The organism is Kitasatospora sp. HPM-01-4 (genome assembly GCF_051374625.1).
GTDB lineage: Bacteria > Actinomycetota > Actinomycetes > Streptomycetales > Streptomycetaceae > Kitasatospora.
Window position 1 is genome coordinate 6176576 of sequence record NZ_JBPQGP010000005.1, and the last position, 114124, is coordinate 6290699.

At 71.9% G+C, this 114124-nt stretch carries 95 protein-coding genes, 1 other RNA gene and 2 pseudogenes (1 of these 98 only partly in view); 44 read left to right on the top strand and 54 right to left on the bottom strand.

All coding sequences use genetic code 11. The annotated features are described in order from the left end of the window. From ACSMTC_RS26950 to lanL, 7 genes are all read right to left on the bottom strand, one after another. Positions 1 to 405, bottom strand: partial view of an N-acetylmuramoyl-L-alanine amidase gene (locus ACSMTC_RS26950; RefSeq protein ID WP_436562292.1) — the 5' end (the start) only. Its footprint begins 561 nt before the window's first position; only the first 405 of its 966 coding nucleotides appear in the window; the start codon lies at positions 403 to 405; its stop codon lies beyond the left edge, outside the window. A gap of 7 nt (positions 406 to 412) precedes the next feature. Then, on the bottom strand, positions 413 to 1993 hold the full coding sequence (locus ACSMTC_RS26955; protein WP_436562293.1) for a hypothetical protein: 1581 nt from the start codon (positions 1991 to 1993) through the stop codon (positions 413 to 415). Positions 1994 to 2215: 222 nt separating this feature from the next. Then, positions 2216 to 2923 (bottom strand): class I SAM-dependent methyltransferase, encoded by a 708-nt coding sequence (locus ACSMTC_RS26960; RefSeq protein ID WP_436562294.1) that lies wholly within the window; start codon positions 2921 to 2923, stop codon positions 2216 to 2218. A 365-nt stretch (positions 2924 to 3288) separates the two neighbouring features. Then, complete coding sequence (locus ACSMTC_RS26965; RefSeq protein WP_436562295.1) at positions 3289 to 3444, bottom strand: hypothetical protein; 156 nt, start codon at positions 3442 to 3444, stop codon at positions 3289 to 3291. Between the two features lie 628 nt (positions 3445 to 4072). Beyond that, positions 4073 to 4216 carry a VenA family class IV lanthipeptide gene (locus ACSMTC_RS26970; protein WP_436562296.1) on the bottom strand — a complete coding sequence of 48 codons (144 nt, stop codon included), beginning with the start codon at positions 4214 to 4216 and terminating at the stop codon, positions 4073 to 4075. 231 nt (positions 4217 to 4447) lie between these two features. Next, complete coding sequence (locus tag ACSMTC_RS26975) at positions 4448 to 6547, bottom strand: alpha/beta hydrolase family protein (RefSeq protein ID WP_436562297.1); 2100 nt, start codon at positions 6545 to 6547, stop codon at positions 4448 to 4450. Between the two features lie 55 nt (positions 6548 to 6602). After that, positions 6603 to 9584, bottom strand: coding sequence for a class IV lanthionine synthetase LanL (gene lanL / locus ACSMTC_RS26980; protein ID WP_436564818.1), 2982 nt, complete (start codon positions 9582 to 9584; stop codon positions 6603 to 6605). A gap of 823 nt (positions 9585 to 10407) precedes the next feature. On the opposite strand from lanL, the gene ACSMTC_RS26985 reads away from it, so the two are divergent. From ACSMTC_RS26985 to ACSMTC_RS26995, 3 genes are all read left to right on the top strand, one after another. Beyond that, positions 10408 to 11298 carry a Nif3-like dinuclear metal center hexameric protein gene (locus ACSMTC_RS26985; protein ID WP_436562298.1) on the top strand — a complete coding sequence of 297 codons (891 nt, stop codon included), beginning with the start codon at positions 10408 to 10410 and terminating at the stop codon, positions 11296 to 11298. Positions 11299 to 11399: 101 nt separating this feature from the next. Further along, on the top strand, positions 11400 to 12143 hold the full coding sequence (locus tag ACSMTC_RS26990) for a zinc ribbon domain-containing protein (protein ID WP_436562299.1): 744 nt from the start codon (positions 11400 to 11402) through the stop codon (positions 12141 to 12143). Between the two features lie 303 nt (positions 12144 to 12446). Next, positions 12447 to 13610 carry a bifunctional RNase H/acid phosphatase gene (locus ACSMTC_RS26995; protein WP_436562300.1) on the top strand — a complete coding sequence of 388 codons (1164 nt, stop codon included), beginning with the start codon at positions 12447 to 12449 and terminating at the stop codon, positions 13608 to 13610. Between the two features lie 255 nt (positions 13611 to 13865). Here ACSMTC_RS26995 and yaaA read toward each other — a convergent pair whose 3' ends face one another. After that, the gene (gene yaaA / locus ACSMTC_RS27000; protein WP_436562301.1) at positions 13866 to 14666 is read right to left on the bottom strand and encodes a peroxide stress protein YaaA; all 801 of its coding nucleotides are present in this window, start codon (positions 14664 to 14666) and stop codon (positions 13866 to 13868) included. Between the two features lie 309 nt (positions 14667 to 14975). On the opposite strand from yaaA, the gene ACSMTC_RS27005 reads away from it, so the two are divergent. The 4 genes from ACSMTC_RS27005 to ACSMTC_RS27020 all read left to right on the top strand — a co-directional run bounded on the left by ACSMTC_RS27005 (position 14976) and on the right by ACSMTC_RS27020 (position 19051). Further along, complete coding sequence (locus ACSMTC_RS27005) at positions 14976 to 16421, top strand: RNB domain-containing ribonuclease (RefSeq protein WP_436562302.1); 1446 nt, start codon at positions 14976 to 14978, stop codon at positions 16419 to 16421. 147 nt (positions 16422 to 16568) lie between these two features. Further along, on the top strand, positions 16569 to 18047 hold the full coding sequence (locus ACSMTC_RS27010; RefSeq protein ID WP_436562303.1) for a DHA2 family efflux MFS transporter permease subunit: 1479 nt from the start codon (positions 16569 to 16571) through the stop codon (positions 18045 to 18047). Positions 18048 to 18176: 129 nt separating this feature from the next. Next, an RNA gene (gene rnpB, locus ACSMTC_RS27015) (RNase P RNA component class A) lies at positions 18177 to 18577 on the top strand. Positions 18578 to 18838: 261 nt separating this feature from the next. Beyond that, positions 18839 to 19051 (top strand): hypothetical protein, encoded by a 213-nt coding sequence (locus tag ACSMTC_RS27020; protein WP_436562304.1) that lies wholly within the window; start codon positions 18839 to 18841, stop codon positions 19049 to 19051. A 395-nt stretch (positions 19052 to 19446) separates the two neighbouring features. On the opposite strand, the gene ACSMTC_RS27025 is transcribed toward ACSMTC_RS27020, so the two are convergent. Continuing rightward, complete coding sequence (locus tag ACSMTC_RS27025; protein WP_436562305.1) at positions 19447 to 20487, bottom strand: Scr1 family TA system antitoxin-like transcriptional regulator; 1041 nt, start codon at positions 20485 to 20487, stop codon at positions 19447 to 19449. Positions 20488 to 20838: 351 nt separating this feature from the next. Here ACSMTC_RS27025 and ACSMTC_RS27030 point away from each other — a divergent pair, with 351 nt between their 5' ends. From ACSMTC_RS27030 to ACSMTC_RS27050, 5 genes are all read left to right on the top strand, one after another. Next, on the top strand, positions 20839 to 21072 hold the full coding sequence (locus tag ACSMTC_RS27030) for a hypothetical protein (protein ID WP_436562306.1): 234 nt from the start codon (positions 20839 to 20841) through the stop codon (positions 21070 to 21072). A gap of 53 nt (positions 21073 to 21125) precedes the next feature. Continuing rightward, entirely contained in the window at positions 21126 to 21287 is a 162-nt protein-coding gene (locus ACSMTC_RS27035) for a hypothetical protein (protein WP_436562307.1), read from the top strand. A gap of 97 nt (positions 21288 to 21384) precedes the next feature. Continuing rightward, positions 21385 to 21561 (top strand): hypothetical protein, encoded by a 177-nt coding sequence (locus tag ACSMTC_RS27040; protein ID WP_436562308.1) that lies wholly within the window; start codon positions 21385 to 21387, stop codon positions 21559 to 21561. Then, positions 21558 to 21776: a hypothetical protein gene (locus ACSMTC_RS27045; protein ID WP_436562309.1), complete on the top strand. Its 219-nt coding sequence runs from the start codon at positions 21558 to 21560 to the stop codon at positions 21774 to 21776. Before ACSMTC_RS27040 ends, ACSMTC_RS27045 begins: the two co-directional genes overlap by 4 nt. A 227-nt stretch (positions 21777 to 22003) precedes the next feature. Further along, positions 22004 to 22489 carry an NUDIX domain-containing protein gene (locus tag ACSMTC_RS27050; RefSeq protein ID WP_436562310.1) on the top strand — a complete coding sequence of 162 codons (486 nt, stop codon included), beginning with the start codon at positions 22004 to 22006 and terminating at the stop codon, positions 22487 to 22489. Positions 22490 to 22985: 496 nt separating this feature from the next. On the opposite strand, the gene ACSMTC_RS27055 is transcribed toward ACSMTC_RS27050, so the two are convergent. The 9 genes from ACSMTC_RS27055 to ACSMTC_RS27095 all read right to left on the bottom strand — a co-directional run bounded on the left by ACSMTC_RS27055 (position 22986) and on the right by ACSMTC_RS27095 (position 29858). Next, entirely contained in the window at positions 22986 to 23369 is a 384-nt protein-coding gene (locus ACSMTC_RS27055; RefSeq protein WP_436562311.1) for a DUF2690 domain-containing protein, read from the bottom strand. Between the two features lie 271 nt (positions 23370 to 23640). After that, positions 23641 to 24084: an RICIN domain-containing protein gene (locus ACSMTC_RS27060; protein ID WP_436562312.1), complete on the bottom strand. Its 444-nt coding sequence runs from the start codon at positions 24082 to 24084 to the stop codon at positions 23641 to 23643. A gap of 342 nt (positions 24085 to 24426) precedes the next feature. After that, positions 24427 to 25272, bottom strand: a complete 846-nt coding sequence (locus ACSMTC_RS27065; protein ID WP_436562313.1) for a pentapeptide repeat-containing protein — start codon at positions 25270 to 25272, stop codon at positions 24427 to 24429. Between the two features lie 387 nt (positions 25273 to 25659). Further along, positions 25660 to 26070 carry a cytidine deaminase family protein gene (locus ACSMTC_RS27070; protein WP_436562314.1) on the bottom strand — a complete coding sequence of 137 codons (411 nt, stop codon included), beginning with the start codon at positions 26068 to 26070 and terminating at the stop codon, positions 25660 to 25662. Positions 26071 to 26297: 227 nt separating this feature from the next. Then, a complete protein-coding gene (locus ACSMTC_RS27075; protein WP_436562315.1) occupies positions 26298 to 26474 on the bottom strand; it encodes a hypothetical protein in 177 nt (58 codons plus the stop codon). Between the two features lie 338 nt (positions 26475 to 26812). Beyond that, entirely contained in the window at positions 26813 to 27838 is a 1026-nt protein-coding gene (locus ACSMTC_RS27080; protein ID WP_436562316.1) for a serine hydrolase domain-containing protein, read from the bottom strand. A 153-nt stretch (positions 27839 to 27991) separates the two neighbouring features. Next, positions 27992 to 28387, bottom strand: coding sequence for an ACT domain-containing protein (locus ACSMTC_RS27085; protein WP_436562317.1), 396 nt, complete (start codon positions 28385 to 28387; stop codon positions 27992 to 27994). A gap of 191 nt (positions 28388 to 28578) precedes the next feature. Next, positions 28579 to 28761, bottom strand: a complete 183-nt coding sequence (gene dmpI, locus ACSMTC_RS27090; protein ID WP_436562318.1) for a 4-oxalocrotonate tautomerase DmpI — start codon at positions 28759 to 28761, stop codon at positions 28579 to 28581. A gap of 158 nt (positions 28762 to 28919) precedes the next feature. Beyond that, a complete protein-coding gene (locus ACSMTC_RS27095; protein ID WP_436562319.1) occupies positions 28920 to 29858 on the bottom strand; it encodes a LysR family transcriptional regulator in 939 nt (312 codons plus the stop codon). 318 nt (positions 29859 to 30176) lie between these two features. Between ACSMTC_RS27095 and ACSMTC_RS27100 the strand changes: the two genes are divergently transcribed. Then, positions 30177 to 30821 (top strand): PadR family transcriptional regulator, encoded by a 645-nt coding sequence (locus tag ACSMTC_RS27100; RefSeq protein ID WP_436562320.1) that lies wholly within the window; start codon positions 30177 to 30179, stop codon positions 30819 to 30821. Positions 30822 to 30935: 114 nt separating this feature from the next. Here the strand turns inward: ACSMTC_RS27100 and ACSMTC_RS27105 are convergent, their stop codons facing one another. Further along, positions 30936 to 31157, bottom strand: coding sequence for a hypothetical protein (locus tag ACSMTC_RS27105; RefSeq protein WP_436562321.1), 222 nt, complete (start codon positions 31155 to 31157; stop codon positions 30936 to 30938). Positions 31158 to 31625: 468 nt separating this feature from the next. Between ACSMTC_RS27105 and ACSMTC_RS27110 the strand changes: the two genes are divergently transcribed. After that, positions 31626 to 32327, top strand: coding sequence for a bifunctional DNA primase/polymerase (locus tag ACSMTC_RS27110; protein ID WP_436562322.1), 702 nt, complete (start codon positions 31626 to 31628; stop codon positions 32325 to 32327). A 117-nt stretch (positions 32328 to 32444) separates the two neighbouring features. On the opposite strand, the gene map is transcribed toward ACSMTC_RS27110, so the two are convergent. Beyond that, entirely contained in the window at positions 32445 to 33290 is an 846-nt protein-coding gene (map, locus tag ACSMTC_RS27115; RefSeq protein WP_436562323.1) for a type I methionyl aminopeptidase, read from the bottom strand. 104 nt (positions 33291 to 33394) lie between these two features. On the opposite strand from map, the gene ACSMTC_RS27120 reads away from it, so the two are divergent. Then, positions 33395 to 33643, top strand: a complete 249-nt coding sequence (locus tag ACSMTC_RS27120) for a hypothetical protein (RefSeq protein ID WP_436562324.1) — start codon at positions 33395 to 33397, stop codon at positions 33641 to 33643. Between the two features lie 100 nt (positions 33644 to 33743). Here ACSMTC_RS27120 and ACSMTC_RS27125 read toward each other — a convergent pair whose 3' ends face one another. Next, on the bottom strand, positions 33744 to 35063 hold the full coding sequence (locus ACSMTC_RS27125; protein WP_436562325.1) for an MFS transporter: 1320 nt from the start codon (positions 35061 to 35063) through the stop codon (positions 33744 to 33746). A gap of 117 nt (positions 35064 to 35180) precedes the next feature. On the opposite strand from ACSMTC_RS27125, the gene ACSMTC_RS27130 reads away from it, so the two are divergent. Continuing rightward, positions 35181 to 35405 (top strand): type II toxin-antitoxin system HicA family toxin, encoded by a 225-nt coding sequence (locus tag ACSMTC_RS27130; protein WP_436562326.1) that lies wholly within the window; start codon positions 35181 to 35183, stop codon positions 35403 to 35405. Between the two features lie 45 nt (positions 35406 to 35450). On the opposite strand, the gene ACSMTC_RS27135 is transcribed toward ACSMTC_RS27130, so the two are convergent. Next, positions 35451 to 36017, bottom strand: coding sequence for a hypothetical protein (locus tag ACSMTC_RS27135; protein WP_436562327.1), 567 nt, complete (start codon positions 36015 to 36017; stop codon positions 35451 to 35453). 48 nt (positions 36018 to 36065) lie between these two features. Here ACSMTC_RS27135 and npdG point away from each other — a divergent pair, with 48 nt between their 5' ends. Continuing rightward, the gene (gene npdG, locus ACSMTC_RS27140; RefSeq protein ID WP_436562328.1) at positions 36066 to 36758 is read left to right on the top strand and encodes an NADPH-dependent F420 reductase; all 693 of its coding nucleotides are present in this window, start codon (positions 36066 to 36068) and stop codon (positions 36756 to 36758) included. 87 nt (positions 36759 to 36845) lie between these two features. Then, positions 36846 to 37034: a hypothetical protein gene (locus ACSMTC_RS27145; RefSeq protein WP_436562329.1), complete on the top strand. Its 189-nt coding sequence runs from the start codon at positions 36846 to 36848 to the stop codon at positions 37032 to 37034. Positions 37035 to 37056: 22 nt separating this feature from the next. Here ACSMTC_RS27145 and ACSMTC_RS27150 read toward each other — a convergent pair whose 3' ends face one another. Continuing rightward, on the bottom strand, positions 37057 to 37872 hold the full coding sequence (locus tag ACSMTC_RS27150) for a site-2 protease family protein (protein WP_436562330.1): 816 nt from the start codon (positions 37870 to 37872) through the stop codon (positions 37057 to 37059). A 205-nt stretch (positions 37873 to 38077) separates the two neighbouring features. On the opposite strand from ACSMTC_RS27150, the gene ACSMTC_RS27155 reads away from it, so the two are divergent. Beyond that, positions 38078 to 41593 (top strand): AfsR/SARP family transcriptional regulator, encoded by a 3516-nt coding sequence (locus ACSMTC_RS27155; protein ID WP_436564819.1) that lies wholly within the window; start codon positions 38078 to 38080, stop codon positions 41591 to 41593. Between the two features lie 60 nt (positions 41594 to 41653). On the opposite strand, the gene ACSMTC_RS27160 is transcribed toward ACSMTC_RS27155, so the two are convergent. From ACSMTC_RS27160 to panB, 3 genes are all read right to left on the bottom strand, one after another. Then, positions 41654 to 42460 carry an ABC transporter permease gene (locus tag ACSMTC_RS27160; RefSeq protein WP_436562331.1) on the bottom strand — a complete coding sequence of 269 codons (807 nt, stop codon included), beginning with the start codon at positions 42458 to 42460 and terminating at the stop codon, positions 41654 to 41656. Then, positions 42457 to 43470, bottom strand: coding sequence for an ATP-binding cassette domain-containing protein (locus tag ACSMTC_RS27165; RefSeq protein WP_436562332.1), 1014 nt, complete (start codon positions 43468 to 43470; stop codon positions 42457 to 42459). The genes ACSMTC_RS27160 and ACSMTC_RS27165 overlap by 4 nt, the downstream gene beginning before the upstream one ends. Positions 43471 to 43628: 158 nt before the next feature. Beyond that, a complete protein-coding gene (gene panB / locus ACSMTC_RS27170) occupies positions 43629 to 44501 on the bottom strand; it encodes a 3-methyl-2-oxobutanoate hydroxymethyltransferase (protein WP_436562333.1) in 873 nt (290 codons plus the stop codon). Positions 44502 to 44765: 264 nt separating this feature from the next. Between panB and ACSMTC_RS27175 the strand changes: the two genes are divergently transcribed. From ACSMTC_RS27175 to ACSMTC_RS27185, 3 genes are all read left to right on the top strand, one after another. After that, the gene (locus tag ACSMTC_RS27175; RefSeq protein WP_436562334.1) at positions 44766 to 46352 is read left to right on the top strand and encodes an MFS transporter; all 1587 of its coding nucleotides are present in this window, start codon (positions 44766 to 44768) and stop codon (positions 46350 to 46352) included. A gap of 134 nt (positions 46353 to 46486) precedes the next feature. Continuing rightward, the gene (locus ACSMTC_RS27180) at positions 46487 to 47185 is read left to right on the top strand and encodes a TetR-like C-terminal domain-containing protein (protein WP_436562335.1); all 699 of its coding nucleotides are present in this window, start codon (positions 46487 to 46489) and stop codon (positions 47183 to 47185) included. Between the two features lie 119 nt (positions 47186 to 47304). Further along, positions 47305 to 48279, top strand: coding sequence for an endonuclease/exonuclease/phosphatase family protein (locus tag ACSMTC_RS27185; RefSeq protein WP_436562336.1), 975 nt, complete (start codon positions 47305 to 47307; stop codon positions 48277 to 48279). A 165-nt stretch (positions 48280 to 48444) separates the two neighbouring features. On the opposite strand, the gene ACSMTC_RS27190 is transcribed toward ACSMTC_RS27185, so the two are convergent. Then, on the bottom strand, positions 48445 to 50199 hold the full coding sequence (locus tag ACSMTC_RS27190) for an NAD+ synthase (protein WP_436562337.1): 1755 nt from the start codon (positions 50197 to 50199) through the stop codon (positions 48445 to 48447). A gap of 232 nt (positions 50200 to 50431) precedes the next feature. Between ACSMTC_RS27190 and glnA (ACSMTC_RS27195) the strand changes: the two genes are divergently transcribed. The 7 genes from glnA (ACSMTC_RS27195) to ACSMTC_RS27225 all read left to right on the top strand — a co-directional run bounded on the left by glnA (ACSMTC_RS27195) (position 50432) and on the right by ACSMTC_RS27225 (position 60996). Next, on the top strand, positions 50432 to 51793 hold the full coding sequence (gene glnA, locus ACSMTC_RS27195; protein WP_436562338.1) for a type I glutamate--ammonia ligase: 1362 nt from the start codon (positions 50432 to 50434) through the stop codon (positions 51791 to 51793). 383 nt (positions 51794 to 52176) lie between these two features. Then, positions 52177 to 55143, top strand: a complete 2967-nt coding sequence (locus ACSMTC_RS27200) for a sensor histidine kinase (RefSeq protein WP_436562339.1) — start codon at positions 52177 to 52179, stop codon at positions 55141 to 55143. Next, positions 55140 to 55577, top strand: a complete 438-nt coding sequence (locus ACSMTC_RS27205; RefSeq protein WP_436562340.1) for a roadblock/LC7 domain-containing protein — start codon at positions 55140 to 55142, stop codon at positions 55575 to 55577. Before ACSMTC_RS27200 ends, ACSMTC_RS27205 begins: the two co-directional genes overlap by 4 nt. Positions 55578 to 55624: 47 nt before the next feature. Then, positions 55625 to 55987, top strand: a complete 363-nt coding sequence (locus tag ACSMTC_RS27210; RefSeq protein WP_436564820.1) for a DUF742 domain-containing protein — start codon at positions 55625 to 55627, stop codon at positions 55985 to 55987. A 20-nt stretch (positions 55988 to 56007) separates the two neighbouring features. Then, entirely contained in the window at positions 56008 to 56604 is a 597-nt protein-coding gene (locus tag ACSMTC_RS27215) for a GTP-binding protein (RefSeq protein WP_436562341.1), read from the top strand. A gap of 41 nt (positions 56605 to 56645) precedes the next feature. Beyond that, positions 56646 to 57779, top strand: coding sequence for an FAD-dependent monooxygenase (locus ACSMTC_RS27220; RefSeq protein WP_436562342.1), 1134 nt, complete (start codon positions 56646 to 56648; stop codon positions 57777 to 57779). A gap of 184 nt (positions 57780 to 57963) precedes the next feature. Beyond that, positions 57964 to 60996, top strand: coding sequence for a bifunctional [glutamine synthetase] adenylyltransferase/[glutamine synthetase]-adenylyl-L-tyrosine phosphorylase (locus ACSMTC_RS27225; protein WP_436562343.1), 3033 nt, complete (start codon positions 57964 to 57966; stop codon positions 60994 to 60996). A 121-nt stretch (positions 60997 to 61117) separates the two neighbouring features. Here ACSMTC_RS27225 and ACSMTC_RS27230 read toward each other — a convergent pair whose 3' ends face one another. Next, positions 61118 to 62086, bottom strand: a complete 969-nt coding sequence (locus ACSMTC_RS27230; RefSeq protein WP_436562344.1) for a phosphatase PAP2 family protein — start codon at positions 62084 to 62086, stop codon at positions 61118 to 61120. 442 nt (positions 62087 to 62528) lie between these two features. On the opposite strand from ACSMTC_RS27230, the gene pulA reads away from it, so the two are divergent. The 3 genes from pulA (at position 62529) to ACSMTC_RS27245 (ending at position 72955) form a co-directional block, all read left to right on the top strand. Beyond that, positions 62529 to 68045 (top strand): pullulanase-type alpha-1,6-glucosidase, encoded by a 5517-nt coding sequence (gene pulA, locus ACSMTC_RS27235; protein ID WP_436562345.1) that lies wholly within the window; start codon positions 62529 to 62531, stop codon positions 68043 to 68045. Positions 68046 to 68590: 545 nt separating this feature from the next. Further along, a complete protein-coding gene (locus tag ACSMTC_RS27240) occupies positions 68591 to 70921 on the top strand; it encodes a M4 family metallopeptidase (protein WP_436562346.1) in 2331 nt (776 codons plus the stop codon). A gap of 342 nt (positions 70922 to 71263) precedes the next feature. Beyond that, positions 71264 to 72955: a carbohydrate-binding module family 20 domain-containing protein gene (locus ACSMTC_RS27245; protein WP_436564821.1), complete on the top strand. Its 1692-nt coding sequence runs from the start codon at positions 71264 to 71266 to the stop codon at positions 72953 to 72955. A gap of 93 nt (positions 72956 to 73048) precedes the next feature. Here the strand turns inward: ACSMTC_RS27245 and ACSMTC_RS27250 are convergent, their stop codons facing one another. Beyond that, positions 73049 to 73801, bottom strand: a complete 753-nt coding sequence (locus ACSMTC_RS27250) for an SDR family oxidoreductase (protein WP_436562347.1) — start codon at positions 73799 to 73801, stop codon at positions 73049 to 73051. Positions 73802 to 74439: 638 nt separating this feature from the next. Here ACSMTC_RS27250 and ACSMTC_RS27255 point away from each other — a divergent pair. The 4 genes from ACSMTC_RS27255 (at position 74440) to ACSMTC_RS27270 (ending at position 79987) form a co-directional block, all read left to right on the top strand. Then, entirely contained in the window at positions 74440 to 75483 is a 1044-nt protein-coding gene (locus tag ACSMTC_RS27255) for an alpha/beta hydrolase (protein WP_436562348.1), read from the top strand. A gap of 252 nt (positions 75484 to 75735) precedes the next feature. Further along, positions 75736 to 76476: a hemerythrin domain-containing protein gene (locus ACSMTC_RS27260; protein WP_436562349.1), complete on the top strand. Its 741-nt coding sequence runs from the start codon at positions 75736 to 75738 to the stop codon at positions 76474 to 76476. A gap of 100 nt (positions 76477 to 76576) precedes the next feature. Beyond that, positions 76577 to 77539 carry a DUF1152 domain-containing protein gene (locus ACSMTC_RS27265; RefSeq protein ID WP_436562350.1) on the top strand — a complete coding sequence of 321 codons (963 nt, stop codon included), beginning with the start codon at positions 76577 to 76579 and terminating at the stop codon, positions 77537 to 77539. Between the two features lie 201 nt (positions 77540 to 77740). Then, a complete protein-coding gene (locus tag ACSMTC_RS27270; RefSeq protein WP_436562351.1) occupies positions 77741 to 79987 on the top strand; it encodes a family 2 encapsulin nanocompartment cargo protein terpene cyclase in 2247 nt (748 codons plus the stop codon). Here the strand turns inward: ACSMTC_RS27270 and ACSMTC_RS27275 are convergent. Together ACSMTC_RS27275 and ACSMTC_RS27280 are read right to left on the bottom strand one after the other, a co-directional pair. Next, entirely contained in the window at positions 79968 to 80513 is a 546-nt protein-coding gene (locus ACSMTC_RS27275) for a DUF1697 domain-containing protein (protein WP_436562352.1), read from the bottom strand. The two genes, ACSMTC_RS27270 and ACSMTC_RS27275, sit on opposite strands and share 20 nt — an antisense overlap. 210 nt (positions 80514 to 80723) lie before the next feature. After that, complete coding sequence (locus ACSMTC_RS27280; protein WP_436562353.1) at positions 80724 to 81083, bottom strand: ArsC/Spx/MgsR family protein; 360 nt, start codon at positions 81081 to 81083, stop codon at positions 80724 to 80726. Positions 81084 to 81209: 126 nt separating this feature from the next. Here ACSMTC_RS27280 and ACSMTC_RS27285 point away from each other — a divergent pair, with 126 nt between their 5' ends. Further along, a complete protein-coding gene (locus ACSMTC_RS27285; protein WP_436562354.1) occupies positions 81210 to 82433 on the top strand; it encodes a cytochrome P450 in 1224 nt (407 codons plus the stop codon). Here the strand turns inward: ACSMTC_RS27285 and ACSMTC_RS27290 are convergent, their stop codons facing one another. Beyond that, a complete protein-coding gene (locus ACSMTC_RS27290) occupies positions 82434 to 82982 on the bottom strand; it encodes a hypothetical protein (RefSeq protein WP_436562355.1) in 549 nt (182 codons plus the stop codon). It lies immediately after the preceding gene. Between the two features lie 248 nt (positions 82983 to 83230). Here ACSMTC_RS27290 and ACSMTC_RS27295 point away from each other — a divergent pair, with 248 nt between their 5' ends. Beyond that, the gene (locus ACSMTC_RS27295) at positions 83231 to 83416 is read left to right on the top strand and encodes a DUF6011 domain-containing protein (protein WP_436562356.1); all 186 of its coding nucleotides are present in this window, start codon (positions 83231 to 83233) and stop codon (positions 83414 to 83416) included. Positions 83417 to 83965: 549 nt separating this feature from the next. Here the strand turns inward: ACSMTC_RS27295 and ACSMTC_RS27300 are convergent. The 3 genes from ACSMTC_RS27300 to ACSMTC_RS27310 form a co-directional block, all read right to left on the bottom strand. Next, complete coding sequence (locus ACSMTC_RS27300) at positions 83966 to 84160, bottom strand: hypothetical protein (protein WP_436562357.1); 195 nt, start codon at positions 84158 to 84160, stop codon at positions 83966 to 83968. 104 nt (positions 84161 to 84264) lie between these two features. Beyond that, positions 84265 to 84891 carry a hypothetical protein gene (locus ACSMTC_RS27305; protein WP_436562358.1) on the bottom strand — a complete coding sequence of 209 codons (627 nt, stop codon included), beginning with the start codon at positions 84889 to 84891 and terminating at the stop codon, positions 84265 to 84267. Continuing rightward, on the bottom strand, positions 84888 to 86309 hold the full coding sequence (locus tag ACSMTC_RS27310; protein WP_436562359.1) for an AAA family ATPase: 1422 nt from the start codon (positions 86307 to 86309) through the stop codon (positions 84888 to 84890). Before ACSMTC_RS27310 ends, ACSMTC_RS27305 begins: the two co-directional genes overlap by 4 nt. Before the next feature lie 338 nt (positions 86310 to 86647). Between ACSMTC_RS27310 and ACSMTC_RS27315 the strand changes: the two genes are divergently transcribed. After that, on the top strand, positions 86648 to 87292 hold the full coding sequence (locus ACSMTC_RS27315; RefSeq protein ID WP_436562360.1) for a hypothetical protein: 645 nt from the start codon (positions 86648 to 86650) through the stop codon (positions 87290 to 87292). Between the two features lie 38 nt (positions 87293 to 87330). On the opposite strand, the pseudogene ACSMTC_RS27320 reads toward ACSMTC_RS27315, so the two are convergent. Both ACSMTC_RS27320 and glnA (ACSMTC_RS27325) read right to left on the bottom strand, forming a co-directional pair. After that, positions 87331 to 87463: pseudogene (locus tag ACSMTC_RS27320) on the bottom strand (IS630 family transposase); the annotation flags it as partial. Positions 87464 to 87931: 468 nt separating this feature from the next. Next, positions 87932 to 89344 (bottom strand): type I glutamate--ammonia ligase, encoded by a 1413-nt coding sequence (gene glnA, locus ACSMTC_RS27325; RefSeq protein ID WP_436562361.1) that lies wholly within the window; start codon positions 89342 to 89344, stop codon positions 87932 to 87934. 269 nt (positions 89345 to 89613) lie between these two features. Between glnA (ACSMTC_RS27325) and ACSMTC_RS27330 the strand changes: the two genes are divergently transcribed. After that, entirely contained in the window at positions 89614 to 90081 is a 468-nt protein-coding gene (locus tag ACSMTC_RS27330) for an RDD family protein (protein WP_436562362.1), read from the top strand. Positions 90082 to 90178: 97 nt separating this feature from the next. On the opposite strand, the gene ACSMTC_RS27335 is transcribed toward ACSMTC_RS27330, so the two are convergent. The 6 genes from ACSMTC_RS27335 to ACSMTC_RS27360 form a co-directional block, all read right to left on the bottom strand. Beyond that, a complete protein-coding gene (locus ACSMTC_RS27335; protein WP_436562363.1) occupies positions 90179 to 90877 on the bottom strand; it encodes a DUF4191 domain-containing protein in 699 nt (232 codons plus the stop codon). A gap of 189 nt (positions 90878 to 91066) precedes the next feature. Beyond that, positions 91067 to 91285, bottom strand: a complete 219-nt coding sequence (locus ACSMTC_RS27340) for a hypothetical protein (protein ID WP_436562364.1) — start codon at positions 91283 to 91285, stop codon at positions 91067 to 91069. Between the two features lie 199 nt (positions 91286 to 91484). Then, on the bottom strand, positions 91485 to 92438 hold the full coding sequence (lipA, locus tag ACSMTC_RS27345) for a lipoyl synthase (protein WP_436562365.1): 954 nt from the start codon (positions 92436 to 92438) through the stop codon (positions 91485 to 91487). A gap of 143 nt (positions 92439 to 92581) precedes the next feature. Next, positions 92582 to 93352, bottom strand: coding sequence for a lipoyl(octanoyl) transferase LipB (lipB, locus tag ACSMTC_RS27350; protein WP_436564822.1), 771 nt, complete (start codon positions 93350 to 93352; stop codon positions 92582 to 92584). Between the two features lie 171 nt (positions 93353 to 93523). Continuing rightward, positions 93524 to 95419, bottom strand: coding sequence for a helix-turn-helix domain-containing protein (locus ACSMTC_RS27355; protein WP_436562366.1), 1896 nt, complete (start codon positions 95417 to 95419; stop codon positions 93524 to 93526). 107 nt (positions 95420 to 95526) lie between these two features. Beyond that, a complete protein-coding gene (locus ACSMTC_RS27360; protein WP_436562367.1) occupies positions 95527 to 96288 on the bottom strand; it encodes a 3-hydroxybutyrate dehydrogenase in 762 nt (253 codons plus the stop codon). A gap of 301 nt (positions 96289 to 96589) precedes the next feature. On the opposite strand from ACSMTC_RS27360, the gene ACSMTC_RS27365 reads away from it, so the two are divergent. Next, positions 96590 to 98389 carry an NsdA family TPR-like regulatory protein gene (locus ACSMTC_RS27365; RefSeq protein WP_436562368.1) on the top strand — a complete coding sequence of 600 codons (1800 nt, stop codon included), beginning with the start codon at positions 96590 to 96592 and terminating at the stop codon, positions 98387 to 98389. 216 nt (positions 98390 to 98605) lie between these two features. Here the strand turns inward: ACSMTC_RS27365 and ACSMTC_RS27370 are convergent, their stop codons facing one another. Both ACSMTC_RS27370 and ACSMTC_RS27375 read right to left on the bottom strand, forming a co-directional pair. Beyond that, complete coding sequence (locus tag ACSMTC_RS27370; protein WP_436562369.1) at positions 98606 to 99931, bottom strand: NAD(P)/FAD-dependent oxidoreductase; 1326 nt, start codon at positions 99929 to 99931, stop codon at positions 98606 to 98608. Between the two features lie 509 nt (positions 99932 to 100440). Further along, positions 100441 to 101346, bottom strand: coding sequence for a TIGR01777 family oxidoreductase (locus ACSMTC_RS27375; protein WP_436562370.1), 906 nt, complete (start codon positions 101344 to 101346; stop codon positions 100441 to 100443). A 64-nt stretch (positions 101347 to 101410) separates the two neighbouring features. Here ACSMTC_RS27375 and ACSMTC_RS27380 point away from each other — a divergent pair, with 64 nt between their 5' ends. Both ACSMTC_RS27380 and ACSMTC_RS27385 read left to right on the top strand, forming a co-directional pair. Continuing rightward, the gene (locus tag ACSMTC_RS27380) at positions 101411 to 101914 is read left to right on the top strand and encodes a GNAT family N-acetyltransferase (RefSeq protein ID WP_436562371.1); all 504 of its coding nucleotides are present in this window, start codon (positions 101411 to 101413) and stop codon (positions 101912 to 101914) included. 169 nt (positions 101915 to 102083) lie between these two features. Further along, positions 102084 to 103037 (top strand): hypothetical protein, encoded by a 954-nt coding sequence (locus ACSMTC_RS27385; RefSeq protein ID WP_436562372.1) that lies wholly within the window; start codon positions 102084 to 102086, stop codon positions 103035 to 103037. Positions 103038 to 103047: 10 nt separating this feature from the next. On the opposite strand, the gene ACSMTC_RS27390 is transcribed toward ACSMTC_RS27385, so the two are convergent. From ACSMTC_RS27390 to cobU, 7 genes and pseudogenes are all read right to left on the bottom strand, one after another. Next, on the bottom strand, positions 103048 to 103563 hold the full coding sequence (locus ACSMTC_RS27390; protein WP_436562373.1) for a DUF4240 domain-containing protein: 516 nt from the start codon (positions 103561 to 103563) through the stop codon (positions 103048 to 103050). Between the two features lie 195 nt (positions 103564 to 103758). Then, entirely contained in the window at positions 103759 to 105516 is a 1758-nt protein-coding gene (sucB, locus tag ACSMTC_RS27395) for a 2-oxoglutarate dehydrogenase, E2 component, dihydrolipoamide succinyltransferase (RefSeq protein WP_436562374.1), read from the bottom strand. Between the two features lie 58 nt (positions 105517 to 105574). Then, a complete protein-coding gene (lpdA, locus tag ACSMTC_RS27400) occupies positions 105575 to 106963 on the bottom strand; it encodes a dihydrolipoyl dehydrogenase (RefSeq protein ID WP_436562375.1) in 1389 nt (462 codons plus the stop codon). A gap of 471 nt (positions 106964 to 107434) precedes the next feature. Next, entirely contained in the window at positions 107435 to 108931 is a 1497-nt protein-coding gene (locus ACSMTC_RS27405; RefSeq protein ID WP_436562376.1) for a leucyl aminopeptidase, read from the bottom strand. 249 nt (positions 108932 to 109180) lie between these two features. After that, a complete protein-coding gene (locus ACSMTC_RS27410) occupies positions 109181 to 109933 on the bottom strand; it encodes an adenosylcobinamide-GDP ribazoletransferase (RefSeq protein ID WP_436562377.1) in 753 nt (250 codons plus the stop codon). Between the two features lie 305 nt (positions 109934 to 110238). Next, positions 110239 to 111360: a nicotinate-nucleotide--dimethylbenzimidazole phosphoribosyltransferase gene (gene cobT, locus ACSMTC_RS27415; RefSeq protein ID WP_436562378.1), complete on the bottom strand. Its 1122-nt coding sequence runs from the start codon at positions 111358 to 111360 to the stop codon at positions 110239 to 110241. A gap of 77 nt (positions 111361 to 111437) precedes the next feature. Continuing rightward, a pseudogene (gene cobU, locus ACSMTC_RS27420) lies at positions 111438 to 111971 on the bottom strand (bifunctional adenosylcobinamide kinase/adenosylcobinamide-phosphate guanylyltransferase); the annotation flags it as partial. Between the two features lie 116 nt (positions 111972 to 112087). Here cobU and ACSMTC_RS27425 point away from each other — a divergent pair. Then, complete coding sequence (locus ACSMTC_RS27425; RefSeq protein ID WP_436562379.1) at positions 112088 to 112288, top strand: hypothetical protein; 201 nt, start codon at positions 112088 to 112090, stop codon at positions 112286 to 112288. A gap of 50 nt (positions 112289 to 112338) precedes the next feature. On the opposite strand, the gene ACSMTC_RS27430 is transcribed toward ACSMTC_RS27425, so the two are convergent. After that, positions 112339 to 113112, bottom strand: coding sequence for a class I SAM-dependent methyltransferase (locus ACSMTC_RS27430; RefSeq protein WP_436562380.1), 774 nt, complete (start codon positions 113110 to 113112; stop codon positions 112339 to 112341). Positions 113113 to 113270: 158 nt separating this feature from the next. After that, positions 113271 to 113867 carry a DUF3043 domain-containing protein gene (locus tag ACSMTC_RS27435; RefSeq protein WP_436562381.1) on the bottom strand — a complete coding sequence of 199 codons (597 nt, stop codon included), beginning with the start codon at positions 113865 to 113867 and terminating at the stop codon, positions 113271 to 113273. Between the last annotated feature and the right edge of the window lie 257 nt (positions 113868 to 114124).

Sequence of the window (114124 nt, forward strand, 5' to 3'; positions counted from 1 at the left end):
GGTGTCGCACTCCTTGTGCGCGTTGCCGACGTCCACCTGGCGGTTGATCTCGGTGGGGTGGTTCACGTTCTCGGGATTGTGGCCTGGGTCGAGCACCACCGTACGGCCGCTCAACGGGCCCGCACCGCCGGAGGCCGGGGCGGACGGGCTCGCGCCGGCGCCGGCGCTCGCACCCGGGCTCGCGGTCGGCGCGGCCGAGCCGGGCGAAGCGCCCGCCGAGGGGACGGCCGACGACGGGCGGGCCGACGGCGACGCGTCGGCGGCGGCCGGGGAGTGGCCGCCGGCCAGCGCCTGCCAGCTGAGCCAGCCGGCGAAGCAGAGGGGTACGGCGGTGCAGCCGAGGACGGTCAGCCGGAAACGGGTGGAGCGACGGGGTGCGGAGCGTTCGTCCGTGGTGCCGTTCACGAGAAGGTCAGATCCTGTCCCAGGTGCGTGATGGCAGGCTGTAGCGGCCTGCCAAGGAGTTCCACTTGGTGACGAAGTCCTGCTTCGTCCTGGTGGCCTGCGGGTTGAGGTCGTTGGCGTGCTTGAGGTCGGCGGTGTCGGGTGCGGCGCCGTTGGTGCAGCCCTGGCCGGCCACGGTGCGGGCCCAGGCCGCGTACGCCCGGTCGATGTCGCCGGACTGCTGCCAGGCGCTGCGCAGGGTCTGCGCCGCGTCCGCCCCGCCCGGCAGCCCGCCGAGATCCAGCTTCGCCAGATCCGCGATCAGCTGGTCACGCTGGGCGGCCCCGGTCTCGAAGACCTGCACGGCGCTGTCGATCTCGGACTTGGACGGGCAGCTGTTCACCTTCGCCACCGCGTTGCCGATCGGCGCCTTCGCGTTCTCGCCACGGCTGAGCAGGTCGTCCAGCGACTTCGCCTGGGCGGCCGCGTCCGCTCCGGCGCTCGCCGAGGCACTCGGGGAACCGCTCGGGGACGCTCCGGGCGCGGCGGAGCCGGCACCGCCCGGAGCGGGCGACGCGGCGGCGGGGACCGGTGCCGAGGCGGCCGGATTCGGCCGCGCCTGGCTTTTCGAGCCGCTCGGGGAGTCCGACAGCAGCCACATCGCGCCGGCGCCGACCACGATCGCCAGCACCACGCCCACCCCCACGAACAGCGGCGTACGGCTGCGCGGCCGCTCCTCCTCGTACGGGGTGAGCTCCTCGTACTCGGCGGGCCGGGGGAAGCCGGGGCCGGGACTGGGGCCCGCGCCCGGCACCGGGCCGGGTGCGGAGGGGAAGGAAGGCGGTGCGGTCGGCGGGAAGCCCGGGGGCGGGAAGGCGGCCGGCGGCGGGGGAAAGCCCGGGGGTGGCGCGGCCGGGGTGTCGTGGCCCACGGCCGGGGAAGCGGCGGCCAGGTAGGGCCGGGCACCGAGCGGCGGGCCTTCGTCCCCGACGGCACCCACGGCGGGGTGGACCCCGGGCGGCGGCGCGGGCTGGGATCCGGGCTGGAACCCGGGCTGGGATCCGGGCTGGAACCCGGGCTGGGATCCGGGAAGGAACCCGGGCTGGGATCCGGGAAGGAACCCGGGCGGCGGCGCGGTGAACGGTGTGCCGGACGGCGGTCCCGGAGGAGCGGCGGACACCGTGCCGGGCGGCGTCCCCCCGGGCGCGGTGGGCGGCAGCGGAGGCACGGGTGGGAGTACGGCGGTCGGCGCGTCCTGCGGCGCGGCGAAGCCGTAAGCGGACGGCGCGCCCGACGGGGGCTGCGGCGCGCCCGTGCCGGGCTGCGCGGGGTGCGGGGGCGCTTGGCCCTGTGGGAAGGGCGCACCGGCCTGGGCGGGTACACCCGGCTGGGGGGCCGCGCCCTGCGGCGGTGGGAAGCCGTACGGGGTCTGGAAGGCGGGCGCACCGGGGACGGCCTGCGGCTGCTGTCCCGGGACACCGGGGACGGCAGCGGACGGAGCGGGAGCGCCCGGCCCGTCCTGGGCGGGTTTACGGCGCACCCAGCCGCCCGCGCCGCCGCGAGCGGTGGGATCCCAGACCGCCGGAGCAGTGTTGTCCTGATCGGTCATGCTTCGCCTCGCCCCCGCTGTCATGTCGAACTGGCCCGTCCGGTCCGGTTGTTCGCCCGACACCGTACCCGCCTCGGCTGAGGGGCGGGTACGGCGGTGCGGCGGCACCGGGAGCTCGCGGGTGGTGCGGTCATGCTGTGCGGCGCCGCGGAACCGCGGTCCGAGGGAAGACGTTAGAGCATGGGTGATCGAGCCCGCAGGAACCCGGGCTCTCCGGTGCGGTCAGCCTTTCGCGCGGTCTGTGCTCTCCGGGCTTCCCGGGCCTCCTGCGGCCCGGCCGGCGCCGCGCCGCAGCACCCGCAGCGAGCCGGTGACCGAGACCTCCTCGAAGCCGTCCGCCAGTGCCCGCAGGTAGACCCGGTAGGGAGCCTGGCCGCCGTCGGCCGGGTCGGGGAACACATCGTGGATCACCAGCAGGCCGTCCTCGGCGAGGTGGGGAACCCAGCCCTGGTAGTCGCCGCCGGCGTGCTCGTCGGTGTGCCCGCCGTCGATGAACACCAGCGCCAGCCGCCCGCCCCACACGGCCGCGATCTGCGGCGACCGCCCGACCAGGGCGATCACGTGCTCCTCCAGGCCGGCGTGGTGCAGCGTCCGGCGGAAGCGCGGCAGGGTGTCCATCCGCCCGACCTCCGGGTCGACCAGGGTCGGGTCGTGGTACTCCCAGCCCGGCTGCTGCTCCTCCGAACCCCGGTGGTGGTCCACCGTCAGCGCCACCGTGCCGGCCGCCCGTGCGGCGCCGGCCAGCAGGATCGCCGAACGCCCGCAGTACGTACCGATCTCCAGCAGCGGCAGGCCGCCGGTCAGCCGCGCCGCCTCGACCGCCGCCGCGTAGAGCGCCAGCCCCTCGTCGACCGGCATGAACCCGGTCGCCGCCTCGAACGCCGTCAGCACCTCGGGCGCCGGACGGGTGCTCTCCCGGAGATCGGTCATGCTGCTGCTCCCTGAGGTCGTGTTCCTGATCGCTGGACCCTACTCGACGGTAGTCGGCCCCGGACAGTCCGGGCGGGCCACCGTCGCGGGGGACGGTCCCGACTCGTCCGGAGGCTGCCGGCCGCCCGGTCCCGGGCGGGGCAGGTCCGGCCCCGCCCGCCGTGCTCCCGGTGCCGGACACCGGGACGGCCGGGAGGACCCGCGGGGCGGCGGGCATGGGCGGTGATCACGCCGGAACGCGCCGGCGGATCGAGCGGGTTCCGGCTGCGGCGGCCGGGAAAGCGGCGGCCGAGGAGCCCCGGGTGGGGCCCCTCGGCCGGATGGCCCGCGCGGTCGCGGGCCGAACGCTCAGCGGTGTCCGAGGCTCAGCGGCGGTGGCGGCCGTGCGGGCTGACGTCCGAGGAGTCGTCGGATGCGGTCATGCCCCGGTGGCGACCGTGCGCGGTGTCCTCGGCCGTGGCCTCGTCGGCGCCGGGCGCGGTGCTGTCGTGCTCGGTGGTGTCGGTGAGGGTTTCGGACATCAGGTTTGTCTTCTCCGTGCGAGGGTGCTGGTCTGTGGTGCCGCCTGGCACCGGTCGAATCCGGCCGGGGTGCCCACCGCCGGTGGCGCGCCGCGCCGGTACCGGTAACGCGACCCCGAGCCTGTACGGGGCCACCCTATCGGCCGGCCAGTACACCGGCGTAGCGGGAAACCCTGCGGACTCGGGGTGATCGACGCCGTACCGGATGCCTGCGGTTCCGGTGCCGGCCCGGCGGCCGTGACACCGCCGAGGGTGCCGGGTGGGGCCGTTCCCAGGCGGTGGCCGACCGCGGGGCCAAGGCCGCGGTGTCCGGGTGAAGGGCCGATTCGTCCGGGATCGCCACCGGCGCGGGGGAGGGAACGGACCGTGATGGGCGCCGCGACTCGGGGGATGCGGGCCCGCCACCGGTGCGGCGAGGGACACGTCCTTGACGGGGCGATGGCGGGGCGATGGGTTGGCGTTCGCAGGCGGAGGGTGAAGGGCTGCGGGGCGCGGACCGCGCACCACCGTCGGCCGGACAGCGGACAAGGCCCGGGAGAGCGACGGTGGCCGGTGGGTACGGAAGGGCCGCGCCACACCCCCGGGGGTGCGGCGCGGCCCGATGAGCCGGCCTAGCGGCCTGTCCGCATTAGCTGATGGTGAAGATCAGGCAGGTGAGGAGCAGGCAGGTGTACTGGCAGCCGGCGCCGTGACCGGTCAGCTCGACCGACTCGGTCTCCGGCAGCTCCTGCAGAGCGGCGAGGTCGGTCTCGAAGTTCATCACGTTCTCCATGGTTGGGTCCTCCCCTTGGTGTTCACCGGCCGCGTGGTGCGGTCGGTACTGGATGCCGGCCACGCGGGCACTGCCCGCGGGTGCGGCGACTGCGGCAGAATCGTTTCGCCGCAGGCCCCCGGGTCCGACGGTTTGGTCGGGCCGGGAAGTCTTCGTGGTGCCGCCGGTGGACGCGGGGTGTGCGTCCGGGACGGGCGGCGGTGCGGTGGAGCGCGGTGCGGGACGTACGGGCTAGGTCGGGCGCCCGGTGCGCAGGAACGAGGCCAGCAGTTCGTGCAGGACGGCCCCGCCCTCCTCGGCCAGCACCTCGTGACCGGATCCGGCCGCCTCCACGTACCGGAAGTCGGTGCCCTCCGCCCGGCCGATCCGCAGCAACTCGTGGCGCAGCGAGCGGGATTGGCTGACCGGGACCACTTCGTCCCGGTCGCCGTGCACGATCAGCAGCGGTGCGGTCAGCCGGTGGGCCAGCTGGAGTACGTCGCGCGGGCCGTGGGCGTCCGCGATCGGATCGCCCCCGCCGAGCCGGGTGGTCAGCGCCCGGACCGGTGCCGCCGCCTCGGCGAGCAGCCGGGCGCCGGACAGGAACGGTGCGACCACGGCGCAGCGGGACACCTGGCCCGGGGGTGCGTACGCGGTGGCGAGCAGGGCGAGGAAGGCGCCGTAGCTCACCCCGAACAGGGCCGGTGGCTCAAGGCCCAGTGCGGAGCGCTGACCTGACAGGCCGTCGATGAGGTGCAGGATGTCGTCGAGGTCGGGGCCGCCCCAGGCGCCGCGGATCGCCATGGCGTAGTCCACGCCGTAGCCGATGCTGCCTCGCTGGTTGGGAGCGATCACGGTCAGGCCCTCGGCGGCCATCCGCTGCAGGGCCGGGTCGAACTCCAGCCGCCAGGCGTCCGCCGGCCCGCCGTGCAGCGCCAGCACCAGCTGCGGTGAACTCAGCCAGGCGTCGCCGCCGTAGACCACGGCCTCGATCGGACCGGCCGGACCGGACATTTCCAGACTCTGCGCCGGGTGCCAGTGGCCGCCCTCGCCAGGGGTGGCGCTGGCGTCCAGCCGGAAGCCGGCCGGTGAGGTTCGCGGGACCCCGGTCGGTGCGGACCGGGGTGGCCAGGACTGCACCGCCTCCCGTGCCGTTCCCTGGACGACCGTCTCCACCGGACCGCCCGCGTCCGGGCTTTCGCCCTGGGCGCCGGTCCACCGGAAGGGGTTGAGCGGGTCCGCGGGGTTGAGCGGGGACAGCTGGAGCGGCAGCGGTACGGGGGTGAGAGCGGGTGCACCGGACGGGGTGAGGCCGAGCAGGGTGTCGACGTCGAGGGTGGCCAGCGCGGCGGGCCGGTCGGGTGCGGAGTACGGCATCCGCAGCCCGGCGGCGGACCAGTGGCCGACCGCGCCCAGCCGTCCGGGCGGGATGGGCAGCGGGTCGAGCCGGCCGCCGGTCGGCTGCCACAGGGCGAGCGCGGAGGCCGTGCCGTGGTCGATCTGCACGGCGACCCGCAGCCCGTCGGGCACGGCCGGGGCGCCGGGTGCCGACGGGGCGAGGGCGACCGGACGCAGGAACAGCCCGGGGACGTGCAGGCAGTCGGGGAAGCGCGGCGGTTCGCTGCCGCCGAGCACTCCCCAGCCGAGCCGGTCGGCGCCGGGCGCGTCACTGCGGACCATGGCGAAACCGGTGTCCGGGTCGAACAGCACCAGTCGGTCGTTGCTCTCCGCGGCGATCTCCAGCAGCGGGGTGACCTGGCCGGAAGTCAGGTCCAGCACAACGGACTTGACCACTCCTGAGCTGACCCGGTCCAGGGCGAGCAGCCTTCCGGTCCGGTCGAGCCAGACCCCGCCGCCGTGCAGCCCCGGGAGCTCGGCCACCTGGCGGGGCCGGGATCCGTCGAGGGCCACCAGCCAGACGGTGGTGACCGGCCGGGTGTCGGTGCCGAGGGCCACCGCGACCGGAACCTGGGCCGGCCTGGCTCCGCCGGGCAGCGGCAGCAGGCGCAGACCCGGCATCCGCAGGGTGGTCAACAGGCTTTCGGTGGTGTGGAGGTCGCCGCCCGAAGGGGCGGAGAGGGCGACCAGGTCGTGCCGGTCGCCGTCGTGGCGGCAGAGCAGCACCCGGCCGTCGGGCAGGGAGACCAGCTGTGAGCGCAGGCTCTCCGAGCGGTTGCCCGGCAGTGCCAGGGCGGTCGGTTCGGCCGGGCCGTCCGCCGGGAGGCGCCAGCTCTCCACGTACCAGCCGCCGTCGGCGGCGGCCGCCAGGCAGGCCGCGTGCGAGCCGTTCGCGGCGAAGGTGAAGCTCAGCCGGCGCAGGGCCTGGGCGGTGGTGCGGGTGGCGATGCTCATCGTGGGCTCACCTCCTGGGAGTTGTGGTCGAGTGGGGCGGGTGGACGGTGGGGGCTCATCCTCGGCTCGCCAGCGGATCGGCGTCTGCGCTGCCGGCCCGGCCAGTGAGCGGCTGTGGGTCGAGCCAGATCCGTGGACCGCCGTGGCGCAGCCGCAGCAGGAAGGCGAGTGCCCCCGAACCGCCCGTCCCGTAGGCGGGGCTGAAGCCGGTGCCGGTCTCGTCCGGGAGGACCGTCAGCCCGTCCCTGAGGGCGCTGCGGGAGGCGATCAGATCGGCCAGCTCCCAGGCGCCGGTGCGGAACCGGCCCTCTCCGGTCGCCTCGGCGAGGTCCAGCAGGTACTCGCCGTTGCCGGCCAGGCCGTGGCAGGCGGACGTCCCGCTGTGCCACCGCCCGTCGAGCACCGCCTGCCCGGCGGCCACGGCCAGCTCGTACGCGGTGTGGTCGGCCGTGGCCTGCCAGAAGCGGATCAGGAAGCTGCCCACCCCGGACGAACCGTTGCACCAGTGCGCCAGCCTGATGTTCGCCGGATCGCCCGCGCTCTGCGGCCACCAGCCGGCGCGCCCGTCGGGACCGTCGCGCCGCACGGTCGCGGCCAGTGTCCCGACCGCCTCGCGGGCCCCGGCGAGCAGCCGCTCGTCCCCGGTGGCCTCGGCGGCGGCGAGCAGGAACGCGCCCACCCCGGCCACCCCGTGGCCGTACCCGAGGTGCGTGATCCCGGCGAGGCTGGAGTCGAAGTCCTTCGGCACCGGCCAGACCGTGCCGTACGGTTCGCGCCGTGCGGCGGCCAGCAGGCCGCGGGCGCACTCCGCGGCCCGGTCCAGGTACTCGGCGGAACCGGTCGAGCGGTACAGCCTGAGCTGCAGCAACCCGGCCCCGGCGGCGCCGTGGCAGACGTCCGGGTTGGGCCAGACCCGCGGGACCCGGCGGGCCATCGCGTCGGCCCGGTCGGCGAGTCCGCGGTCCGCCAGCGCCTCGGCGGCGTCCAACAGCGCCCACGCCGTGCCGGAGCGGCCGAAGTACAGGCCGGGCAGGACGACCGGCTCGGCGGCACACCGCCGTTCGATCCAGTCGGCGGCCGACTCCGCCGTGCGTAACGCCTGTTCGCGGACGGCGGCGGTCAGTGGCGCGACGGCGGCCCGGGCCAGCACCGCGAGCACCCCGGCGGCGCCGTGCTGGACGTTGCACGGGTCGGTGAGCAGGCCGAACGGGACGGCCGGCCAGAGGCGGTCGCTCCGCTCGGGTGTCGCGGTCTCGGTGAGCTGCCGCAGTCCGTCGGCGAGCAGGCGGTCCACCAGGGCGGGCGACAGGGCCCCGCCGGGTGCCCGCGGTGTGGTGCTCGCGACCTGCTCGGCGGCCGGGGGCCGCGCCGCGCCCGTCCGGACCGCGTCCGACGGCCCGCCGGGCTCCGGTGCGGAGCCGTGGGTGGTCACCGAGGCCCGGCCGACCGGTGCCTGCGGCACCGTGTCCGCCTCGGCCGCGGCCGTGAGCGCCTCCCGTACCCGGGCCGGCTCCCACCGCCCGCCGGGCTGCTCGGCGCGCAGGGCGAGCACCAGCGGAGCCAGGTGCCGGGCGGTGTCGCCGCCGCGCGCGGCGGCGGCCAGCCAGCGGCCCAGCCGTTCGGCGGCCGGCCGCGGCGCGGGGGAGTCCTCGGGCAGCAGCGGGTCGTGGCCGGTCGCGAGCAGGAAGAACAGACCGCCCAGGGCGTAGAGGTCGGTGGCGTACTCGGCGGGTGCACTGGTCAGGCCGGGGCCCTGCTCGGGCGCGCGGTACCCGGGCGTGCCGGCCGACCCCGCCATGCTGCCGGCCTCCGCCGCGAGTTCGAGGTCGACCAGCCGCAGCGAACCGTCCGGCCGCACCATCACGTTGCCGGGTGCCAAGTCCCGCACCACCAGTCCTTCGGCGTGCACCCGCTCGACCAGACCGGTCAGCGCGAGCGCCAGCGGGCCGGCCTCGGCCCAGGCGACGTCCGGTGTGCCGTCGCGGCGCAGCCGCTCGGCGACCCAGCTGCCCAGGGTCTTGCCGGTGATCCGCTCCTGGACCAGGAAGAGGGAGTCACCCTGCTCGAGCAGCTCCACGGGGTGCGGGGTCAGCGCGAGTCCGTCGAGGCGCTCCAGCAGCCGCGCCTCGTGGCGCAGCGCCGTCCTGGCCTCGCGGCCGGAGCGGTCCACCTCGATGTGCGCACGGGCCTGCTTGACCACCACCTCGGTGCCGTCGGTGGTGTCCCGGCCGAGGAAGACCCCGCCCTTCGTGCCGTGCCGGACGGCCGCCGTCAGCGCGTACCGGCCGCCCAGCAGCACCCCACCGCCGGGCGATCCGCTGCCGCGCGACCCGCCAGCCTGGGCCGGTGCGGCACCGCGAGCGACGGTGGCGCCCTGCTCCTTCCACTCGACGGGGTCGGCCGCCCAGGGCGGACATCGGTAGCTCGCGGCCCGTACGTCCTCCACCCGGCTTCCGTCCGGGCCGGTCAGCATGGAGCGGTACGCCCCGTCGTTGCCGAGCTCGGCGCGGGCGGCGAAGGCTCCGTACCGGTAGTGCACCCGGCTGCCGGGCGCGTACGGCCGGTCGGAGAGGATCACGGGCCCGGGCCGGCCCTCGGTCGCACGGTGCAGTTCCTCGGCGATCCGCCGGAACTGCCGCTCGTCGGCCGGGTAGACGGTGATGAACTTCCCGGCGGAACCGCGCTCGCTGTTCCGGGAATTGATCTCGTGGAGTTTCTCCCGGTCGGCGGCGAATTTGAATACGCAGGGGTCCTGGGCGATGACCGATGCCACGGCGGAGAGGACTCCGGTCGCCGCCTCGGAGGCGGCGCTGACGTGGATCTTCCAGCCCTGCGCCGGTACGGCGGCGCCGGATTCGGCCGGCCGGGCCGTGCACCAGAAGCCCTCGACGGTGAAGCCCCAGCCACCCTCGTCTCCCGGACTCGCGGTACCGGCCACGGCCGACCGCGCGACCTCCGGCAACGTGCCGGCCGCACCCGGCGCGTCGTCGACCGACCCCGGCCCCCCGGCCGTGCACAGCGGTGTGCCCGCCCCCATCTGCTCCACACCCCTTCGGTGCGCCGCCGACGGTGGCCGCAACGCGGACCGTCGGTCTGATCGGTTTCTCGGAAGTACGGGACCGGTGCCCCGGCCGCGTCCGCCGCTGTCGCGTCGCCCGACGGCCCGCCCGCCGACGGCGCCGATCGTCCGATCGGCGGAGCTGGCGGGCGGAACGCGATGGGCCCGGAATCTCGGCGGAGCGCCCTTTTCGACCCCCCAGGTCGAGGCAACTCCCGTTCGCATCACTGAAGTTACTTTCGGGAGGGGTGTGCCTCAACGCCAGAGAGGTCACTTCACCCTTAAGGGTGATTCAGGCTCGTTTTCGAATGCGAGCTGCCCGCCGGGTGTGACCAGTGCGGACGTGGGAGTCCTGCCACCGGGTGCCGCCGCGGCCCTGGCCGTGCGCTCCTGTGCGCTGTTTGACGGGCAGCTGTGCGGCCGGTCGCCGGACTGTTGACGGACGTGGTGCGGGAGGTTGACCAGCGTGGTGCGGGAGGTTGACGGCTGCGGCGCGGCCGGCGGGGTGCGGCGGGGGAGGCCGACGGGCGGGGTGCGGGGGACGGTGGCCGTCCGCGTGGGGTGGCAGGCGTGACGCCGGGGCCGACGGCTGTGGGCGGTGCGGTCGGCGGGTGCGGGCGGGGGAGGCCGGCGGGTGCGGGCGGGGGAGGCCGGCGGGTGCGGGCGGTGCGGTCGACGGATGCGGCGCGGGGGACTGATGGTCTCGGCGCGGGAGGCTCGCGTACCTGTTCCGGTCGTGTCGCAGGCCGCTCCCGCCCCCCGGCGGGGCTCGGGGGCTCTCCGCGCGCGGTAGTCTCGACAGGTGCCGAAACTGTCCGACGTCATCAGTGCCCTCGAAGAGCTGTACCCGCCGCAGTGGGCGGAATCCTGGGATGCGGTCGGGCTGGTCTGCGGTGACCCCGAGGCCGAGGTCAACCGTGTCCTGTTCGCCGTGGACCCGGTCCAGGCGGTGGTCGACGAGGCCGTCGAGTGGGGCGCCGACCTGGTGGTCACGCACCATCCCCTTTATCTGCGCGGCACCACCAGCGTCGCCGCGACCGGTTTCAAGGGCCGGGTGGTGCACACCCTGATCCGCTCCGGGATCGCCCTGCACGTCGCGCACACCAACGCCGACCACGCCGACCCGGGTGTCTCCGACGCCCTCGCGGAGGCCGTGGGCCTGCGGGTGCTCGGTCCGCTGATCCCGGACCCGACCGACCCGGCGGGCCGCCGGGGTACCGGCCGGATCGGTGTGCTGGAGCCGCCGCTGAGCCTCTCCGCCTTCGCCGCCCAGGCCGCGGCCGGGCTGCCGGCCACGGCCGCCGGTGTCCGGGTGGCCGGGGACCTCGACCGGACGATCACCAGGGTCGCGGTCTGCGGCGGCTCCGGCGACAGCTTCTTCGCCGAGGTCCGGGCCGCCGGGGTCGACGCCTACGTCACCGCCGACCTGCGCCACCACCCGGCCTCGGAGGCCACCGAGGCGGCCCCCGTCGCGCTGGTGGACGCCGCGCACTGGGCCACCGAGTGGCCCTGGCTGAAGCTCGCCGAACGCGGACTGTCCACGGCCGCCGAGCAGCAGGGCTGGTCGCTGGAGACCAGGGTCTCCCAGGTGGTCACCGACCCGTGGACCGCCCACGCCCCGATGACCTTCTTCGCCTCCAGCACCTCCGTCACCTCGGTGGCGCCCGCCGCCCACCCGACCGGGCGGGCCTGACATCCGCGCGCCACGGCCGACCCCGCACGGCACCCCCGCGCAGTAGACCCGCGCACCTCGAACCCGACCTGCAACCTGACCGATTCACAGGAGCTCTCCGCTTGAACGCCGCGCCCGCCGACCAGATCCGCCTGCTCGACCTGCAGGCCATCGACTCCCGCCTCGACCAGCTGGCCCACCGGCGCCGCGGCCTGCCCGAGCACGTCGAGATCGAGAAGGCCACCGCCGACCACACCGCGCTCAAGGACCTGGTCGTCGCCGCCCAGGCCCAGCTCGGGGACACCACCCGCGAGCAGACCAAGGCCGAGCAGGACGTCGACCAGGTCCGGACCCGCGCCGCCCGCAACCAGCAGCGGCTCGACTCCGGCGCCATCACCTCGCCGAAGGACCTGGAGAACCTCCAGCACGAGATCGGCTCGCTGGCCAAGCGCCAGGCCGACCTGGAGGACGTCGTCCTGGAGGTCATGGAGCGCCTGGAGACCGCGCAGAACCGGGTCACCGAGCTGACCGCCCGCCTGGACCACTCCACCGTCGTCCTCAAGGAGGCCGAGCAGCGCCGGGACGCGGCCTTCGCCGAGATCGACGCTGAGGCCGAGAAGGTCAGGCGCGACCGTGAGACCGTCGCCGCCGTCATCCCGGCCGACCTGCTGAAGCTCTACACCCGCCTGCGCGAGCAGCAGGGCGGCATCGGCGCGGCCCGGCTGTACCAGCGCCGCTGCGAGGGCTGCCGGGTGGAGTTCTCCATCACCGACCTGAACGCGATCAAGGCCGAGCCGAAGGACGCGGTCGTCCGCTGCGAGAACTGCGGGCGCATCCTGGTCCGTACGGCCGACTCGGGCGCCTGAGCCGACAGGGGCACGCGGGCACGTACTCGGGGCTCCGGGTGCGTGCGCGCGTGCGGCCGAGCTGACGTGCACCGGTGCGTACGGGCGCGGCCGCGTGCGTGATCACGGTGGCGTGCGCGACTCACGGCGCGGGTGGCCCGGTCGGCGCGCGGCATCCGGTGCCGGGCCGGGCGTCCGGTGCCGAGCAGTCGGTCCGAGCGGACGAGCAGTCGGTCCGAGCGGACGAGCAGTCGGTCCGAGCGGACGAGCAGACGACGGGTCCGGCCGGTGAACGGCGGCCGGGCGATGGAGGGTGAGCGGTCGATGGCAGGGCGAAGGTTCATCGTCGAGGCGGACGGCGGCTCCCGGGGCAATCCGGGGCCGGCCGGCTACGGCGCGGTGGTGCGCGACGGCGACACCGGCCAGATCGTCGTCGAGACCGCCGAGTTCATCGGACACGCCACCAACAACGTGGCGGAGTACAAGGGCCTGATCGCCGGACTGCGCGCGGCGTACGAGCTGGACCCGGAAGCCGCCGTCGACGTGCGGATGGACTCCAAACTGGTCGTCGAGCAGATGTCGGGGCGCTGGAAGGTCAAGCACCCCGACATGCAGCCGCTCGCCGCCGAGGCGCGTACCGTCTACCCGCGCTCCCAGGTCAGTTACGCCTGGATCCCGCGTGAGAAGAACAAGGACGCGGACCGGCTGGCGAACGAGGCGATGGACGCGGGCAAGGCCGGGCGCCAGTGGGAGCCCAAGGCCAAGGCGCGCCCGGCGGCCTCGGCCCTCGCGGCCGCTCCGGCGGAGGAGGAACTGCCGGCGCCGACCGCGCCCAAGGCGGGCTGGGCGCTCCCGGCCGACCTCGGCACGCCCACCACCTTCGTACTGCTCCGGCACGGGGAGACCGCACTGACCCCGGAGAAGCGGTTCTCCGGGAGCGGGGGCGACGACCCGGAACTCTCCGACCGGGGGCGGTGGCAGGCGGCGCGGGTCGCGGAGGGGCTCGCCGCGCGCGGCACCATCCAGGCCGTGGTCAGCTCGCCGATGCGGCGCGCCCGGCAGACCGCCGAGGCGGTGGCCGCCCGTCTGGGCCTGGAGGTCCGGATCGACGAGGGACTGCGGGAGCTGGACTTCGGTGACTGGGAGGGCCTGACCTTCGCCGAGGTACAGGAGCGCCACCCGGACGACCTCGCCGCCTGGCTCGGTTCGGCCAAGGCGAAGCCGACCGGCAGCGACGAGAGCTTCGCCACCCTTACCCACCGGATCGGCGTCACCCGCGACAAGATCCTCGCCCGCTATCCGGGCAAGACGGTCCTGATCGTCTCGCACGTCAGCCCGATCAAGACCCTGGTGCGGCTGGCGCTCGGCGCGCCGCCGGACTCGATGTACCGGATGGAGCTGTCGGCCGCCTCGCTCTGCGCGGTGCAGTACTACTCCGACGGGAACGCCTCGCTGCGCCTCCTCAACGACACGAGCCACCTGCGCTGACGGGGCGGGCGACGGGCGACGGACGGCAGAGAACGGACAACAGATGACGGCTGACGGAATCTGAAATCTGTCAGCCGTCGCTCGTTGTCTGTCGGCTGTTATCCGGCTTTCGTCGTCCGTCGTCGGTCATCCGCTGTCGGTCATCCGTCGTAAGTCGTCTCCCGCCGGTCATCTGCCGTCAGTTCTCCGGCCTCTGATGTCCGCCAGTCGCCAGTCGCCAGCCGCCAGCCGCCGCGCCCCCGCCTGAGCGCCCGCTCAGTGCACGTCCGTCACCACGACGTCCAGCTGCCAGGCCTTCCGGGCCGACCCTTCGGCCGAGATCTCCACCCGGTAACCGAGGTCGAGCAGCGCGTCCACCAGCTCGCGTGGCGAACCCGGTTCCGCTCCCGCATTCAGCAGGTCCCTGACAAGCCGCCCCTTGGTGGCCTTGTTGAAGTGGCTCACCACCGAGCGCTTCAGCACGCCGTCCACCTCGCGCTCCTGGAGCACCCGGACGGTGGCCGTCCGCGCGGCCGTTTCGCCGGCCGGCTTCCAGGCCGTCGCATACGCCGAGCTGCGCAGGTCCAGTACCAGCCCGTCCGCGGCGACCTCCGGAAGCACCGGGGCCATCTCGCGCCGCCAGTACGCTCCGAGCGCCCCCAGCGGCGGCAGCTTCACGCCCATCGAGCAGCGGTATGGCGGGATCCGGTCACTGATCCGCACCGCGCCCCACAGTCCCGAGAACACCAGCAGCGAACGCTCCGCCCGCCGGTACGCGGCCTCGTCCAGCGTCGCCAGCCCGAGGGCGTCGAACAGCACCCCCGTGTACACCTCGCCGGCCGGGAGCGCGCCCGCCGTCCGCAGTCCGGCGTTGCGGGCCACCTCGCCGCGCAGGCCCTTGCTCAGGCCGAGCACCTCCTGCGCCGTGTCGGTGTCCCCCGAGCAGAGTCCGACCAGTGCGTCCAGTACGGTCTCGCGCGCCGCTGTCAGCGCGGGCAGCGAGAGCCGGTCCAGTGCCAGCGGAACCCCGTCGCCGGAAGCGGCCTTACCCTCCGACGGCGGCAACAGGACGAGCACTGCGGGACTCCTTCGACACTCTGTCGGCGGTGGACTCCCCAACCTTACGCACCCCGGGCGGTGACCAGCGCCGCGCCCGTCGGGCCCGTTACCGAGCCCGCCGTCGCACCCGCCACCGAGTAAGTCGTCGCACCCGTTACCGAGCCCGCCGTCGCACCCGCCGCCGAGTAGGCCGTCGTGCCCGGGGCCGCAGCCGGCGTCATGCCCGTGTCGGAGCCCAACCCCCGTTCCGCCGAACCTCGTTCGCCACGCCCACCCTACGGACCAGTGCAGCGGGCCACCCGGCCGCCCCCGCCGTACGCTGCGACCATGCCGCGCCCAGAGCTCACCGTCAGAGCCTTTGACTCCGCCCGGATCTCCATCGAGCTTGCCGAACTGCGGGCCGCCCTGCGCCTGTCCGCCGGCTGGTCGGCCGAGGTCCTCGCCGAGACCGAACGGGCCGCCGCCGTTCCCCGGTTGCCCGAGTTCGACGCCACCGACCTCGACCTGTTCACCCTGGACCCGCCCGGCTCCCGGGACCTGGACCAGGCCGTCCACCTGGTCCGGCGAGGTTCCGGCTACCGGGTGCACTACGCGATCGCCGACGTCGCGGCCTTCGTCAGCCCCGGCGGTGCCATCGACGCCGGGGCCCGCCGCTGGACCAGGACCCGCTACTTCCCGGACACCCGGCTCCCGCTGTACCCGCTCCGTCTCTCCGAGGGCGCCGCCGCCCTGTTCCCCGGCGAGCTGCGGCCCGCCCTGCTCTGGCAGCTGGACCTGGACCCCGACGGCGGTGTGCTGCTCGCCGACCTTCGCCGGGCCATGGTCCGCTCCCGCCGAAGACTCGACTACGAGAGCGCCCAGCGGCGCCTCGACTCCGGTACCGCCGACGGGCAGTTGGAGTTGCTCGCCGAGGTCGGCCGCCTGCGCCAGGCTCGGGAGGAGGCGCGCGGCGGCGTCAGTCTGCCCGTTCCGGAACACCGGGTCGAGCCGGTCGACGGCGGCTACCGGCTCGGCCACCGTGCCCCGCGCCCCGTCGACGGCTGGAACGCCCAGCTCTCCCTGCTCACCGGCATGGCCGCCGCCGAGATCATGCTGGACGCGGGCATCGGCCTGCTCCGCACCCTCCCCGACGCGCCCGAGTCCGGGTACGCCAGGCTGCGCAGGGTCGCCCGCGCCCTGGACGTGGACTGGCCCGCCGGCACCGGCTACCCCCGACTGATCCGCTCGCTCGACCCCGGCCGGGCCACCGATGCCGCCTTCCTCAGGGAGTGCACCGGCCTGCTGCGTGGCGGCTACCACGCCTTCGACGCCGCCCGCGGTGCCCAGCCTCCGGCCGCTCCGGGCCACGCCGCGCTCGCCGCCCCGTACGCACACTGCACCGCGCCGCTGCGCCGCCTCGCCGACCGGTACGCGCTGGAGGTCTGTGCCGCGGTCACGGGCGGCACCGATGTCCCCGAGTGGGTCCGGGAGGCGCTGCCGGCGCTGCCGGAGCTGATGGCGAGCGGTGACCGCGGCGCCCGGGCGGTGGAACGGGCCTGTGCGGACCTGGTCGTGGCGGAGCTGTTGCGCGGACGCGAGGGCGAGGAGTTCGACGGCGTGGTCATCGAAGCCGACGAGTGCCGACCGGTCGACGGCCTGGTCCAGCTCCGTGAACCGGCCGTGGTCGCCCGCTGCGAGGGCGACGAGCTGCCCCTGCCGCTCGGCGAACCCGTCCGAGTCCGCCTGGCCAAGGCCGACCCGGCCACCCGTACGGTCCGCTTCGCCCCGGCATGAGCGGCCGCCGTCCGAGCGTTCTGGTGAAGCGGGCGTTCGGTGCCGCCTGCGGTCGGGCGTCCTGTGGGCCCCGCCGCCGGATCACCCGGGCCGGTCCACCGCCACCGACCTTCCACCGTCCGCCGAGCCGATGAGGATGATCACCAGGTGAGCACACCAACCCCCACACCAGCCACGACCACCCGCGGACGCCGCGTGCTCGTGCTCGCGATCTGCTGTTTCAGTCTGTTCATCGTCGGCCTGGACAACACCGTCGTGAACATCGCGCTGCCGTCGATCCAGCACGAGCTGGGCTCGGCGGCCTCCGGACTCCAGTGGATCATCGATGCCTACACCCTGGTACTCGCCGCCCTGCTGATCCTCTCCGGATCGGTCGCCGACCGGGTCGGTCGGCGCCGGGTGTTCATGACCGGACTGATCGTCTTCGTCCTCGGCTCGCTGCTCTGCAGCCTCGCACCCGGTCTGGGCTGGCTGGTGGTCTTCCGTGTGGTGCAGGCGGTCGGCGGATCCATGTTGAACCCCGTGGCGATGTCGATCATCACCAACACCTTCACCGACCGCCGCGAGCGCGCCCAGGCGATCGGCATCTGGGGCGGCGTGATCGGTATCAGCATGGCGCTCGGCCCGCTGATCGGCGGGATCCTGGTGGAGTCCGCGGGCTGGCCGTCGATCTTCCTGATCAACGTCCCGGTCGGACTGCTCGCCTGGGTCCTGACCTACCGCTACATCCCCGAGTCCAAGGCCCCCAGGCCACGGCGGCTGGACCCGGTCGGGCAGGCCCTGATGGTGGTGCTGCTCGGCTCCGTCACCGCCGCGATCATCGAGGGCCCCGGCCACGGCTGGAGCTCCCCCCTGATCCTGACCCTCGCCACCGTCGCCCTGGCCGCCCTGCTCCTCCTGCCCTGGTGGGAGCTGCGCACCCCCGAGCCGCTGATCGACCTGCGCTTCTTCCGCAGCGTCCCGTTCTCCGGCGCCACCGTCACCGCCGTCTGCGCCTTCGCCGCGCTCGGCGGCTTCCTCTTCCTCAACACCCTCTACCTCCAGAACGTCCGCCACTACGACCCCTTCGAGGCCGGGCTCTGGACCCTGCCGATGGCCGGGATGATGGGCGTGTCCGCGCCGCTCTCCGGACGGATCGTCGGCCGGCACGGCCCGCGCGTCCCGCTGCTGATCGCGGGCGTGGCACTGGCCACCAGCGGCGTCCTGCTCACCCGGATGGCCGACGACTCACCGGCCGGGCTGCTCCTGGTCGCGTACGCGCTGTTCGGGATCGGCTTCGGCATGGTCAACGCGCCGATCACCAACGCGGCGGTCTCCGGCATGCCCGTCGCCCAGGCGGGCGTCGCGGCCGCCATCGCCTCGACCAGCCGCCAGATCGGACAGTCGCTGGGCGTGGCGGTGATCGGCACGGTGGTCGCCGCCACGGTCTCCTTCGGCGCCCGGCCGGGCGCCGGCTTCACCGGTTTCGCCGCCGCCAGCCACACCGGCTGGTGGATCGTGGCGGGCCTGGGTGTGGCCATCCTGCTGCTGGGCGTACTGACCACCACCACCTGGGCCACCCGCACCGCAGCCGGGGTCGCGGTACGGCTCACCCCGGAGCAGGGCAAGCAGGTGGTCGCGCACTGAGCGCCCCGGCCGCCCGGCCGGCTCCCGCAGCCCGCCTTCCGCGGCGCGGCTCCCGCGTCCGGAGCGCGGGAACGGAGCCGCGGGTACGGAGGGCTGCCGCCGACCGGCTACGATGACCAGTACGGCGGACGAGCCGGCCGGGCGGTCGCGACGGGTCCTCAACGGACCCGCCGAGGAACGTCCGGGCTCCACAGAGCAGGGTGGTGGGTAACGCCCACCCGGGGTGACCCGCGGGACAGTGCCACAGAAAGCAGACCGCCTGCGGCTTCGGCCACAGGTAAGGGTGAAACGGTGGTGTAAGAGACCACCAGCGACCGAGGTGACTCGGACGGCTCGGTAAACCCCACTCGGAGCAAGGTCAAGATCGGTGCCCTCGGGCGCCGTGCGCGGATGTTCGAGGGCTGCTCGCCCGAGTCCGCGGGTAGACCGCACGAGGCTGTCGGCAACGGCAGCCCTAGATGGATGGCCGCCTCCCCGGGCCGCGCAAGCAACCCGGGAGACAGAACCCGGCGTACAGGCCTGCTCGTCCGCCGCCTTCCGGGTCAGGCCCTCTTCAGGGGGCTGACCTGCAGGAATGGATACCTCAGTTTCACATCCGTCCGGATTCCGGCGCACTCCACTACGTCCCGAGACGATGACCGAGCGGACCGCGACAACCCGCCGGTCAGGATGCTCGGCCCGATATCCTCCCCGACACGGACACCATGCCGCGGGCCGGGGCCTGCCCTGTCTGCGGATCCAGCGCCACCTACCAGCTGATGGGCGGCCGCACGTACTGAGGAGGGCTGATGATGGCTGAGACCCTGATCTGCACCGGGTGCAAAGCCCGGACAGCGGTTCTGGAGGGCCTGGACGTGGAACCCTCGGCGCCGTGGTGCATCGACTGCGCGCTTGTGCTGGTGAAGCTCGGCGATCCCATCCTCAACTACCGCACGGTGAATGACGATTCGATGTACACCCGAGCCCTGGCCCGGGGTACGACCGCCACCCTGCCGTTCGGCTGAGCCTGAATGCGCGAAGCCGCCATCACTCCTCCCGGATGGAGCGGGGCGGTGCGCGTTCAGCGCCGGATGATCGCGACCACCGATGCGACCGGTGCGCCGATTCCGGTCAGTGCAGCGATCGTCGGAGCGACCACCGGCCGCGCTCCGGCCGGTCAACGTGCTGGTCCAGGTCGAGCAGGCGCCCGTCCACCGGCCGGGCCTCCGGCGGGACCGGCGGCGCGGCCGGGATCTGGACGACCGGGGCGGCCGGCGCAATTGGCGGCGGCGGCTCCAACGTTCCCGGCCTCGTCAGCACTCGCGGTCGCGTCGCGGTGTTGTGGCGCCCAACCGGAAGAGCCGACCACCCTGATCGGATGGTCGGCTCAATTCATTCCTGCGGCAGCCTGGCCGCAGGATCAGACCTCGCCGAACTCGCCGCCAGTAACAGCCGTGGTGAAGTTCGACCACGCCTCCGGTGAGAAGTGAAGCTGCGGGCCCTTCGGGTCCTTCGAGTCGCGGACGGGCACCACTCCGGCAGGAAGCAGGGAAGCGGACACCTCGATGCATGCGCCACCCCCGTTGCTGTAGCTGCTCTTGAACCAACTCGCCTGAGTAGGAACGATCATGTTGAGAATGTCCTTCCGTGCCGCGCGGATCAGGTCAACGGATGCAGCCTGGGACAGGGCTGCCACCTGAAGCCGATCGTAGTCGTCAACCCACTCGGTCACCTGTGCTGGATCTCGTTCGAGGTAACCCCGTTGCAAAGTCTCGGTGTAGCCCACCTGTGTGTGGTCGGGGAGTCCTAGCAGGATGAGCGGCATCGTGAACGGGATCCGTTCGCCAAGGCCGAACGGTGCGACTTGGATGATCGTGCGTGGCCGCCGCGCGAGTTGCTCAAGGTGAGCAAGTTGTGCGGCCATGACGGCCGGGCCACCGACAGTGCGGCGCAGGCAGCTCTCATCGAGGATCGCGTGAATAGTCGGAGACGGCGTTCGATCGAGTAGCTTCTGGCGATGCAAGCGGAACTTCAGCCGCTCCGCTGCCTGTGCCTCGGTGACCGTTCCGCGGCTAACACCCCCGTACACCAGTGCTGTTGCGTATTCACGGGTCTGAAGCAACCCCGGAACAACTGCCAGCTCAAAGAGCCGCACGCGCAGGGCCTTCCCTTCCTGCGAAGCGAACTCGGGAAACCCGTCGATCAAGCTTTCACCATGTCTGAGGTTCCACCACATCAGGGTGAGGGTGCCGCCGGTTTCAAGCGCCTCATCCGTCTTCTCTACGAACGTGCGGGAAGGGGTGCGTTCGGCCCGTTCAACATATGAGATGTACGCAGTAGAGACGTAGACCATGGCCGCGAGTTCCGACTGCTTGAGCCCCCGGGCCTGTCGGAAGCGGCGTAGCTGCACGCCGAGGGCAGCGAGGGGTGAGGATGTCGGGTCGATGTCGTTGGCAGGCATGAACTCCCCGCTTAACAAAGGCGGTTGTTAAGTTAAATCCGTTCCGATCGTACGGCTTCGTGCCGATGCTTGGGATAGAAACGACTGCAGCGAAGGAGCGAAGCCGCGGCAACAGCGTAGCGCGCTCTATTCGATCAACTCGTCCTTCGTACAAGTGTGTTGAGGTTCTGGCGGCCAGCCTGCTGCATGGGGCGAGTGCATGATGAACCGAGCGGGACCTTCGCGCTGTGGAACGCAGAACGTGAGGAACGGACCCCCAAAACCCTGACTGATCGGAGCACATGCATGCCTGTAAGCCCCCTTTCTTGCGCTGCGCGCCATGTGGCCCAACCACCGCTTCTGCAAAGGATGTTGGCGGATCAACTGAAGGCGGCGAACGCTGCGGAAGTGACCCTCCTGGAGGCGCTGAGAACCGCTGGGATCGTGCTGCCGTCCGTCGCCGTGGACCGTGAGGCCGGGCGCCGGAGCGGGTTCTACTTGGTGGATCTCGGCAGCGCCCGCCCTGACGTGGTCGTTCAACTCGCGGTGCTGCTAAGGCTTGGAGCCCAGGGACAGTCGACGAAGCCGGGCCTCGAGACGGCATGAACGAGACGGGTTTGCTGCCGTGTCCCACGCAGGGCTGTGGCAGACAGGTCGAGGTGAGTGCTCCGGACGGCGACGGGGTGAGGGACTGGCGTTGTCCGGGCTGTGGGTTCTTCGGCTACACGCTTCCGCCGCAGTACGCGGCGGAGCACCCCCACGAGCAGCTCCTCCAGCGGACCGGCGGCCCGGTGAAGGCCGGGAAGGAGGTGATCACGTGATTCCCGCCTTGGCGTCAGCGTCCATCGTCGGGCGCCTGATACCGCGCGCCCGGCCGCCCGATTCGCCGCCCCTCCCCCCGATCACGGAGCTCCCGAAATGACGTACCGCCCCACCCAGTTCATGAACACCGACTACGGTGCCTGGGCAGATCCCCCCGAGCGGTCCGACGCCGACAGCAGCGAACAGGACGGCGAGCCCGGGCAGTTGGCCGATGGCGCACAGCCTGAACAGCCCCGGCCCGACCGGCTCGCCTCGCAGGTGGTGGACCCGTGAGGCCGAGCCTCCCGGCCCGCCTCGCCGCCGTGGCCGTCATCCTCGCCACCGCTACCGGCATCGCCATCACCACGGCCACACTGGTCGACCCGCAGCAGCACGGCACCCGCACCCTGGTCGGACTCCTGGCCGCCGCAACCGCGATCCTCTGCGCCGTCCCGCTCTACGGTGCCTGGATCGCCCGGTGCCGACGGCGCGCGCTCCAACAGCCGTGACGGTCGACCTGATTCTCGGCACCGGCCTGGTCATCGCCCTCACGGTCAGCGGCTGCGCCGCATTCCGTGCCGAGCAGTACCGCACCAAGCTCCCACCGGGCTCCAACTCCCCAACCCCGGTGGGTAATCCGGGTCGGCCGCACGCCTCCACCCCCCCGAGGGGCGCGCGGCCGGCCACGGTCCCACGATCGCCAAGAGACACCTCACAACAGTCAGAAGGACGGCTGATGCACCCCGACCTCGCTCCCGACCAGCACTCCCGGATCCAGGTGGGATGCCAGGCTCTGATCACCAACCCCCGAGGCTTCATCCTGCTGATCAACCCGGACGACCAGGACGGCTGGACCCTCCCCGGCGGCACCGCCCACCAAGGCGAACTGCCCCACCTCGCCGCCACCCGCACCGTCCGGGCCACCACCGGGCTCAACCTGCACTTCACCGACACCCTCATCATTGATGTCACCCCCGGAACGCACGCGCTCCAGAGCATCGACCACATCTTCACCACACAGGTCACCGCACAGACCGCCGCCACCGCCACCATCCCCGCCGAAGCACTCGCCACCATCAGCGAAATCACCTGGATCGAACCCGACTACATCCCCGACCGCTGCACCGACCACCAGACCCACCGCATCTGGTCCGCCCTGCTACGCCTCACCGACCCGTTCGCGCCCGTCTACCACGTCGAAGGCCGCGCCATCACGACCTGACGGCAACCCGAACCCCCGCCACCGCATCACTGCCGGTCGCGGGCGCCGTGGAGGGACTGGACCCCCGAAACGGCAGGCCGGAGCAGGGGAATGGGCTCCCCGAGGACCGGCCGACCACCCCGGCCAGACCACTGATGCACGGCCTGGCCGGGGTCCCATCGCGATCCCTGAAAGGCCCCCGTTGAAAACCTCGCACGCCATCGTGCCGCTTGCCGAGGTGGGCGTCGCTCCCGTTTCGGGGATGGGCTCAACGCCGTCGCGGCCCGGGAGTGCAGAATAGGCCGAATAGTCGAATTTAGCTTCGAGTCCTTTTGTCGATTCGACTCTAAGCGCACGGTTATGCGGTTGCCACTATGGTCGACTTGCCGACTCCGGGATGCGCTCTTGCGCCTGCCGGACAGAAGGAAGCCCGACCGCGACTGCGGCCGGGCAATGGGGATACGCTGGCTGATGGCTTTCGGTGGGTGGCTGAGAGACGGTAGAGGCTCAAGATGGATCAGATGGGTGGGGTACAGCCCTCGCCGCCGTCCTGAGTCCATCCGCATGCGGTCGCCACAGGGTCGCCGTCGACCATCTTGGTGAAGATGAAATTCGTGCCGAGGTCGTTGCGTTGGGACTCGTATTCGGCGTCAGCGGCCACGTAGATTCCCGCGAGGTTGGGGGTGGCGCGCGCGAAGGCCCAGTTCGCATGGCATGAGTTGCTCCAGATCAGTTCGACCACCGTATCGGCGATGGAGTAACTCGCGACGGATTGCGCGTCACTGTCGCAGTGCTGCTCGATGGGGTCCTGGTCATGGCAGCTCTCGGCATAGCAACCCGCGGTCGGCGCCGCATGGGAAGCGGAGGGCGCGGCTGCCAGGCTGCCGAGAGCGAGCAGCATGGCACCCAGCGTCGGCGAGATCTGTCGAACCACACGTCTCATCAGAGATGCTCCTCGTCATCGATCGAAGTTCTCGGTTCCAGTGCATTCACGCCGGACCGCGCGCGGGGTGTCGGACGCGCGACCGATGGCGAGCCCACCGTTGTTATCTGGAACGGGAGTTGAGGGCGCGGAAGGATTGCGGTCATGCCCGCGGCCGTTGAGGACTGCCCTCGGCCGGCTCCGGGGAGCCGGCCGAGGGCAGAGGTGGACGGTCGAACCGGGGAGGGGGTCAAGAGGACGTGATGTCCCACCGCTGGAGCGGGTTGCCGTCCCTGAACGCGTTCACCACGGGGGACTGGCTTCCGGTGGCTTGGATCACGAGGTTCTCGTCCACGGCTTCGGAGATGGTGAACTTGTCGCCGATCGGGTCGATCCGCCACTGCTCGGTCGGGATGAAGGGGTTGCACGGGCTCAGGAGGATCGGCTGGCCGGGGCCGGAGGGTGCCTGGAGGCACAGGTTCCTCGACACGCTCCGGATGAGGTAGCCGCCAGGGCTGGGCATGAGGATCCAGTCCTGGAACGGTGTGCCGTTGGCCGGGTACGTGATGGGGCTGTTGGGGTTGACCCCGGTGTTGTTGGCGTCCAGTGCCTGGTTCACGGCCTCGTTGAAGAACCTGACGTTCTGGCCCACCTGACGGACGTTCGTCGCCGCCGCGTGCTCTGCGGAGGCCAAGCCGCTTCCGAGAATCAGGGCCGCAGTAGCAGCCAAAGCCCGCTTGCCGAAGGACACAGTATTATCCTTTCACGAACTGTTCTGATAATTCCGTGCGACTGTTCCGCTGGTCGCGAGTGCGAGGCAACCATCTCGAATTGGGGTGGTCAAGCCCATCTGTCCGGGTGTCGGCCAGTTGATAATGGGTGAATGGATTATCGTCCGAAGGAACGAACTGCGCTCGCGAGCGGGATCACCATCGCGATACGGAAACAGGAAGGGCCCGACCGTGGTCGCGGTCGGGCCCGGGGGTGTTCAGCCGATGGCGTTCCTATGGGGTTTTCGGGCTTGCCGCCGGGTGGTTCACCAGTGGCCCGGGCGGTTGAGGGTCGCGGGGAGCTTGGTGGCGGCGTCGCCGCGGGCGGCGTTGAGCTGGGCCTGGGTGAGGAAGATGCTGTCGGTGAGGTCGGCACCGGACAGGTCGGCGTTGCGGAAGTCGGCGCCGATGAGGTCGGCGGAGCGCAGGTCGGCACCGCTCAGGTCGGCCGCGATCAGGTAGGCGCCGCGCAGGTTGGCACCGCGCAGATTGGCCCTCTTGAGGCGGGCGCCCATGAGGTCGGCACCGCGGTGGTTCTTCTTCTTGCCGGGAACGCCGGCCCGGACCAGTTCGCTGGTGCGCAGCAGGAGTTCGTTGACGTCGGCGCGGAGCGCGGGGACGTCGGCCTGGATGAGGGTCTCGGCGTCACCGCGGGTGAGGCGTTCGACGTCGCCCAGCGCGCGGCGCAGGTCGCGGTGGACCGGCCGGGCGGCGGGCAGCTCCAGCGCTTCGGTGAGGTACCAGAGCAGCTCGTGCAGCTGGCGCATGACGGGGAACACGTCGAACATCTGCCGCGCGGTGCCGGGGGCCTTCCGCCAGTCCTGTCCGCCGAAGGTGACCTGGGAGACCTTCTGCCCGGCGCCGAAGCAGTCGAACACGGTGCAGCCGGGAAAGCCCTTCTCGCGCAGCCGGGTGTGGATGCCGCAGCGGAAGTCGGCCTGGAGGTTGGAGCACGCCTTGCCGGCCTCCTTGTTGACGGCGAAGTCGGCCGAGGCGGCGAAGGGAAGTGCGACGCAGCACAGGCCGAAGCAGTTCGCGCAGTCGGATAGCAGTTCGAGTCGGCCGTCGGTGCCGGGGGCCGTGCCGGAAGGGGCTTTGCGCTGCTGGGACAAGGTGCGTTCTCCTGTGGCAGGGATGAGCACCGCCTCCTGCCGCGCTCCGGACCGGGCCCATTCTTCCCGATCGGGAGCGATCGGGGGCCGTCGGGGGAGTGGGGTGGGGTGGTGGGCCGTGCCCCGGCCGGTGCCGCGCGCTGCCCGCCGTCCGCGTCGCTGCACAACGGGCACTTGTCCTTGGCCGGTACCGTGACGGTACCTGGCCCGGAGTCCGACTGCGGAATCTCCGCTCCAGCGGGAAGTTCCCATGGAGATGCCGGAGTTGGGCACGCATGATGTCAACCAGGCTGTGGTGACCGGCGGTTCACGATGCAGGCGGTTCGGTGGGCGTGCGCGTAGGACAGGGGCGGGCCTGGCTCGCGATCGGCTCGTCCGGCGGGGTCGTTACTGGTGGTCGGCCCAGACGTAGGTCTCGGGCAGCAGTTGGACTATGGGTACCGCGCGCGGCTCACTCGTGCTGCCGAGGAGGACGGTCAGGTCCGGGAAGTAGTCGAAGAGCACCTGCCGGCACCGCCCGCACGGCGGGACTATCCCGCGCCCGCCGTCGGCGACCGCCACGATCGTCTCCAGCCGGTACGCGCCCTGGGCGGCCGCAGCACCCAGAACCACCAGTTCGGCGCAGGGGCCGCCGGTGAAGTGGTAGACGTTGAGTGCGGTGATGATCCGGCCGTCCTTGGCGCGGGCGGCGGCTGCCACGGTGTGGTTGTCACCCTGTGCGTACGTCTCGGCGGTGTGCGTGGCCGCCTGGACGAGTTCGAGGTCTGCTTCCAGGTCGGTCTGGTGATCGGCGGCCATCGTGTCCGGCTTCCCTGCGGCTCGGTGCGACGCACGGGCCCCGTGGTGCTATCGCACAGGAACGGCGTCGCTGCTGGTACCAACCATTGGAACATCGTTCAGCCCGAACGACGGCATCTTTTTGCCACCGTGCTTCTGCTGCCCCTGCTCGGGTCGACGGGCCTGTGCCGCTGAGGGAACGCGAGTGCCCCGGTCGGTGCACGCCGGACCGGGGCACTCGGGGGAGATCAGTCCAGGTTGTGGTGCGGTTCCACGTCGACGTAGTCGCCGTCGGACGGCCATCCCGAAGTCTCGTTCTCCGGGCAGCTGTCGGGAGCGTCGTCACGCAGGCCGCCGATGCCGGCGGACCGGGTCTCGCCGCTGGTCTCGTCGCCGGACGCGGACTCCTCGTAGGTGCTGGGCATGGTGTCCCTCCTCGATCGGGGGCTCGGCACTGTTGCCCGGAGGTTAATCGGATGGGACTGCTCCGGATCCCTTTGCTCGCACGCCCCTCCACAGGTTCACCCGAAGAGCAGGTGCCCGGGAGCCGCTCAGCCGAGGCGGCCGGGCCGGTGCGGCAGGGCGGGGCGGTACCGCCGCCTTGGCGGGCCCGGAGCGCGCGCCCGGCCGTGGCGCGTCATACGGGTGCCGCACGGCATCCGGGTGTGGCGGTTCGACCGCCCGCCGGACCGGGATCCGCACTCGGTAGGCCAGGCGGTGGTCAACGTGCCTGCCCCTCGGGCGGGTTGTGCGGGCGGTGCGGTTACGCGGGGGAGGTCAGTGCGGTGATGGCGAGGGCCCGGATCGGCACCAGCAGGGAGCTGTCCCGGCCGTGGTAGACCGCGTTGGTGAGCAGGACGAGGTAGCGGCCGGTCCGCGGGTCGAGGTGCATGCTGGTGCCGGTGAAGCCGTGGTGGTAGGCGACGGGGCCGCTGTGCGGACCGGTGTCGGCGATGATCCAGGCGAGGCCCCGGTGCCGCCCCGGCTCGATGTACGCGGCGGGTCGCATGCTCTCGGCCAGCCAGCGGGAGGCGAGCGTGTGCTCGGCGAAGACGGCCAGGTCGGCGGTGGTGCTGAACGCCCCGGCGTGGCCCGCGACCGAGCCCATCAGTGCGGCGCTGGGGTCGTGCGCCGTGCCCCAGATGTGCGGCGCCCCGGCGAGCCGCGCCTCGGTCGGGGCCACCTTCGGTGAGCGGGCCAGTGGGCCGTACGCCGTCTCGGTCATGCCCAGTTCGCGCCAGAGGTCGCCCGCGAGCCGGTCCAGGGGGCGCCCGTACAGTGCGGGAAGCAGCAGGCCGAGCAGGATGAAACCCCGGTCGATGTAGTGGTGTTGCCGGCCGGGTTCGCTGATCAGCGGTTCCGCGCAGATCAGTTGGGCCAGCGGGGTGGGGATGCCCAGGTAGCGGTCGAAGTAGGTGTGGTCGAACAGTCCGCTGGTGTGGGTGAGTATCTGACGAACAGTCAATCTCGCGCCGGGGGCGGGCAGATCGGGCAGGATGTCGCGGATCGGGGCGTCCAGGTCGAGCAGCCCCTCGCGGACGGCCCGGCCGACCAGCGGCCAGGTGGCCACCACCTTGGTGAGCGAGGCCAGGTCGTAGCGGGTGTGCTCGTCGGGTGCCACCGGGCCGCACTCGGGGGCGACCGTACCGCAGGCGAGCGTGGTGCGCGGGCCTCCCGCGGTTCCGGCGGTGATCACGCCGCCCGGGACCCGTCCCGCCGCGACCAGTGGCGCCAGGGCGTCCTGCAGAGCGGCGGCGGCGCCGGCCGCCCAGTTGCTGGCCGAGTCCACGGTGGTTTCCTCCCGTTCCTGCGGGGCCGGCCTGCGGAGCAGGGGCATCTCACTGGTACCCCGGTCGCCCGGTGCGGAAGCCGAAGCGGAGATGTACAGCAGGATTCGGGGGCGTGGTGGTGCACCACGCCCCCGAAGGAGTTCGCCCAACCGTCAGGCGGAGGAGGACAGTTCCTCCAGTGCCGCGACCGCGCGCTCGGCGTCGTCGGCGGAGACGAACAGGTGGTCGTGGTGGAAACCGGCCACCACGTTGCAGCTGATGCCGTGCTCGGCGAGGTGTCCGGCGACGGCGGCGGTCAGGCCGACGGCCTCCAGGGCGGAGTGGATGCGCAGTGTGATCCAGGCGGCGACGTAGTCGTACCGCAGCCCGAGCGCATCGGCCTCCTCCTGGGTCACCACCACGGTCGGGCCCTCCGGCTCCGCGACCGTGACCACCGGGCGCAGCCCTGCCGGAACGCGGGCGGGGAGGGTGCAGTAGACGTACCGGCCCGGGTTGAGCGTCGGGCGCATTCCGCTGAGCAGCTTCTGGAGATCTCGTTCACCGGCCATGGCCGCCACCGTAGTCCGTACCCGTGGTGGTCGCCGGGAGGACGCGGCGGTCGGGCCGAGGGAGAACGTGCGGAGCGGGGCCGGTCCTGTGGACCAGTCCGGGCCCGAGCCGATCGCGACCTTGGGGGCACGGCCGTCCGGTGTGAGCGGGTGGCCGTACCCCGAGGGGCCTGAATCACCTGCCGGGCAGGCTACTTGTCTGCGGTGAGCTTGCCGGCGCTGCCCCAGCTCTCCGGTGACACCTCCTGGATCCACACCTGGACGGTGTCCGCCGGGATCTTGTAGGCGTCGACGAAGGCGTCGGTGATGCGGGCGACCAGCTCCCGCTTGAGCTCGACGCTGCGGGGGCCCTGCTGGACGGTGACGATGGGCATGGTCTGCTCCTGGATCGTTGGGGTGAGCGGGAATCGGGGCGGCTCCCGGGCCCTGCCGGCGGCGGGGGCTGCTGACATCCATCTCACTCCGGTCGGCGCTCGCGACCCAGAGGCAATCCGAGCTCACCACGATCGCGAATCGTGATCGCACCCGGCGGTCAGGCCGTGCCCTCGCCGTTCCCCGTCTCGCGGCCGGCCGCCCGGCAGGCCTCCAGCAGCGGGCGCAGCCGTTCGGGTGCGGCGGCACCGTGCACCGCCAGCGTGGTGGGGAGCGACAGGTGGCTGCCCGGCGCCTGCGCGCCGTCCGGCGGGCGCACCGGTACGAAGGCCACCCGGCCGCCGCGCAACTGGCAGGCGTGCGCCGCGTAGAGCACGGTCCAGCCGGGCGAGCCCGCGCCCAGCGCCGCCAGGGTGTCCTGGAGGGAGCTGTGCGGAGGGCCGGGCACGGGCTCGAAGCCGGCGTCCCGGCAGGCGCCGACGACGAGATCGACCAGCGGTGGATTGTTCCGGCGGGCGGTCAGGTAGAGCGGCAGGCCGGAGAGCCGGGCGAGATCGACGCTGCTCGCGCCGGCCAGCGGGTGGCGGGCCGACAGCGCCACCAGCAGCTCGTCCTGCCAGACCGGGATCTGCCGCACGCCCTCGGGGGCCTCCACCTCGCCGCGCACGAAGGCCGCGTCCAGCTCCCGGTCGGCGACCTTCCGCAGCCGGTCCGCCCGAGGCGCCGAGAGCAACTCGACCCGGGTGTCGGCTGTTTGACGCTCCAGCTCCTCCAGCACCCGCTCCAGCCGCTCGCCCATCCCCGTGCTCGTTCCTATCCGCAGCACGGGGCCGCGGGCGGCGGTGAACTCGCCGATCGCGGCCAGGGCGCGCTGTTCGGCCGCCAGCACCTCGCGGGCGGCGGGCAGGAACGCGGCGCCGGCGTCGGTCAGCCGTACCCGCCGTGGCGAGCGGTCGAACAGCTCGACCCCCAACTCCCGTTCCAGTCGCCGGATCTGCTGGCTGACGGCGGACTGGACGATCGTCAGTCGCTCGGCGGCTCGGCCGAAGTGCAGCTCCTCCGCCACGGCGGTGAAGTACCTCAGTTGGCGAAGTTCCATGGCCTCGGCGGTGTTCGGAGTCGGGCGGGACGGGCGGGCACCAGGGTACGGCGTGCGGTCGTACGTCCTTGCGGCGGCGGGGCGCGCGGCGGTCGGCGAGGTGCCGCCGGTTGCGGCCACGGCGCGGTGCCGCCGGCTGCGTGGCCGCGTTCGCTCACCGTGCTGTCCGGTGCCGCCACCTCGCGCCGCATCCTCGACGGCCGCGGTGGCGCCGTCGGGCACACCGTTGACGAGCGACAGTCAGCGATATATCGTCGAGGTATCGAGATGCTTCGGAAGAGAAGTGTCGAGTGAGAGTGACGAGGGGTGGTGCGCGTCATGCGTGCAAGGGGATCGTTCAGGGGCGGGCGCCGGCGCGATGAGCGCGGCGATTTCGCCGGTGAGAGCTTCGAGGGGCGGCACGCCTTCGGCGGCTTCGGCGGCCCGGGCCGCCCGGCCGGCCCGTGGGGGCCCGGGTTCGGCGGACCGTTCGGCCCCGGTATGGGTGGCCGAGGGCACGGCGGTCACGGCCGTCGTGGCGGGCGGGCGCGGCGCGGGGATGTCCGCGCCTCGCTGCTGGCGCTGCTCAAGGAGCGGCCGATGCACGGCTACGAGATGATCACCGAGATCGGTGAGCGGACGGGCGGTGCCTGGCGGCCGAGCCCGGGATCGGTGTACCCGACCCTCCAGCTGCTGGAGGAGGAGGGGCTGATCCGGGCCCAGGAGGTCTCCGGCAAGCGGCTGTTCGAGCTCACCGAGGCCGGGCGCACCGAGGCCGAGGGAGGCCAGGAGTCCCCCTGGGCCGAGGCCGGCCGCGGCGTCGACTGGGAGGCGGTGCAGGAGGTGGGCCAGGCGCTCGCCGCCGTGGACCACGCGGTACGGCAGGTGATGACCACCGGCACTGAGAGCCAGCGCGCCAAGGGTCTCGCCGTGCTGACCGAGGCGAAGAAGAAGCTGTACCTCATCCTCGCCGAAGAGGACTGACCGCACGGCCGCGGGCGGACCGGTGGCTGTGCGGGGGACGTCCGGGCGGTTTCCCGGGTGCCCGCACCCGGGAAACCGCCATCTGCCATGGAGAGCCCGCCCGGCCGGGGCTGGTCAGGCCGAGGCGGACTGGTCGTACTCGTACTGCCAGTAGCGGCGGCGCTTGGCGGTGCGCAGCTCGGCCCGTCGGTAGACCAGGGTGGTGGCCGGTACGTCGCCATGGGCGGGGACCGGTACCCGGTAGACCTTGGGCACGCTGCCCAGCAGGGTGAGGGCGATCGGCAGCACCTTGCCGTCCAGTGGCCCGCCCACGAATTCGGTGTCGGCGCTTCTCATCACCCCAGCCTATGTGAGCCGGAGAGCGTCCGGCCCGGCCCGCCGGCCCCGCCCGAGGGCCGGGAACGCGTGGCACCGGTGGAGAAGCGGTGACGCTGGAGAAACGGAGCGGCGGAGCCCTGGTGACGGTCTCCGCGGCGGACGCAGCACCGCCCCCGGTCATCGGGACCCGTCCGGCACCCTTATCCTGCTCTGTACGCCCCCGGGATCCACCCGGGTCTGCGGGCCCCGTACGGACCGGGTCGGGCGCGCGTCGCTGTGCCTTCCCGCCGAGCCCAACTCTCGTACCCCGTACCGTGACCCAGGCGTTCGGCCGTCCGGCAACCCCGGCTCCGGCTCAAGGCGGACGTGCCTGATCGAGCACCGTCCGGGAAGCAACAGGCGAGCCCGGACGTTGCGTCGGATGTTGCGTCGGTCGCCGCGCCTCACCAGGCGCGGCAGGTCACGGCAGGGTGCGGAAGGGGTCCTATGGAAGCCAGCGGCAGGTGGACGACCTGGTGGCGCAAGCGCGAGCGACAGGCGGGGGCCGGCGACACCGACCCGGTGGCGAGACTCGATCAACTGCTCCAGGCCGTCGCGGCGGGCTTCCCGGTGGCCCCGGCCGCGCACCCGGCCGGCTATCGCTGTTCCTGTGACCGGATCGGCTGTCCGGCCCCCGCCCAGCACCCCGTCTCCTTCGCCTGGCAGTCCCAGGCGACCACCGACACCGAGCAGCTGACCCGCTGGCTCTCCCGCGACCCGCAGGCGAACTTCATCACCGCCACCGGCCGCGCGCACGACGTCCTGGACGTCCCGGCCGAGGCCGGCCGGCTCGCCGTGGAGCGGCTCGACGCCCTGGGCGTCGTCGGCCCGGTCGCGGTCGTCGGCGAGGACCGCCATCTGTTCTTCACGGCCACCCGCGGCACCCCGCAGGACGAGGACGAGTGGTGGCCGAGCGTCCTGGACAGCACGCCGGACACCATGTCCGAGCATCCCGGCCTGCGGTGGCACTGCCGCGGCTCGTACACCCTGCTGCCGCCCGCCGCGCTCCCGGACGGCTCCGAGGTCCGCTGGCTGGAAGGCCGTGGCCCGGAGCGGCGGCTGCCGGACGCGCTGCGGGTCCTGGACGTGCTCACCGACGCCTGCACCGAGGTGGGTGCGGTCGCCGAGGAGCAGTGGCTGATCGGCTGAGGGCCCGCGCCCCGGCCCGCCCGGGCCGGGGCCGCCCCGCTCGCCCGGTCGGGGAGCGGACGGCGGACCGGGGGACCGCCGTCCGGCCGCGCGCTCACGGCAGGTCCGGCCGCGCACTCACGGCAGGGTGAGGATCTCCGCGCCGTCGGCCGTGACCACCAGGGTGTGCTCGAACTGGGCGGTGCGCTTGCGGTCCTTGGTGACGACCGTCCAGCCGTCCTCCCAGATCTCGTAGTCGTAGGTGCCCAGGGTGAGCATCGGCTCGATGGTGAAGGTCATCCCGGGCTTGATCACCTCGGTGGCCCGCTCGCTGTCGTAGTGCGGGATGATCAGGCCGGAGTGGAACGACGTGTTGATGCCGTGTCCGGTGAAGTCCCGCACCACGCCGTAGCCGAAGCGCTTGGCGTACGACTCGATGACCCGCCCGATCACGTTGATCTGCCGTCCGGGCTTGACCGCCTTGATCGCCCGGTTGAGTGACTCCCGGGTGCGCTCGACCAGCAGCCTGGACTCCTCGTCCACGTCTCCGCACAGGTAGGTGGCGTTCAGGTCGCCGTGCACCCCGTGGATGTAGGCGGTCGCGTCGATGTTGACGATGTCGCCGTCCTGAAGGACCGTCGAGTCGGGGATGCCGTGGCAGATCACCTCGTTGACCGAGGTGCAGATCGACTTGGGGAAGCCCCGGTAGCCCAGGTCCGACGGGTACGCGCCGTGGTCGCACATGTACTCGTGGGCGACGGCGTCGAGCGCGTCGGTGGTGACACCCGGTGTGATCAGCTTGGCCGCCTCCGCCATCGCCTGGGCGGCGATCCGGCTCGCGATCCGCATCTTCTCGACCGTCTCGGCGGTCTGCACCTCGGGCCCGGTGTACGGCGTCGGCGCCGGCTTGCCGACGTACTCGGGGCGCGCGATGTGCGCCGGAACCTTGCGGGTGGGGGACTGGATGCCGGGTACGAGAACCATGGCCGCGAGTCTATCCGCCGGGCCCCGAACAGCCCCGGCTGTGTGTCCGAGCCGGGCAACGGGAATGATCCATACCGAAGCGAACGAGCGACGGGAGACCGATCATGGCGCTGGGATTCGGCCGGAAGCCCACCGGAAAGCCGGGGGAGTGGTTCTACTGCATCAAGCACGCCAAGGTCGAGGAGGGCCCCGAATGCCCCGCCAAGGACCGCCTCGGGCCGTACGCCAGCCGCGAGGAGGCCGCTCACGCCCTGGAGATCGCGGACGAGCGCAACCGCGAATGGCGGACCGATCCCCGCTGGAGCGACGAAGCGCCCTCGGGTGAGCGGGAGGAACCCTCCGACGAACGGTAGTGAGCGCCGGGGAGCGCGCGGAGGGGCGCGCTCAACGGGCCCGCACCCCTCAGCTGCTGTAGAGCCCTCCCGCCATCCTTGAGGCGCTCACCCGGGTGCCTCAGGCCGGGGTCGGTTCGGCTTCCCGCCGGGCCCGGACCGCCGCCGCGTGCGGGTCGGTCCTGGAGTCGTACGCCAGCAGCTTGGGCAGCGCGGCGGCCAGTGCGAGGACACCGGCCACGCAGGCCAGCCCGCCCGCCCAGACCGAGCCGCGTACGCCGATCAGCGCGGCCGTGCCACCCGCCCGGACCTGGCCCAGTTGCGGACCGACCGAGTAGCTCAGCAGCTCCACCCCGGCCAGCCGTCCGCGCAGCTCGTCCGGGATGGACTGGCTCCAGACCACCGAGCGGGCGATGCCGCTGATCTCGTCGGCGCCACCGGCCAGCGCGAGCGCCACCAGCACCAGCCGGATGTCACCCGCCAGCCCCGCCAGCACCATCGCCGCACCCCAGCCGAGCGCGGCGAGCACCAGCATCCGCCCCTGCCGGTGGATGCGCGAGGTCCAGCCGCTGGTGGCACCGACGACCAGCGCCCCCGCCGCCGAGGCCGCGTACATCAGGCCGAGCGCCCACTTCGCGTGCAACTCGCCGGCCAGGAACGGGAAGATCGTCACGGGGTAGGCGAAGAGCATCGCGCAGAGGTCCACCGCGTAGGTGCCCAGCAGATCGGGCCGGCTCCAGGCGTACCTCACACCGGCCGCGATCGCCCGCAGCGAGGGCTGCTCGGCACCGGCCTGCGGCGGGACCGCCCGCATCCGGGCGAGCAGGAGCACCGAGGCGGTGAAGGTGGCGACATCCAGCGCGTACGCCGTCTGCACGCCCCCAACTGCCACCACGACCCCGGCCAGGGCCGGGCCGGCCACCGAAGCGGCGTTGTGGAAAAGGGAGTTGAGTGCGAAAGCGGCGGGGAGCTGGTCGTGCGCGACGATCCTCGGGGTGAGCGAGTCCAGCGCCGGACGCTGCAGACCGCCGAGCGCCGCGACCAGCGCGGCCACCAGGTAGACCGGCCACAGCAGCGGCCGAGGCAGCAGCGCGTTGAGCAGCAGCAGCCCCGAGAGCAGGCCGAGACCGGCTTCGGAGAGCAGTACCAGCCTCCGCCGGTCCAGCGCGTCCGCGAGCGCACCGCCCCACAGCCCGAAGACCACCAGCGGCACCAGCTCCACCGCGCCCACCAGGCCCACCGCAAAGGAGGAGTCGGTCAGTTCCTTGATCTGCAGCGGTACGGCGACATACGTCAGGAAGCTGCCGAAGGCGGTGACGGAGCCCGAGGCCCACAGCAGCCGGAAGTCCCGGGAGGAGCGCCAGGGGGACAGATCGGGCCGCAGTCCGCGCAGCGCGGACCGTAACCGGCCGGGGCGATGGGGCGGTTCGTCGGAGGTCATGGTCCCGCCATCCTGGGTTCCGCCCCGAATCGGAAGCAACCGGATTAGCGCGGAAGCGGACGCCCCCGCTCCTGAGGTAGCCGACGTGATCACCGCACCGGTTGAGGTCCGCGTCGCATGAGCCCCGCCGTCCCCATCGGCCTGTCCGGCACCGAGATCGCCAAGGCGCTGGAGCGTGCGGGCTTTGGTCACGTCGCCACCCGTGGCAGCCATGCCGAGTACCGCAGGGACGACCGTGCCGTCATCGTGCCTCTGCGCTGCTCGCTCGCGCCCGGCACCCTGCGTTCCGTCCTCCGGCAGGCCGACTGGACCGTGGACGACCTCACGGAGTACCTGAAGTAGTTCAACAGAGCTGGACCGCTGACGGCAGCGACCGCGGCAGGCCGCTCACCAGTGGGAGATCGGGGAGGCGGCCAGCCGGGCGAGGAGGGGGAGGCGGTGGCGGGTGCCGGCGGCGGCGCTGACGAGGTGTTGGACGAGGTCGAACGGCTCCTCGGCGGCTTCGGGGACGGCGAGGCGTTCGTGGGCGAGGGAGGCGAGGTCCCGGTCGCCGGCGTCGAGGGCGAGCACGGTGGCGCCGCCGCGGCGGGCGTCGTCGACGCGTTCCAGCAGTGGTGTCCCGGCGGCGGCCGGGGCGACCACCAGGACCGTGACGCCGCGCCGGACCTGCGTCAACAGGTCGACGCCGTGGGCGAGATGGGCCGGCGAGCCGTCCGGGACGCGGTGCCGCAGCAGGGTGGGGGCCAGGCCGGTGACGCCGGACCGGTCGGCCTCGCCGTCCAGGTGGGCGGCCAGATGCCAGGGCTCGTACCGTTCGGTGCCGACCAGCAGCAGCCCGGTCGCACTGCGCCGGCTGACGGACCGTCGCAGCGCTCCGCCGAAGGCCCGGGTGGTCTCCGGCCAGCCGCTGCCGGCCAGTGATCGGGACAGTGCTGAAACTCTCACCGCGTCCATGGAGGGAGAGGATGGAGCACCGGGCCGGGCTTTGGCAGGATCTTCCGCATGAGTACCCACGATTCAGTGACGGCGCCGACCCGGGGCCTTCCGGACGTCTCGCAGCTGGTGGTCAGTGTCCTGGGCGGCACCGGTGACCAGGGCCGGGGCCTGGCCTACCGGTTGGCCAAGGCCGGACAGCAGGTGGTGATCGGCTCCCGCACGGTGGAGCGCGCCGAGGCGGCGGCGGCCGAGCTCGGCCTCGGCATCCGCGGCGCGGAGAACGCGGTCGCGGCCCGGGAGAGCGACCTCGTGATCGTCGCCGTGCCGTGGGACGGCCACGCGGCCACCCTCTCGGCGCTGCGCGAGGAGCTCGCGGGCAAGCTGGTGGTGGACTGCGTCAACCCGCTGGGCTTCGACAAGCAGGGCGCGTACGCGATCCGGCCGGAGGAGGGCAGTGCCGCCCAGCAGGCCGCCGCCCTGCTGCCCGACTCCCGGGTGACGGCGGCCTTCCACCACCTCTCGGCGGTGCTGCTGCAGGACCCCGCGATCGAGCGGATCGACACCGATGTGATGGTGCTCGGCGACGACCGCGAGGCGACCGACACCGTCCAGGCGCTGGCGGAGCGGATCCCCGGTATGCGCGGTATCTTCGCGGGCCGGCTGCGCAACGCCCACCAGGTGGAGTCGCTGGTGGCCAACCTGATCTCGGTCAACCGCCGCTACAAGGCCCACGCGGGTCTGCGCATCACCGACGTGTGACCGCGCCCGAAGGGCCCCCTGCGACGGCGCCGGGGGCCCTTCGGAGAGAATGGAACGGTCGTACCGATCCGTTAGGAGCTCAGAGCCATGCCCCGAAACGCCCTCTATGCCTTGATCGTCTTCGTGCTGGCGGTCGCCGCGGCCGTGGTCTCGTTCGTACAGGGCAACTGGCTGGGCGTGGTCTGGGTGCTGATGGCGGGCGTCTCCAGCAACATCGCCTGGTTCTACCTGCGCCGTGACCGCCAGGGGAAGGCCAAGGCGGCGACCGGGGTCTGAACCCCGCGGCGGGCGGGGCCGGTCAGTGCTGCCAGAAGCTGAACAGGTACCGGCCCAGCGCGGCGTAGGCGCCGTCCACGCCGAACAGCTCCATGATCCGGTAGACCAGGTCGAAGAACCACCGGTTGACCTCGGACTGCCAGAGCACCACGAACACCGCCATCAGCCCGTACGGGGCGAAGGGCTCGACCGCCCGGCGGGTCTTCAGCGAGAGCCACGGCTCGACGATCCCGTAGCCGTCCAGGCCCGGGACCGGCAGCAGGTTCAGCAGGGCGGCGCTGAGCTGGAGGAGGGCGAGGAAGCCGAGTGCCGCGGCGAGCGGGGAGACGTTCAGCTCGTGGCCCTCGTAGCTGGCGTGCACCGCGGGGTCGTCCAGCCAGCCCGCACCGATCGGGATCAGCAGGACCACCGCGCAGAGGAGGTTCACCAGCGGGCCGGCGGCCGAGATCAGGCTGTGCTTGAGCCTGCCCTGGATGCGGTGCCGCTCGATGTAGACCGCGCCGCCGGGCAGGCCGATGCCGCCCAGCACGACGAAGATCATCGGCAGCACGAAGCTGAAGATCGCGTTGGTGTACTTGAACGGGTTGAGCGTGAGGTAGCCCTTCGCCCCGATCGTGATGTCGCCGCTGACCATCGCGGTCCGCGCGTGGGCGTACTCGTGCAGGCAGAGCGAGACCATCCAGCCCGCCACCACGAAGAGGAAGACCCCCACGCCCGCGTTGCCGTAGCCCGACCAGACGGCCCAGCCCGAGGTGGCGAGGGTCGCGAGCAGGGCCCAGAAGACCGGGCTGATCCTGCGGTCCTCGCTGCGCGAGCGCTGGGTTTCGGCGAAGGTCATGGCGGTGGAGCTCCGAGGGGTATCCGAGGGGTGGGGATGGCAGGCATCGATCATGCCGGGGCGGACACGGCGGGTACAAGCCGTCCCGGGTGAACGCGTGGGGCGGCCGCAGGGTTCCTCGTGTCCTCGGGGAGCACGGCACCGTCCGGCCCTGCTCTCCACCGGGCCGCAAATCAGGGGTGCGGTGCCGAGGGTGTCCACCAGAATGGTCCCCGTGCACTACGGCATTCTCGGAACGACCACCGCTCATCAGGACGACGGCACCCCCATTCCGCTGGGCGGTGCCCGGCTGCGTGCGCTGCTCACCGCGCTGGTGCTGCGGCAGGGGCGGCCCGTCGCCACGGAACTGCTGGTGGACGAGGTCTGGGGCGCCGATCCTCCGCAGGACTCCGCCGCCGCGCTGCAGACACTGGTCGGACGGCTGCGCCGCACCATCGGCCGGGACGAAGTCGGGTTCGGCCCGGCCGGGTACCGGCTGACCGGCGGGGGCACCGACCTCGGCGAGTTCCAGCAGCTGGTCGCCGAGGGCCGGGAGGCCGCGGCCGCCGCCGACCACGCCCGCGCCGCCGAGCGGCTGAGCACCGCCCTCGGCCTCTGGCGCGGCCCGGCGCTGGCCGACCTGCCGGACCGCGGCGGACCGGCGGCCCGCCTGGAGGCCCAGCGCGAGGAGGCCCGCAGAGGCCGGATCGGCGCGGAACTGGAACTCGGCCGGGCCGCCGAGCTGACCGCCGAGCTGGCCGAACTCTGCGCGGACCGCCCGCTGGACGAGCAGCTGCAGCTCCTGCTGATCCGCGCCCTGCGCGACAGCGGACGCACCGCGGAGGCGCTCCAGCAGTACGAGCGGGCCCGGCGCGGGCTGGCCGAGCGGCTGGGAGCCGACCCGGGCCCGGAGCTCCAGGCCGTCCACCGCGAACTGCTCCGCTCCACCGCCCCCGCACCGGCCGCACCCCCGGCCCGGCCCGCGGCGTACGGCTCCTCGGCGCACCCGCCCATACCCGGCCGGGCCGAGGTGCCGACCGTGGACCGGAGTACGCCGGCAACCCCGCGTCCGGTCGGCAACCTGCGGCCGAGGCTGACCAGCTTCGTCGGGCGCGAGGCCGAACTGGCCCTGCTGAAGTCCGCATTGACGACGAGTCGGCTGATCACGCTCGCCGGCCCCGGCGGCTCCGGCAAGACCCGGCTGGCCGTCGAGGCCGGCCGGGCCGCCGCGACCGAAGCCGCCGCCGCGAGCGCGGCCGTCGGCCCGACCGCCACCGCCGACGGCTGGCCGGACGGGGTCTGGCTGGCCGAGCTGGCCCCGCTGGAGGACCCGGGCGACGTACCGGCCGCCGTACTCTCCGCGCTCGGCCTGCGCGAGACCGTGCTGCACACCGGCGGTACGGTCGCCGAGGTGACCCGTATGGACGACCCGGTACGGCGGATCGTCGAGCACTGCGCCCACCGGCGGATGCTGCTGGTGCTGGACAACTGCGAGCACCTGGTCCAGGCCGCCGCCGAACTGGTCGACCGGCTCCTCGCCGAGTGCCCGGGGCTGACCGTCCTGGCGACCAGCAGGGAGCCTCTCGGTGTGCCCGGCGAGAGCGTCCGGCCGGTGGAGCCGCTGCCCGACCCGGTCGCGCTCAGGCTGCTGGCCGAGCGCGGTGCCGCCGCCCGCCCCGGCTTCGACCCCGCCGAGGACCCCGACGCCTGCGCCGAGATCTGCCGTCGCCTGGACGGTCTGCCACTGGCCATCGAACTCGCCGCCGCCCGCCTGCGGGGACTCGCGCCGCGCCAGCTCGCCGACCGGCTGGACGGCCGGTTCGCGCTGCTCACCGCCGGCGCCCGAACCCTGCTGCCGCGCCAGCAGACCCTGCGCGCGGTGGTCGACTGGAGCTGGGACCTGCTGGGCGGGCGCGAGCGTGCGGTGCTGCGCCGGCTCTCCGTCTTCGCCGGCGGCTGGACCCTGGAGGAGGCCGAACAGGTCTGCGCCGACGACACCTCGGGGGGCGACACCCGTTCGCGGGTCGAGCGAGGAGTAACAGTACGCCGGGAGGAGGTCGCCGACCTGCTGCTCTCGCTGGTGGACAAGTCCCTGCTGGTCGCCGACCTCGGCAGCGGTACCAGGTACTGGATGCTGGAGACGATCCACGAGTACGCCACCGAACGGCTCGCCGAGGCGATCGCGGAGGGCGGGGACGACGGCGGGGCCGACGGCGGGGCGGTGCTCCGGCACATCCGCTGCTTCCGCGAACTGGTCCGCACCGCGGCGCGGCACCTGCACGGCCCCGACCAGCTGCACTGGCTGGCCGTGCTGGAACGCGAGCAGGACAACATCCGCGCCGCGCTGCGCCGCGCGGTGGACGGCGCCGAGGAGCAGGAGGCGCTGGTCCTGGCGCTCGGTATGAGCTGGTTCTGGGCCTTGCGGGACTACCGCGCCGAGGCACACGGCTGGTACGAGGCGGTCGGCGCGCTCGCCCCGGACCCGTACGCCGACGACGCGCCCAGGCCGGTCCCGTTGTCGGCCGATCCGCTGCAGTCGCCGCTGCCGATGCCGCCCGACCTGCTCCAGGAGGCCCGGCGGCAGCTCCATCTGCAGCGTCTGGTCACCATGTTCATCGGGAACACGCAGATGCTCGGCGACCCGGAGGCCATCGATCTCGCCCGGCGGGTGCTCGCGGCCTACACTCCTGATCTTCCGCAGTCCTTCCGCTTCCCGGCTCTGCAACGGGTCTTCGCGGCCTTCCTGGCCGGTGAGTTCAGCCGGCTGCGGCCGATGCTGGACGAGGCCGTCGAGGGCTGTCGCCGCCACGGCGCGGACGGCGACCTCGCCTTCATCCTGCAGATCCGCGCCCGGATGCTGAACGACTGGTCGGGCGGCCTCGACGAGGCGACCCGCGACAGCGACGAGGCGCTGGAGCTGTTCACCCGGCTCGGTGACCGGTGGGGTATGTCCGAGGCGCTGTCCTCGCAGGGTGAGACGGCGGCGAAGCGGGGTGACAGCGTGCGTGCCGCCGAGGCGTACCGGAAGGCCATCGAACTGGCCAGCGAACTCCAGGCGCCGCACGAGGTCCCGCTGCTCCAGGTGCGCCTCGGCGAGGCGCTGTTCGAGACCGATGCGGCGGAGGGCGAGCGGCAGATCCGGGAGGTGCTGGAGGGTCCCGTCACCGGGCACCAGGTCGACGACGGGGCGGAGTTGTACGGGCGGTTGGTGCTGTGCAGTCTGAGTGCCGCACGTGGGGAGTACGCCGAGGCGCTCGGCCAGCTGGACCGGCTGGAGGAGGGCGGGCGGCAGTTCGGCCCGTTGGTGCCGAGCGTGTTCCTGGGCATCGTGACCTCGGTCCGGGCCTGGGTGGTCGCGTTGAGCGGCGATCCCGAGACCGGTCTCGAAATGCTCAGGGAAGCAAGGGGGTTGGTGAACTCGGCGGAGAACGCCGCCAAGGTCTTCGCCGAGCACATGTCCGTGATGCTGATCCTGCCGGCCATCGGGGTGCTGGTCCGGATCGCCGGACTGCGGGGGGACGTGGGCGTGGCCAGGCGGGCGGCCGTGCTGATGGGCGCCCACTACGCCCTGCACGGGGTGCTCGGCTCGTACCTGGAGCGGCGGCACCGGGACCGCAACGAGTGCGAGCTGATCGGGCTGATCGGCGAGGAGGCCTACCGGGAGGCGCTGGCCGAGGGGAACGGTCTCACCCTCGCCGAGGCGGCCGCCATGATGGACGACCCGGACGGGTCCCGGCCTTGAGGAACCAGGCTGCGGGCACCGATCTCTGACGCCTCATCAGGGATCGGTGCCCGCGTCCGGTCAGGTCCGCTTGCGGAACCTGGCCACCGCCAGTGGAGCGGTGACGGCGGTGATCGCCACCGCCCAGACCAGCACGATGGTCACCGGATGGGCCACCGCGCCCTGACCGTTGATCAGTGCCCGGCAGGCGTCGGCCAGCGCGGACAGCGGGTTGACGTGGGTGAAGGCCTGCAGCCAGCCGGGCATGCTGGTGGTCGGCGCGAAGATCGAACTGCCGAACTGCAGTGGCGCGATGACCAGCATCGACACTCCTTGGACGGCCTGGGCGCTGCGCAGCGACATACCGAGCAGCATGGAGATCCAGACGATCGACATCCCGAAGAGCAGGGAGAGGCCGACCGCCGCCAGCAGGTTCAGGAAGCCGCCCTTGACGTCGAGGCCGAGGACCATCGAGAACCCGATCAGGATGGTGAAGGAGAGCAGCGCCCGGCAGGTCTCCGCCGCGATCTTGGACAGCAGTACCGAGGCCCGGCCGATCGGCAGGGTGCGGAAGCGGTCCATCACACCGGTCTGGAAGTCGCTGTTCAGCCCGGTGCCGACCGCCATCGCCAGGTTGAGGCCGGTGGTGCCGAGCAGGCCCGGCGTCATGTACTGGACGTAGCTGTGCTGGTTGCCGGAGACCGCGCCGCCGAAGACGTAGACGAACAGCAGCGTGAAGATGATCGGGACCAGCACGGCGTCCAGGATCGACTCCGGGTCGGCCTTGATCCGCATCAGGTTGCGGCGGGTGAGGGCGCCGACGTGCCGCAGGTGGGCGCCGAGACCGATCCGGGGGTCGGCACTTTCGTAGGCGATCGCGGTCGTCATGCCACGGGCTCCTTCTCGGGGGCGGAGGCGGTGGCGGCGGGCCTGGCGGTGATGGCGAGGAACACCTCGTCCAGGCTCGGCAGTTCGGTGTCGATGGCACAGATGCCGAAGCCCCGGGTGCCCAGTACGCCCACCACGCTGGTGAGCTGGTCGTCGTCGGTGATCTGAACGGTGAGCACACCGGCGTCGTCGGAGACGGTGGCGGCGGTGATGCCGGCCTCGTGCAGGCAGCGGGCCATCTCGGGCAGTTCGGCGACGCGGACCGGTGTCACCCGCAGGGTCCGGCCGCCGACCTGGGCCTTGAGCTCGCCGATCCCGCCGTTGGCGATCACCCGCCCCTTGTCGATCACGGTCAGCTCGTGCGCGAGCTGCTCCGCCTCCTCCATGTACTGGGTGGTGAGCAGCACGGTGGAGCCGTCGGCGACCATCCGCTGCACCTCGTCCCAGACCTCGTTGCGGGTACGCGGGTCGAGTCCGGTGGTCGGCTCGTCGAGGTAGAGCACCCTGGGCCGGCCGATCATGCTGGCGGCCAGGTCGAGCCGGCGCCGCATACCGCCGGAGTACGTCTTGGCGGGGCGCTTGGCGGCCTCGGTGAGCGAGAAGCGTTCCAGCAGCTCGGTGGCGCGGGCCTTGGCCTCCCGCCGGGGGAGGTCGAGCAGCCGCCCGATCAGGTAGAGGTTCTCGTAGCCGGAGAGCAGTTCGTCCACCGAGGCGTACTGGCCGGTGAGGCCGATGGTGCGGCGCAGCTGCTTGGGCTGGCGCAGCACGTCGTAGCCGCCGACGAAGGCGGTGCCGGCGTCCGGCTTGATCAGGGTGGAGAGGATGCGGACCAGGGTGGTCTTGCCGGCGCCGTTCGGGCCGAGCACGCCGAGGACGGTGCCCTGCCTGACGGTCAGGTCGACGCCGTCGAGGGCCTTGGTCCCGCCGTAGTGCTTGACGATCCCGCGCACCTCGACGGCGTTGCCGCTGCGGGGCCCCCGCTCGTTCGGGGCGGTGTCGATTCGTGTCATGCCCTCAGGCTGCCGGGGCCGGCTGTCAGCCCGCTGTCACCCGGCTGCCATCACCGTCATCGCACTGTCGGGGGTGACGGCAGGGGCGCGGCGGGGAGCCGTGCGAGAGACCCGCGACTCGGTGGCGGGCTCCCGCGCGGCTCCCCGCGCCTGAGGTCCTACTTGAAGGTGTGCTCGGGAGCCGGGAAGGTCCCCGCGCCGACCTCGGCGGCGAACTCGCGGGCGGCGTCCCCGAGTACGGCCCGCAGGTTGGCGTACTGCTTGACGAACTTCGGTACCCGCCCCGCCGTCATCCCGGCGAAGTCGGTCCAGACCAGCACCTGGGCGTCGCACCCGGCGCCCGCTCCGATGCCGACGGTCGGGACCGCCAGCTCCTCGGTGACCTGCGCGGCCAGCTCGGCCGGCACGGCCTCCAGCACCACCGAGAACGCCCCGGCCTGCTGAACGGCCTTGGCGTCCCGAAGCAGCTGGTGCGCGGCCTCGTCGCCGCGCCCCTGTACCGGGTACCCGCCGAAGGCGTGCACCGACTGCGGGGTCAGGCCGACGTGGGCCATCACCGGGATGCCCGCCTCGACCAGCAGCTCGATGGCGCGGGCGCTGCGCTCGCCGCCCTCCAGCTTGACCGCGCTGACCCCGGCCTCCTTCAGCAGCCGGGCGGCGTTGTGCAGGGCCTGCGCGGGCGACTCCTGGTAGGAGCCGAACGGCAGGTCGGCGACGATCAGGGCGCGCTTGGTGCCGCGGACCACGGCCGCGGAGAGCATGACCATCTGGTCCATGGTCACCGGCACGGTGGTCTCGTAGCCGAGGTGGCAGTTGCCCGCCGAGTCACCGACCAGCAGGACCGGGATACCGGCCTCGTCGAAGACCCCGGCGGTGAGGGCGTCGTACGCGGTGAGCATCGCCCAGCGCTCACCGTGCTGCTTGGCCTTGGCCAGGTCGCGGACGGTCACCCGGCGGTTGGTGACCCCTCCGTAGAGGACGGTCGGCGTCCCGTCCTGCGTCTGGGCAGGCGAAAGCGGAGAAGCGTTCATCGAACAGGCTCCTGAAAGGTTGTCGTCTCGTGGCGCCGTGCGGCGTCCCCGGATCTGCCCCCATGCTTGCATGCCGCGCGCCCGGCGCAAAAGGGCGAGGACCGGCCGACCTGTGCGCCTCCAGGGCGCCTCTCTTTTGCGGGTTATTTACGATACGGATCGGTTTCGTATCGAAAAGCGGGCTATCCTGGGGGCGAATGGGGTTACGAGACGCAACCGGCTCGTAAGTCCGCACTTGCTCGTACGGACGGGAAAGACTCTCCGATGACCGCAGCCGCTTCTCAGCGGATACCCGAGGCGATACACCGTCGCCGCTGGGCGATCCTGGGCACCCTGGTGCTCTCCCTCCTCGTCGTCGTCCTCGACAACTCGATCCTCAACGTGGCGATGAAGACCATCGCCTCGCCCAAGCCCACCGGTCTCGGCGCCAGCCAGAGCGACCTGGAGTGGGCGATCAACTCGTACACCCTGGTCTTCGCCGGGCTGCTGTTCACCGCGGGTCTGCTCGGTGACCGGATCGGCCGGAAGAAGACCCTGCTCGGCGGCATGCTGGTGTTCGGCATCGGCTCGCTGCTGTCCGCGCTGGCCTCCTCGCCCGGCGAGCTGATCACCTTCCGTGCGGTGATGGGCCTCGGCGGCGCCTTCGTGATGCCCGCGACGCTGGCCATCATCATGAACGTCTTCGAGCGGCACGAGCAGCCCAAGGCGATCGGCATCTGGGCCGGTGCCGTGGGTCTGGCGATCGCGATCGGCCCGATCACCGGCGGTGTGCTGATCGAGCACTTCTGGTGGGGCTCGGTCTTCCTGGTCAACGTCCCGATCGTGGCCGTCGCGCTGGTCGCGATGTCGCTGCTGGTCCCGGACTCCCGCGACCCCAGCCCCGGCAAGCTGGACCCGATCGGTGTGGTGCTCTCCGTCATCGGCCTGGTCGCGCTGATCTACGGCATCATCAAGGGCGGAGAGCTGGCCGACCTCACCAGGTTCGAGGCCTGGGGCCCGCTGCTCGGCGGTCTGGTGGCGCTGATCCTGTTCGTCCTGCACGAGAAGCGCACCACCCACCCGGCGCTGGACGTCAGCTGGTTCCGCCGCAAGCAGTTCACCGGCTCGGTCGTGGTGATCGGCATGGTCTTCTTCGCGCTGATGGGCGTCTCCTTCTTCGGTGTCTTCTACACCCAGAGCGTGCGCGGCTACAGCGCCCTGCAGGCCGGTGTGCTGATGCTGCCGATGGCCGGCGCCCAGATGCTCTTCGCGCCCCGGGCGCGCCTGGTGGTCGACCGCTTCGGTGTCCGCGCCACCTGCGCCGGCGGCATGGTGCTGATCGCGGTCGGCTTCCTCGGCTACCTGCTGCTCGGCCTGACCACCTCGATCTGGGTGCTGGTCGTGCTCGGCTTCGTGATGGGCGCCGGCATGGCGCATGTGATGCCGCCGGTCACCACGGCCATCATGGGCTCGCTGCCGCGGGAGAAGGCCGGTGCCGGCTCGGCGGTCAACAACACCTTCCGCCAGGTCGGCGGTTCGCTCGGCGTCGCGGTGCTGGGCGCGGTGCTCTCCACCTCCTACCGGGACGGCGTGGCCGCCCAGCTCGCCCATCTCCCCGCCCCGCTGCGGGACAAGGCGGGGGAGTCCCTGGAAGCGACCCTGGCCATCGCCGGCGCCACCCACCACACCGAGCTGATCGGCCCGGCCAAGGAGGCCTTCGTCCATGCGATGCACATCGTCTCCGGGCTCTCCGCCGGGATCACGGTGATCGGCGTCCTGCTCGCCTGGTTCATGCTCCCCGGCAAGGCCCAGACCGGCCCCGGCGGTGCGCCGCAGTCCCAGAGCGAGCCGCAGCGGACCGCCAAGGTCTGACCGGCCACCGAGGAGACCGGCGGTCGACCGCGACGGGGGGTCACGGCCGTCGGCCGTGGCAGGAGAACGGGGCCTGCGGCCCGGGGCCGCAGTGGTGAGAAGGAAGGCTTCGAGCGGCTGTGGAGAATAAGGCCATGCAGATCGACATCGCGGCCCCGGTGCCCGAGCCCAGCTGCCCCACCGCCGAGCCGTGTGCCCGGCGGCGGGGCCGGCCGCGCAGTGAGGCGGCGGAGCAGGCGATCGTCGCCGCGGTCGAGCGGCTGATGGAGGAGGGGGTGGGCCTGGCCGACCTCTCGATCGAGGGCGTCGCCGCGGCCGCGGGTGTCGGCAAGGCCACCATCTACCGGCGCTGGCCCAACAAGGAGGCCCTGCTGGTCGACGTGGTCGCCCGGCTGGAGGCCCCCGAACCGGAGCTCACCGGCGGCACGGTGCGCGAGGAACTCCTGGCGATGATGGAGTTCATGCGCCGCCGGGGCCTGGCCAAACGCTCGCGCTGGGTGCTCAAGGCCGCCCTCGGCCAGCTGAACAGCTGGCCCGAGCTGCGCGCCATGTACCGGGAGCGGGTGATCGAACCCCGCTGTGAGCTGGTCCGGCAGGTGATCCGGCGCGGGGTCGCCGAGGGGGTGATCCGCTCGGACCTGGACACCGACCTGCTCCTGGAGGTGGTGATGGGGCCGATCCTGCTGCGCACCGTCTTCTGGGAGGAGGCGCCGCTGGACGATCCGGCGCTGGCCGAGCAGCTGGTCGACACCCTCCTGAACGGCATCGGCGCCCCCGCCCGGGCCATGGCGTCCGCACCGGCGGCGGGCCCCTCTGGTGGCGAATCTCACTGACGGCCGTGCGCCGCAACCCCGCGCGACGGTGAGCGCGTCTGTCCCTGCATAGGCTGATCCGAGAATCCCACCAAAGCGGCATCGGCTCGGTCGAACGGGACAGTACGGAGGATCAGGGCATGGCGCAGCTGGACGGGGCGGCCTTCCGCGCCTGGTGCCGAGGCTGGCGTCCGCTCGGACGGCGCGGCTGGATCACCGCCGTGCTCGCCGTGCTCGTCGCGGGGCTGCTCGCCCTGCACTCCTCGGTGCCCAACTCCCTGGGCAACTTCGGCAGCCTGCTGGAGACCTTCCTGCCCTGGGTGGGGCTGGCCGTGCCGCTGCTGCTGGTGGCGGCCGTGCTGCGGCGTTCGGCCACCGCGCTGGCGGCGGTGCTGCTGCCCGCGATCGTCTGGCTCAACCTGTTCGGCGGGCTGCTCTTCGACAAGAACAGCGGCAAGGGCGACTTCACCGTCCTCACCCACAACGTGGCCGCGGGCAACAGCGACCCGGCCGGCACCGCGCGGCTGCTGAACGGCTCCGGCGCGGAGATCGTCGCCCTGGAGGAGCTGACCGGGAAGGCGGTGCCGACCTACGAGGCGGGGCTGGCGGCCGCCTATCCGTACCACGCGGTGGAGGGCACCGTCGGGCTCTGGTCGAAGTACCCGCTGAGCGACGTCTCCCAGGTGGACATCAGGATCGGCTGGACCAGGGCCTTCCGCGCCACCGTGACCACCCCGCAGGGGCCGCTCGCGGTGTACGTCGCGCACCTGCCCTCGGTACGGGTGAAGTTCGACCGGGGCTTCACCGCGGGTCAGCGGGATGTCAGCGCGCAGGCGCTGGGCGACGCCATCGAGCGGGAGAGCCTGAAGAAGGTGCTGCTGCTCGGCGACCTCAACGGCACCATGAACGACCGCAGCCTGGCCCCGATCACCTCGCAGATGCGCTCCGCCCAGGGAGCCGCCGGGGACGGCTTCGGCTTCAGCTGGCCGGCGTCCTTCCCGACGGCCCGGATCGACCAGATCATGAGCAAGGGCGGCCTCAGGCCCACCGCTTCCTGGACCCTGCGCGCCGACGGCAGCGACCACCGCGCCATCGCCGCGTCCTACCGCTACTGAGATCCACGGCGCCTCGGCACGGAACGCGCCGGTGGCGCGGCCGGGTTGAGGCCGGTGCACGGTGGCCCTCCGGCGCGGCGAAGACCCCGAACCGCTCGGCAGGGGCCGATGGGCCCCGCAGTGCCGTGGTCAACGGCAGTGCGGGGCCAGTGTGTTGACGATGTGTCAGCCCCGGCGCCAGCGGTTGGTGATGGGCAGGCGGCGGTCCCGGCCGAAGCCCTTGGCGGAGATCTTGGGGCCCGGCGGGTACTGGCGGCGCTTGTACTCGGCGGTGTCGACCAGGCGGACGACGCGGTCCACCAGCTCGGGGTCGAAGCCGGCGGCGACGATGGCGTCACGGCCCTGGTCGCCCTCGACGTAGCGGTCGAGCACGGAGTCCAGCACGTCGTAGTCGGGCAGCGAGTCGGTGTCGAGCTGGTCGGGGCGCAGCTCGGCCGACGGCGGCTTGGAGATGGTGTTCTCCGGGATCGGCGGGGTCTCGCCGCGCCGGACGGCCTCCTCGTTGCGCCAGCCGGCGAGCCGGAAGATCAGCGACTTGTAGACGTCCTTGATCGGCCCGTACGCGCCGACCGAGTCGCCGTAGAGGGTGGAGTAGCCGACCGCGAGCTCGCTCTTGTTGCCGGGGGCCAGCACGATGTGGCCCTCCTGGTTGGAGACCGCCATCAGCAGGGTGCCGCGCAGCCGGGACTGCAGGTTCTCCTCGGCCAGACCGGTCAGGCCGAGCGAGTCCATGTAGGCGTCGAACATCGGGGTGATGGGGACGGTGCGGAAGTTGAGGCCGGTGCGCCTGGCCAGCTCGGCGGCGTCGTCGCGGGAGTGCTGCGAGGAGTAGCGGCTGGGCATGGAGACGCAGTGCACGTTCTCGGCGCCGACGGCGTCCACCGCGATCGCGGCGACCAGTGCGGAGTCGATGCCGCCGGAGAGCCCGATCAGCACGGACTTGAAGCCGTTCTTGCGGACGTACGCCCGGGTGCCGGTGACCAGCGCCTGGTAGATCTCGGCCTCGTCGCTCACCTGCGGGGCGATGCCGGGGCCGACGGGCTCGGCGGGGGCGGGCAGCACCTCGCCGCCGAGGTCGGTGCGGACCAGCTGGAGGCCGTCGCTGAGCAGCAGACCGTCGGTCGGGTCGGGGGTGGCGGCGGGCAGCTCCAGGTCGAGGACCAGCAGGCTCTCCTCGAACTTGGGCCCCCGGGCCAGCACCTCGCCTGCGGCGGAGACCACCAGGGAGTCGCCGTCGAAGATCAGCTCGTCCTGCCCGCCGACCATGTTGAGGTAGACCAGCGGGCAGCCCGCCTCGGCGGCCCGGCGCCGGACCAGCTCCAGGCGGACGTCGTCCTTGTTCTGCTCGTACGGTGAGCCGTTGATCGTCAGCAGCAGGCCGGCCCCGGCCTCGCGGGCGGCGGTGACCCGGCCGCCGTCCTGCCAGATGTCCTCGCAGATGGCCAGCGCGACGTCCACGCCGTGCAGGCGCAGCATGGAGAGCTGGTTGCCGGGGACGAAGTAGCGGTACTCGTCGAAGACGCCGTAGTTGGGCAGGTAGTGCTTGGCGAAACGGTTCACCACCTTGCCCCGGTGCAGGACGGCCGCGCAGTTCTGCGGCGACCCCGCCGGGCGTCCGGCCCGCGGTACGTCCTGCTCGGAGCGCCCGAGGTAGCCGAGCACCACCGGCAGCTCGCCCAGCCCCTCCGCGGCCAGCCGCTCGGCCAGCTCGACCAGCGCCGTCCTGGACGCCTCGACGAAGGACCGGCGCAGCGCGAGGTCCTCGACGGGGTACCCGGTCAGCATCAGCTCCGGGAAGACGGCCAGCTGGGCGCCTGCCTCGGCGGCCTTTCCGGTCCAGCGCACCACCTCATCACTGTTGCGCGTGATGTCACCGACCCAGGGGTCGATCTGGCTCAGGGCGAGACGGAGATTGGGCATGGGACGAGTGTAATCGTCTAACTGACATTATGTCGTGGGCAGGGGGCGCCACCTGCCGTGCACGCCCGTTCCCGGTCCGGCCCGTACGGCCGCCAAGGGCCCTCCAGGGGTCGGCAAGCCGGTGCGGATCCGCCATGATGGGGGCAGCCGCTCCGTGAGCCGCTTCCGCCGGTCGCTTTCGCGTGCTTCCGTGCGTAACACGAACGTAAAGAGCAGAGGTGAGACTGTCCCCATGGGCAAGCAGCAGGAGTTCGTGCTTCGCACGCTCGAAGAGCGTGACATCCGTTTTGTCCGGTTGTGGTTCACCGATGTGCTCGGGTTCCTGAAGTCGGTCGCGGTGGCGCCCGCGGAGCTGGAGCAGGCCTTCGAGGAGGGCATCGGCTTCGACGGCTCGGCCATCGAGGGATTCGCCCGGGTGTACGAGTCCGACATGATCGCCAAGCCGGACCCGACCACCTTCCAGATACTGCCGTGGCGCTCGGAGACCCCGGGCACCGCGCGGATGTTCTGCGACATCCTGATGCCGGACGGCTCGCCCTCCTTCGCCGACCCGCGCTTCGTGCTCAAGCGCACCCTGGAGAAGGCCTCCGAGCAGGGCTTCACCTTCTACACCCACCCGGAGATCGAGTTCTTCCTGCTGAAGAACCTCCCCGGCGACGGCACCCCGCCGATCCCCGCCGACCAGTCCGGCTACTTCGACCACACCCCGCGCGGCGTGGGCCACGACTTCCGCCGCCAGGCGATCACCATGCTGGAGTCGATGGGCATCTCGGTGGAGTTCTCCCACCACGAGGGCGCCCCCGGCCAGCAGGAGATCGACCTCCGCTACGCCGACGCGCTCTCCACCGCCGACAACATCATGACCTTCCGACTGGTCATGAAGGAGGTCGCGCTGGAGCAGGGCGTGCACGCCAGCTTCATGCCCAAGCCCTTCTCCGGCTACCCCGGCTCCGGCATGCACACCCACGTCTCCCTCTTCGAGGGCGACCGCAACGCCTTCCACGAGTCCGGCGCCGAGTACCAGCTCTCCAAGGTCGGCCGCTCCTTCATCGCCGGCCTGCTGAAGCACGCCGCCGAGACCGCCGCCGTCACCAACCAGTGGGTCAACTCCTACAAGCGGATCTGGGGCGGTTCGCAGCGCACCGCGGGCGCCGGCGGCGAGGCCCCCTCCTACATCTGCTGGGGCCACAACAACCGCTCGGCCCTCATCCGCGTCCCGATGTACAAGCCGGGCAAGCAGGGCTCCACCCGCGTCGAGGTCCGCTCCCTGGACACCGGCTGCAACCCCTACCTCGCCTACGCGGTCACTCTCGCCGCCGGCCTCAAGGGCATCGAGGAGGGCTACGAACTCCCGCCCGGCGCCGACGACGACGTCTGGGCCCTCTCCGACGCCGAACGCCGCGCCATGGGGATCCAGCCCATGCCGCAGAACCTCGGTGAGGCCATCGACCTGATGCAGCGCAGCGAACTGGTCGCCGAGACCCTCGGTGAGCACGTCTTCGACTTCTTCCTGCGCAACAAGCGCCAGGAGTGGGAGGAGTACCGCTCCGAGGTGACGCCGTTCGAGCTGCGCAAGAACCTCCAGGTGCTGTAGGTCAGGGCGGCGGGTCGCCCCCCGGCATCGGCCGGGCGGGGCGTTCCGGACATGAGACGGCCCCGGGCCGGCGGTGACGATCCGCCGGCCCGGGGCCGTTCATGTCCGGTCACGGGCTGTCAGACCCGGACACGTGGCCCGGCCGGGCGGTCCCGCGGGCATCGAGTGCCCTGTGGCCGGTGCGGCGGGCGGCCGGATCGGGTGAGGCCTGGTCAGACCTGGTCCCGGACCGGACCGGCGGAGTCCGGTGCGGCGCCCGGAAACTGACCACGAGGTAAGGACTAGGTGACGGAAAGTCAACAAGTGGCCGGGTTTCACTCGCAGTTGTGCGGTACCACTAAGATCCGTCTGTCAATGTTCTTACCAGATCTGACCAGTCGTGAATGGCTGGTGCCGTCTTCAAGGAGCATGCCCTGCGCACGCGCGCGAACCGGCGGATCCGCTCGACCAGGATGTCCCTCAGGACGGCCCTGCTCGTGCTCGCAGTCGTACCCAGTCTGGCCCTGGCCACCCTCTGGGCGGTGACCAGTGGTCAGACCCTGCTGGACTTCCAGCGGCAGGCGGCCCAGGGGCTGCTGGCCCAGAAGGCCGGACAGCCGTCCAACATCGTCTACTACAACCTGCAGGAGGAGCGGCGGCTCAGCGCCGAGGCCCTCGGCGCCCACGCGGGCGCCACCGACGCGCTGGTCAAGCAGCGCAAGCAGACCGACGATGCCATCCGCAGCTTCCAGTCGCTGTCCGCGGTCGCCGCCGACGACGCGCCCGCCGAGGTGCGCGAAGCGCTCGCCGAGGCCCGGCAGGCGATGAACCAGCTGTCCGCCGAGCGCCTGCTGGTGGACCAGGGCGGCGAGGCGCAGCAGGCGGCGGTGTACCGCTACTACACCGAGCTGATCGCGGTCGACCTCAGGCTCTTCACTTCGCTCAGCCACGTGGACAACGGCAAGGTCGCCACGGCCTCCCAGCCGCTGGTCGACCTGTTCTGGTCCAAGGAGATGATCTCCCGCTCGGACGCGCTGCTGGCCCAGGGCTGGGCCGCCGGGAAGCTGAGCGCGCAGGACTACCAGGGCCTGCTGCAGTCCATCTCCGACCAGTCCTTCCAGTTCGTCACCAAGGTCATGCCCTACCTGCCCGCCGACCAGCAGGCGAAGGCCAAGCAGATCACCGAGAGCCCGGCCTGGCAGGCCAAGACCGAGGTGGAACGGGACGTGCTGCGTCCCACGGCGATGGACAGCGCCGGGTTCGTCCCGATCGGCAGCAGCCAGCAGAACGCCGCGGACCAGAAGAAGTGGCGCCAGGCACTGGACGTGCTGAACCCCCAGCTGGTCGACCTGGTGGAGCACAGCACCGACACGGTGGTGTCCACCGGCAAGAGCCAGATCACGGCCCTGCTGCTCAGGGTCGTGCTCACCGCCGTGGTCGGCCTGGTCGCGGTCATCGCGGTGATCGTGACCACCTGGCGCCTCACCCGCAGGCTGCGCCAGCGGATCGGCGAACTCCAGAGCCAGGCCGAGGAACTGGGAAGCAAGCTGCCCGAGGTGGTCGAACGCCTCGGACAGGGCGAGCAGATCGACGTCGAGACCGAGGCCCGCGGTATCGCGCGGGACGACCGCAGCGGCGCAAACGACGAACTCGCCCAGCTCGGCGCGGCGTTGAACCTGGCCCGGTCCAGCGCCCTCACCGCGGCCGTGCGGCAGGCCGAGCAGCACCGCGGCTTCGAGCGGCTGCTCCAGCGCATCGCCCGCAGGACCCAGCTGCTGATCGGCCAACAGCTCAAGAAACTCGACGAGTTGGAGCGCAAGCACGAGGACCCCGAGGTGCTGGACGGGCTCTTCGACCTCGACCACCTCACCGCCCGCCTGCGCCGCTACGAGGAGAACCTGGTCATCCTGGCCGGCGGCACCCCGCACCGGCGCTGGCGCAAGCCGGTCCCGCTGCTGGACGTGATGCGCTCGGCCCAGGGTGAGGTGCAGGACTACCGCCGGGTGATCCTGGACGTCGACGGCAGTCCCTGGCTCTCCGAACGCGCCGTCGGTCCGGTGGCGCACATCCTGGCCGAGCTGATCGAGAACGCGCTCAGCTTCTCGCGGCCGCCGAGCCCGGTCGAGGTCAGGGCCGCCCGGGTCAGCCGGGGCACGGTGATCGAGGTCGAGGACCGCGGCCTGGGCATGGACGAGGCACAGCTCGCCGAGGCCAACGAACTGATGGGCCGTCCGCCGCGGACCGACGTACTCGCACGCGCCGACGACATCCGGCTCGGCTTCTTCGTGATCGCGCGGCTCGCGGCCCAGAACGGGCTGCGGGTGGAGTTCCGTCCCTCGGCCTTCGGCGGGACCAGGGCGGTCGTCCTGATCCCCGACGAGCTGATCGCCCCCGACGGCCCGGTGCGTCCGGTCGCGGTGCCGCCCCTGGCGCCGCAGCAGAGCCTGCCGACCCGCTCGCGCGGCCGGGCCCTGGCCGGGGTCACGCCGCTCATCGAGGCGGTCGGCCCGATGCCGGTACCGTCCGCCCCGTTGGCGGAGCCGGCCGCTTCGGAGCCGGAGTCGGAGCCGGTCAGGCCGGCGGCGGCGGACGGGTTCGGTCCCGCGCACGAGCACGCTCCGGTGTACGAGGCGGCTCCGGCGTTCGAGGCGGCGCCGGTGTTCGAGGCGGCTTCGGTCTACGGGGCGCAGGAGATGTACGAGCCCGCTCCGGGGGCCGAGGTGCGCGAGACGCACGAAGGACGCGGCGGGTTCGGCGGGCACGAGGGGCACGAACAGTACGGGTCGCACCAGCCGTACCAGCCGTACCAGCCCGTGACCGACGCGCAGCCCGTCCCCGAGCCCGCCTGGCAGGTGCAGGCACCGCAGGAGGCGCCGCAGCCCTGGCAGTCGCCCGCCGAGGTCCGGGAGCGGCCCGTCGCGCAGCGGCCGGACATCGCCGTGGACGCCATGGACGGGAGGTCCGGAACGGAGGACGCCATGTCCCTGCCCGGCGGGAGCATCACCGGACCGGAGTCGCCGCTGCCGCGCCGGATCCGCCAGGCCAGCCTGGCGGACGAGCTCAGGACGCGCCCGGCACCGCAGGCCGCCGGACCCCGGCCGCCGCGCTGGGACGAGAACCCCCTGCTCCGGCCGGCCCCCCGACGGGCCGGAGCAGCCATCGGCGCCTTCCAGCGCCGGTCCCGGGCCGCCCGCGAGGCCACCGTACCGCCAGGGCAGTCCGTACCGCCCGGGCAGTCGGTGCAGCCGGAGCAGCCCGGACAGCAGCACCCGGTCCTCCCCGCCTGGGGGTACCGGACCGAGGCCGGTGAGCCGCAGTCCACCGAGCCGTGGAACACCTCCCCCATCCCTACGACGGAAGACCGGTCATGACTCGCACTACCGCCACCCACCAGGACCTCGACTGGCTGCTCGACGGCCTGGTGGACTCGGTGGCCGGGACCAGAAACGCCGTGCTGCTCTCCGACGACGGTCTGGTGGTGAGCCACTCCCGCACCATCGACCGCCCCGACGCCGAGCGGCTGGCCGCGGTCGCGACCGGGCAGCAGAGCCTGGCGCGCGGCGTCGGCCAGCTCTTCGACGGCGGCCCGGTGCACCAGGTGATCGTGGAACTCGCCGACCTCTGGCTGTTCATCATCTCCGCCGGCCAGGGCACCCACCTGGCCGTGGTCGCCTCGCAGGAGGTGGACGCCGAGGTGATGTCGCTGGCCATGCACAACCTGGTGCAGCAGGTCGGGCAGAAGCTCGGCACCCCGGTCCGGAGCGACTTCGACGCCTTCGGCGCCCGAGGCGGGCAGCGCGGGTGACCCCGTACTGGGAGGAGGGCGAAGCCGATGAGGACGGCGCGGGCAGCATGGTCCGCCCGTACACCATCACCCGGGGCCGCACCGCGCCGGAACGGGACGACTTCAGCCTGATCACCGTGCTGACGACCGTGCAGGACCCCAGGGACGAGCACGGCGCCCCGTTACGGCCCGGGCGGCGTGCGCTCCAGCCGGAGCACCGCACGATCCTGGCCTTCTGCCGCCGTCCGAGCGCGGTCGCCGAGGTCGCCGCCGAGCTCAACCTGCCGGTGTCGGTGACCAAGATCCTGCTGGCGGACCTGGTCGCCCAGGGCCTGCTGCTGGCCCGCGCCCCGCTGTCGGTGGCGCGGGCCGCCGGCGGCGCCGACCTCGGCCTGCTGGCCGCCGTCCGTGACGGACTCCGGAGACTCTGAGACATTGGGATGACAGCGATATGACGAGCAGTCAGGCGGCCCCCGCCGCCGTCAAGATCCTGATCGCCGGGGGGTTCGGCGTCGGCAAGACCACCATGGTGGGCGCGGTCAGCGAGGTCGCGCCGCTGCGCACCGAGGAGTACCTGACCCGGGCCAGCGTCGGCGTGGACGACCTGTCCGGGATCGACCAGAAGGACACCACCACCGTCGCGCTGGACTTCGGCCGGATCACGGTCAGTTCGGAGCTGGTCGTGTACCTCTTCGGCACCCCCGGCCAGGAGCGCTTCTGGTTCATGTGGAACGACCTGGTCAACGGCGCGCTCGGCGGGGTGGTCATCGCCGACACCCGCCGCCTGGAGACCAGCTTCGCCTCGATCGACTTCTTCGAGAGCCGGGGCATCCCCTTCGTGGTCGCGATCAACTGCTTCCACGGCCACAACACCCGTGCCGAGGCGGAGGTCCGGGAGGCACTCGACCTCGACCCGCACGTCCCGCTGCTGATCGGCGACGTCCGGGAGCGGTCGTTCGGGCGGGACGCACTGCTGGCTCTGGTCGACCACCTGATGAGCCTGCCCGCCGGGAACGCCGCCGAGAGCGAGCCCGTACCGGCGGGCTGACCCCCCGGCCGGTTGCCCGTAAGACCCTGGAGAGACCTGAGATGGCATCACCCCTGCGCGTTCTGGTCCACGGCGGCGGCATCGGCGGGCTCAGCCTCGCCACCGCCCTTGCCCGACGCGGCCACAGCGTCGAAGTCGCCGAGATCCGCGGCGAGTCGGAAGCGCTGGGTGTCGGCATCGTCCAGCCCTCCAACGCCCTGCACGTGATGCGGGAGCTCGGCGTGCTGGAGCAGTGCCTCGAAGCCGGCTTCGAGTGGGAGGTGCTGACCATCTGCGACCCGTCCGGGAACACCCTGGCCGGGATCCCGCAGCCCCGGATGGACGGCGTCCCCGCCGCCAACGGGATACCCCGGCGGGCACTCGCCGGGGTGCTCGGCCGGGCCGCGGCCGAGGCCGGTGCCCGGATCCGCTACGGCACCACCGTCACCGAACTGGCCGACGACGGTGCGGGGGTGGACGTCACCCTCTCCGACGGCTCCACCGGCCGCTGGGATCTGGTGGTCGGCTTCGACGGCATCGGCTCACCGCTGCGCGGCCGCCTGTACGGAGAGCGGTTCCGCCCGGAGTACACCGGCTTCGCCAACTGGCGGGTCACCGTGCCCAGGCAGCCCGAGGTGCGGGGCGTGGTGATGAGCACCGGCAACCGGGCGGCGAAGGCCCTGCTCACCCCGATCACCGGTGAACTCATGTACCTGGGCGCGGTGTTCGCCGAGCCGGAGGACTTCAGGCCGGACCCCGAGCGCGCCCACGAGCAGCTCGCCGAGCGGCTGGCCGGGTTCGGCGGCCCGGTCGCCGAGGCGCTGACCCGGGTGACCGACCCGAGTGCCGTGGTGTACTCGCGGATCTCTCAGGTCACCGTGGACGAGCCCTGGCACGTCGGCCGGGTGGTGCTGGCCGGTGACGCCGCGCACGCCTCCACCCCGCACCTCGCGCAGGGGGCGGCGATGGCGGTCGAGGACGCGCTGGTGCTCGCGCAGTCGCTGGACACGGCGGACGGGGTGCCGGCCGCGCTGGCCGCCTGGGAGGCACGGCGGCGCCCACGGGCCCTGTGGGTGCAGAACCTGTCGCGCGCGGTACTCAAGCAGGAGACCGGCACCCCCACCACCCCGGACGAGGACGAACTCCTCAAGGTCGGCATCCCGGGCGCGGCCCACGTCCTCGTGCAGCCGTACTGACGGCACGGACGGGCGGGGGCGCGCTTTTCCGCGCCCCCGGGCAGTGCGACCGCCCCTGCGCGCGGGCGGGTCCGCCCAGGTGGTTCCCCGTGCCACCGGAGGCGGGGCCGGCCGTGCATGGCGGTCCTGTCGCCGCCGCCGCAGGGCACGTACGCTTCCAGCAGGGTCGGCAGCTGGAGGGGCGATGGCAGTGGAAGAGAGGGCCGGAAGCCGGACGAGCCGCCTGGAGGTCCGGCTGGTCCGGCGGGGGTTCACCGATCCCGAGACGGCCGTGAAACTGCTCGCGGAGCCGGACCTGAACGGCCTGGCGGCCGACCCCGTGCTGCTGGACGCGCTCGGCGCCACCCCGGACCCCGATCTCGCGCTGCTCGGCCTGGCCCGGCTGCTGGAGGCCCTGGACGAGCCCGAGCGCCACACCCTGCGGGACACCCTGACCGGCTCGAAACCGCTGCGCGACCGCCTGTTGGGCGTACTCGGCGCCTCCGCCGCCCTCGGTGACCACCTGGCCCGCCACCCCCGGGACTGGCACGCGCTGGTCACCTTCGAACTCCGCGACATCCACCCGGGGCCGCAGGACTTCCTGCGCCAGCTCTCCGACCGGGTCTGGCGCAACGGCGTCACCAGCAGCGCCGGCCGGGCCGACGCCCTGCGCACCGCCTACCGCCGCTGCCTGCTCGCCATCGCCGCCCGCGACCTGAGCCGCACCACCGACCTGCCGCAGGCCAGCGCCGAACTCGCCGACCTGGCCGGGGCCACGCTGCAGACCGCCCTGGACGTCGCCGCCGAGGAGGACCCGGAGGCCGCCCGGGTGTGCCGGCTCGCCGTGATCGGGATGGGCAAGTGCGGCGGCCGCGAGCTCAACTACGTCTCCGACGTCGACGTGATCTTCGTCGCCGAACCCCGCGAAGGGGTGGACGAACAGCGGGCGCTGCAGGCCGCCACCGGGCTCGCCGCCCGGATGATGCGGCTGTGCTCCGACACCACCGGCGAGGGCGCCATCTGGCCGGTGGACGCCAACCTCCGTCCCGAGGGCCGCAACGGACCGCTGGTCCGCACCCTGGCCAGCCACCTCGCGTACTACCAGCGCTGGGCCAAGACCTGGGAGTTCCAGGCCCTGCTCAAGGCCCGCCCGGTGGCCGGCGACACCGAGCTCGGCGCCGCGTACGCCGAGGCCACCGCGCAGCTGGTCTGGCAGGCCGCGGAGCGGGAGAACTTCGTCGCCGACGTCCAGCAGATGCGCCGCAAGGTGCTCGACTCCATCCCGGCCACCGAGCTGGACCGGCAGCTCAAACTCGGCCCCGGCGGCCTGCGCGACGTCGAGTTCGCCGTCCAGCTGCTGCAACTGGTGCACGGCCGCACCGATGACAGCCTGCACAGCGGCAACACCCTGGAGGCACTGGCCGCCCTCAGCGCGGGCGGGTACGTCGGCCGGGCCGACGCCGCCTCGCTGGAGGCCGCGTACCGGTTCCTGCGCGCGCTGGAACACCGCATCCAGCTGTACCGGCTGCGCCGCACCCATCTGATGCCCACGGACGAGCACGACCTGCGCCGCCTCGCCCGCTCGCTCGCCCACCTGATCAACGGCGACACCCGCGCCGACCCGGTGGCCGCCCTGCAGCGCGAGTGGAAGCGCCACGCGGTCGAGGTGCGGCGGCTGCACGAGAAGCTGTTCTACCGGCCGCTGCTGGACGCGGTCGCCGAACTGCCCGCCGAAGCCGTCCGGCTCAGCCCCGAGGCGGCGAAGGCCCGGCTGGCCGCACTCGGCTACGCCGACCCCGCCACCGCGCTGCGCCACCTCACCGCGCTGGCCGCCGGGGTCAGCCGCAAGGCCGCCATCCAGCGCACCCTGCTGCCCGTGCTGCTCGGCTGGTTCGCCGACTCCGCCGACCCGGACGCGGGACTGCTCAACTTCCGCCAGGTCTCCGACGCGCTCGGCCGCACCCCCTGGTACCTGCGCCTGCTGCGGGACGAGAGCGGTGCCGCCGAGCAGCTCGCCAGGGTGCTCTCGGCCGGCCGGCTCGCCCCCGACCTGCTGCTGCGCGCTCCCGAGGCGGTCGCCATGCTCGGCGACCCGCAGGGACTGCTCCCGCGCGGGCGGGCCGTGCTGGAGTCCGAGGTGCTGGCCGCGGTCGGCCGGGCCAGCGGTGCCGAGGCCGGGGTCGCGGCGGCCCGCTCGGTCCGGCGGCGGGAACTGTTCAGGACCGCCGCCGCCGATGTGCTCGGACGGCTCTCGGAGGACCACGGTGCGGCCGTGGACGCGGCCGGCGAGGCGCTGACGGCGCTCAACGCCGCCACCCTGCAGGGCGCGCTGCGGGCCTGCGTCGCCGAGTGGGAGGCCGAGAACGGTGAGCTGCCCACCCGGCTGGCGGTGATCGCCATGGGCCGCTTCGGCGGGCACGAGCTCGGGTACGGCTCCGACGCGGACGTCCTGTTCGTCCACGACCCGCTGCTCGACGTCCTGGACCACGACGCCGCCCGGGCCGCCCAGGCCGTCTGCCACCGGCTGCGCACCCTGCTGGCCGCCCCCTCCACCGAGCCCCCGCTGCTGGTCGACGCGGACCTGCGGCCCGAGGGCCGCAACGGTCCGCTGGTGCGCACCCTCGCCTCGTACGGTGCCTACTACCGGCGCTGGTCGCACGCCTGGGAGAGCCAGGCGCTGCTCCGGGCGGAGCCGGTGGCGGGCGACGTGGAGCTGGGGACGGACTTCCAGCGGCTGATCGACCCGCTGCGCTATCCCGGCATGGGCGTACCCGAGAAGGACCTGCTGGAGATCCGGCGGATCAAGGCCAGGATCGAGTCCGAACGCCTGCCGCGCGGCGCCGACCCGACCACCCACACCAAGATCGGACGGGGCGGCCTGGCGGACGTGGAGTGGACCGTGCAGCTGCTGCAACTGCAGCACGGGCACGAGCTGCCGCAGCTGCGGACCACCCGGACCCGGACGGCGCTGGCGGCCGCGTCCGAGGCCGGGCTGATCGAGGAGCGGGACGCGGAGGTGCTCGACGCCGCCTGGGTGCTGGCCTCGCGGGTGCGAAGCGCGGTGATGCTGGTCCGAGGCCGGGCGGGGGACAGCTTCCCGGGCGACGGCCGTGAGCTCGCGGGGGTCGCCCGCTACCTCGGCTACGGCTCGGGGCACACCGGCGAGATGGTGGACGACTACCGCCGCACGACCCGGCGGGCCCGCTCGGTCGTGGAGAAGCTGTTCTACGGGCCCTGAGAGGCCCTGGGTGGACGCCTGGTTCGGACTCCCGGGCGGAAGACGACTCAGGGGCAGGGCCGGTATACCGGCCCTGCCCCTGAGGAAGCCGTCCCGTCGAGACCGGGAGCTCCGCGGCGCGTCAGCGGCGTGAGGAGGAGGCTTCGACCGGTGCGGACCACTGGGCGGGTACGGTGACCGGCTGGTCGGGCCGGGGTTCCTCCGGGGTGCGGGGGAGCCGGTAGGCCCAGTTGTGGTAGATCAGCCGGGACACGGTGAACCCGATGAGCAGGCAGAGCTCGCCGCAGATCGCGTCCATCCAGAAGTGGTTGGCGGTCGAGACGATCACCAGCAGTGTGGTCAGCGGGTAGAGCAGGCCGAGCAGGCGTGCCCAGAGCGGCTTGGCCAGGATGAAGATCGCCAGCCCGCACCACATCGACCACCCGATGTGCATCGAGGGCATCGCCGCGTACTGGTTGGAGACGTGGGCCCCCGCACCGGAGGCCATCGACCCCCAGGTGTGGTGCACCTTGACGGTGTCGATGAAGCCGCCGCCGTCCATCAGCCGGGGCGGGGCCAGCGGGAAGAAGTAGAACCCGATCAGCGCGATACCGGTGGTGACGAACAGGACCGTCCGCGCCGCCGCGTAGCGGCCCGGATGCGCGCGGTACAGCCACACCAGCACACCGATGGTGATGATGAAGTGCAGCGTCGCGTAGTAGTAGTTCATCCCGACGATCAGCCAGGTGACCGAGTTCACACCGTGGTTGATCGAGCGCTCGACCGCGATCCCGAGGTGCTGCTCGAAGTGCCAGATCCAGCCCGCGTTCCTCTGCGCGACCGCCGCCTGCTCGGGGACGGCGTTGCGGACCAGGGAGTAGAGCCAGTAGCTGATGCCGATCAGCGCCAGCTCGAAGAACACCCGGGGCCGCGACGGGTTGCGACGCTGCTCGCGGATACGGCTGCGGAGCGCGGCGGCGCGGGTCTGGGCGGTGCGGGAGGCTCCGTCCGGCGTCGGGACCGAGCGGACCGCGCCATCGACGGAACCTGCACCACTGGCCGCCTCGGCGCGTGCTGCACCGGCTGTACGGATCTCGGTCGGTTCCCCCATGGACGAGAAGTCTGCCAGACGTCCTGTGGCCGCCTGCTCATCCTGCGGTAGTGGATTCTTCACCAGCTGTCCCCCTGAGGGGGTAGGGGGTGGGGACCGGAGATGGGCATGGGGTCCATTGTGACCCGCACCCGAACGACCCGACGACCCGCCCCCCGGGTAGCGGCCGGGGCCCCGGAGGAGTACCCGGGGACGTAGCAGGGGGAGGCCCGTCGGCTGTCAGGCGCGACGGGCCACCATCCCCGCACACGGGCCTGCCCTGTCCCTCACCGGTGGGCCCGTGCGGTGCCGCCGCACGGCGGGGCACCCGTGACTCTCACCCGTACACAACGGTTCGGTCAAGAGATCACTTGCAACTTTTACAACATCTTGCTGAAACATCTTGCAATCGCTAGCGTCCACGCCACTCCATGACGCCCAACTGCCTCAAGGGAGAGTCGCAGTGGCCGAAACACCGCCCCGCCGCCCACGGAGCACCATCCACACCCGCAGATCCGGCAGAGCCCCGGCGCTGCTGGCCGCCTCGCTGCTCGCCACCTCACTGGTGGCGGCAACGCTCGGCCCGGCCGCCCCCGTGGCCGCCGCCGCCCGCCCGGCTCCGCCCTCGGACGCCGCACTGGCCGCCACGGCCAAGCGGCACGACCTGACCCGCGAGCAGTTCTACTTCGTGCTTCCGGACCGCTTCGCCAACGGCGACCCCGGCAATGACACCGGCGGTATCACGGGGTCGCGGCTGGAGAACGGCTTCGACCCCACGGACAAGGGCTTCTACCACGGTGGTGACCTCCAGGGGGTGATCGACAGGCTCGACTACATCCAGGGCCTGGGCACCACCGCGATCTGGCTCGCCCCGATCTTCAAGAACAAGCCGGTGCAGGGCACGGGAGACGCCGCCTCGGCGGGCTACCACGGCTACTGGATCACCGACTTCACCCAGGTCGACCCGCACTTCGGCACCAACGCCCAGCTGAAGGAGCTGATCCGCAAGGCGCACGCCAAGGGCATCAAGGTCTTCTTCGACGTCATCACCAACCACACCGCCGACGTCATCGACTACGCCGAGGGCAGGTACGACTACCGCTCGAGGGGCGCGTACCCGACCCTGGACGCCGACGGCAACCCGGTCGACGAGACCGCGCTGGCCGAATCGGGCGCGCCCTGGCCGAAGATCACCGCCGACTCCTTCCCCTACACCCCGGTCTTCCGCGGCAAGGCGGACGCCAAGGCCAAGTCCCCGGCCTGGCTGAACGATCCCTCGCTCTACCACAACCGGGGCAACTCGACCTTCGCCGGAGAGTCCGCCACCGAGGGCGACTTCGACGGTCTGGACGACCTGGACACCCAGAACCCCAAGGTGGTCGAGGGGTTCAAGAAGGTCTACGAGGACTGGGTCAGGCAGACCGGTGTGGACGGCTTCCGGATCGACACCGTGAAGAACGTCGACATGGCCTTCTGGCAGAACTGGGCGCCCGCGCTCAAGCAGTACGCCGCCCAGCAGGGCAACCGGAACTTCTTCATGTTCGGCGAGGTCTACTCCGCCGACCCGGCGGTCACCTCGCCGTACGTCACCAAGGGCAGGCTGCAGGCCACCCTGGACTTCCCCTTCCAGCAGGCCGCGCGGAGCTACGTCTCGCAGAACGGCTCGGCCAGGGCGCTGTCCCAGATGTACGGCCAGGACTACCGCTACACCAGCGCCGATGCCGACGCGTACGAGCTGCCGACCTTCCTCGGCAGCCACGACATGGGCCGCTTCGGGTCCTTCCTGCAGAGCGACAACCCGGGCGCGGGCCAGGACGAACTGCTCGCCAAGGACCGGCTCGCCAACGAGCTGATGTTCCTGACGCGCGGCCAGCCGGTCGTCTACTACGGCGACGAGCAGGGCATGACGGGCGCGGGCGGCGACAAGGACGCCCGGCAGGACATGTTCGCCTCCAAGGTCGCCTCGTACAACAGCGACAACGTGATCGGCGGCAGCAAGGGCTCCGCCGACCGGTACGGCCGGAACGTCCCGCTCTACCAGGGGATATCCGCGCTGGCACAGCTGCGGAAGGCCAATCCGGCGCTGGCCGACGGCGCACAGATCGAGCGGTACGCCGCCGACGGTCCCGGGGTGTACGCCTTCTCCCGGATCGACGCCGGGCAGCAGGTCGAGTACGTCGTCGCGGTCAACAACTCCACCGAGGCGAAGACCGTCACCCTGGACACCTTCTCCGCGGGGATGGCCTTCGACCGCCTCTACCCGAGCGCGGGCGCCAGGACCACCAGCGGCGCCGACCGCGGGATCACCGTCACCGTGCCGCCGCTGTCCTCGACCGTGTACAAGGCGGCCGGCCGGCTCGCGAGGACGGCCTCGGCGCCCCAACTCGCCCTGCGGACACCGGCGGAGGGATCGACCGGCCTGGTCACGGTCGGTGCCCAGGTGCCGGGAGGGGGATTCGACCGGGTCTCCTTCGCCGCGCAGATCGGCAACGGCCCCTGGAAGGTGCTCGGCACCGCCGACAACGGGACGTACCAGGTGACCCAGGACCTCGGCGGGGTCGCGCCCGGGACGGTGGTGCGGTACAAGGCTGTCGTGCGGACATCCGGCGGACAACTGCGCTCCGCGACCGGGAGTTTCACCACCGGCACCCCCGAGCCGGCGCCCGTGCCGACCGCGACCTCGCGCCCGTACGCGGTGGTGCACTACCAGCGCAAGGACGGGAACTACGACGGCTGGAACCTCTACGCCTGGGGCGACCTCGCCGACGGTGAGGCCACCGACTGGCCCGCCGGGCACGGCTTCACCGGCCGGGACGCCTACGGGGCCTTCGCCTACGTCAAGTTGAAGAGCGGCGCCTCGGACCTCGGCTTCATCGTCGAGAACAACGGCACCAAGGACGTCGAGGCCGACCGGCACATCGACCTCTCCAGCACCGGCGAAGTCTGGCTCAAGGAGGGCGACCCCACCGTCCGGACAAGCAACCCCGGGCCGGTCGACACCGTGCCCGCCGGCACCGCCGTGATCCACTACCACCGCGCGGACGGCGACTACGACGGCTGGGGCCTGCACGACTGGACCGGCGCGGCCAAGCCGACCGACTGGGGCAGCCCGCTGCAGCCCGCCCGCCGGGACGCCTTCGGCGACGTCTTCGAGGTGCCGCTGGCGGCCGGGGCCACCAGCCTCAGCTACATCCTGCACAACGGCAACGACAAGGACCTGCCGGACGACCAGTCCCTGGACCTCGCCGCCAGCGGCCGCGAGGTGTGGATCATCGGCGGCCAGGAGGGCTATCTGCTGCCGCAGTCCACCGGCAGCTCCGCGCAGGTGGACCTCGGCAGCTCCAGCGCCCAGTGGATCGACGCCAGGACCGTGGTGGTCCCGGCGAACTTCGGTGCGGGCGACGGCCAGCTGGCCGGCGGGACCAGTGCCCAGCTGATCTACGACCCCGAGGGGGCCCTGCGGATCGACAAGGGCGCACTCAACAGGCCCGGCCACTGGATCAGGCTCAACCCCGGCACGCTGACCGACGCCCAGAAGGCCGAGTACCCGCATCTGGCCGGGTACCGGGCCTTCACGGTGGACACCCGGGACACCGGCCGGATCACCCCCGCGCTGCGCAGCCAGCTCGCCTTCACCGAACACCTGCCGAACGGCGCCCTGCTGGCTGCCACCGGGGTGCAACTCCCGGGCGTGCTCGACGACCTGTACGCGGGGAAGGCGGCCAAGGCCGAACTCGGCCCGGTCTACCGGGACGGCAAGGTCACCCTCTCGCTCTGGGCGCCGACCGCCACCGAGGTCTCGGTCCAGCTCTTCGACCGGGCGACGGGCGGTACGCCGAAGACCGTACCGCTGCGGCGGGACGAGGCGAGCGGAGTCTGGTCACTCAGCCGCAACGCCCGTGAACTGGACGGGAAGTACTACGTCTACCAGGTCGCGGTGTGGGCGCCGAGCGTGCAGCGGCGGGTGACCAACACGGTCACCGACCCGTACTCGGTGGCGCTCTCCACCGACTCCGAGCGCAGCCTGGTCACCGATCTGGCCGACGGGCGCAACAAGCCGAAGGGCTGGGACCAGCACCGCAATCCGGCCGGGATCCCGTCCACCCGGCAGCAGATCCAGGAGCTGCACGTCCGCGACTTCTCGGTGGCCGACACCACCGTGCCGGCGGCCGAGCGCGGCACCTACCTGGCCTTCACCCAGTCGCAGTCGGCCGGCATGAAGCACCTGCGCGAGCTGGCCAAGGCGGGCATCACCACCATCCACCTGCTGCCGACCTTCGACATCGCCAGCATCCCCAAGGACCCCGCCGCCCGGAAGCTGCCGCCCTGCGACCTCAAGTCGCTGCCGCCGGACAGCGACAAGCAGCAGGAGTGCGTGGCGGCCGTACAGGCCGACGACGCCTACAACTGGGGTTACGACCCGCTGCACTACAACGTCCCCGAGGGCTCGTACGCCACGGACTCCAACGGTCCGGCGCGCACGGTCCAGTTCCGGCAGATGGTGCAGGCGATGCACGAGGCCGGCCTGCGGGTGGTGCTGGACGTGGTCTACAACCACACCGCCGCCTCCGGACAGGCCGAGCACTCGGTGCTGGACAAGGTGGTGCCCGGCTACTACCAGCGGCTCGACGCCGCCGGGAAGGTGACCGGTGACAGCTGCTGCGCCGACACCGCACCCGAGCACGCCATGATGAACAAGCTGGTGGTCGACTCGGTGATGCTGTGGGCCAGGCAGTACCGGGTGGACGGCTTCCGCTTCGACCTGATGGGCCTGGACCCCAAGTCGACCATGCTGGACGTGCAGTCGGCGCTGAGGACGCTCACCAGGGCCAAGGACGGGGTGGAGGGGAAGGACGTCTTCCTCTACGGCGAGGGCTGGAACTTCGGGACCGTCGCCAACAACTCCCGCTTCGTGCAGGCCACTCAGCAGAACATGGCGGGCACCGGTATCGCCACCTTCAACGACCGGATCCGCGACGCCGGGCGCGGGGGCGACTTCATGCTCTCCTCCGCACCCCAGCAGGGTTTCGCCTCGGGCCTGTTCACCGACCCCAACGGCTCGGCGGCGAGCGGCACTCCAGAGCAGCAGAAGGCCCGGCTGCTGCACCAGATGGACCAGATCAAGGTGGGGCTGACCGGGAACCTGGCCGGCTACTCCTTCACCGACAGCTCGGGAAAGCCCGTCACCGGCGCGGGAGTCGACTACAACGGCTCGCCGACCGGCTACGCCGCCAACCCGGGCGAGGCGGTGGAGTACCTGGACGCGCACGACAACACCGACCTGTTCGACGCGCTGGCCTACAAGCTGCCCGTCACCACCTCGCCCGCCGACCGGGCCAGGATGCAGGCGCTGGGCCTGTCGCTCACCGCGCTCGCCCAGGGACCGGGCTTCGCCCAGGCCGGCAGTGACCTGCTGCGCTCCAAGTCGCTGGACTCCAACTCGTACAACTCCGGCGACTGGTTCAACTCGGTCTCCTGGGACTGCCGGCAGGGCAACGGCTGGGGGCGCGGCCTGCCGATGGCCGCCGACAACGAGTCGATGTGGCCCACCGCCAAGGCGCTGCTGGCCGATCCGAGGCTGCGGGTCGGCTGCGCGGAGATGACCGCGAGCAGTGCGATGTACGAGCAGTTCCTGCGGATCAGGCAGACCTCGCCGCTGTTCGCGCTGGCGAGTTCGGCCGAGGTGCAGCGGCGGCTGTCCTTCCCGCTCTCGGGTACGGCGGGTGAGACGCCCGGGGTGATCACCATGCACCTGGACGGGACCGGGCTGAGCGGTGCCGAGAAGGGCGTCACGGTGGTCTTCAACGCCACGCCGACCGACCAGAAGCAGACCGTCGCCGCCCTGGCCGGGACCGGGCAGCGGCTGCATCCCGTGCAGGCGGCCGGAGCCGATCCGGTGGTCAAGCGGTCCGCCTTCTCCACGGCGACCGGCACCTTCACGGTTCCCGCCCGGACGGTCGCGGTCTTCGTGCAGAGCTGACGGATTCCGACGCACCCTCACACCGCGAGGCAGGGGCCCCACCAGTCGGTGGGGCCTCTGCCGTTTCTGGCCGGAATCGATCGCCCGGCCGCCCACAGGGGTGACAACGGCGCGCCCTTCGGCGCTGCCGCGGTCCACCGGCCCGACGCCGCGGGTCTACGCGCGCAGCCCGCGTTGTGGTCTGGCAATGTCCGGGCGTGATGACATTCATGTGCAGAAATAGCTTTGGTCAAGCATGACCTGACACTGCCTCGGCTTTGCCGTGCCGATGGCATTTATTGGCCAATTGCTGGCATGCGTCTGTCACTCGTGACGCCTTTGCTGCCACGATTCCCCCGGCTGCAGATGAGGCGGGTCCCCCACCCCCCGGGTGCGGCCGTTCCAGTGCAGGCACAGCGCCACCGGCTCCATCTCCTGAGCCGCGCTCCTTTGATGCAACGCACCCTGCCCTGAACCGCCGGCAGGGCCCCCACTGCGCCGCGACCCCGCGGCCAGCATTCTCTCCACCGCTCGTGACCCCGCGACCGGTCGGATAAGGAGTCCGCATGTCCCGCTACAAGCACGCCAGAGTGAGCCTGGCCGCGCTCGCGGCCACAACCGCCCTGCTGGTCACCGGAGTTCCGGTGATCGCCCAGGCCGCGCCCAGCCCCTCGGCCGGCTCCGCCTCCCCGCAGGCGGCCGTCAGCCGGGCGCAGCTGATCGCCGACGCGACCCAGCAGAGCGCCGCGACGGCGCAGTCACTCGGTCTTGGCAGCCAGGAGAAGCTGGTGGTCAAGGACGCGATGCGGGATGCCGACGGCACCCGGCACACGCGCTACGAGCGCACCTACGGCGGACTGCCCGTGCTCGGCGGCGACCTGGTGGTGCACCAGACGGCGGCCGGGGCGACCAAGAGCGTGGACCGGGCCTCCACCGCCTCGCTGAACGGCCTGGGCACCACTCCCGGGCTGGCCGCGCCCAAGGCGCAGGCCGCCGCCCTCGCGACGGAGTCCGGTTCGAAGGTGGAGATCGCGCCCCGCCTGGTGGTCTTCGCCGCCAAGGGCACGCCCAGGCTGGCCTGGGAGACGGTGGTCAGCGGCAAGCAGAAGGACGGCACCCCGAGCCGGCTGCACGTGGTCACCGACGCCACCACCGGCGAGGTGCTCTCCAAGGTCGAGGGCGTCGAGACCGGAACCGGCCAGGGCGTCTTCGTCGGCAACGTCAACATCGGTACCACGCTGTCGGGTTCGACGTACCAGATGAAGGACGGCACCCGCGGTGGGATGTACACCACCGACATGGCCAACGGCACCTCCGGCAACGGCACGCTGTTCACCAAGTCCACCGACACCTGGGGCAACGGCCAGGCGAGCAACCGCGAGTCCGCCGCCGTCGACGCCCACTACGGCGTGGCGGCGACCTGGGACTTCTACAAGAACACCTTCGGCCGCAACGGCATCCGCAACGACGGGGTCGGCGCCTACAGCCGGGTGCACTACTCCAGCGGCTACGTCAACGCGTTCTGGGACGACTCCTGCTTCTGCATGACGTACGGCGACGGCCAGAGCAACACCCACCCGCTGACCGAGATCGACGTGGCCGGCCACGAGATGACCCACGGCGTCACCTCGGCCACCGCGGGCCTCAACTACTCGGGCGAGTCCGGCGGTCTGAACGAGGCCACCTCGGACATCATGGGCACGATGGTGGAGTGGTCGGCCAACCTGCCGTCCAACCCGCCGAACTACTGGCTCGGCGAGCTGATCAACATCAACGGCAACGGCACGCCGCTGCGCTACATGGACCAGCCCTCCAAGGACGGGCTGTCGGCCGACTCCTGGTCCAGCGGCGTCGGCAACCTGGACGTGCACTACTCGTCCGGCGTGGCGAACCACTTCTTCTACCTGCTGTCCGAGGGCAGCGGTGCCAAGACCATCAACGGCTACAGCTACAACTCCCCGACGGTGAACAACATCACCGTCTCCGGCATCGGCCGGGACAAGGCGGCGGCGATCTGGTACCGGGCGCTGACCACCTACATGACCTCCACCACCAACTACGCGGCCGCCCGGACCGCCACCCTCAACGCGGCCACCGACCTGTACGGCGCGGGCAGCAACGAGTACAACCAGGTCGCGACCGCCTGGGCCGGGGTCAACGTCGGCTCGCTGCCCACCGGCGGCGTCACCGTCACCAGCCCGGGCAACCAGAGCACCGCGCTGAACGCCTCGGTCAACCTGCAGGTCAGCGCCACCGGTGGCAGCGGCGCGCTGAGCTACTCGGCCACCGGCCTGCCGACCGGCCTGTCGATCAGCTCCAGCGGCCTGATCACCGGCACCGCGACGGCCGCGGGCACCTACAACGTGACCGTGACGGCCAAGGACTCCTCCGGCAAGAGCGGTTCCGCGAGCTTCACCTGGACGGTCGGCAGCGGTGGCGGCGGCAGCTGCACCCCGGCCCAGCTGCTCGCCAACCCGGGCTTCGAGAGCGGCAACACGGGCTGGACCACCAGCAGCGGCGTCATCGACGGCAGCTCCGGCCAGCCCGCCCACAGCGGCTCGTACAAGGCCTGGCTGGACGGTTACGGCTCCACCCACACCGACACCCTCTCGCAGACCGTGACCATCCCGGCGGGTTGCAAGGCCACCCTCAGCTTCTGGCTGCACATCGACACCGCCGAGACCGGCAGCACCGCGTACGACAAGCTCACCGTGCAGGTGAACGGCACCACGCTGAAGACCTACTCCAACGTGGACGCCGCGGCCGGCTACCAGCAGCGCACCTTCGACCTCTCGGCCTACGCGGGCCAGACGGTCACCCTGAAGTTCACCGGCACCGAGGACGCCTCGCTGCAGACGAGCTTCGTGATCGACGACACCTCGGTCCAGACCGGCTGACGCTGACGCGGTAGCCGGACGAGGGCCCGGCGGCTTCGGCCGCCGGGCCCTCGCGCGTTGTCCGGGGCCGGGAATCCCCGGGTCGCCGCGTTGTCCGGGGCCCGGCGGCCGTCGAACGGCGGCCGGCTGACGTCCGGTCGGAAATATCGAACTGTTGCCCTCCAGCGCCTTGACGCACCGTTGGCATGCCCATAGGTTCGGCGCCACTGAAAGTTTCCTGCAAGTTTCAGAATGCTTGCAGCCGCCGGCCCGGCGGCTCCGCCGGGCACCGCAGGCCCCCCACCCTGCCCCCTTGGAGACAACGTGGTCACCACTACCTCCGCCCGCGCGCGGGCCCGCGCGCTGGGCGCGCTGGGCAGCGCCGGTGCGCTGGCCCTCTCACTCTGTACGGCCTTCACCCTCGCCCCCGCCGCCCACGCCGCCCCTCCGGGCGCCAAGGACGTCACCGCCACCCTGTTCGAGTGGCGCTTCGACTCGGTCGCCAAGGCGTGCACGGACACCCTCGGACCGAAGGGGTACGGCTTCGTCGAGGTCTCCCCGCCGCAGGAGCACATCCAGGGTCCGCAGTGGTGGACCTCCTACCAGCCCGTCAGCTACCGGATCGCCGGACGGCTCGGCGACCGCACGTCCTTCCAGAACATGGTGAAGACCTGCCACGCGGCGGGCGTCAAGGTGATCGCCGACTCGGTGATCAACCACATGACGGCGGGCTCCGGCACCGGCACCGGCGGCACGGTCTACACCAAGTACAACTACCCCGGCTACTACCAGGACCAGGACTTCCACACCTGCCGGCAGCCGATCACCAACTACAACGACCGCTCCAACGTGCAGAACTGCGAGCTGGAGGGACTCGCCGACCTGGACACCGGCAGCGCGTACGTCCAGCAGACCATCGCCCGCTACCTCGACGACCTGGCCTCGCTCGGCGTGGACGGCTACCGGATCGACGCCGCCAAGCACATCGCCGCCACCGACCTCGCCGCCATCAAGGCCAAGATGGCCAACCCCGGCGCGTACTGGGTGCAGGAGGTCATCTACGGCGCGGGCGAGCCGGTCCAGCCGTCCGAGTACCTCGGCACCGGCGACGTGGACGAGTTCCGCTCGGGCACCTGGCTGAAGAGCGCCTTCGACGGAGGGAAGATAGCCGACCTGGCCAACTGGGGCTCCGGGCTGCTGCCGAGCGGCCAGGCCAGGACCTTCGTCGACAACTGGGACACCGAGCGCAACGGCTCCACCCTCAACTACAGGTACGGCAACACCTACACGCTGGCCAACGTCTTCATGCTGGCCTACCCCTACGGCTCGCCCAACGTCTACTCCGGCTACGCCTTCAGCGGCAACGACGACGGCCCGCCGAACGGCGGCACCGTCAACGCCTGCTACCAGGACGGCTGGAACTGCACCCACGCCTGGTCGCAGGTCGCCAACATGGTCGGCTTCCGCAACGCCGTCTCCGGCACCGGGCTCACCAACTGGTGGTCCAACGGCGGCAACGCGATCGCCTTCGGCCGGGGCGGCAAGGGCTATGTGGTGATCAACCACGAGAGCGGCCCGGTCACCCGGACCTTCCAGACCTCACTGCCCGCCGGGACGTACTGCGACGTCGAGCACGGCGACCCGAGCGGCGGCTGCACCGGGCCGACGTACACGGTCGGCGCGGACGGGACCTTCTCGGCCACGGTCGGCGCGGGCGACTCGATCGCGCTCTACGTCGGCGCCCCCGGCTCGCCCGCCCCGGCCGGCGGTGCCTCCTTCGCGGTGAACGCCACCACCGTGCCCGGGCAGAACGTCTACGTGGTCGGCGACAACGCCGCCCTCGGCGGCTGGGACACCGGCAAGGCCGTGGCGCTGTCCTCGACCGGCTACCCCGTCTGGTCGCTCTACGTCCCGCTGGCGGCCGGTACCTCCTTCCAGTACAAGTACCTCCGCAAGGACGGGAGCGGCACGGTCACCTGGGAGAGCGGTGCCAACCGCACCGCCGTGGTGCCGGCCGGCGGGAGGATCACCCTGAACGACACCTGGCGCAACTGACCGGCGGTTCTCGGAGAGGGAAGGAGTGGCCCGGGTCCGCGGGCCGCTCCTTCCCTCTTACGGGGGGACCTTCGCTCCCGCGCGGGGGGGGGATCAGCCGCGCCCGATGTACGGCATGGTGGTGGCCATCACCGTGGCGAACTGGACGTTGGCCTCCAGCGGGAGTTCGGCCATGTGCCGTACGGTGCGGGCGACGTCGGCCACGTCCATGGTCGGTTCGGGGGTGATCCGCCCGTTCGCCTGGCGTACGCCGACGTCCATCGCGGCGGTCATGTCGGTGGCCGCGTTCCCGATGTCGATCTGGCCGCAGGCGATCCGGTACGGCCGGCCGTCCAGCGACAGCGACCTGGTGAGGCCGGTGACGGCGTGCTTGGTCGCGGTGTAGGCGATGCTCCGCGGGCGCGGGACATGGGCGGAGACCGAACCGTTGTTGATGATCCGTCCCCCCTGCGGATCCTGGCGCTTCATCAGGCGGAAGGCGGCCTGCGCGCAGAGGAACGAGCCGGTCAGGTTGAGGTCCACCACGGCCTGCCAGTCGGCCAGGGAGAGATCCTCCAGCGGGACCGCGGCGCCGAAGGCCCCGGCGTTGTTGAAGAGCAGGTCGACCCGGCCGAACCGCCGCTCGGCCGCGGCGAACAGCGCGGCCACGGCCTCGGCATCGGTGACATCGGTCGGCACCGCCAGAACCCGCTCGCCGGGGAGCCCGGCCAGTTCGGCGGTCCCCTGCAGCGCCTCGGCCCGGCGCCCGGCGAGCACCAGCCGCCAGCCGCCCGCTGCGAGTTCGAGTGCCACGGCGCGGCCCACACCGCTGCCGGCTCCGGTGACCACCGCGATCTGCTCCGACATGACCCGCTCCTCGGGGTGCGACGACTCCACGATGATCGCCGATCGGTGGTGCCACGTCACCGGTGCGAGCGTTCGAGTCCCGCTCCCGGAGCCCGCGCCGGCCCGGATCCCGGCCCACGCCCTGAGTGACGGTGGTCACGTGCCGCCCCTCGGCCGCTCGACCACCCGGCCCGAGCGGCGGTGCCGGTGAAGCCCGGCCGCCGGGAGCGGCGACCTCGGCGGACAGCCTCGCCCGGGACGGGCCGACGGGTCCCTCGGCCGTGGCGTACCGGCCGTCCGCACACTCCGTACCGGTCCGCCGCCCGGAGTCGTCACAGCAGGCCGACCGCCGGGTGACAGCGCGTCGAAGGGGCCCCGCCGAACGACGGGCCCCATGCCCCGGCGAACGTCCGGTAAACGAATGGTATGGCGGGGCCACGCAACTGCAGAGCGCCAAAGCCACGTCATAGGATCACAGGACGGCGCGCCACTCCACACGGAGCAGGGGCGCCGTACTGAGGTCGGGAGGGGTACGTCCCTGGGCAGCACAGCCGCCGGACGTGCCGGACCACCGCTCGCGACCTCCCCAGAGGCCCCACCCGGGGGCCGCCGCCCGGATCCGTCCGGCCGGGCGTGATATCGGTCGGAGAGTTCTCACCGTGCAGCCGCAGCAGCCGCAGTCGCAGTCGCACTCGCAGCCCACCCGCACCCGCGCCGTTCTCGCCGGTGTCACCGCGCTCGCACTGTCCGCCGCCCTGGCGGCCTGCAGCAGCGGCAGCAAGCCGGCTGCCGACGCGAAGCCGGCCGACACCGTGGCGGCCAGCCCCGCCGCCGCGAGCAGCGCACCGCCGAAGGACGGCAAGGTCATCATGCCGACCGGCCCGGCCGCCGACCTCAAGAAGGCGCGCGACACCAAGGCCGGCCCGATCTTCGTCACCAAGCTGGCGGGGAAGAAGTCCGGCGTCACCGCGGAGGTCTGGGTCTGGCTGCCGCCGGAGTACAACGACCCCAAGTACGCCAAGTACGGCTTCCCGGTGCTCACCCTCTACGCGGGTGGACAGAGCAACGGCTACAACACCTGGACCGACAACCAGCTGCCGATCGAGGAGATCGACGCCAAGCTCTCCAAGGAGCAGAAGGCGCACCCGTTCATCATGATCATGCCGGTGCAGAACCTGACCGGCGACGAGAAGCGGGCCTTCGACTGCAGCGACATCCCGGGCCAGCCGAAGATGGGCACCTGGATGTCCGAGGACATCCCGGACTTCGTCCGCGCCAACTTCCGCACCCTGAAGGGCCGCGACAGCTGGGGCCTGATGGGCGCCTCCACCGGCGCGTTCTGCAGCGCCAAGCTGGCCATGCAGCACCCCGACATCTACAAGGCCGCGGTGCCGATCGACGGCTACTGGGACCCGGACTCGCTGCTCTGGAAGGGCCACGAGGCCGAGCGCCTCGCCAACAGCCCCGGCAAGCTGATCTCCACCAGCAAGGCCGACGTCCGGATGCTCGCCACCTCCGGCGGCGGCAGCGCCTACGAGGTCAACCTGGTCAAGTCCTGGGTCCAGAAGGCGGCCGCCCCGACCACCGTCGAGTACTACCAGCAGCCCAACGGCCAGCACCTCACCAAGGACTTCGCGAAGATGATCCCGATGACCCTGGAGTGGCTCACCAAGAACCTGGACGGCCCCGCCACCGACGAGTGACGGACGGTCGGCCGACAACCCCCTGACGACCGGGGGATGTCAGTGCTCGACCTCATGATGTGAGGGACCTGAACCGCGCGCCGGCCACCGTGTCGGCGCGCGGGCGTATCCGGCCTCTGACCTGCGCGTCAATCAGACATTGATTCGACTCTGATGAGCTGTGACCACCCTGGAGAACCGAGGCCGGGGCGCAGCCGTCGAAGCGGGCGCCACCGGACCGGCCCAGTCTCAGCGAGTCATGAAGAGAGCCCGATGCCCAGCCACCTGCTGCCCGTCGAGTACCCCACCATCCCCGCCCAGTCGGGCGGCGCGCACGACGTACAGCCTGCCCGTCCCGCCGTGGAGCCGATGCCGTTCGCCGGTCTGCGACTGGTGCACGCCGCGCTCCGCCGGGACCTGGCCCGGCTGCCCAACGCGCTGCGACTGCTCCAGCCCGGCGACACCGCCGGCGCCGAGGCTCTGCAGCGGCACTGGGACTTCCTCACCGCCATGCTCACCTGCCACCACGAGCAGCAGGACAGCCGGCTCTGGCCGCTGCTGCGCCGCTTCGCGCCCGAGCTGCGGCTGCTGCTCAACTGGCTGGAGTCCGACCACCACAACCTGGACCACTCCTTCACCAGGGTCACCACCCTGGTCCGGATCGCCACCCGGGACCCCGCGAGCAGCTGGCCCGTCGCGTACGCGGTGGAGGAGCTGGCCGCCCGGCTGGAGACCCACCTGCGGATCGAGGAGCGCCAGCTGCTGCCCCGGATGTCCGGGGTCTTCCCGAACGGCTCGCGGATCGGCACGCTCCCCGAGCTGCTCGACCTGCTCCGCCTCGCCGATGGCCCCGGCACCGCCGACGCCCTGGTCTGGCTCCTGGAGGGGGTGGACGACCGTCAGATCGACCGCCTCCTCGCCGACTGCGACGACCTGACCGCCCGCCAGTGGCCGCACTGGCGCGACACCTACGCCCGGGTCAGCAGCCAGCTCTGGGGTTGCGCCAACTCCTGACGGAGGCCCCGGGCGGCCGTCGGGGCGCGGCTCCCCGCGCCCCGACCGCCTCCGAGAACCCTTCTCCCGTGCCGTAACGGTGCCTTGGTACCGTCCCCGGATGTTCTCGCTCTCCGAACCGCCGCTGCTCACCCGTCTGAAGACCGCCGAGCGGATCCTGATCGCCGGAGCGGGCGGCGGCTTCGACGTGTACGCGGGCCTCCCGATCGCCCTCGCCCTGCGCGCGGCAGGCAAGCAGGTGCACCTCGCCAACCTGTCCTTCAGCCACCTCTACGGCCTGCCCGCCGAGGTCTGGCGGGCCCCCGAACTCGCGGAGATCCGCCCGGACACCCCGTCCGCCGAGCCGTACTTCCCGGAGCGGACACTGGCCCGCTGGCTCAGCCTGCACGGCATGCCCGACACCGTGTGGGCCTTCGGCGCGGTCGGGGTCCAGCCGCTGCGCGCCGCCTACCTGGCCCTGACCGAGCTGCTCGGCACAGACGCGATCCTGCTGGTGGACGGCGGCACCGACATCCTGATGCGCGGTGACGAGGCGGGGCTCGGCACGCCGGAGGAGGACATGGCCAGCCTGGCGGCCGTCGCCGGGATGCCCTCGATACCGGTGCGGCTGGTCGCCTGCCTGGGCTTCGGCATCGACTCCTACCACGGTGTCAACCACTCGCTGGTACTGGAGAACCTGGCCGCCCTGGACCGGGCGGACGGCTATCTCGGGGCCTTCTCGATACCCCGCGAATCCCGGGAGGGCGCGCTGTACCTGGACGCCGTGGCCCACGCCCAGGCGGCCTTCCCCGAGTACCCGAGCATCGTCCACGGTTCGGTGGCGGCCGCGCTGCGCGGACAGTTCGGCGATGTCCGCTTCACCGAGCGGACCCGGCACAGCTCGCTGTTCATCAACCCGCTGATGACGCTCTACTTCGGGGCCACGGTCGAGGCGCTCGCCGCCAACCACCTCTATCTGGGCCGGCTCGAACAGACGTATCTGATGCGCCAGATCGGCTCGGCCATCGAGGAGTTCCGGGACGAACTGCCCGCCCGCCGCCCGCCTCGGATGTTTCCGCACTGATCCGCCGCCGCGACGAACACCCGTACGACAGTCCTCGAGTAGCGAGAATATGTGACCGAGCGCCCCGCGTGTGCGCCCCGTGCGCCGGGCGTGAACGCGAATCAGCGCAACCACATCCACCGTTCAGCACGCATGCCGCACAGGCGAGTTGGGCACGCTACGCGCCGATCATGACTGAGTACGACGAGAGGCACGACGGCCGTGAGCCAACCCTTCGAACTGCCCGACTTCTACATGGCATACCCGGCGAGGCTGAACCCTCACCTGGAGGAGGCCAGAGCGCACACCAAGCAGTGGGCCCGCGGGATGGGGATGCTCGAGGGCTCGGGCGTCTGGGACGAGCACGACCTCGACTCCCATGACTACGCCCTGCTCTGCGCCTACACCCACCCGGACTGCGACGGCCCCGAACTCTCGCTGGTGACCGACTGGTACGTATGGGTCTTCTTCTTCGACGACCACTTCCTGGAGCTCTTCAAGCGCACCCAGGACCGCCCGGGCGGCAAGGCGTACCTGGACCGGCTGCCGGCCTTCATGCCGATGGACCTCTCCGCGGGGACGCCCGAGCCGACGAACCCGGTCGAGGCCGGGCTCGCCGACCTGTGGGCCAGGACCGTCCCCTCGATGTCGATGGACTGGCGGCGCCGCTTCGCGCTGAGCACCGAGCACCTGCTCAACGAGTCGCTCTGGGAGCTCTCCAACATCAACATCAACCGGATCCCCAACCCGGTCGAGTACATCGAGATGCGCCGCAAGGTCGGCGGCGCACCCTGGTCGGCCGGACTGGTGGAACACGCCGCCGGTGCCGAGATCCCGGCCTCGGTGGCCGGATCCCGGCCGCTGCGGGTGCTCAGGGACGCCTTCGCGGACGCCGTCCACCTGCGCAACGACCTGTTCTCGTACCAGCGGGAGATCGAGGAGGAGGGCGAGCTGAGTAACGGTGTCCTCGTGCTGGAGACCTTCTTCGGCTGCTCCACCCAGCAGGCCGCCGACTCGGTCAACGACCTGCTCACCTCGCGGATCCAGCAGTTCGAGAACACCGCCCTCACCGAACTCCCGCCGCTGTTCGCCGAGATGGGGCTCGCCCCGGACGAGTGCGCGGCCGTCCTCGCCTACGTCAAGGGCCTGCAGGACTGGCAGTCCGGCGGCCACGAGTGGCACATGCGCTCCAGCCGGTACATGAACGGGGCGAGCGCCGGCAGCGCGCCGAGCGCCTTCTCCTTCCGGCCGCAGGGCCTCGGCACCTCCGCGATCGATCCCAGGGCACTCGCCGGACTGGTCACCGCGGGCCGGACACGCAGCTTCACCCATGTCCCGTACCAGCGGGTCGGGCCGTCCCGGATCCCCGAGTTCACCATGCCGTTCAGCACCTCGCTCAGCCCGCACCTGGCCGACGCCAGACTGGGCAACCTCGAGTGGGTGCGCCGGGTCCGGCTGCTCGAAGCCGACCCGGGCCTCCCCGGCTCGGACATCTGGGACGAGCAGCGGCTGACGGACATCGACCTGCCGCTCTGCTCGGCCGGCATCGACCCGGACGCCACCTTGGAGGAACTCGCCCTCTCCTCGGGCTGGCTGACCTGGGGCACCTATGCCGACGACTACTACCCGGTGGTCTACGGACGCACCCGGAACCTCGCCGGCGCCAAGCTCGCCAACGAACGGCTCTCGCTCTTCATGCCGCTCGACGGCGGACCCGTACCGGAGCCGGTCACCGGTCTGGAGCGCGGCCTGGCCGACCTCTGGCGGCGCACCGCCGGCCCGCTGGAGGCCGAGGCCCGGCGCGACTTCCGCGGCGCCGTCGAGGCGATGACGTCGAGCTGGCTCTGGGAGCTGGCCAACCAGCTGCAGCACCGCATCCCCGACCCGGTGGACTACCTGGAGATGCGCCGGACCACCTTCGGCTCCGAGCTCACCAGCCTGCTCAGCCGGATCTCGCACGGCCGCAGGATCCCGGCGGAGATCTACCGCAGCGGCCCGATGCGGTCCCTGGAGAACGCCGCCATGGACTACGCCGCGCTGATGAACGACGTCTTCTCGTACCAGAAGGAGGTCGAGTTCGAGGGCGAGCTGCACAACGGCGTGCTGGTGGTGCAGAACTTCTTCGACTGCGACTACCCGACCGCGCTGGGCGTCGTCAACGACCTGATGACCTCCCGGATCAACCAGTTCCAGCACGTGGCCGAGCACGAACTGCCGGTCCTGTACGACGACTTCGGCCTCGACCGGCAGACCCGCCGGGCCCTCGACCACTACGTCCAGGACTTCCGGTACTGGCTGGCCGGGATCAAGAACTGGCACGAGAACTGCGTCCGCTACCGGGAGCAGGACATCCTGCGGCACATCGGCCGGACCGGCCGGCACCCCGCGACCACCCGGCAGTTCGCCGGACCGACGGGCCTCGGCACCTCGGCGGCCCGGCTGTCGGCGGCTACCGCCGGGCGGCGTTGAGGATCTTCACCGTGGTGTGGAAGAAGCGCGAAGTGCCCTGGCCCCGGTAGGACTTGGGGAACGCGGCGGCCGGATTGCCGTTCAGCCGCCCGTTCCGCAGGTGCATCACCACGAAGGCGGCGCCAGGCACGGCCCCGATGACCTCCCAGTCGCCCTTGGGGTCGTGGATCGGGAAGACGGTGTCCCCGGGCAGCGGCTCGGACAGGAACACCACGCACAGCCGCAGCTGAGGCGTCAGCTCGATCCCGGCGAACGGGTCCGCGGCGACCAGCTCCGCGACCTCGTCCACCGTGCGGAGCATGACGGGCACCTGGTAGCCGAGCTCGGCCGCCAGGTGCCCTTCGATCCGGGCGGTCAGCGCGGCGCGGTCGGTCTCCCCGGTGGTGAAGAAGACGTTTCCGCTCTGGATGTACGAGCGGACCTCGCCGAGGCCCAGCTCGGTGAAGTGCCCGCGCAGCCGCTCCATGGTGACCGTCCGCCCACCGACGTTGATCGCCCGGAGAAAAGCGATGTAGCTCTCTGCCATCCCGCCAGTCTGGCAGCGGCCACTGACAGCGGCAGCGGCCACCGACACCGGCAGCGGCCACCGGCAAGGGGCTTCGGCCGGCAGCGGCACGGCCGCTGCCGGTGCCCGGTCTTGAAGGGAGCGCGAGGAACCGCGCGAGCGACCGTGCACTTCACGGACGGTTGCCCGCTCGGGTTCCCCGCGCCCCTGGTGACGCGCTCCGCGCCCGGTTCAGCCCTGGATGACGGCCCGCAGCGCCTCCGGCGTCCGCGCCACCACCGCGTGTCCGTCGTCCGCCGTGATGATCGGCCGCTGGATCAGGATCGGGTGCTCGGCCAGCGCCGCGATCCACCGCTCCCGGTCGGCCTCCGTCCGGCCCCACTCCTTGAGCCCCAGTTCCCTGCCCACCGCCTCGTCCACCCGGGCGATGTCCCACGGCTCCAGTGCCAGCCGCTCCAGCACCCGCTCGATCTCGGCGGCGCTCGGCGGGTCCTCCAGGTAGCGGCGGACGGTGTACTCGGCCCCGGCGGCGTCCAGCTCGCTGATCGCCGTACGGCACTTCCCGCAGCGCGGGTTGATCCAGATCTCCACGGGGGAAGCGTAGGCGATCGGCGTCCGCCCCGGGCGCACCGCTCGCATCCGACGGCACACCTCTTGGTAACTCGCCGTCCGCGGGGCTAAGTTGACTCACCGGTAGCCCATCCGGGAGGAGCGTGCATGGACATGGACGGCGCGGCGATCATGGAACGGCTGATGTCCCCGGAGGGCCGGGCCGACCCCTACCCGCTCTACGAGCTCGCACGCGAGCTCGGGCCGGTCATCCCCGCCGGCGAGGGGCTGGCGATGGCCGTCGGGTACCGCGAGGTGCACCAGGCGCTGCGCAACCCGGACTTCGGGGTGGTCGACGCCGCGCAGTGGGAGCGCTGGGAGCCCGGTCACACCGATCGCCCGGCCAGACGCCTGCTCAGCCGCTCGATCCTGGAGAGCAACGCGCCGGACCACTCCCGGATGCGCTCGCTGATCGCCTCGGTCTTCACGGCCCGCCGGGTCGCCACGCTGGCGGAGCCGATCACGGCCGCCGTGCACCAGCTGCTCGACGAGATGGCCAAACAGGGTGCGGACGGCTCGCCGGTCGACTTCATGGACGCCTTCGCCTACCGCCTCCCGGTCGGTGTGGTCTGCGAACTGCTCGGGGTGCCGGAGGCCGACCGCACCCGGTTCCGCCCGCTCGCCACCGACCTCTCGGGCGCACTGGAAATCTTCGTCGACGGGCCCGAACTGGCCGCGGCCGACGAGGCCGCCGAGGAACTCAGCCAGTACTTCAGCCGCCTCGCCGCCGGCCGCCGGGCCGACCCGCAGCACGACCTGGTCAGCGCCCTGGTCGAGGTCGCCGCCGCGGACCCGTCCAGGCTCTCCGGCCATGAGCTGCTGGCCAACCTGATCCTGCTGCTCGGCGCCGGCTTCGAGACCACCACCAACCTGCTCGGCAACGCTCTCGCCCGGCTCTTCGAGCACCCGGAGATCCTGGCCGCCGTCCGGGCCGGCACCGTCACACCGTCCGGGCTCACCGACGAGGTGCTGCGCCACGACTCGCCCGTCCAGCTCACCGTCCGGGCCGCGGCCGGTGACGGCCTGCGGGTCGGCGGGATCGGGATCCCCAGGGACGGCGGGGTGTTCCTGCTCATCGGCGCCGCCAACCGCGACCCGTCGCGCTATCCGGACCCGGCCCGCTTCGACCCGACCCGCCAGGACAGCCAGCCGCTGAGCTTCGGCGGCGGCCCGCACTACTGCCTCGGCGCCGGCCTCGCCCGCCTGGAGTCCGACATCGCCCTCCCCGCCCTGCTCGCCCGCTTCCCCTCACTCACCCCGGCCCCCGGCGCCACCCGCCGCAACCGCCTCGTCCTGCGCGGCTTCCACACCCTCCCGGTCACCCTGCGCTAGCTAGGCGCCGTAGCCGTCGTCGGGAAGGCTACGGTCCGGCTCCGGACAGGGGGCGTGGGACGGGCCCCAGATACCGGCCTTGTGCAGCACCCAGTCGTCGAGCTGCGGCGAGTCGTAGCCCTCCCGGTCGACGAAGACGAAGTCCACGTGCAGGTCGTCGGCCATTTCGACCTCCAGAGTCCGCTGGTCGGTGAGGCGCTCGTACTCGACGACCTTCCACCGGCACCCGGCCTGCGTGAGCGCTGCGATCATCGCCGATTCGGTGACGCGGGAGTCGACGGCGCGAAGCTCGCCTCGACTCGGGCCGGGCAGTTCGAAATCGTCGTGCCAGGCCAGGAAGACTATGGAGCTCAGCAGTCGGCATCGGCAGACGACCAGTTGCACACTTCCGAAGCAGAAGCCGTGCGGCCATCGGCGCTGCTTGTACAGCCGCCCGCTGTTCGTCGGCTCCCCGTAGGCCGCGACGACATCGGCGAGGTGGGCACCATGGTGGAGCGTTCCGAAGGTTCCGGTCGCCGCCATCTGGGCCAGTTCCGTCGTGAGGTCCATGCCGGAGATCATTCCATTCGGGGAAGTAGGCAGATCATGGCTTTCTATGGCCTGGCATCGACCGACGGCAGTACTGCGGGGCCGCCAGTGCGTTCTGCTCGCCTGAGTTCTTCGTCTCGGAGTTCTTCCGGGCCCGTGAGAGCGCTGGGCTCATCCAGGGCGACCTCGCCAAGCTGATGTCCGCCCATCCCGCGATCCTGCCCGCCCGCGCCGCCCACGGCGAACGGGTTTTCCGCGAGACTGTGCGCATGCCCGATCCCGCCCTCATCCCGCCGATCCAGCCGCTCCTCCAGCGCACCATCCGCTGCCGCCGCTGCAACCGCCCGCTCCACGACCCGGAGTCCCGGATGCTCCGCCTCGGCCGCGAATGCCGCGGCCCGGAGGAGTCGGTCCAGGTGGTACCCGGCGACCAGGACCCGCTGCCGGGTCTGTGAACGCGGGGGCCGCCGCTCCCGGCGGGGGAACGGCGGCCCGTGTCAGCGGCCGATCGGCCAGCGGAAGCGGCTCACAGGTCGTAGTAATGCTCAAACATGCCTCTGGCCTGGGGAAATGAGGTTCTCAAGGGAGATCATTTCACAACCAGTGCACACGCGGCGGCCTCAACGGATGAGCTGAGTTGAGAAGGACCGAGTAGTGATGAGGGGGCGCGGTGGCTGCTCACTGTGGGGTGCTACGCAGTGCTACCGAGCTTCGAACCAGCTCGTAGGTGGCGTCCAATTCGCTCGCGTTACCCAGTGAGCTGGCGTGTAGCCGTTCCATCCATACAGAGTTGAGAGTCGGAGGCATTTGAGGGGGGATGTAGCGCTGCGGAGACTGTGCAGTCAGCCGGTCGGGTCTCGTCGAGCCAGACCGGACCGACCGCGACCAGGCGGGCGTTGTGCAGGTGCGCCGTCATGGCCGGCACGTCGAGCGGGCCAGTAACGTCAGGCGGCCGGTCATAGCCGACCCCGACTCGGCAGAGTCGTTGATCCCGGCGGCGATGATCAGCGTGTCGGGCATTCGGGGCGCGAGGAGCCCGGGCGTCTGCGTCTGACATCCGCCAGCATGCACCCGGGGACGGCCACGTTGAGGACGTGGTGCTCGGCCTCGTTCATGGCTATGTGTGCCGCCACCAACTGCCAGGGCCCAGCCACCTGCGGGTCGGAGCGTCCGTAGGCGATGCTGTCCCCGATGGTCACGATCCGCGTTATGTAGCGGTGCGGCTTTGCATTCAGGTGTGCCAAGGCCCCCGGCGCGGAGTCGGGTTCGACCGAACTCCAACAGGTGCCACGATGCGAGGCAGTCACATCGTTCTTACCGCCGCATTCAGTTCGTTGACGAAGGTCTGCCACGACGGAAGTAGAGAAACCGGCCCGAGTGGATCGAGGCGTTCGAGGAGCTTGTGCCGGTGCTGGGGGAAGCGCTTCTGGAAGCCGTCCAATCGGCGGCCGGAGTATCCGCTGGCCGCAGCCAGTGCTTCCTTGAGCAGCCTCTTTGGGTCGGCGACCTTTTCAACGGATGTTCCCTGGGGCAGGTTCAGCGGAACCTTGCCCTTCGGGTTCTCGGCGACCTGGCGGATCGACACCTCGTCAAGCAGCAGCCATGCCTCCAGCATTCGGACCGGGACGACCGCGATGTGCGGGCAGCCTGGCCACTCGGACTCGATTGCTTTCGCGATCTCCTCCCGGCGCTCCGACACGCCTGCCCGGTCGGCATCCCGGTGGATCGCGATCAGGTCGTAGTCGTCGCCGAACTTCCTCGCCACACGCAACTTGTCCGGCACGGAATGGGTCGCGACGTTGCTCAAGCGGCCGAAGTCCGGCGAGGTGACGGACGCCGTTCTGCCGGCGCGGGCCACGATCGCCTCGATGTGGCGGACCAGGCCATCGTCGCTGGTGCCCTCGCCAGTGAAGAGGATACGGAGCGTCACATGTCCTCCAGGTCGAGCGTGGTCTGGGCTCCTGGGGGAGTGGTGAGGTAGGGGAGGATATCGGCCTTCGTTACGTAGGTGCGATGCCCCTCAGGTACCCGCCAGGTATTGTGCAGCGGACGCAGCCGCAGGGCGCGTGCGATCGAGCCGTCCTCCAGCCGATGCAGTGCGGTGTCCGCGAACAGGAGGTCATCGGGCGAGACCAGCTGGACGACGCCGGGGGAGTGGGTGTTGATCAGCACCTGCCGGAACGGGTTGTCCGTTCCTGGGGCGGTCATCGGGTCGACGGCGAGATCCCGGACGAGATCCACCATAGGGACGAGATTGGCCGGGTGGATTCCGTTCTCAGGTTCCTCCATGCACAGCATGCCCCGAACGGTGGGGTCTTCGAGCAGGACGCACAGTGCGAGGAAACGCAGGGTGCCCTCTGAGAGGCTTCGAGCTGGAAGCACCATACCGTCCGACTCGCGTACCTGGACGGTCAGCAGTTGACGGACTTCGTCCTGATCCACGGCCAGGTCACTGACCTGTACACCTGTCAGGTCGGACAGGCGGCCTGCGACGCGGGCGTACACCTGCTCCGGGTCCTCGCCGGCAACGGTGTGGGCGACGCGGTACAGCGCCGCCGGCAAGTGGACGCCGTCCACGCCCATCACTTGCGGGTCGATGAAGCGGTCGGCGCTGCGCAAGGCCGAGGGCTCCAGGGCGAGCCGTCGCCAGGACTCCATCTCCCGCCGTGCGGCGAGGATGGTCGGGTCGTCGCTGGAGGTGATGGTGGAGACCACGGTAGCTGGAGCCCGGGACGCAGCGGCTGGCTTGGGCTGGCCGCGGCTGCCACCGTCCTGGTGGATCTTGACGATCGGGCCGCCGGACTCGGCGTCGATGTCGGTCGAGATGAACGGAGCGCCGCTTCGGTGTCCGATGATCACCTTGTCGCGGAACTGGCCAGCGCTGTGCGGGAAGCGCAGATGCTGCTTGGCAGCGCCCTTCGTGATGTGCCGCAGTTCCTCGCGCAGGAGTGTGAGGCGGCCGAAGCGGTCGAGCCCCGAGGGGCCCTGGTAGCCGATTTCGAGCTCGTAGCGGAGGAAGGAGGTGGTGGGTTTTGTGGCTCGCCCGAAGTCGTCCTCGATGGCCAGCGGAACGATCATCTCTGCGGCGAATCGCATCCGCAGCCCCCGGGAGCCGAATCCCTTCCAGAAGAGGTCGCGAGGGTCACCGTGCCGTTCGCCGTGGACTCCGCGGACCTCCTGGGCTGCCTCCATCATCGACTTGTCAGCGAGCAAGGAGAGGAACTGGACGGCGTCGAACACGTTCGACTTGCCAGTGCCGTTAGCGCCCGCGATGCAGGTGAACGGCCCGAAATCGATTGTGGTGTCCAGCAGGTTCTTGAACCCGTGGACTTCGAGTCTGGTGAGCATCAGGTGCTGGCCTCCGAAAGGTCTTCAGGTGTGAGGGTACTCGCCCGTGAGGCCGTCGCCTGTGGTCTCACAGGAGACGGTTGTCGGACCGCGATCGGGAGCGCGAAAGCACCTTCTGAGCGGGGACGATGGCCCCTGCTCGGTCCTCTGACCGCCCCGACGATCGCCGCTGGGGCTGCGGCAGCGGTTCCACCCGCAGGACCATGCTCCGTTTGAGGGCATGAGACTCCGGCCCGGCGGCGGTCCACCCAGCTGCCGGGCCGGGACGCGGCCGTCGATCCGGTGGTGGGCGTTTCTCGTCGGATGCTCTGTGGCCCGATGACGGACTGATCGGCCTAATGCTCTCTGAGGACGGCGAGTACTCCGGCTGGCTCGAAGTCCTGGCGTCCCCGCGACACCTGCCTGGGTGGAAGAAGTCGCTCGCGCGCATTGCGCAGTTTCTTGAGGGCAACTGCAATTGGAGTCGTGGCATCGAGGACGTACTAGGCCACCTGGAGCATACGGCGACCGCCGCGCTGGAGATTTTCAATCCGCGGGATGTCATTGCAGCCGTCGGCCATGCTGTAAGACACGAGAACACCGCGGCGTTTCCGGTCCTGGAACTGATCATTGATGTCGAGGGTGAGGTAAGAGTCTTTAAGGGATTCGCCTGTTGGGACGGTACGACTCGGCCGGCCGATCCAGTGGAGGTGATGGGTCGAGTCCTGGCGGGCGGCGCGGCCGAATACAGCGACCTGTATCACTTCGATTGCATGGGCCCCCACGACCCGGCACTGATGGCATATCACGGACTCTCGTACGAGCTCTTCGAAGTGGCTGACGGCAGGTTCGTCCGGAGATTCGACGCGGTGGATGGTGGTTGGGTCGAGTTCGACGAACGGCAGCGTCGTCTGTTCAGGCCGACAGCGGAGCTCCTGCTGGCCAATCAAGGCTACTGTCGGGCACTCGAAGCGCTGACCCACGTCATCGAGGTATTTGGATGACGACTCGGGTACTGACTTCGGTTTGTCAGAGTGGGGTTTGGGGTGTCGGGGGTCAGGTTGCTGTCGGCTATGAATCCGTCGAGGGTGTCGGGTCGGTACTGCAGGCGTTTGAGCCGGGCGTTCGAGGCTTTTGAGTCGGTCGACGGCGAGGTTGGCCAGACTGCGGTCCACGCCTGGTCCTCCACGCGGCCGTGCGTAGCCGTGTGACTGGCGACTGGCCTGGTCTGCGGGCTGGGCAGCTGTGTGGCAACTGCCCCTGAGGCCGTTTGCAGCACAGAGCTTGCAGGGGAAGGTGCTGAAAATGCGCTCGCCGTGGCTCGCCGTCGGCCTTGGTGCGGTTTACGTGCTTCATGCCTTAGCGGGACCCGAGCTCGATTGAGGTCCGCACCGCGATAGCGCGTTGCACTTGATCACCCAAAGTAGTGATGGGATGTGCCATGTTGCGGCGGGCGGTCAATGTGTCGAGAGGCGCGCTGCGGACGTCCCGCTGAGTCGGATCTCCGTGCGCGCTCATTTCATACTCATCTCACATCGCGAGCCGGTGCCAGCCCTCCGATGGCCGCTTCCGCAGGTCGGCGAGGTGCTGACCTGCGGAAACAACAAGAGGTCGAACTGTGTTTCCGCAGGTCAGAGGCCCCTTTAGAGGTCGTAGTACAGCTCGAACTCGTGCGGGTGCGGGCGCAGCGCGATCGGGGCGATCTCGTTGGTGCGCTTGAAGTCGATCCAGGTCTCGATCAGGTCGGGGGTGAAGACGCCGCCCGCGAGCAGGTACTCGTGGTCGTTCTCCAGGGCTTCGAGGACGGCGGGGAGCGAGGCGGGGACCTGGGGGACCGAGGCGTGCTCCTCCGGGGCGAGCTCGTAGAGGTCCTTGTCGACCGGCTCCAGCGGCTCGATCTTGTTCTTGATGCCGTCCAGGCCGGCCAGCAGCATGGCCGAGAAGGCCAGGTAGGGGTTGCAGGACGGGTCGGGCGCGCGGAACTCCAGGCGCTTGGCCTTGGCGTTGGAGCCGGTGATCGGGATACGGATCGCGGCCGAGCGGTTGCGCTGCGAGTACACCAGGTTGACCGGTGCCTCGAAGCCCGGGACCAGGCGGTGGTAGGAGTTCACCGTGGGGTTGGTGAAGGCCAGCAGCGAGGGGGCGTGCTTCAGCAGGCCGCCGATGTAGTAGCGGGCGGTGTCGGAGAGGCCGGCGTAGCCCTGCTCGTCGTAGAAGAGCGGGGAGCTGTCCAGCCACAGCGACTGGTGGACGTGCATGCCGGAGCCGTTGTCCCCGAAGATCGGCTTGGGCATGAAGGTGGCGGTCTTGCCGTTGCGCCAGGCGACGTTCTTGACGATGTACTTGAAGAGCATCAGGTCGTCGGCTGCGTGCAGCAGGGTGTTGAACCTGTAGTTGATCTCGGCCTGGCCGGCGGTGCCCACCTCGTGGTGCTGGCGCTCGACCTTGATGCCGGACGCGGCGAGCTCCAGCGAGATCTCCGCGCGCAGGTCGGCGAAGTGGTCGACCGGCGGGATGGGGAAGTAGCCGCCCTTGTAGCGGACCTTGTAGCCGCGGACGTCGCCCTCGACGGACCCGGTGTTCCAGGCGCCCGCCTCGGAGTCGATGTGGTAGAAGGACGCGTTGGCGCTGGTCTCGAAGCGCACCGAGTCGAAGACGTAGAACTCGGCCTCAGGCCCGAAGAACGCGGTGTCGGCGATACCGGAGGAGGCGAGGTAGGCCTCGGCCTTCTTGGCGACGTTGCGCGGGTCGCGGCTGTACGCCTCGCCCGTGATCGGGTCCTGGATGAAGAAGTTGATGTTGAGGTGCTTCTCGGTGCGGAACGGGTCGAGGCGGGCCGTGCTGAGGTCCGGCACCAGGGCCATGTCCGACTCGTGGATGGCCTGGAAGCCTCGGATCGACGAGCCGTCGAACATCAACGTCTCGTCCGGGTCGAAGGTCGAGGCGGGAACCGAGAAGTGCTGCATCACACCCGGCAGGTCGCAGAAGCGGACGTCGACGAACTTGATGTCGTTGTCCTCGATGTACTGCTTCACTTCGGCGGCGTTGTTGAACATCCATCCTCCTCAGCGTGCGATTTGGTGGCTCACCATAGGGAGAGGCCGTTTCCGACCGGTGACCTCGCCGTTTCCTGAATGTTAACCGCCTGCGTGCCGAGGGCGGCAAAGTCATATGGTTCCGGGCAAAACGCTTCTCCGGTCCAGGTCCTGCCGGGTGAGTGGTCTGGACCACTTGCCCGGGTCCGGCGGCACCCGATTCACCCACACGGGTTGCCGACGGGGGAGGGGGACGAAGATCCGCCGTACTGCCCGGATAGTGTGGATTCGTGGACACCAGAGAAGCGTTGGGATCGTGGATCGACGGCCCGAAGGCCGCCGCCGAGAAGATGGGCGCCGACTTCGGTTACCGCGGTGAGCGCCTCGGCCTGCCCAAGGAGGGCCCGGGATCGATCGCGGGGCCCGGCCGCCGGATCGGCGCGCTGTTCGTCGACGGCTGGCTCTGCAGCCTGGTCGCCTACGGGCTGATCTCCCGCGGCGACCAGTCGGTGGCCAACATGTGGACCACCCCGCTGTTCTACCTCGTCACCGTGCTGCTGCTGGCCACTGCCGGGACGACGGTCGGCAAGCGGCTGTTCGGCCTGCGGGTGGTCCGGCTCGACGGCCGCCGTGCCACCGTCTCCCAGGTGCTGCTGCGCACCCTGCTGCTCTGCCTGGTGGTGCCGGCGCTGGTCTGGGACCGCGACACCCGGGGGCTGCACGACAAGGCGGTCGGCACGGTCGAGGTCCGGGTCTAGCCCGGCCGGCCCGGCGGACACGTCAGGAGACGTCAAACGGCCCCGCCGCGAGGAGGACTCGTGGCGGGGCCGTGGTGTTGTCCGGGGGAGCGGGAGGTCAGCGGACCTGGCCGCCCTTGGGCATCCGGGCGCCCTTGGGCATCGGGCCCTTGGGGATCGGCGCCTTGGAGAGCAGGTCGCCCAGCGCGCGCAGGCGGTCGTTGGTCTCGGTGACCTGGCCCGGGGTGATCACACGCGGCATCCGCATCAGGTGGATCTGCAGCTTCTTCAGCGGGATCTCGCCCTCGCCGTCGCCGACCATGATGTCGTGCACCGGGATGTCGCCGACGACCTTGGCCATCTTCCGCTTCTCGGCGGCCAGCAGCGGGCGGACCCGGTTGGGGTTGCCCTCACCGATCAGCGCGATGCCGGGGCGGCCCACCGCACGGTAGACCGCGTCCTGGTTGCGGGTGACGGCGACCGGGGTCGGGTTGGCGCTCCAGCCGCGCCGGATGTTGTTCAGCACGGCGGCCACCGCACCCGGCTGGCCCTCCATCTGCCCGAACGCGGCCCGCTCGGCACGCCGTCCGAAGACGATCGCCATCGCCAGGAAGCCCACGATGAAACCGAGGATGCCCAGGTAGATGGGATGGTCGATCGCAAAGCCGATGGCGAGGAACACGCCGAAGGTGATCAGGCCGACGCCTGCGATGATCAGGCCGATCTTGGTGTCGACCTTCTTGGTCATTTGGTACGCCAGGCGGATCTGCTTGAGCCGCCCGGGGTTTCCGGATGTTTCCGTCGCCATAACGCTCATGGTACGTGGCGCGGCCCGGGGAGATCCAAGGGGCGCCCCCCGCCTGCCGGCGGTGCATTCCGGTGCGGCCACGGCATCAAGCGGCATCAAGCGGCATCCGAGAGCATCCGATGGCGCCCGACGGCATTCACCGGCGGTCGACGGCGTTCACCGGCGGTCGACGGCGTCCGGGTCGTCCGGGCCGACCACTCAGGCCCGTCGGCGGGGCTCCTCGCTGGAACCGCCCAGCAGCTCCGCGCCGCTCTCCCGGTCCGCCGCGTTCCGGCGGTTCTCGCAGACGGCCGTCCAGGCGTTCAGCCGAGCCTGCTGCCGGCCGCCCGCGAGCAGCACGCTCTCGGCCAGGCGCAGCGCGCCGCCGACCGAACGGACCTCGCGGACCCGGGTGAGCTTCCCGATGCGTACCTGCATGCCGAGCACTTCCCTCGTCGAGATACGGAGTGGACGGTGGGGAACCGTACGGCGCCATTCTGGCCTGCCGGTATTACCGTCCGGTGAGCCGACTGTCACTGTCAGATGAAAGCAGAGTCCGGTGGCAGCGGCGCCGCGGACGCCGCGGCGGGGTGAGCGTGTCGCTCACCCCGCCGGGAGTGCCGAGTGGGCGGCGAGGTCAGACGGCCGCCTGCGCGCGGCGCTCCAGCGCCTGGCGGTACAGCCGGCCGGCCCGGTACGAGGAACGCACCAGCGGGCCCGACATGACACCGGCGAAGCCGAGCTCCTCGGCCTCCTCCTTCAGCTCCACGAACTCCTGCGGCTTCACCCAGCGCTCCACGGGGTGGTGGCGCAGCGAGGGGCGCAGGTACTGGGTGATGGTGATCAGCTCGCAGCCGGCGTTCACCAGGTCCTCCAGCGCCTGGCTGATCTCCTCGCGGGTCTCGCCCATGCCCAGGATCAGGTTGGACTTCGTCACCAGACCGGCGGCGCGGGCCTGGGTGATGACGTCCAGCGAGCGCTCGTAGCGGAAGGCCGGGCGGATCCGCTTGAAGATCCGCGGCACCGTCTCCACGTTGTGCGCCAGCACCTCGGGACGGGAGGAGAAGACCTCGGCGAGCTGCTCCGGCACCGCGTTGAAGTCCGGGATCAGCAGCTCGACGCCGGTCCGGCCGGCCGCCCGGTCGGCGGTCATCTCGTGCACCTGGCGCACCGTCTCGGCGTACAGCCAGGCGCCGCCGTCCGGCAGGTCGTCACGGGCGACACCGGTGATGGTGGCGTAGTTGAGGTCCATGGTGAGGATGGACTCGGCGACCCGGCGCGGCTCGTCCCGGTCGAACTCGGCGGGCTTGCCGGTGTCGATCTGGCAGAAGTCGCAGCGGCGGGTGCACTGGTCGCCGCCGATGAGGAAGGTGGCCTCGCGGTCCTCCCAGCACTCGAAGATGTTGGGGCAGCCGGCCTCCTGGCAGACCGTGTGCAGCCCTTCCTTCTTCACCAGCGACTGGAGGGCGTTGTACTCCGGGCCCATCTTCGCCCGGGTCTTGATCCACTCAGGCTTCCGCTCGATCGGGGTCTCGCTGTTGCGGACCTCCAGGCGAAGGAGCTTCCTGCCGTCGGGTGCGACAGCGGACACGTGCGACTCCTAGAACTAGACGGGGTACCACCAGGGTACGCCTGTGCTTGTAGGGCTTGTGCCGGGCCAGTGCCCCGCATTCGCAGGGCAACAGTGCGCGGACCGAAGGGATTCCCAACGCGACGGCCGGGAAGCGCCCGGAATCAGCGGGCGGGCGCGGGCTCCGGAAGCTCCGCGAAAACCGCCTGCAGGTGCTTCTCGACCACCGGCAGCGCCTCGCCGACACCGAAGTCCCGGCCCAGCTCAGAAGAGACCGAGGCCACCCCGGCGTCCCGGATCCCGCACGGCACGATCCGGTCGAACCAGGTCATGTCGGGGTTGCAGTTGAGAGCGAAGCCGTGCATCGTCACGCCCCGCGCCACCCGCACGCCGATCGCCGCCAGCTTGCGGTCGTCGCCGCGCTGACCGGCGTTGGACGGCGCGTACTCCGGCCCGGCCAGCCGGGGGTCGATGCCCAGCGGCAGACCCATCCGCAGCGTCAGCTTGCCGATCTCCACCACCTGCGACGGGTCCACCACCGCGTCGGGGATCACGTCGCCCAGCACCCACACCCCGCTGCGGCCCTCGACCCGGGTGCTTTCCAGACCGAAGTCGGTGCACGCGCGGATCAGCGCCTCCTCCAGCCGGCGCACGTACGCGACCACGTCGATCGGGTCCGGCAGCTTGATGATCGGGTAGCCGATCAGCTGCCCGGGGCCGTGCCAGGTGATCTCGCCGCCCCGGTTGACCTCGACGACCGGGGTGCCGTCCAGCGGACGGTCCTCCGGGTTGGTGCGCTTGCCGGCGGTGTACACCGGCAGGTGCTCCAGCAACAACACGGTGTCCGGGATCTCGTCCGCGACCCGCAGCGCGTGCAGACGCTGCTGCTCGGCCCACGCCTCCTCGTACGGCACCGAGCCCTCGCCGATGCCCATCCGAACGAACCGCACGTTCTCGCTCACCACTGCTCCTTGCCAGGCGTTCGAGACCAACTCGGCAAGCGTACGCCTGACCGGGTGAACCCCGGTTGCCCGGGCTGAGCCGTGGCCGGACGGGGGCCGTCCAGCCGGGTGGAACACCCGCCCCGGCCTCCCGGCCCCGGCCCGTCAGCCCCCGGTGAGCAGCTGCAGGCGCAGCGCGAGCTGCAACTCCAGCGCACGTCCGGGCTGGTTCCAGCTGTGCCCGAGCAGGGCCTCGATCCGCTCCAGCCGCTGCACCACGGTGTTCACATGAACGTGCAGCTGGTCCTTGGCCCTGGTCAGGCTGCCGCCGCAGGCGAAGTACGCGCGCAGGGTGCGCACCAGCTCGGTGCCGCGCCGGGCGTCGTACTCCAGCAGCGGCCCGAGCGTGTCGGCCACGAAGCCGTCCACCCGGTGCCCGTCGCCGAGCAGAACGCCGAGAAACCCCAGGTCGGCGGCGGAGGCACCGTCGCCGGTCCGCCCCAGCACCCGGAGCGCACGCACACACCGCACCGCTTCCGCGTGGGAGGCGGCCAGCGCGACGGGCCCGGCGGCGACCCGCCCGGCGCCGACCGTGACCGGGGAACCGAGCATGGCGGCCAGCCGGTCGGCGGCCCGGGCCGCCAGCTGCCCGGGGGAGCGCGAGCCGTCCTCGGGGAGCAGCAGGACCACCGCCTCGCCGTGCTCGGCGCTGATGCCCCTGGTGCCGAACAGATGGCGGACGGCGGCCCCGGCCAGCCGTCCCCGGTCCTCGGCGGCAGCCTCGGCGACCAGCACCAGGTGCGGCCGGGTGAGGTCGACGCCGAGGCGGCGGCCGCGCGCGGTGAGCCCGGCCGGGTCGCGGCCGGGGGCGGTGAGCAGGTCGGTGAGGAGCTCGCCGCGGACCCGGTTCTCGGCCTCGGCGACCGAGCGGCGCAGCAGCAGGAGCAGTGCGGTGACCACCGCGGCGCGCTCGAACAGGCGGCGGTCGGCGTGGTCCAGGTCCGGTCTGCCGTGGAGCTGCAGGCTGCCGAGCGGCTCCTGCCCGGCCAGGACCGCGCAGACCCAGCTCTCCCCGTGCCGGACCGCGTGCCCCTCGGAGCGCGAGGCGGCCAGCGCCTCGGCCAGTGCCTTCCCGTCCCGGCCGCGTCCGGCCAGCCGGCCGCCCCCGGCGTCCCGTACGGTGACCTCGCCGCCGAGCAGGGCGGCCAGCTCGGCGGCCAGATCGGGTACCTCGGCACCGTGCAGCACCAGGTCGGTGAGCCGGTCGTGGGCCTGCTCGGCGCGCTGGACGGCGGCGGCGTGGGCCTGGACCACGGCATTGGCGGCGTTCAGCTCGGCCAGTGCCGCCCTGGTGTCCGCCAGCGACCTGGCGGTGTCCAGGGCGATGGCGGCGTGCGCGGCGAGCGAGCACAGCAGCGCGACCTCCTCGGGGGAGAAGGCGCGCGGGGTCCGGTCGGCGGCGAACAGCACCCCTATCACCCGGCCGCCGAGCAGCAGCGGCACCCCGATGATCGCCACCAGTCCCTCGTCCAGCACGCCCGCGTCGATCCGGCCGGTGTGGTGGAAGCGTTCGTCGGTGCGGTAGTCGGGTGTCGCGTAGGGGCGGGCGGTCTGGGCGACCAGTCCGCCCAGACCGTCGCCGAGGCCGAGGCGCAGGGTCTGGAAGAGTTCCGAGACCGAGCCGGCGGTCACCCGCATGTAGGTGTCCCCGGCCGCCTGGTCGGGGAGGGTGAGGTACGCGGTGTCGGTACCGAGCAGCATCCTGGCCCGGCGGACGATGGCCCGCAGGACCGAGTCCAGGTCCCGCGAGGCGGCCAGGTCACCGGCGGTGTCGAAGAGCGCGGTCAACTCGGCTTCCCTGCGCCGGTGCTGGCCCAGGGTCCGGTGCACGCCCAGGGCCTGCCGGGTGGCCTCGTCGATCTCGTCCAGCACGGCGGGGGGAGCGCCCCGCCGCCGGGCGTCGGCCGGTACCTCGGCGAGGTCCTCGGCGGCGGCGCCGGACGCGAGGAGGCCGAGCAGCCTGCGCAGCGCGGGGGCGGAGCTGGTGTCGGGGTCGTCCATGGTGCGCGCCATCGTGCCAGGTCCGGCCGCGGAGGGGGAACGGCCGAGTCCGGCCCGGAGTGTGCCCCGGGTGCTGCCCGGCGGGGCCGGGCAGCCGCCTCGGCCGGTCAGTGCGCGGTCCAGCCGCCGTCCACGGGCAGGCTCGCGCCGGTGAGGAACGCGGTGTCGGGCGAGCACAGCCACAGGGCGATCCGGGCCACCTCGGCCGGCTCGATCAGGCGTTTGACGGCGGTCCGGTCGAGCATGATCCGCTCCACCACCTCGTCCTCCGGGATGCCGTGCGCGCGTGCCTGGTCGGCGATCTGCCGCTCCACCAGGGCGGTGCGGACGTAGGCGGGGTTGATGCAGTTGCTGGTCACGCCGTACGGGGCGCCCTCCAGGGCGACCGTCTTGCTCAGGCCCTCCAGGCCGTGCTTGGCGGTTACGTACGCGGACTTGAAGGCGCTGGCCCGCAGGCCGTGCACGGAGGAGATGTTGACCACCCGCCCCCACCCCCGGGCGTACATGTGCGGCAGGGTGCGGCGCAGGATCCGGAACGGGGCCTCCACCATCACCCGCTGGATCTGCGTGAACCGCTCCGGCGGGAACTCGTGCACCGGCGCGACGTGTTGCAGGCCGGCGTTGTTGACGACGATGTCCGCGTCGTCCGGCAGCGCGTCCACGGCCGCGGGGTCGGCGAGGTCGGCGACCATCGCCAGCCCGCCGATGCGCTCGGCGAGTTCCTCGGCCTGGGCGGCCGCCAGATCGACGACGTAGACCCGGGCGCCGGCGGCGGCGAAGGCCTCCGCGCAGGCCCGGCCGATACCCGAGGCGGCGCCGGTGACCAGTGCGGTGCGGCCGGCGAGCGAGTGGGGGGAGGTGGTGTCCATGGCCCAGAACGGTAGGAACGGCGAGGCCCCCGCTCCCATGTGACCGGCCACCACAGCACTCGCGGTTGCAGTGGTGTCGACCACTATGGAGCGGAAACGGACACAGTCACGCTTTCACCCAAACACGTTCAGCCCCATCTTCCTCACAATGGGCGCCACTGAGTCACCCGTTCGGAGGATTGGCCGCCCAGATCCACCCATAGCGGCAAAATGCTCGCTACATTCACGCCGACTCCCGACAGGGGGCGCCGCCCCGGGTACCGGGGTACTGGTGCGGCGCTAGAGAGGTGTTGAGACTGAGATGCCCCAAAGGCCTGCAACCGACCGCCCGACGACGACGTACGGACAGCCAGACCAGCACCAGGTGCCGGCCGGGACACCACCCGTCACCGACCACGGTCAGACCGACGCCCTCCCGCCCGCCGGGCGCGCCCAGGTCGCCGCGCAGGCCGAACACGTCCAGGCCGAAGACATCCAGGCCGAAGACATCCAGGCCGAACACGTCCAGCCCGCGCACGACCTCGCCCACGGTGCCCACGCCGCTGACCGCACCCAGAATCCGCGCCTGGCGGCCCTGATCGAGGAGGCGGGCTTCTCACACGCCGGCCTCGCCCGCCGGGTCGACCAACTGGGCCTGGAACACGGCCTGGACCTGCGCTACGACAAGACCTCGGTGACCCGCTGGCTGCGCGGTCAGCAGCCGCGCGGTGCCACCCCCGCGCTGATCGCCGAGGTCTTCACCCGCCGCCTCGGCCGCCGCTTCTCCGCCCAGGACATCGGCCTGGACGCCTGCGCCCCGGTCTACGCCGGACTGGAGTTCGCCGAGACCCCGCAGGAGGCCGTGGACATCGTCGCCAGCATGTGGCGCAAGGACAACGGCCCGCAGTCCGAGCTGCGCCGGATCGCCTTCACCCCGGCCGGCCTGGTCGTCCCCAGCAGGGACTGGCTGATCGGCCGCACCGACGAGCGGGTCGCCCGGGACGGCTCCGTCGCCGGTGCCGACTCCCGCCCTGCGGTCCCGGGAGCCCGGCCCGGCACACCCTCCGCCTCGGCCGGGTCGGCCATCGCGGCCCAGCTGCTGGCCCAGGCGCCGATGGTCCGGGTGCCGGCCCAGAGCCGCGGCCCCGGCGGCACGGCCCGGGCGTCCGGTACCGAGGCCGGTGAGCCGGCCGTGCGCGAGCAGCGCCCGCCCCTGCGGGTCGGCCGGGGCGACATCGCCGCCATCCGCGCCGTCGGCGATCTCTTCCGCGCCCTGGACCAGGCGTACGGCGGCGGCCACGCCCGGCAGGCGCTGGTCCGGTACCTGGAGAGCGAGGCGGAGCCGATGCTGCGCGGCCGCTACGGCGAGCAGATCGGCCGGGCGCTGTTCGGCGCGGTCGCCGACCTCACCAGACTGGCCGGCTGGACGTCCTTCGACATCGCCGCGCACGGCCTCGCCCAGCGCTACTTCGTCCAGGCACTGCGCCTCTCCCAGGCGGCGGGTGACCGGGTGCTCGGCGGCCACGTCCTCACCACCATGAGCCAGCAGGCCGTCCATCTGGGCCACGGCCGGGAGGCCATCCAGCTCGCCAGAGTGGCCCAGCAGGGTGTCGGCACCGCCGCACCGCCGGCGGTACAGGCGCTGATGCACGCCGCCGAGGCACGCGGTCACGCCCTGGTCGGGGACGTGCGTTCCTGCACCACCGCGATGGTCCGCTGCGAGCGCGCCCTCGGCACCGCCCGTTCCGGCGACGACCTGCCCTCCTGGGCCCGCCACTTCGACGAGGCCCAGCTGGCCGACGAGTTCGCCCACTGCTACCGGGATCTCCAGCAGTGGCGCCCCGCCGCCCAGAACGCCGAGAAGTCCCTGCGGCTGCGGGCCCCCGCCTTCGCCCGCAGCCGGATCTTCTGCCGGATGGTCCTCGCCACCGCCCGCCTGGGCATGGGCGATGTGGACGACGCCTGCGGTATCGCCGCCGAATCCCTGCGCGCGGCAGGCGAGATGCGCTCGGCCCGCACCGTCGAGTACCTGCGCGACTTCCACCGCCGCCTGGCCCCCTACCGGGCCAGCCAGGCCGCCCGCACCTTCGAGGAGGCGGCCCGTCAGGCCGGGGTGATCTGACCACCCGGCCTCCCGCTCCGGAACGCCGCCCGGGCGGCAGGACGGCAGCTGAAGGGCATCGAGCGGGTGCTAGCGTCGCCGCTAGAGTTGTCAACTCAGCTGAAACATGCGGAAGTTGAGCGAGTTGATCGCTTTCGCCATCGGTGTGCTTCGCCGATCCGAGCGGTACCCCGGGTGCCGCTCGGATCGGCAAGGCCTTCGGCTTGAGCGGGCCGCCTACGCCGCCTCCGCCGCCTGTTCGGTCGTCGGCACCCGCAGATCCCGCAGTACGGCCTGCGCCGCCCGCCGCCCCGAGACCAGTGCACCCTGCACGGTGCTGGTGTCCCGGTGGTCGCCGCAGGCGTACAGCCCGGCCAGCAGGCGCACCGGGCGCCGGAGGTTGTGCGGCGGCGGCATCGCCGGTACGGCGTCCGGGATATGACGGACACTCAGGAACTCCCAGCCGGAGGTGGAGGTCCCGTACAGCTCCGCCAGCCTGCGCCGGACCAGCGGCTCGTACCCGGCGGGGCCGCCCGGTTCGAAGCTGCGGCGCCCGAGCACGGTGGTGGCGATCAGCGCATGCCCGGGCGGTGCGTACGAGGGGTCCACCTCGCTCAGGACCAGCGAGTGGGAGAGCACCGCCTGGCCGGCGGGCCGGTCGGCGTCGAGCAGCAGGACGGCCTCGCCCAGCGGCGAGCGGTCGGCCGCGTGGTAGTAGGTGGTCACGGGGTGGTGGTCCGGCACCCGCAGGCCGGGGAGCAGGGCGGCCGCCGACTGGGCGTCGGTGGCGAGTACCACCGCACGGGTGGAGATACGTCCGTGCCTGGCGGTGTCGACGCCGTCGGCGGCGATCGCGGTGACCCGGACGCCGAGCCGGACCGTCCCGGCGGGCAGCCCTTCGGCCAGCTGTGCGGGCAGCGCTCCGATGCCGGCGGCGGGCAGACAGAGCCGTCCGCGCGCGTAGGAGCGCAGCACCAGGTCGGCAACTCGGCTGCTGGTGCCGAGGGCGGGGTCGCTGAGCAGGGCGCCGAGCAGCGGGCGCAGGAAGCCGTCCACGGTGCGGGGGGCCAGTCCCCGGTCGGCCAGGGCGCGGGCGGTGGTGGTCTCCGGCCGGGCCAGCAGGCGTGAGACGGGAGTGGCGGCGAGCCGGCCGAGGGAGGCGCCGAGCCTGGCCTTGTCCAGCGGGCTGCCCAGCGACCCCCGGGAGGCGGCCTGCCGTGCGGCGGTCTGCTGCGGATCGCCCACCCGGTAGCGGCGGGATCCGCTGTGCACCAGGACTCCGGGGGCGAGCGGGCGCAGCTCCAGGCGGTCCAGGTCGAGGTGGCGGCGCGGCTCGGGGAAGTCGGTGTTCAGCAGGTGACCGCCGTTGTCCAGGCGGAAGCCGTCGAGTTCGCGTCCGGCCGTCCGGCCGCCGATCCGCTCGGTGGCTTCCAGTACCTGGACGGTGAGGCCCCGGTCGGTGAGCGCATGAGCGGCGGCCAGCCCCGCGAGCCCGGCGCCCACCACGACGACGTCCGGGTCGGACTGCCGACGGGTGCGGCGGGTGAAGTCATGTGCGGGCACGAGTGTGCTCCTCCCTGATCCCTTGGGGAACCGGCCGACGCGGGCAACAGGGTGCCGGGACACGGTCCGACGATGTGATGCCCCGTCAGTATCGCGATCAGGCAGAGAAATACGTTCGAATCGGGTGGCCGTACGGGCATCGGCGACCCGGTGCGGGGCGCGGTCACGGACTGTGCGCCGGAACGGAGCGTTCCCCGGCTCGGTGGGCGCGTACGGTCACCAGGGGCGTACAGCGCGCCGCCTGGATGCCACTGTGCGCCCCCTCCATCCGCCCCACCCGCCCTCCTCCGTACGCCCGCCGGACGTCCCTCGGACACCCCTGTGCGGTACGCGGAAGGGGCGGATGTGCGGGCAGTGCTCCGGACGGCACTTCAGGGACGCGAGGGACTGTGCGGCCGACGGGCCCCAGGGGCCCAGGGGCCCAGGCCCACCGTTGGCGGTCGCACCATCCAGGGACGCGGCCGCCTGCCACGGAGGCCCGGGCAGGCCCCGCGCCCCTGGAGCACCGTCTAGAGCGCCGCCCGCACCGCCGAGTCCACGTCCGGGTGCTGGAACCGGAACCCGGCGTCCAGGAGCCGCTTGGGCAGCACCCGGTGACTGCCGCAGACCTCCACCGCCATCTCGCCGAGCGCCAGCCGCAGCACCGCCTCCGGCACCGGGAACGGCGTCGGCCGGCCGAGGGCCCGCCCCATCGCCTCGGTCAGCTCCCGGTTGGTGACGGGCTCGGGGCCGGTCAGGTTGAACGGTCCGCTCAGCTCCGGCCCGTCGATCAGGAACCGCAGCGCCGCGACCTCGTCCGCCAGCGAGATCACCGCCCAGTACTGCCCGCCCGAGCCGAGCCGCCCGCCCAGCCCCAGCCGGAACAGCGGGAACAGCCGCCCGCCCGCGCCGCCCTTCGTCGAGAGCACCAGCCCGGTACGGGCGTACGCGACCCGGATCCCGGCGTCCTCGGCCGGCCTGGCGGCGGCCTCCCACTCGGTGCAGACCCGCGCCAGGAAGTCGTCTCCGGCGGGGGACTCCTCGTCGATGATCCGGTCGCCGGTCTGGCCGTAGTAGCCGACGGCGGAGGCGTTCACCAGGACCCGGGGCGGCTTCCCGGCCTCGGCGAGGGCGGCGGCGATGGTCTCGGTGCCGAGCACCCGGCTGTCCCGGATCTCCTGGCGGTAGGCCTCCGTCCAGCGGTGGTCGCCGACCCCGGCGCCGGCCAGGTTCACCACGGCCTCGACCCCGTCGAGCCCGGCCCGGTCGATCTGCATCCGGTGCGGGTTCCAGCCGACCCCGAGGGTGCCGTCGGGCTGCCTGCCGGTCCTCGCCCGGTGGCGGACCAGCCGCACCACTTCGTGTCCGTCCGCCAGCAGAGAGCGGACGAGCGCCGAACCGACCAAACCCGTGGATCCTGTCACCGCGATACGCATGGGGCCATCGTGCCAGGTCACAAAAGCGTGGTCGGTGAGCCGCCCGCTGACTAGCATGTCGGCCATGCGATCTGACGGTGTGACCATACGGAGAGCAGTGGTCGAGGACGGGCCGCAGCTCGCCGTGATCGACCACGAGGCCTGGTCCTGGGCCGGCGACGTGATGCCGCGGCCCGCCAAGGACGGCGAGTACTTCAACGAGCGGCGCGCCCCGGAGCAGATCCTGGTCGCCGAGTCGGACGGCCTGGTCGTCGGCTACATCCGGCAGGTGCCGCCCACGCCGTTGGACAGCAATCAGCACATCCGCCAGATCCAGGGCTTCGCGGTGCTGCCCACGGCCCGGGGCTGCGGCATCGGAGCCCTGCTGCTCGACGCCGCGGTCGAGGCCGCCCGGGCCGACGGGATCCGGCGCGTCACCCTGCGCGTGCTCGGCTGGAACGTCCACGCCCGGCGGCTCTACGACCGGGCCGGGTTCTCGGTGGACGGCGTACTGCCGGGGGAGTTCCACCTCGACGGCGAGTACGTGGACGACGTACTGATGGGGCTCAGCCTGCTCGACCGCGACTGAGCCCCGGAGCCGGGCCCGGCCCCGGGCCGGATCCGACCCCGACCCCCGGCTGGCCCGTTTCCGGGCTTCGGTCACAAGTGGGCTGCAAATGTTGCCACTTGATGGCAGGCCGGGCAGAACGTCGTACGCCGCCTGCCGAGTTCGGGCAGCGACCGGTACGGTACGGTACGTGAGCGACTCGACTCCTGAGGGCTGGAATCCAGAGCCGGGATCCGGGCCGTCCGACGGCATACCGGAGCGCCGGTGGTTCGGCGGCGCCCGGGCCGGGGGTCCGTCCGCCGTGTCCGCGACGGTGCCCCGGACCGTCGGGGCCCCGACCGGTCCCGGGGACGGTTCCTCGCGGCGGTCACCGCACGCCGCGCCGCCGTTGGCCGATCCGTCGCCCACTCCGGCCGCAGACCCGGACCAGGCCGGTCCGACGCCGTCGCCCGCGCGGAAGTCCCGCGGCGGGCTGATCATCAGCCTGGTGGTCGCCCTGTTCGCGGCGGCGGCCCTCACCGGGCTGGTCTGGATCGGGCTCGACTCGGACGGGCCCGACGACATCGCCGAGCTGCCACTCCCCGGTGCCCCCGGGAAACCCGCCCCGCAGGGCCGGGCCTTCTCCGGCCCCGACGCCACGCTGCCGGCCGGGCCGGACGGCACCGCGGGGGACCTGGTGCACGGCTGGGCCGTCCCGCTGCCCGCCGGCTGGACCACGGAGCGGCACTCCCGTGAGATCGCGGTCTACCTCTCCACCGCTCCGTACTCCTGCGCCGACCCGGCGGGTTGCGTGCGCGGCAGCTTCGCCATCGACACGGCGGCGGTGACCGGCGCCGACGCGGCGGAGGTCGCCCGCTCGGTGATGGCGGACACCGCACCCGCGCTCTTCGGAGACCTCTCCACGCACCAGGAACTGCCCTCGGGGCCGGTCACGGTGGCCGGGCTGCGGGGCTTCGCCGAGCGCTGGCACGTGGTGCCGAAGGACGGCGTGAAAGGGTACGTCCTGGTGGTGGCCGTCCCGGCGCGCGGCGGCGGATTCACCGTACTGACCGGGTCGGTGGACGACCACTCCCAGGCGCCGAAGCCGGCCGTGCTCGACCAGATCGTCCAGGGCATCAGGACCGGCTCGGGCAGATCGGTCTGAGGCCCGGGCCTCAACGCTCGTAGCGGGACCACAGCTTGGGGAAGCGTTCCGCCATGACCGCGGAGTCCTCGAAGTCGAACGGCGCACCCTCGGGCCGGCGCGGCTGCTCGACCCCGAGATCGGGCAGCGGCTGACCGGTGAGCTGCTCGTACGCCTCGTCGGCGGCATAGCCGAGGTCCTCGGCCTCGCCGTCCTCATCCTGGTCGAAGTCGGGTACCAGCTCGGCCAGATCGTCCGGCCGGTGCACCGCCCCTTCGAAGACCTCCCGCCCCTGGCCGATCAGCCAGCAGCGGAAGTAGTCGAAGGTGTCCTCGGAGGCACCGTCGAGCAGCAGATGCGCGGCCGCCCACAGCTCGATCCGGTAGGCGCGCTGGAACCTGGCCTCGAAGAGCCGCGCGAAGTCGAGCACATCGTCCGGGGTCAGCTGGACGAGCCGCTCGACCAGCGCATCCGCCTGGTCGTCGGGGTCGCCGCCCGCCGCGTCCCTGGTCTCGTCGATGAGCTGCCAGAAGTCCGTCTCGTACATCACCGCTCCAGCATCGCCGCTCACCATGGCGAATGCATGCGTTGACGCCCGCGCGGAGTGGCGCGCACCCGCCGGCCGCCGATGCCCGCACCACCCCGGGCCGCGCTTCGGGGGCACAACTCCCTTACGCGCGAAGGGCGGTGCCCCGTCCCGTACGCGACGAGACGGGGCACCGCCCTTGCTGCTACCGGCCGATCAGAGGCCGAGGTCGCCCTCGAAGGCGCCCTCTTCCAGGCGGGCCTTGACCGTGCCCAGGAAGCGGGCGGCGTCGGCGCCGTCCACGATCCGGTGGTCGTAGGACAGGGCCAGGTAGACCATGTCGCGGATGGCGATGGTCTCGCCGAGCTCCGGGTGGCTGATGACCACCGGGCGGCGCACGGTGGCGCCGATGCCCAGCATGCCGACCTGCGGCTGGTTCAGGATCGGGGTGTCGAACAGCGCACCGCGCGAACCGGTGTTGGTCACCGTGAAGGTGCCGTTGGCCAGCTCGTCCGGCTTCAGACCGCCGTCGCGGGTGCGGGAGGCCAGGTCGGCCACCTTCTTCGCGATACCGGCGATGTTGAAGTCGCCGGCGCCGTGGATGACCGGGACGAACAGACCCTTGTCGGTGTCCACCGCGATGCCGATGTTCTCGACGTCGTGGTAGGTGATGGTGTCGTCCTCGTTGACCCGGGCGTTGAGGACCGGGTGCACCTTGAGCGCCTCGACGGCGGCCTTGACGAAGAACGGCATCGGCGAGAGCTTGACGCCCTCACGCTGCAGGAAGCTGTTCTTGGCCTTGGCGCGCAGCTGCATGATGCGGGTCACGTCGACCTCGACCACGGTGGTCAGCTGGGCCGAGACCTTCAGCGACTCGACCATGTGCTTGGCGATCGCCTTGCGCACGCGGGTCATCGGGACGGTCTGGCCACGCAGCGGCGACGGCACGACCGGGGCGGCGGCCTTCGGCGCGGCGGCGGCCGGAGCAGCAGCCGGGGCAGCGGCGGCCTTGGCGGCCTCAGCGGCGGCCAGGACGTCCTGCTTGCGGATGCGGCCGCCGACACCGGTGCCGGCGACGGAGGAGAGGGCCACACCGTGCTCGGCCGCGAGCTTGCGGACCAGCGGGGTGACGTAGGCGTCGCCGGCCTCGGCGGCCGGGGCGGCAACCGGGGCGGCCGGGGCGGCAACCGGGGCGGCCGGGGCGGCGACCGGAGCCGGAGCGGCGACCGGAGCCGGGGCGGCCGGGGCGGGAGCGGCAGCCGGAGCGGCCGGGGCCGGAGCGGGGGCGGCAACCGGAGCGGCCGGAGCAGCCGGAGCCGGAGCGGCAGCCGGGGCGGCCGGGGCCGGAGCGGCACCCGCGACACCGATCAGCGCGAGCTGGGCGCCGACCTCGGCGGTCTCGTCCTCGCCGACCAGGATCTTCACCACGACACCGGCGACCGGCGACGGGATCTCGGTGTCGACCTTGTCGGTCGAGACCTCCAGCAGGGGCTCGTCGACCTCGACGGTGTCACCCTCGGCCTTCAGCCAGCGGGTGACGGTGCCCTCGGTGACCGACTCGCCCAGGGCGGGGAGCAGCACCGGGGTGCCCGCGCCGGCGGCCGGAGCAGCGGCCGGAGCCTCGGCAACCGGGGCCGGGGCGGCGGCGGGAGCCTCGGCAACCGGGGCCGGAGCAGCCGGGGCGGCGGCCGGGGCGGCCTCCGCGACCGGGGCGGCAGCGGCGGCCGGAGCGCCGGTGCCGTCGTCGATGACGGCCAGCTCGGCGCCGACCTCGACCGTCTCGTCCTCGGCGACCTTGATCGAGGTCAGGATGCCGGAGGCGGGAGCGGGGATCTCGGTGTCGACCTTGTCGGTCGACACCTCCAGCAGCGGCTCGTCGGCCTCCACGCGCTCACCCTCGGCCTTCAGCCAGCGGGTGACAGTACCCTCGGAAACGCTCTCGCCCAGCGCGGGCAGTGTTACTGAGACCGCCATGGTTTCAGCGACTCCTATCAAGTCTTGCGTACGGGAAATGGGGAAGTAAGAGCCGCGATCAGTCGTGCGCGTGCAGCGGCTTGCCGGCCAGCGCCAGGTGCGCCTCGCCGAGGGCCTCGGACTGGGTCGGGTGGGCGTGGATGAGCTGCGCGACCTCGGCCGGCAGGGCCTCCCAGTTGTAGATCAGCTGGGCCTCGCCGACCTGCTCGCCCATCCGGGCGCCGACCATGTGGACGCCGACCACGGCGCCGTCCTTGACCTGGACCAGCTTGATCTCACCGGCGGTCTTCAGGATCTTGCTCTTGCCGTTGCCGGCCAGGTTGTACTTGAGGGTGACGATCTTGTCCTTGCCGTACAGCTCCACGGCCTTGGACTCGCTGATGCCGACCGAGGCGACCTCGGGGTTGGAGTAGGTCACGCGCGGCACGCCGTCGTAGTCCAGCGGGACCGGCTTGAGGCCGGCCAGGCGCTCGGCGACCAGGATGCCCTCGGCGAAGCCGACGTGGGCCAGCTGCAGGGTCGGGACCAGGTCACCGACGGCCGAGATGGTCGGGACGTTGGTGCGCATGTACTCGTCGACCAGGACGTAGCCGCGGTCCATCGCGACGCCGTTCTCCTCGTAGCCGAGGCCGGCCGAGACCGGGCCGCGGCCGATGGCGACGAGCAGCAGGTCGGCGTCGATCTGCTTGCCGTTCTCGGTGGAGACGCGGACACCGGTCTCGGTGTACTCGACGCCGGAGAAGCGGGCCTTCAGCTCGAACTTGATGCCGCGCTTGCGGAAGGCGCGCTCCAGCAGCTTGGAGGAGTTCTCGTCCTCCAGCGGGACCAGGTGCGGCAGCGCCTCGACGATGGTGACGTCGACGCCGAAGGACTTCCAGACCGAGGCGAACTCGACACCGATGACGCCACCGCCGAGGATGACGGCCGACTTCGGGATGCGGTCCAGCTTGAGGGCGTGGTCCGAGGAGATGACCCGGTTGCCGTCGATCTCCAGGCCGGGGATCGAGCGCGGCACGGAGCCGGTGGCGAGGATGATGTGGCGGCCCTCGATGCGCTGGCCGTTGACGTCCACCGAGGTCTGCGAGGAGAGCTTGCCCGCGCCCTGGATGAAGTGGACCTTGCGGGAGGCCACCAGGCCCTGCAGGCCCTTGTACAGGCCGGCGATGACGTCGTCCTTGTACTTGTGGACACCGTTGATGTCGATGCCCTGGAAGGTGGCCAGGACGCCGAACTCGGCGGCTTCCTTGGTCTCGTCGGCGATCTCTGCGGCGTGCAGCAGAGCCTTGGTGGGGATGCAGCCGCGGTGCAGGCAGGTGCCGCCCAGCTCACCCTTCTCGATCAGCGCAACGCTCAGCCCGAGCTGAGCGGCGCGGAGCGCCGCGGCGTAACCGCCGCTTCCGCCTCCGAGAATGACTACGTCGAAAACGGTGCTGGCGTCGTTCGCCACGTCACGTCCTCCATGCAAAGGGGTGCGGTTCGCCGGGCCGGTCACGGTCCGGTGGGGGAAGCCCTGGTAAGGCGCCCAGTCGTGCCGGAAATACATCTTCGCACTTGTTGGCGGCCGCTGATGTCCGGGGCCGCCCCGGCCGAGTCCGGCAGTCTCGAACGGATAGGCGAAATGTACCGATCTCCTGGGTATTGTCGCAGCTCATCACGGTGCTGCGGACCGGGCGGGGCCGGGGGTGGTCGATCGTGTACCAGGGAGGTTCCACTCTGCGGAAGAAAGTTTCGCCGCGAGCGAACAGGGTTCCGCAATGTGCGGATCTGTATTACCGGCAGGTAACCCGGAAGTGCGCCGAGAGCCCGGTGGGACCCGCCGACGGCCCGACGGAACGAGCCGAGGGCCCGACGCCGGCTGGCGTCGGGCCCTCGGTCCAACCCGTCGGCACCGGCCCTGGAGCCGGTGCCGGGGTGCGGGTCAGGCGTTCGCGGTCTCCTCCGCGAAGCGGACCAGGGTGCGGACCGCGCTGCCGGTGCCGCCCTTGGGGGTGTAGCCGTACGGGGCACCCTCGTGGAACGCCGGACCGGCGATGTCCAGGTGCGCCCAGTCGATGCCCTCGGCGACGAACTCCTTCAGGAACAGGCCGGCCACCAGGCCGCCACCCATCCGCTCGCCCATGTTGGCGAGGTCGGCGATGGTGGACTCGACCATGCCCTTGCGCAGCTCGGCCGGGAGCGGCATCGGCCAGGACTGCTCGCCGACCGCCTCGGCGGCGGCGTGCAGCTGACCGCGCAGCTCGTCCTTGTTGGACATCACACCGAAGGTGCGGGTGCCCAGGGCCAGCACCATGGCGCCGGTCAGGGTGGCGACGTCCACGATGACGTCCGGGTTCTCCTCGCTGGCGCGGACGATCGCGTCGGCGAGCACCAGGCGGCCCTCGGCGTCGGTGTTGAGCACCTCGACGGTCTTGCCGCCGTACATGTTCAGCACGTCACCCGGGCGGGTGGCCGAGCCGGACGGCATGTTCTCCGCCAGGGCGAGCCAGCCGGTGACGTTGACGGCCAGGCCCAGGCGCTTGGCGGCGACCACCGAGGCGAACACGGCGGCGGCACCGGCCATGTCGCACTTCATGGTCTCGTTGTGGCCGGCCGGCTTCAGCGAGATGCCGCCCGAGTCGTAGGTGATGCCCTTGCCGACGAAGGCGAGGGTGGCCTTGGCCTTCGGGTGGGTGTAGGCGACCTTCACCAGGCGGGGCGGGTTGGTCGAGCCGTTGCCGACGCCCAGGATGCCGCCGAAGCCGCCCTTGGTCAGCGCCTTCTCGTCCAGCACCTCGACCTTGAGGCCGTGCTCCTTGCCGGCCGCCTGGGCGATCGCGGCGAAGGACTTCGGGTTGAGCTCGTTCGGGGCCTGGTTGACCAGGTCGCGGGCGCGGTTGATCTCCTCGCCCAGCGCCGCGGCGCGCTCGACGGCGGCCTTGGCGTCCTTGCTGCCCTTGCGGTCGGTCAGCAGCGTCAGCTCGCCGACCGGAGCCTTGCCGTTCTCACCGTTCTTGTAGGCGGTGAAGCTGTACGAGCCGAGCAGGCCGCCGAGCGCGAGGGCCTCGAACTCCTCGGCCGAGACGGCCGGCAGGGCCAGCGCGGCCTTCTTGGTGCCGGCCAGCGTACGGGCGGCGACACCGGCCGCCCGGCGCAGCACCTCCGCGCCGTACCCCTCGTCGGAGGCGTCGCCGAGGCCGACGGCCAGCACCAGGGGGGCCTTCAGGCCGGCGGGGGAGGGAAGCTTGATCGTCTCGCCCTCGGCGCCGGTCGCGCCCAGGGTGCTGAGGACCTCGGCCAGCTTGCCCTCGAACGCCTCGGCCACGACCTCGGCGCCGTCGGCCACCACGAGACCCTTCGGGCCCTTGCCAACACCGATCACCAGGGCGTCCGCGCGCAGCGAGGCGGCGGAGGAGGTGCTCACAGACAATGCAGTCACGTAAATGAGTCCTGTTCTTTAGCGGTCCACAGCCGGGTGCGGCGCCGGTGCCGCACCGGCATCACCCCGGCGTGCTCCGCTGGAACAGGGCGCAGGGCTACGGTGCTTTTCCCGCATGGTAGTCCGCGTGATGGGATCACGCCGCCCTCGGGATGGGCCCGATTCGGCGCCGTATCGGCGCCCGGGAACCGGCGGTTGGTCCTGAATCGTCCAACCGGCCTGTCCACAAGCAGTTCTGACGGTCCATCATCAGCCGGTCAAGGCCAGGGCGAACAGGGTGGTGGTGGCCGCGGTCTCCGCCAACGCGCCGAGCACGTCCCCGGTGATGCCGCCGAACCGTCGCACACAGCGCCGCAGCAGCAGCCCGGCCGCCCCGAGGCCGGCCAGCAGCGCGCCGGGGTAGCGCAGCGCGGCCCAGCCGTCCGCCCATCCCGCCGCACCGAGACCGAGCCCGGCGAGCAGTGAGACCGTCAGCGCACCGGCCGGCGGGACGGTGGCCGCGACCATCGCGCCCAGCCCGCCCGGCCGGGCGGCGGGCACCGGCCGCAGGCAGCCCCAGGACAGCGCCAAGCGCGCGGTCACCGCGGCGGTCAGTACGGCGAGCGCGCCGTGTGCGGGGGAGGCGGCGAACTGCCCGGCCAGCGCGGCGATCTGGGCCAGCAACACCAGGACGAGGGTGAGTACGCCGAACGGCCCGATGTCCGACTGCTTCATGATCCGCAGGGCGTCCTCGGCGGGTCTGCCGCTACCCAGGCCGTCCGCCACGTCGGCCAGTCCGTCCAGGTGAAGACCCCGGGTCAGCCAGGCCGGTACGGCCACCGCGGTCACCGCGGCGAGCAGCCCGCCCGCCCGCCAGTCGACCAGTACCCCGGCGCCCGCCGCCACCGCCCCGAGCACCACTCCCACCAGCGGTGCGCAGACCATCGCCCGTCCCGCGGTCGCCCGGTCCCACCGCTCGACCCGCACCCGCAGCACCGACAGCGTCCCGAACGCGAACCGCACCCCCTCCCCCCACGAGGGCGCCTCATCCGTACTCCGAGCCAACGCTCCAGATCCTCACTCGCTCAGGGCCACGGCCGGACCGCGTGATTGGCCGCGCACCTCCCGCGAGGGCGCGCGGTGGTGTCCGGTCAGGGGCGTGCGCGACCGGCCGTGGTCGTGCCCGGGTCTCCGGACCGCCGCCGGTCGTGCGCGTCTCCGGCCGGACCACGGGGCCGCGCCCCGTGTCCGCCGGACAGCCGCACGGACGTCCTGGCCGGTTCAGCCGGAGGCGGTGTGTGCCCGGGGTTCCCCGTGGGGAGCGGCGCTCAGCCGCGCCCCAGCAGCTCCGCCGCCGTCGGCAGCCGCGGCGGCTCCTTGGGTCCGGCCGCGACCCGCTGGATCCGTGTCACCTCCGCCGGGTCGGCGAGCGTGTCGGTGGCGGCCTGCAGGAGCGGCAGCGCCAGCAGTGCGCCGACCCCTTCCCCCATCGAGACGCCCAGGTCCTGAAGCGGCGTCAGCGTCAGCCGGTCGTAGGCCTTGGCCTGCGCGGGCTCGCCGCTCAGGTGCCCGGCCCGCCACCACTCGGGCGCCCGGAACGCGATCCGCTGTGCGACCAGCGCGCAGGCGGCCGAGACCACCCCGTCCAGCACCACCGGCAGCTTGCGCACCGCGGACTGCAGCAGGAACCCGGTGACGGCGGCGAAGTCCGCCCCGCCGACCGTCGCGAGCAGCGCCAGCTGGTCGCCCAGTACCGGGCGGGCCCGCCGCAGCGCGTCGCGTACCGTCGCGCACTTGACCATCCACACCCGGTCGTCGATGCCCGAGCCGCGTCCGGTGACCGCGGCCGCGTCGGTGCCGCAGAGCGCACCGATCAGCACGGCGGCGGCGGTGGTCGAGCCGGCGCCGAGATCGCCGAGCACCACCAGGTCGGTCCCGCCGTCGGCCTCCTCGTCGGCGATGGCCATGCCGGTCCGGAAGGCGCGCGCGGCCTCGTCGAGGCTGATCGCGTCCTCGACGTCGATCCGCCCGGAGCCGCGCCGCACCCGCTGGTGCTCCACCTCAGCGGGGAACATCCCGGGGGCGGAGTCGACGGCCATGTCCACGACCCGCACCTCGGCGCCGTAGCGGTGCGCCAGCACGGCGACGGGGGCGGTGCCGTCCAGCACCGCCTGCACCCGCTGCACGGTGCTCGGCGCGCCGGGCCGCGAGACGCCGAGCCCGGCCACGCCGTGGTCACCGGCGAAGAGCAGCACCTTGGCGGCGGCCAGCGGCCGCACCGGCGAGGTGCCCTGCACGGAGGCCAGCCAGCTGCCGAGTTCCTCCAGCTTCCCGAGGCCGGCGCGCGGCTTGTCGAGCTGCTGCCAGCGTTCCTCGGCGGCGCGGCGGGCGCTCTCGTCGGGGCGCTCGACGAGCGAGGAGAACGTATCGAGATCCACGGTGGTGTCCATCGAGCGGAAATCTACACGGCACGGGTGGACTTGCGGTGGCGGCCCTCGCAGTCGGACACCCGCTCGCCCGCGGCGGGTTTGACCGTGAGCACCTGCCCGGCCACCACCAGCAGAACCCGCTCGGAGGCGTCCGCCACCGCCATGTTGAGCCGCCCCAGGGTGTCCCGGAAGCGCCGTCCCGCGGCGGTCGCCGGGACGACCCCCATGCCGACCTCGTTGCTGACCGCGATGACCTGACGGTCCGTCATCTCCCAGGCCGCGGCGAGCTCGTCGCAGCGCCGCTGCACCGCGCTCTCCCCGCCGCCGGCCCACGCCGCGTCGTCCCAGGCGTCGCACTCGTCCATCACGGCGGTCAGCCAGAGCGCCAGGCAGTCGATCAGTACCGGTGCGCGGTCGGTGCGGTCGGCGAGTACGGGCACCAGGTCGCAGGTCTCGGCGGTACGCCAGCCCGCCGGCCGCCGCTCCCGGTGCAGTGCGACCCGCTGGGCCCACTCCGGGTCGCCGTCACGGGTGCCGCCGGTGGCCACGTAGAGCACGTCGTCGTACGGCGCGAGCAGCCGCTCGGCCCGGGTCGACTTGCCGGAGCGGGCGCCGCCGAGGATCAGGGTGCGGGGGAGTGCCATGGCCACATCCTGCCGGACGAGGCATGGGGGCGATCAGTGCGGGCACGCTAGTGTGCGCAACGGCAGCGCACGACGAGGAAGTACCGAGGCGGGAGGAGCCCGGCATGGTGTTCACATGGCGGTACGAGAAGGCGGACGGCACCCTGGTCGAGCCGCCCGGCGGCCAGGAGGAGTTCGCCAGCCAGGGGGACGCGGAGTCCTGGATCGGCGAGAGCTGGAAGCAGCTCCTGGACGACGGTGCCGACCGGGCCGTGCTGCTGGACGACGGCCATGAGATCTACACCATGAGCCTGCACGCCGAGTAGGTCCGCGTGCGGCGCGGGGCGGCGGCCACGGGCGCGCCCCGCGCCCGCGCCTACTTCGCCCCGATCACATGCAGCAGCGCCGCCACCCGCCGGTACGGCTCCTCGCGTCCGGCCCGCTCCTCGGCGTCCAGCAGCTGCGCCAGCTGCCGTCCGTCCACCGGCGCGGCGTCCTCGGGCGCGCTGTCGGTGAACACCCGTACGCCGTACCAGCAGCGCAGCGGGACCGAGACCCCGGCCAGTGTGGTGGTCAGGTCCGCGAGGTGGTCGGCGCGGGCGGGCAGGCCGAGATGGTCGGTGTAGCGGGGGCTGTCGAAGGCGTGCAGTGCGGCCCGCCAGTCACCGGTCAGCCCGGGCCGCATGGCCAGCGCGTCCGCGTTGCGCACCAGCAGCGACAGCACGCCGCCGGGGGCGAGGATCCGGGCCAGCGAGGCGATCAACGGGTCCGGGTCGGGCAGGTGCATCAGGACGCCGTGGCAGAGCACCGCGTCGAAACTGCGCGGTCCGAACCAGCGGCCGCACTGGTGCCCGTCCCCGCCCAGCAGCCTGACCCGCTCGCGCACCTCCGGCGGCTCGGCGGCCAGCGCGGCCTGGGCGGCGCCGAGGGTGACCGGGTCGGGATCGAGCCCGGTGACCAGGTGGCCCGCCCTGGCGAGCCGTAGCGCCTGGGTGCCCTGGCCACAGCCCACGTCCAGGACCCGCAGTCCACTCCGCCCGGCCAGCTGCTCGGCGAGCTGCCGGGCCACCAGCTCCTGCCGGACCAGGTTGCGCAGTCCGCCCTGCCGCTCCGGCCAGGACCTCCCGGGCTGCCCGGTCGGCCGGGTCACCGGAAGCCGGTCGTGCGCTCCCGCACCCTGCCCGGGCAGCGGAACGGCCGGCGGGCCCGGCAGGGCACCGGGAAGCGCCGCACCGGGCGCGGGAGACGGCCCGGGCCCCTCCGGCCAGGCGGGAGGGGCCCAGTACGACTGCGGCGAAGCCGGCTCGGTCAGGGCCGCTCGCCCCGCTTGACCTGCGGCTTCGGCAGGCGCAGCCGCCGCATCTGCAGGGTGCGCATCAGGCCGTAGGAGACCGCGCCGCGGGTGGGGTCGTTCGGGAAGCGCTCGGCCAGCGCCTTGCGCAGACCCAGGCCCAGCCGGAGCGAGTCGAGGACGACCAGCACGAAGAACAGCATGAACAGCAGCTGGGCGGCCAGCTGGAGAGCCGGGTTCCGCACGATGCTGAGGACCAGCACGACCACCGCGTACGGCAGGAAGAACTCGGCCATGGTCCAGCGCGAGTCCACGTAGTCGCGCGTGAAGCGGCGCACCGGGCCCTTGTCGCGGAGCGGCAGGGCCTTCTCGTCGCCGTTCAGCAGCGCCAGACGCTGCTTCTCCCGCTCGGCGCGCAGCCGCTCACGGGACTGGCGGGAGGCCTCCTTGCGGTCCTTGGGCACGGTCACCCGGGTGCGGCGACTGGCCTCGGCCTCGCTGCGCTTGGGGGTGGGGCGGCCCTTCTTGGCCTCGGGGTGGCGGGTGGTCGTCTCGTCCTGCTCGGCCACCACGGTGGCGGAGGAGGAGGCATCATCTGAGCGGCGTCGGAACACACCACCAGCGTACGTGCTGGCCGCGGCCAGGTTGCCGGGCCATCGGACCCAAACCGGTATCGATCCCGCGCACCCCGCCTCGCACCGGTGCCCCGCACCGCTTCGGCGACTGTTCCCCTAAGGGCTCCCCCACCCGTAGTGGATCATGGATCGGGGCCGGATCCACCCTTGGGATGAGGCTCGAGCGGTTGCGCGTGTAGCAGTCTTGTAGCAGGCAGGTGCACTGCGTGCAGTTGCCCGCTGCACCTACACTCAAG

What these genes read in the sequence shown, in the direction of transcription:
- sucB (WP_436562374.1), bottom strand. Translation starts at nt 105,516, where the DNA reads ATGGCGGTCTCAGTAACACTGCCCGCGCTGGGCGAGAGCGTTTCCGAG.
- ACSMTC_RS26955 (WP_436562293.1), bottom strand. Translation starts at nt 1,993, where the DNA reads ATGACCGATCAGGACAACACTGCTCCGGCGGTCTGGGATCCCACCGCT.
- ACSMTC_RS26975 (WP_436562297.1), bottom strand. Translation starts at nt 6,547, where the DNA reads ATGAGCATCGCCACCCGCACCACCGCCCAGGCCCTGCGCCGGCTGAGC.
- glnA (WP_436562361.1), bottom strand. Translation starts at nt 89,344, where the DNA reads ATGTTCAACAACGCCGCCGAAGTGAAGCAGTACATCGAGGACAACGAC.
- ACSMTC_RS27070 (WP_436562314.1), bottom strand. Translation starts at nt 26,070, where the DNA reads ATGGCCGCCGATCACCAGACCGACCTGGAAGCAGACCTCGAACTCGTC.
- ACSMTC_RS27175 (WP_436562334.1), top strand. Translation starts at nt 44,766, where the DNA reads ATGACCGCAGCCGCTTCTCAGCGGATACCCGAGGCGATACACCGTCGC.
- ACSMTC_RS27040 (WP_436562308.1), top strand. Translation starts at nt 21,385, where the DNA reads ATGACGTACCGCCCCACCCAGTTCATGAACACCGACTACGGTGCCTGG.
- ACSMTC_RS27150 (WP_436562330.1), bottom strand. Translation starts at nt 37,872, where the DNA reads ATGACCTTCGCCGAAACCCAGCGCTCGCGCAGCGAGGACCGCAGGATC.
- ACSMTC_RS27360 (WP_436562367.1), bottom strand. Translation starts at nt 96,288, where the DNA reads ATGGACACCACCTCCCCCCACTCGCTCGCCGGCCGCACCGCACTGGTC.
- ACSMTC_RS26965 (WP_436562295.1), bottom strand. Translation starts at nt 3,444, where the DNA reads ATGTCCGAAACCCTCACCGACACCACCGAGCACGACAGCACCGCGCCC.
- ACSMTC_RS27290 (WP_436562355.1), bottom strand. Translation starts at nt 82,982, where the DNA reads ATGGACCTCACGACGGAACTGGCCCAGATGGCGGCGACCGGAACCTTC.
- ACSMTC_RS27250 (WP_436562347.1), bottom strand. Translation starts at nt 73,801, where the DNA reads ATGTCGGAGCAGATCGCGGTGGTCACCGGAGCCGGCAGCGGTGTGGGC.
- ACSMTC_RS27135 (WP_436562327.1), bottom strand. Translation starts at nt 36,017, where the DNA reads ATGGACGCGGTGAGAGTTTCAGCACTGTCCCGATCACTGGCCGGCAGC.
- ACSMTC_RS27335 (WP_436562363.1), bottom strand. Translation starts at nt 90,877, where the DNA reads ATGAGCGTTATGGCGACGGAAACATCCGGAAACCCCGGGCGGCTCAAG.
- map (WP_436562323.1), bottom strand. Translation starts at nt 33,290, where the DNA reads ATGGTTCTCGTACCCGGCATCCAGTCCCCCACCCGCAAGGTTCCGGCG.
- ACSMTC_RS27340 (WP_436562364.1), bottom strand. Translation starts at nt 91,285, where the DNA reads ATGCAGGTACGCATCGGGAAGCTCACCCGGGTCCGCGAGGTCCGTTCG.
- npdG (WP_436562328.1), top strand. Translation starts at nt 36,066, where the DNA reads ATGAGTACCCACGATTCAGTGACGGCGCCGACCCGGGGCCTTCCGGAC.
- ACSMTC_RS27005 (WP_436562302.1), top strand. Translation starts at nt 14,976, where the DNA reads ATGCCGCGCCCAGAGCTCACCGTCAGAGCCTTTGACTCCGCCCGGATC.
- ACSMTC_RS27105 (WP_436562321.1), bottom strand. Translation starts at nt 31,157, where the DNA reads ATGAGAAGCGCCGACACCGAATTCGTGGGCGGGCCACTGGACGGCAAG.
- ACSMTC_RS27365 (WP_436562368.1), top strand. Translation starts at nt 96,590, where the DNA reads ATGCCCCAAAGGCCTGCAACCGACCGCCCGACGACGACGTACGGACAG.
- ACSMTC_RS27355 (WP_436562366.1), bottom strand. Translation starts at nt 95,419, where the DNA reads ATGGACGACCCCGACACCAGCTCCGCCCCCGCGCTGCGCAGGCTGCTC.
- cobT (WP_436562378.1), bottom strand. Translation starts at nt 111,360, where the DNA reads ATGGACACCACCGTGGATCTCGATACGTTCTCCTCGCTCGTCGAGCGC.
- panB (WP_436562333.1), bottom strand. Translation starts at nt 44,501, where the DNA reads ATGAACGCTTCTCCGCTTTCGCCTGCCCAGACGCAGGACGGGACGCCG.
- lipB (WP_436564822.1), bottom strand. Translation starts at nt 93,352, where the DNA reads ATGGGCATCGGCGAGGGCTCGGTGCCGTACGAGGAGGCGTGGGCCGAG.
- ACSMTC_RS27110 (WP_436562322.1), top strand. Translation starts at nt 31,626, where the DNA reads ATGGAAGCCAGCGGCAGGTGGACGACCTGGTGGCGCAAGCGCGAGCGA.
- ACSMTC_RS27285 (WP_436562354.1), top strand. Translation starts at nt 81,210, where the DNA reads ATGGACATGGACGGCGCGGCGATCATGGAACGGCTGATGTCCCCGGAG.
- ACSMTC_RS27225 (WP_436562343.1), top strand. Translation starts at nt 57,964, where the DNA reads ATGGCAGTGGAAGAGAGGGCCGGAAGCCGGACGAGCCGCCTGGAGGTC.
- ACSMTC_RS27240 (WP_436562346.1), top strand. Translation starts at nt 68,591, where the DNA reads ATGTCCCGCTACAAGCACGCCAGAGTGAGCCTGGCCGCGCTCGCGGCC.
- ACSMTC_RS27315 (WP_436562360.1), top strand. Translation starts at nt 86,648, where the DNA reads ATGCTCTCTGAGGACGGCGAGTACTCCGGCTGGCTCGAAGTCCTGGCG.
- ACSMTC_RS27100 (WP_436562320.1), top strand. Translation starts at nt 30,177, where the DNA reads ATGCGTGCAAGGGGATCGTTCAGGGGCGGGCGCCGGCGCGATGAGCGC.
- dmpI (WP_436562318.1), bottom strand. Translation starts at nt 28,761, where the DNA reads ATGCCCATCGTCACCGTCCAGCAGGGCCCCCGCAGCGTCGAGCTCAAG.
- ACSMTC_RS27125 (WP_436562325.1), bottom strand. Translation starts at nt 35,063, where the DNA reads ATGACCTCCGACGAACCGCCCCATCGCCCCGGCCGGTTACGGTCCGCG.
- ACSMTC_RS27205 (WP_436562340.1), top strand. Translation starts at nt 55,140, where the DNA reads ATGACTCGCACTACCGCCACCCACCAGGACCTCGACTGGCTGCTCGAC.
- ACSMTC_RS27275 (WP_436562352.1), bottom strand. Translation starts at nt 80,513, where the DNA reads ATGGCAGAGAGCTACATCGCTTTTCTCCGGGCGATCAACGTCGGTGGG.
- ACSMTC_RS27265 (WP_436562350.1), top strand. Translation starts at nt 76,577, where the DNA reads ATGTTCTCGCTCTCCGAACCGCCGCTGCTCACCCGTCTGAAGACCGCC.
- glnA (WP_436562338.1), top strand. Translation starts at nt 50,432, where the DNA reads ATGGGCAAGCAGCAGGAGTTCGTGCTTCGCACGCTCGAAGAGCGTGAC.
- ACSMTC_RS27210 (WP_436564820.1), top strand. Translation starts at nt 55,625, where the DNA reads ATGGTCCGCCCGTACACCATCACCCGGGGCCGCACCGCGCCGGAACGG.
- ACSMTC_RS27145 (WP_436562329.1), top strand. Translation starts at nt 36,846, where the DNA reads ATGCCCCGAAACGCCCTCTATGCCTTGATCGTCTTCGTGCTGGCGGTC.
- ACSMTC_RS26960 (WP_436562294.1), bottom strand. Translation starts at nt 2,923, where the DNA reads ATGACCGATCTCCGGGAGAGCACCCGTCCGGCGCCCGAGGTGCTGACG.
- ACSMTC_RS27215 (WP_436562341.1), top strand. Translation starts at nt 56,008, where the DNA reads ATGACGAGCAGTCAGGCGGCCCCCGCCGCCGTCAAGATCCTGATCGCC.
- ACSMTC_RS27055 (WP_436562311.1), bottom strand. Translation starts at nt 23,369, where the DNA reads ATGCTGCTCGCTCTCGGCAGCCTGGCAGCCGCGCCCTCCGCTTCCCAT.
- ACSMTC_RS27200 (WP_436562339.1), top strand. Translation starts at nt 52,177, where the DNA reads ATGGCTGGTGCCGTCTTCAAGGAGCATGCCCTGCGCACGCGCGCGAAC.
- lanL (WP_436564818.1), bottom strand. Translation starts at nt 9,584, where the DNA reads ATGGGGGCGGGCACACCGCTGTGCACGGCCGGGGGGCCGGGGTCGGTC.
- ACSMTC_RS27260 (WP_436562349.1), top strand. Translation starts at nt 75,736, where the DNA reads ATGCCCAGCCACCTGCTGCCCGTCGAGTACCCCACCATCCCCGCCCAG.
- ACSMTC_RS27230 (WP_436562344.1), bottom strand. Translation starts at nt 62,086, where the DNA reads ATGGGGGAACCGACCGAGATCCGTACAGCCGGTGCAGCACGCGCCGAG.
- ACSMTC_RS26995 (WP_436562300.1), top strand. Translation starts at nt 12,447, where the DNA reads ATGGCAGGGCGAAGGTTCATCGTCGAGGCGGACGGCGGCTCCCGGGGC.
- ACSMTC_RS27155 (WP_436564819.1), top strand. Translation starts at nt 38,078, where the DNA reads ATGGTCCCCGTGCACTACGGCATTCTCGGAACGACCACCGCTCATCAG.
- ACSMTC_RS27165 (WP_436562332.1), bottom strand. Translation starts at nt 43,470, where the DNA reads ATGACACGAATCGACACCGCCCCGAACGAGCGGGGGCCCCGCAGCGGC.
- ACSMTC_RS27220 (WP_436562342.1), top strand. Translation starts at nt 56,646, where the DNA reads ATGGCATCACCCCTGCGCGTTCTGGTCCACGGCGGCGGCATCGGCGGG.
- ACSMTC_RS27390 (WP_436562373.1), bottom strand. Translation starts at nt 103,563, where the DNA reads ATGTACGAGACGGACTTCTGGCAGCTCATCGACGAGACCAGGGACGCG.
- ACSMTC_RS27190 (WP_436562337.1), bottom strand. Translation starts at nt 50,199, where the DNA reads ATGCCCAATCTCCGTCTCGCCCTGAGCCAGATCGACCCCTGGGTCGGT.
- ACSMTC_RS27310 (WP_436562359.1), bottom strand. Translation starts at nt 86,309, where the DNA reads ATGCTCACCAGACTCGAAGTCCACGGGTTCAAGAACCTGCTGGACACC.
- ACSMTC_RS27130 (WP_436562326.1), top strand. Translation starts at nt 35,181, where the DNA reads ATGAGCCCCGCCGTCCCCATCGGCCTGTCCGGCACCGAGATCGCCAAG.
- ACSMTC_RS26970 (WP_436562296.1), bottom strand. Translation starts at nt 4,216, where the DNA reads ATGGAGAACGTGATGAACTTCGAGACCGACCTCGCCGCTCTGCAGGAG.
- ACSMTC_RS27380 (WP_436562371.1), top strand. Translation starts at nt 101,411, where the DNA reads ATGCGATCTGACGGTGTGACCATACGGAGAGCAGTGGTCGAGGACGGG.
- ACSMTC_RS27425 (WP_436562379.1), top strand. Translation starts at nt 112,088, where the DNA reads ATGGTGTTCACATGGCGGTACGAGAAGGCGGACGGCACCCTGGTCGAG.
- ACSMTC_RS27085 (WP_436562317.1), bottom strand. Translation starts at nt 28,387, where the DNA reads ATGGCCGGTGAACGAGATCTCCAGAAGCTGCTCAGCGGAATGCGCCCG.
- ACSMTC_RS27185 (WP_436562336.1), top strand. Translation starts at nt 47,305, where the DNA reads ATGGCGCAGCTGGACGGGGCGGCCTTCCGCGCCTGGTGCCGAGGCTGG.
- ACSMTC_RS27120 (WP_436562324.1), top strand. Translation starts at nt 33,395, where the DNA reads ATGGCGCTGGGATTCGGCCGGAAGCCCACCGGAAAGCCGGGGGAGTGG.
- ACSMTC_RS27050 (WP_436562310.1), top strand. Translation starts at nt 22,004, where the DNA reads ATGCACCCCGACCTCGCTCCCGACCAGCACTCCCGGATCCAGGTGGGA.
- ACSMTC_RS27075 (WP_436562315.1), bottom strand. Translation starts at nt 26,474, where the DNA reads ATGCCCAGCACCTACGAGGAGTCCGCGTCCGGCGACGAGACCAGCGGC.
- ACSMTC_RS27295 (WP_436562356.1), top strand. Translation starts at nt 83,231, where the DNA reads ATGCCCGATCCCGCCCTCATCCCGCCGATCCAGCCGCTCCTCCAGCGC.
- ACSMTC_RS27095 (WP_436562319.1), bottom strand. Translation starts at nt 29,858, where the DNA reads ATGGAACTTCGCCAACTGAGGTACTTCACCGCCGTGGCGGAGGAGCTG.
- ACSMTC_RS27160 (WP_436562331.1), bottom strand. Translation starts at nt 42,460, where the DNA reads ATGACGACCGCGATCGCCTACGAAAGTGCCGACCCCCGGATCGGTCTC.
- ACSMTC_RS27180 (WP_436562335.1), top strand. Translation starts at nt 46,487, where the DNA reads ATGCAGATCGACATCGCGGCCCCGGTGCCCGAGCCCAGCTGCCCCACC.
- ACSMTC_RS27020 (WP_436562304.1), top strand. Translation starts at nt 18,839, where the DNA reads ATGGCTGAGACCCTGATCTGCACCGGGTGCAAAGCCCGGACAGCGGTT.
- ACSMTC_RS27025 (WP_436562305.1), bottom strand. Translation starts at nt 20,487, where the DNA reads ATGCCTGCCAACGACATCGACCCGACATCCTCACCCCTCGCTGCCCTC.
- ACSMTC_RS27375 (WP_436562370.1), bottom strand. Translation starts at nt 101,346, where the DNA reads ATGCGTATCGCGGTGACAGGATCCACGGGTTTGGTCGGTTCGGCGCTC.